The organism is Bacteroides sp. 1_1_30 (genome assembly GCF_020982715.1).
Classification (GTDB): Bacteria; Bacteroidota; Bacteroidia; order Bacteroidales; family Bacteroidaceae; genus Bacteroides; species Bacteroides xylanisolvens.
Genome location: NZ_JAJKHN010000006.1, coordinates 1 through 102,030, shown reverse-complemented (window position 1 = coordinate 102,030; position 102,030 = coordinate 1). Strand labels below are relative to the sequence as shown.

Genomic DNA, 102,030 nt, shown 5'->3' with positions numbered 1-102,030 from the left:
ATTACCCCCGTTTTGGCCGTCAAACCGTTTTTTGGGGGGAATGCTTAAAGATACAAAAAAGGCAACTAACTCGCAATGAATTAGTTGCCTTAAATTTTATTATTTTAGGAATATCCCTACTTATCTTTAAAGAATTGAATTATTTTAAGACAGTTTCTAACTGTTATTCATTCAAGAACAATAATAGAAACCAAATTTCTTTATAATCCCAGTTCAGCCGAAATCTCCAACATCCGCTGAATCGGCTTCACTGCCTTCTTAGCCACCTCCGGATCTACCGTTATTTCCGGTGCTTCATTCTTCAGACACTCATAGAGCTTCTCTAACGTATTTAACCGCATGAAGCTACACTCGTTACATCCGCACGTACTATCGTTCGGAGGAGCAGGGATAAACGTTGTCTGCGGACACTTCTTCTGCATCTCATGCAGGATACCTGATTCGGTAGCCACAATATACGTGTTTTCCGGGTGGTTCACGGCATACTTCAACAAAGCAGCTGTAGATCCTACCACATCAGCCAGTTTCAATACTGTACTCTTACATTCGGGATGTGCCAAGACCAACGCTTCGGGATGCTGCGCTTTCAATTCCATAATCTTTTCAACAGAGAACTGTTCATGCACATGACAAGCTCCGTCCCAAAGAAGCATATTCCTGTTCGTAACAGAGTTGATATAATTACCCAAATTCCTATCCGGACCAAAGATTATTTTCTCATCTTTGGGGAAGCTTTCCACGATCTGTTTCGCATTGGTGGAAGTCACCACCACATCTGTCACTGCTTTCACGGCAGCTGTCGTGTTGACGTACGAAATAACGGTGTATCCCGGGTGCTCTTTGACAAACTGTGCAAACTGATCCGCCGGACAACTGTCCGCCAACGAACAACCTGCCATCATGTCGGGCACCAGCACTTTCTTGTCCGGACAAAGCACCTTTGCCGTTTCCCCCATAAAGTGAACGCCACACATCACAATAATGTCCGCTTCCGTCTTGGCTGCCCATTGAGCCAATGCCAAACTGTCGCCAACGTAATCAGCGATATCCTGTATCTCACCCTTCTGGTAGTAGTGACCCAGAATGATTGCATTCTTTTCTTTCTTTAACTCGTTAATAGCCTTTATGAGTTCATTCATAATAATATTCTTATTTCTTTCCTTTTAAAAAAATCCTTTGTTAGTGATGATAGCCTGTTAATAATGTTAGCAAATAAATACGATTTTTCTTGCCGGATAAGTTATTAGTCCATACTTCTGCTTTATGAGTCGGTTATGAACTGATATAAAGGGCAAGATATCCTATCCTACTTGCTTCATTATCAATGAAAGCATCGTTAAATGCCGTCAAATGGAAGTTTGCTATTAACTCCCTGTTGATAAAGTGCAAAGTTAAAAACTTTATGGATATAAACAGGCAGATAAGTGCTGAAAAATATGTTTATGTCTGTGTAGAAAGTTTTGGGTTAGTTTTTTGGAATGTTCATAATGAAGGCCTCTTATATCTTCTTTTGAATAATGCAAGAATTATTTTTCAAAATCTTTGCCGATAGTTTTGACAGGTTTTAAACCGTTATCAACACCTTGTTAACTGAAAAGAATTACCTTTGTGGACAAGAACATAATAAAAGAAAAGACGTATGCGTAAACTGAAAATAACAGAGCTGAACCGTATTAGTGCCGAAGAGTTTAAACAGGTTGAAAAACTGCCTTTGGTGGTAGTGCTGGACGATATTCGTAGTTTGCACAATATAGGTTCTGTGTTCCGTACTTCGGATGCTTTCCGTATTGAATGTATCTATCTGTGTGGTATAACAGCTACCCCACCGCACCCTGAAATGCATAAGACTGCGCTGGGTGCAGAGTTCACTGTCGACTGGAAGTATGTTAATAACGCTGTTGATGTTGTTGATAACCTCAAAAACGAAGGGTATATCGTTTATTCTGTAGAACAGGCGGAAGGAAGCATCATGCTTGATGAACTCCAGCTGGATAAAACCAAGAAGTACGCTATCGTTATGGGAAACGAAGTGAAAGGGGTACAGCAGGAGGTTATTAACCATTCGGATGGCTGTATAGAGATTCCTCAATATGGTACAAAACATTCGTTGAATGTTTCCGTAACTACCGGTATTGTGATTTGGGATTTGTTCAAAAAGTTACACTAATAGTCATAATACAGGATTGGTTAATAAGTTGTTTATAACGAGTTAATAGCTTAGTTAATTCATTTATAATCAATAACTATGTTCTGTTTATAACTATATGGATCCATGTTGATTCTATGGGTGTTGGGTAGTTATTATTATAGTTGTTGATAGTTCGTTTTCAGGCTGTTAATACTTGAGTTGTCAGGTATTAACAGCCTATATGATACGTATTAATAACTGGGAACTCAAGTATTAACTTCTGAGAAACCGGAAATTAATACCTTGCAGGAAGCTTATTAATTCTTGAAATGATAACTAGTATGGTTGAGTAGTGATCAATTAGTTTATAAAGTTGATAAACTTATAAGCTGATTGATTTTAGATCTGTCCGTTCTCCACCATCAACACTACACGTTCCGTTAGTTTGTCTTCACCTTGCGGATCATATTCTTTTTTTAAACTGGCTCCGAACAATGCAGCAAAAGTCTGATAGAATCCCGCTTTGAAAGGTCCCATAAATGCTTTTACCAGTTCATAACTGGTAGAATTGCTTTGGCGGTCTATTAATTTAATCAACAGTTTCCCCTGTGCAAACGATAGTTTTTTCATTCGGGGAGTATATTGATCTTTCAATCCTTTTTCAACCCGTTTGATATGTTTTTGGCGGGCTTTCTCATTGGGCAAAGTCTGAAGATATTCGTAAGTTTCAATGATGGCCTGGTTAATTTCTCTGGAGATAGGATATACCTTTTTCACATTGCGAATCAGTCGGTAATATTCCTGACGTTCCTTTTCATTTTTGAATTTCAACGGACGGAAAATATACACAGTTCTTAACTGGACACATGGAATGGTATCTCCATTGTAGATACACATCGGAACCAAATATCCATTGATGCTTTGTTTATCTTGAGCTTGCAGGCGCAACGAACAACAAACAATAGCAAACAGCGTCATTACTACTATGTTAAGCCTTCTTTTCACGATACAAAAATAGAATTAAAATTTTATTATTCAGACATTTCTCTTCGATGTTAACCTATTTAAAGTATCTTTGCGGCCTTATCTGTTAAAAAGCAGGAAGAATAAACCATTTTATTGATGAAAACTATTCAACTTTTACGGTTGATAAGTATTATAAACAGCCTGTTAATAATTCCTGCTTGTAGTGCTCAAAACCCTTCCGAAAGTCTTTTAGAAGATGTTCTTGAAGATTTATCTGTTAATAACGGAACTGATAACTCTGTTAATACTCCTAATTGGGAAAATGAATTGGAAGAACTTTCCAATCGTATGCAGGAACCAGTTAATTTGAATGTTGCTACCCGTGAACAACTCGAACAGTTTCCTTTCCTTAGTGATATTCAGATTGAACATCTGCTGGCCTACATCTATATACACGGACAGATGAAAACCATCTATGAACTTCAACTGGTAGAAGAGATAGATAGGCAAACAATCCAGTATTTACTACCTTTTGTCTGTATAAAAGCTATTAACAATGAACCTGCTTTTCGGTGGAAAAGTCTGTTGAAAAGCGCAGCAAAGTATGGAAAGAATGAGCTGTTAACTCGCTTTGATATACCATTTTATAGGCGAAAAGGTTATGAACATACCTATTTAGGACCTTCTGTTTATAACTCTGTGAAATACAGTTTCCGATACAGTGACCGACTCTATGCAGGAGTCGTTGCTGAAAAAGATGCCGGAGAACCTTTTGGAGCTTTACACAATCGCTACGGCTACGATTATTATTCCTTTTATCTGTTATTAAAAAATTGTGGACGATTAAAAGCATTAGCTGTTGGTAACTATCGGCTTAGTTTCGGACAAGGATTAGTGATTAGCACTGATTATCTGATGGGAAAAACAATCTACGCCTCTTCTTTCAACAGCCGTAGTAGCGGGATAAAGAAACATTCTTCTACCGACGAATACAACTATTTCCGAGGAGTAGCTGCCACTGTTTCTTTAGCAAAAGATTGGGATCTTTCCGGTTTCTATTCACACCGTTCATTAGATGGAGTAATCACTGACGGAGAAATCACCTCTATCTATAAAACCGGACTGCACCGAAGTCAAAAAGAAGCGGATAAAAAGAACCTATTCACCATGCAATTAACAGGTGGACACGTGAGTTATCAACACAACCGTATTCGACTGGGTATCACCGGTATTTACTACCTTTTCAACCGACCATACGAACCGGAATTAACAGGCTATTCCAAATACAATCTTCATGGAAACAACTTCTATAATCTGGGGATTGATTATGCTTACCGCTGGCATCGTTTTTCTTTTCAAGGAGAGACGGCCATCGGAAAACAAGGTTGGGCCTCTTTGAACCGTTTGCAATATTCACCGGTTCAAAACACTCAAATCATGTTGATACACCGGTTTTATTCTTATAACTATTGGGCCATGTTTGCCCATTCTTTTGGTGAAGGAAGTACGACACAAAATGAACAGGGATATTATATCGGCATGGAGACTTCTCCTTTTGCCTATTGGAAATTCTTCGCCTCATTCGATTTATTTTCTTTTCCGTGGAAAAAATACAGAGTAAATAAACCCTCTCGCGGAACAGACGGATTGCTTCAAGCCACTTTCACTCCACGCAGCTATCTATCCATGTATCTGAAGTACCGCTATAAACGCAAAGAACGGGATTGGACAGGTAGTAAAGGATCACTAACACTTCCTATTTTTCACCATCAACTTCGTTATCGTTTGAACTATTCTTTAGGAGATGTGTTAAGCAGTCGTACAACTTTAGATTATAATCATTTTCATTCTCAGGACAGAGCTGCTAATATAGGATATCAGGTTACACAAATGATATCCTCCCAACTGCCTTGGGCCAGGCTGTTTGCTGACGTTCAGGGCAGTTACTTTTTTACAGAGGATTATGATTCGCGCGTATATGCTTCGGAAAGCGGATTGCTTTATACGTTCTACACACCGTCCTTCCAAGGTCGTGGATTTCGCTGTAGCGTCCGTCTCAGATATGAACTGAATAAGCACTGGTTGTTCATAACCAAGTTTGGCGAAACAGTCTATTTAGATCGGAATGAGATCGGTTCGGGCAATGATTTGATCTGTGGAAATAAAAAAGCAGATGTGCAAATGCAACTGCGTATTAAGTTTTAATGTATATTTGTCTGCCAAAAATAATAGAAGAATACGATATTAAATGGATGACAGGGCTACTTTTGACAAAATGTTTAATGAATGGTATGCACAGTTTGTATATTTTGCATATTATTTTATAAATGACGCTGAGGTATGCAGAGATATCGTAAGTGATGCTTTTGAGTATTTGTGGCGTAATTATGAAAAGATAGAAGAGGCGACGGCTAAAACTTATCTTTATACAATCATTCGTACACGTTGCATTGACTATCTTCGCAAGCAAAATATCCATGAAGAATATGTAGAGTTTACTTCGCAATTAACTGATAAAATGATAGAAAGCGATTCGCAACATTCTGATTCTCGTGTTTTGCGTATTCGTAAAGCTATGGAAAAGTTGACTCCTTATAATTATCATATATTGGAAGCATGCTATATTCATAATAAGAAATATAAAGAAGTGGCCGAAGAATTGAATGTAAGTGTTGCGGCTATTCATAAGAATATAGTAAAGGCTTTGCGTATTCTTCGCGAAGAATTGGGTCAAGAGGGTAACCGGAATAGACTTTAAAACGTAAATATATATATTGAATACATTATTTATGGATGAAAAGAATATAAATATAAGTAAGTCGGAAGAAGAACTCCTGGAAATTATGGAGAATCGTTCTCATATAACTACTGATCAATTGCATAATTTGAAAGAAGATGAGGAGTGCTTGCAGGCATATTCTGATTTGGCAGAAATTGTGATAGAAATGCAGAAAAAACAAAATATGCTGGCAATTGATGTCCGGAATGAATTGGCAGATTTTCATAATAAACATTCTAAAAACGATCGAAGAAAAAATACGCGGATACTGTTGTGGGCCAGTGCCACGGGTGTAGCGGCGACTGTTGTCATAATTTTAGTTTTGCGTGCAATGATGATTTCGTCGCAACCGGAAATCATTCAAGTGTTTCAAGCCAATCATGTTGCCCAAGAAGTCACTTTACAAGTGAATGATGAGAAGGAAATAAAACCACTAAAAGAAGTGGTAGAATCTCTTTCGTCTTCCTCTACTGCACAGTTGTCTTCTAAAGAAATAGATTATAGTCGTGCTCTTCTTCAGACAGAAACCAAGGAAGTAGGAAAGCAGAAAGTACAGATACATAGATTAAGTATTCCTAGGGGAGAGACATTCAAAGTCGTTTTATCTGATGGGACTGAAGTTTTCTTGAATTCGGATAGTCGTCTGGCTTACCCTACGGTTTTTAAAGGAAAAGAAAGAGTCGTCTCTTTGGAAGGTGAAGCTTATTTTAAAGTTACTAAAGATGCAAAACATCCTTTTATTGTGAAAAGTGGAAATCTACAGGTTCGCGTATTAGGAACGGAATTTAATGTGCGTAGCTACTCTCCTATTGATGTCCGTGTTACGCTCATTACAGGAAAAGTGGCTGTTAGCGATACTTGTGGAATTCATAGTGTTGAAATGATGCCGGGACAAAGTGCACAGCTTTCTTCTGACGGAACGTTTGCTGTGAACGAGGTGGACATTGAATCATTTTTATATTGGAAGGAAGGATTTTTCTATTTTGACGATGTTGCCCTGGTTGACATGATGAAAGAAATAGGGCGTTGGTATAATATAGATATTGAGTTCCGCAATAGCAAAATTATGGATCTTCGTATGCATTTCTTTGCAAATCGTCACCAAGACATCTTTCACTTGATTGAATTATTGAATCGAATGGAGAGGATACATGCTCATTTTGAAACAGGAAAACTAATTATTGAATAAAAAACGAGCAAAAAGTCATAAATCTGAATAGAAATATATATTTCTGAAAAATAAATTCTTTTAAGGGTAACCATTCTTTTTTAAACTTCGTATATAATTAAAAGAATGAAATATTATTTAACTATTCGGGCTTATGAAAAAGAATCAAGCACAAAAGTTCATTGTCTTGTTCTTGTTTTTCCTTTTTGCCTATTCATGGCGTGTTGAAGCGCAAACAGGTAAGGAAAAGCAAATAACAATGGAGTTTAAAAATGAAGGATTACCCTCTATTTTTAAACGTTTTGAAAAAGTATCGGGATATAAAGTTCTTTTTATCTACGATGAAATCAGTTCTTATACTTCTACCGGAAAAGTAGAAAAAGCTACAGTCGATGAAGCATTGAAAGTGATTATCGGGAAAAATCCGTTGAAATACCACATTGACGGACAATTCATCAATATCACAAAAGAGGATTCTAAAAAGTTTTTTTCACAAGTAAAAGGAAAAGTTTTTTCCGAGGAAGACGGACTTCCTGTTATCGGTGCCACTATTATCGTAGAAGATGCCAATAATATTAGGGCTATCACGGACAATAATGGTAATTTTCAGCTTTCTAATGTTTCGAAAGATAGTCGGGTTAGAATATCGTATGTAGGTTTGGAGACTCAGTTCTTGAATCCTTCATCCTATATGTCGGTAGTGATGAAGTCTGATACAAAAGCACTCGATGAAGTGGTGGTGACAGGTATGTTTAATAGAAAGAAAGAGGGATTCACTGGTTCTGCTGTTACTATCAAGGGTGAAGAACTGAAAAAGTATAGTACGAATAATGTGGCTAAAGCGATAGCTGCTGTCGCTCCCGGGCTTCGTATCATGGATAATATCAATATGGGGTCTAATCCGAATAATCTGCCTGATATGCGTATGCGTGGCGGTGCAAATATGGATTTGAATGCACAGGCTACGGTAGATTTAAATTCTGCCAGTAATGATGTGCTGGCAGTTCAGGGCGAATATGAGACCTATGCCAATCAACCGCTGCTTATCATGGACGGATTTGAAATCAGTATACAGACACTTGCTGATATGGATCCCGACCGTGTTGCTTCCATCGTTGTGTTGAAAGATGCGGCAGCTACGGCTATTTATGGTTCGCGTGCGGCAAATGGAGTAATTGTTATCGAAAGCAAGACTCCCAAACCGGGACGGATTTGGGTGACTTATGGTGGGGAACTTCGTATTGAAGCTCCGGATATGACCGGGTATAACTTGATGAATGCAAGAGAGAAGATAGATGCAGAGTTGCAAAGCGGACTTTATACATACGGCGGCGAAACAGTTGAAAAATGGCAGCTCTATCAATCTAAATTGCGTGAAGTGCTGGCAGGAGTAAATACTTATTGGCTGGACAAGCCTTTGCAAACAGCTTTCCAACAACGACATACAGTTACGCTGGAAGGTGGTGATGAAGCCTTACGCTATCGGATGTATGTCGGATATAATAGTTCTCCGGGTGTGATGAAAGACAGCAAACGTGATGTACTGACCGGTTCACTTGATTTTCAGTATCGTCTGAAAAAGGTGTTGTTAAAGAATAGTATTACGTTGGATAATTCGGTGGCTAATGAGTCTCCGTGGGGAAGTTTTAGTGAATATACCCGCTTGAATCCTTATCTGCGTCCGTATGGAGAGAACGGAGAAATACAAAAACGGCTTGATAATTTCGAAGGAGTGGGTGGTGAGTCGAGCTACCTGAATCCGATGTATAATACAACATTCAACAGTAAAGACCAAAGTAAAAACTTTACAGTACGTGAACTTTTCAAGGTGGAATATAATCCTACTAATGAATTACGGTTTGAAGGAGCTTTTAATCTGTCCAAGAGCGTAGGACATCGTGATATTTTTCGTCCTGCACAACATACGCTTTTTGATAATGTGACTGATCCTACCTTAAGAGGTGATTATCGCAGAAGTCAGAGTGAAGCTGTCAATTGGGGCATAGATTTAACAGGAAGCTGGAATAAGCAACTGGAAGATCACTACCTGACTGCTAATGCACGTATGAGTGTATTGGAGAATAATTCGGAGACTTATGGAAACTATGTGACTGGTTTCCCGAATGATAATATGGATAACTTGTTGTTTGGTAAGAAATATAATGAGAAGGTGACAGGAGATGAGAGGACAACGCGCTCCATTGGTTGGGTAGCTGCTGGAGGCTATTCTTATAAATATAAGTATTCGTTCGACTTTAATATACGCTTGGACGGTTCATCACAGTTTGGAAAAAATAACCGTTGGGCTCCTTTCTGGTCAACCGGATTACGTTGGGATTTGAAAAAAGAGAACTTTTTGAAAGATGTATCTTTTATTTCCGATTTCATTTTGAGGGGTACATACGGTACGACCGGTTCCCAAGGTTTTGATCCTTATCAGGCACATGGTTATTATACATATTCCAATTTGCTGCTTCCTTATTACTCATCGGATGCAACAGGTTCGGAAATCTTGGCTATGCATAATGAAAGTTTAAAATGGCAGACTACAAAAAGTACTAATCTTGCCTTGGAACTTGGTTTTTTCGATCAGCGTTTTACTGCACGTGTGGAATATTATCGGAAAATAACAGATAATATGGTTGCCAATATAAGTCTTGCTCCTTCTCTTGGTTTCAGCAGTTATCCGGAAAATCTGGGAAAGATAGAGAATAAGGGCTGGGAAATTTCTCTCTCGGCTATTCCTTATAAAAACACTGCCGAACAAGCTTATTGGACAATTACAGTAAACGGTTCTCATAATACTGACAAACTATTGAAAATATCGGAAGCGATGAAATACAGAAATGATAAAAGTGCGTCAGATTTAAAAGATACGCCGTTGCCACGTTATGAAGAAGGTGAATCTCTTTCCCGTATCTGGGTAGTACGTTCATTAGGTATTGATCCGGCTTCCGGAGATGAAATATTGTTGAAACGTAACGGAGAGATGACGAGTGCCGTTAACTGGAGTGCGAATGATGTAGTACCTATTGGTAATACAGAACCTAAATGGCAAGGATATATTAATTCTTCCTTTACATACAGAGGTTGGGGAGCAGACGTCAGCTTCAGGTATCAGTTTGGCGGTCAGGTATATAATCAGACTTTGCTTGACAAGGTGGAAAATGCTAATTTGAAATATAATGTAGATCGACGGGTAACTCAGCTACGTTGGGCGAAACCGGGTGATAAGGCACAGTTCCGTATTCTTAATCCTAACGGTTTGGAAACGAAAGCCACTTCCCGGTTTATAATGGATGAAAATATATTCCAGGGAAGTTCGTTGTCTGTTTACTATCGTATGGATCGTACTAATACAAAATTTATTAGTCATTGGGGATTGAGTTCCGCTAAAGTGACGTTTAATATGGAAGACTTTTTCTATTGGTCTACAGTGAAACGCGAAAGAGGTTTGTACTATCCGTATTCCCGTCAGTTTACATTTGCTCTGAATGTTGCTTTCTAATTAAAAACATATTTGTATGAAACAGATAATATATATACTATTAACAACAACAATGCTGGGACTTATGTCTTGCAGCGACTGGTTGGATGTATCTCCGAAGACTTCTATTCCTACCGACAAGCAATTTGAGTCGGAATCAGGATTTAAGGATGCGCTTACAGGTATTTATTTGAAGTTGGGAACCACGACATTATATGCTGGAGACTTGACTTATGCTTATTTGGATGAGTTGGCAGGATTATATTCCGATTATCCGGGGTATAATACAAATGCTGTTTTCGACCAAAGTATCGTATTCGATTATGAGAACATATTTTTGAGTAAGAAGAATGGGATTTACTCAACGATGTATAACATCATAGCCAATATTAATAACTTCTTGGAGTACGTAGACAAAAATAAAGATGTTTTAGTTACCGAACGATATTATGAAACTATGAAGGGAGAAGCACTCGGGCTTCGCGCTTTTCTTCACTTTGATTTGTTGCGTATGTTCGGTCCTGTTTATAAAGAACATCCTGCATCCAAAGCTATACCTTACCGTACTGCTTTTGATAAGGATGCCACTCCTGTTTTACCAGCCAGCGAAGTGGTTGACGCTATTCTCAAAGATTTGAATGATGCTGAAAAATTACTGAAAGAGAGTGATCCTCTTGATTTTTTTACCGATCAGACGGATGAAGATTTTATAGATAAAAATCATTTTCTTGTCAATCGTGAGTTTCGTATGAATTTATATGCGGTGAAAGCTATGCTGGCTCGTGTATATTGTTACAAAGGTGATGCGGAAAGTAAAGGATTGGCTACAGAGTACGCTAAACAAGTGATTGCTGCCTCTAAGTATTTTACATTGTACAAATCGCAGACTGCTTCCAATTACAATTCCATACGCTACGCAGAGCAAATCTTTGGAATAACAGTCAATGAATTCTCCAATTTGCTTATTGGAAATTATATGGATATGGAGAATACCAATACTCAGCAACATTTCTATCTGGATGGAGATAAATTTAAATTCTTCTATGAAACTGCCGATGCAGGGAATACTGACTGGAGAAAAAATACGGAAATGTTTGAGGTTATTAATGGGGCAAGTCGGACAGATGTTTTTTGTAGAAAATATAATCAGAAACCTTTGAATGGCGGATATGCTTATTCCGGTGCTGACGCTATCCCTTTGATACGCTTACCCGAAATGTATTATATTGTAGCAGAATGTGTTCCTTCTGCATCGGAAAGTGCTGACGCGTTAAATACCGTACGTTTTGCACGTGGTATCTCTTATAGTGATGAAATACCGACTACCGGATATGATGACCTTGATAATACTTCGGAAGAAGACAAAAACCAGACTAAACGTATTAATGAGATAATGAAAGAATATAGAAAAGAATATTTCGCGGAAGGTCAACTTTTCTATTTCTTGAAAGCGCATAATTATAGCACTTATTATGGTTGTGGGATTGAAACGATGACTGAAGCCCATTATCAGATGACGTTGCCGGATGACGAGTATATTTTTGGAAACAACTCTAAATGATGAAGCATTATGAAACGTATTATATATTTTGTTTTAGCTATTCTTGTTTGCGGCATTTATGTAGGATGCAGTGAAAACGAGATAGACTTATATGACCAGACACCTCGTATCAATTTCTATGGTAGCACTACGCATGTCCGTACTTTGGTTGATACGGATTATGTGAAGAAAGAACCTTATGCTGTAGACAGTTTCGAGGTAAGAATACAAGGAGATTTTTTGAAAGAGAATCGTGATTTCTGTGTGAAAGTAACTCCGAATAATGATTATCAGAATTCAGTGGATGTATTATTGGAAAGCAAGTATACATATACTGACCTTGATACAGTTTGCCAGATATTCTATTATAAAATAAATCGTCCGAAAGTACAGGCAGGTAGAAATATCTATGGTTGTTATCTGGAGTTTGATTTGAATAACCCTCTTCATCAGTTTGATAAAGGTCTGGTAGAAAAGAATCAAATCGTTTTAAATGTCAGATGGGAGTTGAAACCGACCGAATGGAGTGATTATGTGGGATTTGGCAGTTATAGCGATGCTAAATATATGTTTATTATGGATGTATGTCAACGTGTATGGGATGATTTGGAAGATGAAGATATTGATGTAATCAAGCAAGCTTATAGAGAATATAAGGAGGAGGGAAATCCACCGATTTTAGGTGAAGAGGGTGATGAAATAGAATATGAATAAGATTAAAAAGAAACGTTATGAGGAAATATATCATCTGTATAGTAAGTTTTATCGGAGCGGCTTTATTGCAAACAGGCTGTTACGATGACAAGGGAGATTACGATTATCATGATGTAAATACGATGGATATCGTAATACCTGAAACGAAGGTACGTATGCCTAAAGAGGAAGCAGTCGAAGTTTCAATTATACCCGAGATTTCTCAGACTTTGGAGCAAAATGAGAAAAACCTTGTATTTCAATGGAAGAAAACAATCGAAGGAAAGAAAGCGGGGTCGGACAGACTTAGTGATTATAAAGATTATTCCGTAGGCAAAGAATGTAAAGTAACAGTCGAGCCTTATGAATCCGAAAATATAGGTTTGATGTTGGTCATTACGGATAAAAAGAATGGAACAACCTGGTATCAGATAGGTGAAGTTGCAATTATTCGTCCTTTAAATCCTTGCTGGTTTGTATTGCAGGAAAAAGAAGGAAAGGGAGTATTAGGAGCGATAGAGGGTACTCCGGAAGGATATTATGTTTATCCGGATGTCTTTAAATCAGAACTGAATCAGTCATTTCCGTTAGAAGGAAAACCTTTGGCGGTAAGTGCAAGAAAAAACTATGGGGATTCGTTTTTAAGTAGTATGCTGGGTTTTTTTGGTTTTAAAGTAAGTCCGGCGTTAATGGTGGTAACCGATCGGGACTTGGCCTTGTTGACTCCAAGTACTTTAATAACGAGATATCCATCGAATAAAATACTTTTTGAACCGACTGGAAAAGGGGAACCGTTGAATATCGAGCTCTATAAGATGAGTACTCATGGTGAATTGTTTGTGAATAGTGGAAAAGCATATTGTGCTCCTATGGATGGATTTTGTGTACCATTCTCAGTAAAAAAGGAAAGTGAGTTTCCCGCCATTTCCGCTTATGGTTCGTATGGAGGAGGCTATTTGTTTTTTGATTCTGAAAATCATCGTTTTCTTGCTTCCTCTATTCTGGGTTTTAGCGATTATATGGTACCGAATTCGGCTACTCAAGATATACGTAATTATGGAACTAAATGGACTGATCAGAAACCTGTCAGGACATATTTAATGTCGTCTGATGAATCAAATGTCTTTGATCCAAATAAGATTGATCCGTCTTTAGAAGTGCATGACATTGTTACGGGAGGAAACGGGGGAAATTTTGCTTATGCAATTGCTGCTCCCCATAACGGAAAAGAGCTGACTGTGTTTAAATTCAGTGCGCAAGATGAAGATCCGATTTGTGCTGCCCGGTATACGATTGCTTTACCGTCCGAAGTAAATGTAGAAACAGCAAAATTTGCAGCTTCTTACGCGTATACGGCAAACCTTATATTTATGACATCGGGTAATAAATTATATCGCATTGATCTTGGTCGCGGAAGGGCAATTGAACTTTATACTTATGAAACTGATCCGTCAGCACAGATAGTTAGTTTTAAATTTAAGGACCCTGAAAGTGTGAGAGAGGAAGATGACGATGAGGAAATAGGCGAATATAAGGAGAAACTAGGTATGTCTCTCGGGTTGGGTATCAATACTGCTGACAAAGGTGTAGTTGTCGAATTGCAATTGACAGTGGCGGGCGATGTAGCTCGTGAAGAAAACAGCATTTGTGTTTACGAAGATCCCGATCAGCCTATTGGGAAGATTGTTGATATTAGCTATAATTATGAATAGTATAAACCGGTCTTTATGCTAAAAGGAATTATCGGTGCAGTATTTCTTGCTGTTGTCTGTACTTGTCTGTACGGGCAACAGCAAAGTATTACAACTTTTATTAAAGAAGAAGCACCAGTGGAAGTTATTCCCGGTATGTTTACTACCTACCGAAGTGATAAACATATCTATTGGGAAATCCCGGATTCATTGATTGGACGTGAGTTTGCCGTAACGACAACTATCCTGACAGCTCCTGCCCGTCCGGACCGGGATATGGAAAAGAAATTCGGATATGCGGGTGACATGATAGGTCCGGTATTTTTCAGTTTCCGTAAACAGGGTGACGAGTTGTGGATGATGGATCCACAATATGAGAGGGTGATAGAAAATCCTGAAGGAACGTATGCAAAAATCGCCGCCCAACGTGGGAACGAAAGGCTTTATAAGATATTACCGATTAAAGCTAGGAATCAGGGAAGCAGCTTGATAGAGATTGGTGAAGTATTAAAAGATTTTCCTTTGTTTACTCTTGATATTGTATCTTTTGATTTATTGATAGGTACGCGTTTAAGAGAGAAAGATTATATCAAGGAAATTAAAGGATATGACAACCGCTTGTTGATACACGCATCACGAGTTTATCGAAGTTCGTCAATGAAAATACCAGGTAAGCCTGTTGCACCTCCTTATATTGGAGACTGGGATACAGGTATCTGCATAAAATTACTGTCAAAAAGACCGTTGGAGGCAGTTGCTGCAAATACCGGAGCTTATTTTTCTATCAGCAAGGAGTGTTTTCAAGGGAATCAGCCTGCTATTCGGAAATCTGTTGTCAAACGATGGCGGCTGGAAATAAGGGCGGAAGATGAAGAAAGATACATGAGGGGGGAACTGGTAGAACCCATACAACCTATTATTTTTTATATAGATCGTAATACACCGGAAAAGTACATCGACTGTATCATTGAAGCGGTGCGTGACTGGCGTCCGGCTTTCGAGAAAGCTGGATTTAAGAACGCCATTGATGCGCGACTGGCTCCTACCGTTGAGGAAGATCCTGATTTTAGTATTTATGACAGTACTTATCCGTTCATCTCATGGAAGATATCAGGACAAAATAACGCTTATGGACCGACTCCATGCGAACCCCGGTCCGGTGAGATTATAGCTTGCCACATCGGTATTTTTTGCAGTGTCTTGAATTTGGAACAGAAATGGTATTTTGCTCAATGTGGAGCGAATGATCCACAGGCATGGAATATAGAGCTGCCGGACTCTTTGCAATACGAACAGATAAAACAAGTATTGACACATGAAGTGGGTCATACATTAGGGTTGGAACATAACTTTCTGGGTAGTTCTCATTACTCCATCGATCAATTACGTGATAATGACTTTTTAAGTCAATATAGTATTGGTAGTTCCATAATGGATTATGTGCGGTGTAATTATGCTTTGCGTCCTCAAGATAAAGTTGATTTGAGAAACAGGCGGGTACGTGTCGGCGAATATGATAAGTGGGCTATTGAATGGGGCTACCGTATATTTCCGGGTAAAGATGCTTCTGAAAGAGAAAAGAACAGGACCCTTTGGAATCAGGAAAAACAGAAAGATCCCTCATTACATTTTTCGGGCAGAATGGATGTACGGGCTCAGGCGGAAGATTTAGGTAATGACCATGTTATGGTTAATACACAGGGAATAGAGAATCTGAAATATTTGTGTGAACATCCGGATGTCTGGAATGTGACGGATAAAATGTCCTTGCGTGTATTACAGGGGCGTTATGAAGCGGTATTGGAGCATTATATGCAGTGGGTACAGCACGTTTTGTCTCATTTGGGTGGAAAGCGTCTTGCTGAGCCGGATGATGAGAATATTTACATACCCGAAAAAGCCGATTACAATAAGAAGGTTATGAGCTTTATACAGGCTTATATATTACAACCGCCTGTGTGGATGTTTGATGAAAAACTTACCGCTAAATTAGAAATAAACGGTAGTCGGGAGTTCGATCGCTTTTATGAAGAGCTGATGTCGGAAATGATTCGTTCCCTCCGGGAAGTGGAAAGAACGGAGAATGTTTGTGAGGATATGTTGTCTGTAGATGAGTTTTTGGAAAGCATACATAAAGAATTATTTGCCGAATGGGCTGACAATATTCCTGTAAGTGACGCCAAGTATAAAGTGCAGCTGCTTTATGTGAGTAAACTTGTTAAATTGTTGGATAGATCAGAAAAGATAACTTCGTCGAGATTATTGGTTTCCATTATGCAGGCTTTGAATAGAATAAAGGAGGAAAGTCTTGATTATAGCCATAAGATTACGGATCCGGTTGCCAAAAAACGGGCAATGTTTCTTGTAGATAGTATTTTGTTTTAATGATGAAAAGTAAATAAAGAAATTCATGAAGAGAAGAAGATATGTGATTGGTATATTGTTGTGTGTCACAGTTTTGCTTCAGGCACAGGATTCCGTCAAGTCATTTGACGAGTTTTTTGTTGCCGGGATGGATAAGATCGACGGTGTGTTTCCTGTGTATGTAGCGGAAAAAGAAATCTATTTGGAAATACCCGAAAAATATATCGGGCGGGAAATTGAAGTCAGTGGACAGATAGACCGAGGGTTTGATTTGTTGAATCGTCCGGTTGACGGACTGGGAGTAGTGCGTATTATATCTCCGGATAAAGCTACAATTTGCTTTCAAACCCCGTTTTATACAGAGCATATTTTAGATGAAAAAAGCACATATCAGCAATCTTTCTCGTTGTCAAATATACAACCCGCCGGTGAAAGTTATCCAGTGGTGGCCTATTCAAAAGAGCAGGGAGCCATTATTCGGATAACAGAGTATCTGATGACTGGCGATGACTGGTTCAGCTATAATGATAATTTTATTCGTTCCTTGGTTCCGGAATTGTCGGAAATAATGAAAATACATCCTTTTAAGGAAGGTGTGTCGTTTACGGTCAGGCGCTATCATGGAGTTGAAGCGGAAAGATATATGCTGTCCAGTTCTGCTGTTCTATTGCCTGAAGGTAGTATGCCTTTGGAAGTCACTTGTGCAGTACGCTTGCTACCTCTGAAAAAAGATCAGGTCCGCCTGGCAGATTACAGGATACCCTACCGGACATTGAGTTTCAAAGATTACTCGCAAAATCCTTATTGTATGGTAGAAGATTCATTGATTCTTCGTTGGGATATGTCACAACCGCTTACTTTCTATGTAGACACCCTTTTTCCGAAGGAATATTTCCAGGCAGTAAAGGAAGGAGTGGAAGCATGGAATACCGCCTTCCATAAAGCAGGTATTCATGATGCTTTACAAGTAAGGTATGCAGACCGAAAGATAATTCCGGCGGAACAACGTGCTTTTATATCTTATGATTTGAGAATACCGGGGATTAAAAGTGACTTTATCTGTCATCCTCGTACCGGAGAAATACTTTCATGTCGTCTGAATATCGGACATGGATTCCTAAAAGGAAAATTAGACGACTATCTGTTAAGTTGCGGTGCCTCGGATTCGCGTATTCTGGCTGACCGTTATTCTAAAGAAGTGGAAAAAGAATTGTTGCAAAATGAAATAACGGAAGAAATTGGATATCTTTTAGGTTTGCGCAGAAGTTTATCGAAAAGTTCGTGTGGAAAGACTTTAAAAGTTGGAGATGATGATTGCCGTACTATTTATTTTGGTTATCATCCTTTCAAAGGAGACCAAAATTGTTATGATGAACGGGAGAAGCTCCGCCAATGGATAGAGCATAATTTACCAGATCACATTCGTTTATTCCAACCATCAGGGAAGGAGAATTCTAATTCTTCATTTCCAGAAGATTATACGGTCAAAATATCGGATTTACAGACTGTAGTGAGTCGGTTGGACAAGATTGTGTATAAGGGGAAGAAATACGATAAAGGGAGTTCGCTCACTGATATATACAGAAAGGCTATTCGTCTGTATGGGAGTTATCTGATGGAAATGGCAAAGGTGGTGGGTAGTTCTCAACCGGCAGATGCGCAGCGTCAGGCAATGCTTGATTTGGACAACTGGTTGTTTCATCCTGTTAAAAAGATGGAATGTACCTATGTAAAAGAGAATTTATTGGAAACAAGAAACAATCTTCTGTATCCGGAACTGGCGAAGTTGTTCAAACAATTGTTGAGTGTAAAGACAATTTCAGCTCTTCGATTGCAGGCGTTGCAGAGTGACCGGAAGGGATATGACGATATTGATTTTTTCCGGGATCTTTATAAGGGGTTGTTTAATGGTTTTGATCCGCAGTCTGCCGTTAGTTATGAACAGATGGATATTCAGCTGATATGTTTGGAAGCGTGGCTGGATATTATGCAGGAAGCTACTGAACATAATAGTATAAAGAAACGTTTAACGAACGAATTGCATAGTCTGCACGATAGACTGGAGGAGCTTAGCACGACACATTCCCAAAGGGAAGTACGTGATATGTATATTCTGCTTTTGAGAAGAATGGATCAATATTTCCGTGTGGTTTCTTGAGTGGCGTTAGAGTAATAATTTGTTTGGGATGATGAAAAAATGGTCGTACAGATAGAATAACCTATAAGTTTTGGGTTATCTTTGCTATGATTTATGAATAAATAATTAGAATAAGATGACTATTATTTTTCCTTCACCCATCTTCGGCCCTATTCATTCCCGCCGTTTGGGAGTTTCTTTGGGAATCAATTTATTGCCGGACGACGGTAAGGTTTGTTCATTCGACTGCATTTATTGTGAGTGTGGTTTCAATGCCGAACATCGTACGAAGAAACTTCTTCCTACCCGTGAAGAAGTCCGTACGGCTCTTGAAGAGAAACTGAAAGACATGCAGGCAAACGGCCCTGCTCCCGATGTACTGACATTTGCCGGAAACGGTGAACCGACTGCGCATCCCCATTTCCCGGAAATCATAGAAGATACACTTGCGCTTCGCGACAAGTATTTCCCAAAAGCAAAAGTAAGCGTATTGAGTAACTCTACATTTATCGACCGTCCTGCTGTATTCGAAGCACTGAACAAGATAGATAATAATATCCTGAAACTGGATACGGTGGATGAAGAATACATTCATCTGTTGGACCGTCCTAACGGAAAATATTCTGTTAAGAAGATTATCGAAAGAATGAAAGAGTTCAAAGGAAACTGCATCGTACAGACGATGTTTCTGAAAGGAGGTTATCAGGGAAAAGACATGGATAATACATCCGACAAGTATGTGCTCCCCTGGATAGAAGCAGTGAAAGAAATCGCTCCCCGGCAAGTGATGATTTATACGATCGACCGGGAGACTCCCGACCACGATTTGCAAAAGGCTACGCATGAAGAGTTAGACCGTATTGTGGCTTTATTGGAAAAGGAAGGTATTCCGGCAACAGCTTCTTATTAAAATATAATTCAAACAGGGATATATTTCTTCTTGATAATACGTAAGAAAATTAATATAAGAGGGCGAACTAATAGAATTCAGAAGTTTTATATTTCCTATTTTATTGCTCGCCCTTTTATTGGCTTCATGAGCTGTTTCAGCCTATTCTGACAAGGGTATATTCTCACTGCGATGAGAAAAAGTTCTCATTGCAGTGAGAGTTTTTTCTCATTATAATGAGTATTTTTTCTCATCGCAGTGGGAATGCTTGAGAATGTGTACTTCCCTGATAATGTTTCCTTTCTTCACATAATCTTTCGGCAATATCCCGAACTGCTTCTGAAAGCAACGGGCAAAGTACGAAGGATTATTGAATCCTACAATGAAACAAACCTCATTGATCCGGTATTTACGCCAAGTGTTATCTGCAAAACGTTCTTTATAAAGAACACTCTTTCCAGATTAAAGGGCTTATTTACCTAATTATGTTTCCTGTAAATACTCATTTTACCGAAACATAGTTAGGTAAACAAAATAAAGTTCTTATATTTGCATGAATTGAAGGTTATTAAAAAACTGATTTTGGTATGGAAAAGACCCTGATACGCCAGAATGCCCAATGGAATGGCAAAATGTTTGATCACTTGTGTCCGAGAGACATCATGGACAATCTTCTGAAAAAGAAAACGATGCGTCATGTTCAGATACTGACCGGTGTACGTCGTTGTGGCAAATCTACTGTCTTCAAACTATTAATTAATGATCTGTTGCAATCAGGAGTGAGCGGTAAGTCGATTCTTGTACTTAATTTGGATGATCCGCAGTTCATTCCATTTTGGGATGATTCCTCCAAATTATTCGGCGTGATTGAAAATGCAGAACGTCTGACGGGAGAGAAAGTGAAATTCCTGTTTTTGGATGAAGTACAACATTTATGTGATTGGGAGATATTCATAAAGAGTGCTTATGACACTGAGATATTTGAAAAGATATATATTACGGGGTCTAACTCGCAATTGTTACAGAACCGTTTTTCCGCCTTGTTGTCCGGTCGTTATTTCGAGAATGAAGTGCGTCCGTTTTCTGTTCGGGAAGTTTTTCGTTCGCAAGGAATAACGACTTTGCTTGATTGTTATACCCAAACACCGAAAGTTCTGCGTATCATGGACAATGTCCTTTCTACAGGTTGTTTTCCTGAAATCGTATTGGGTGATGCTGATGAGGACATCAAACAGGAATTATTGAAAAGCTATTTCGAATCCATTGTGCAGAAGGATTGCATCGTTTATAGTGGCATACGTGACACCCATTTGTTCTTTCGTCTGGTCAGTTACTTGATGCAGAATATGGGGAGTCGTTTTTCTATACCGGCTGTGGGTAAGGCACTGAAAAGCAATGAAAATACAGTTGCGTCCTATCTCAACTTTTTGTGTGACAGTTATATTTGCGTCGATGTACGTAACTTTTCTTATTCTTTGAAAGAGACTTCCCGTTCCCAGCATAAGTGTTATTTCATTGACAATGGCTTGGTTTCAGCCAATGTCTTTCGTTATTCTCCGCAAAGTGGTAGTGCCTTGGAGAATCTTGTTTATAATGAGCTGAGAAATAAAGGGTATATGAATATTTCATTCGACAATAGTAAGACGGAATGTGATTTTTTGGCGTATAAAAACGGGAAAGCTTATGGCTTTCAGGTTTGCTATGAACTGAATGACATGAACCTGAAACGTGAACTGTACGGATTCGAACTGGAAAATGTGATGCTCGAAAAGAAGATACTGCTTACTTACAACCAGAAGGAAACTTATGGGGATATTGAAGTTGTTCCCTTTTGGGAATGGGTTATGTCACCACCTTTCACATAATCTTTCGGCAATATCCCGAACTGCTTCTGAAAGCAACGGGCAAAGTACGAAGGATTATTAAATCCTACAATGAAACAAACCTCATTGATCCGGTACTCCCCTTTCCGCAAAAGTTCTCCGGCTGTTTTGAGCCGTATCAACCGGATATAATCATTGGGTGGCATTCCGGTCAGCCCTTTCAACTTGCGCTGTAAGTTGGAACGGCTGATAGCCATCTCCTCTGCCATCTTATCGATGGTAAATTCTTCATTGGTGAAATTGCGGATAATGATTTCATTGATCGTGTTCAGCCATTTCACGTCTGTTTTGTTCATTAATGTCTGGTCGTATGACATATTCGGCACCGTTGAAAAGTGATTGAACAGCATGCGCCGGTTTTCCAGCAGATTATTGATGGTGGCTTTCATGTGGCTTAGCGAGAAAGGCTTTTCTATATAAGCGTCCGCGCCATAGTCAAGACCCGCAATTTTTGAATCGATGCTGTCGAGTGCCGAAAGCAGGATAAACGGGATATGACAAAGCATATTGTCGGAACGGATGGACTTTAATAATTCGAATCCGTCCATGTGAGGCATGACGATGTCGCTGATAATAAGATCTACTGTTGTTGTCTCCAGACATTCCAAGGCTTCCTTGCCATTGGCGGCTGTATGGATGGTATAGGTATTTCCCAGATTCTTAGCCAGAAACTCCAGCATATCCGTCGTGTCTTCCACTACCAGAAGAGAGTAACCGGCGGGTTCGCTCTCTTCCTCCAGAGCGGGAACCTTGTCGGGCATGGAAGTAATGGAGGGGCTGACAGAGATGCTTTTCTCCAAATACGGAATTTCCACACATACTTCGCATCCTTCCGTATAGCCGGGATTGATATAAACCTTTCCTTTATGCTTTTCCACCAACAATTTGACGAGACTCAATCCGATTCCTACTCCCGAACCGTTGTTTCCTGTGTTTCCCACTTGATAAAACGGTTCGAAAACCTTGCTGCATTCCTCTTGCGGAATACCCGGACCGTCGTCGCGTACACACAAGAAGAGCGTACGCCCTTCTGCAGACAGATGTTCGTCCAAAATCACCATAATGCGGGTGCGGGCATATTTCATGGCATTCGTCAGCAGGTTGCTGACAATTTTAGTCAGCGCCTCCTGGTCTACATTATATTGCAGATGTTCTTTCGGCAGGGAGACACTGAAAGAGATTCCGGTCAGGGAGATGGCACGGAAACGGTCGATGATGTCCTCTATCATCCGGTTGATATCCACTTCATTGAATGAAAGCGTATAACCTTCCTTGTCCACTTTTCGGAAGTCGAGCAATTGTTTGATAAGCTCCATCAGCCGGTTGGTATTCTTTTGTATCACAGACAGGTTGCTTTCCACTTCACTGTTCCATTCATGTGTTTCCAAAATAGCTTCCAGCGGAGCTTTGATAAGACTAACCGGAGTCTTGATTTCATGTGCCACTTGGGTGAAGAATGTAATTTTCGACTGGAACAATTCCTGATTCTTGATTTGTTCCATCTCTTTCATCTTTCTTGCTTTCACAGCCTGCTGTTTACGCAAATAAAGCTGTATCAGGAAATATGCGAGGCCACACGCTATTAGTAAATAGAAAATCTTGGCATAAATGGTCTTCCAGGGTGGAGGAAGAATTTCAATATGCAGGCAACAGTCGTCATTGCTCCAATATTCATCGTTGTTACTGGCTTTCACACGGAAAGTATATTCACCCGGAGGCAGGTTGAGAAAAGATACGTTATGTTTATCCGTATATATCCATTCTTTGTGAATACCGTCCAGTTTGTAGGCATATAAATTCTTGCTGGGAGCCACATAACTAAGACTTTCGAATGCGATGTCGAACGATACCACCTGATAAGGAATCGTTACTTGTCCGCTAAGAGCAGGTATACGCTTGCTAAGGCTTACTTTGTCGTCGGGGCTGTGCATATATACCGCCGAAATAGACGCCGTAGGTCTTACCTTATTAATAGATAACTTGAACGGATAGAAACAATTAAACCCGTTCACCCCACCGAAATAGAATTTCCCGTCACTGGCTTGCAGGGAAGAGCGGAAATTGAATTGGTTGCTTTGCAATCCATCCTCGATGGTATAGAGTTGTGCCCGTTTGTTTTGCGGCTCATACCGGATCAGTCCCCTATTGGAAGAAAGCCAATAGTTACCCGATTGGTCGTCCAGTATGCCATAGATGATATTGTTTGACAGATTCTCTTTGGTAGAGAAGTTTTCAAAACGGTCCTCCTGATAGTGATAACGGCAGATACCACCGCCTTCGGTACAGAACCATAGATGCTGTTTATGATCAATATACACACGGATTACCCAGTTGCTGCAAGGAGAATCAGGATTTGCCGGGTCGTTGCGATAGTTGTGCAATTTACCGGTTTGGCGGTTGTAACGCCAAATGCCGTCCCTTTTGCTTGCCAGCCACATGTCCCCATGTTGGTCTTCAACCATATCGTAGATAAAGATATGGCTTAAAGGTTCCAATGTTCGGAAAGAGTCACTTTCCGGGTCATACCGGCAGAATCCGGAAAGCGTTCCCAGATAAATGCTGCCATCCTTCGTTTGATAGATGGAGTAGATATGGTCGTTAGGAATTGAATGTGGGTTTGCGCGGTTATGGCGATAGTTTTTCATTTTTCCCGTTTGAGTATCCAGGATATATAATCCCCGTGAGAAACTGCCAATCCACAATTTTCCTTCATTGTATAGTAGTGCATGGATATTGTGATAACCGATGTTAGGGTTACTGCTTCTCAACAGATGGTTTTTGAACTTTTTCGTGCGGGGATCAAAGAGATTCAGTCCCCCGTCTTCGGTAGCAATCCAGATGTTACCGTCGGGATCTTCGCAGAATTGGCTGATTACATTTCCCGAAAGAGAATTTTCCGTACCATTGGGATAATACCACTCGATATCCTTATGCTTGGGAGACAGGTAACTCACTCCACTGAAATAAGTCCCGATCCAGATTCCCCCTTCCCTATCCTGATAACAGGCATAGATACTTTCTTTATTTTGTTCGTCGTCGGTAGGCAGACATTCTCCTGTCGTGGTGTTGAATGTATAAAGTCCGTCGTCGGAGCCGAGATAGAAAGAGTTGGCTGTCCGTTGAAACAAGGTGCGGATGCGCGGAATGGTAAGCGTGTCCCCTTCTCCGAAGTAATAGCGGAATTGCCCTGTCTCTTTATTGAAACGTGCCAGTCCCCCGTACCATGTACCCGCCCATAATACTCCCTGCGAACTTTCCATCAAAGAGATAATCTCGTTGCAGGCAGGACGTCCGAAAGAAGTGCCCTCGGATATATATCCTGTGAAGTTGTCCGTACGTTGGTTGTATTTCGCCAGCCCATTCCGGGTACCTATCCAGATAGTCCCGAACGAGTCGTTATAAATCACCCATATGTGATTATCCGGCAGTGAATGAGGATCGGAAAGAGAATGCAGATATTGCCTCAACGTACCTTTTTTCTCGTTGTAGACAAACAGCCCGTTGGTTGTTCCGATCCATAACTGCCCGTCATTGTCGTATGCCATTCCGAAGACGCTGTTGACTGATGCCCCGTCTTCCGTCTGTTTATCGAATACGGAGAACTTCTCTTCCCACGAATCGAATAAATACAGCTTCTCCGTACTGGCCACCCAAATCTGATTGTTATCCTGATGGCGGCAGATCGTTACTATATTCATATAGCTGTTTCCGCCGTTTTCTGACGAATGTCCGTAGTTGGTGAACTCGATGCCGTTGAAACGATTCAGCCCGTCCTGCGTTGCAAACCACATATATCCGATGCTATCCTGAAGGATGCTCCGGACACAGTTGCCCGATAACCCCGATCTAACGTCATATTTCTTGTAGATATTGGCGAAGACCAGAGAAACCGATGCCAACAATATACATATGGATAAGATGGATCGTTTCATAGTTTCCTTTCTTTATATCCCCTGTTTGCAGGAGCTATATATCCTGCGTATTGGATCTATATGTCCAATACGTTGGATCTATATACCCAACACGCAGGGCATATATACCCAACAGATTGGATCTATAGCTCCTGTAAACAGGGTAATTACCCCCTTTGTAGAAGCCTTTATTTCACGTCATCCCACGTATCTGTGCGGAATGGGAAAGCACTCAATCCGAAAGTATTCCGCAGCGTGATATTTCCCACATAATTACGGAAAGCATAGCGCACGGCAATCGGTTGGGCTACCTCTTCACTCCACACTTCTACTGTGTTGGTACGTCCCACAATCTTTGCTTTTGCCGGATAGAACTTCTTGTCCGCTCCCGCAATTTCAAATCCTTCCAGTTCGGAGAAAGTAGGGAACAACCCCGCAGGTGCATTATCAAATGTCACTATGGCCTTTTTGTCCGCATAGTCCACTTTGGTCATCATCGGGCCGTTGGATGGCAACCGGCGGATACCGTATGTCTTAGTCAGTGCAAGCGTAGCCAACCGAAGCCCTACTACATCCTTCTGTGGCGGATGGATGCAGAATTCATCACCGATATCCGTAGTGGGTACAATGCCCGAATTAGGGATTGTTTTCAGTGCTTCCACTTGTGCTTCACGCAGCAAGGCGGCACCTGTATTCCGGCTGTTTTCATATTTGTAAGGAGCAATCTGCACATAATAGAAAGGCATATCGGGCGCTTCCCACACATTTCTCCATAGTTGTACCATAGCAGTCATCATCGGAGCATAGAATTGATAATTGAAAATGTTCGATTCTCCTTGATACCAAAGAAATCCACGTGCTGTATAATTTTTGACAGGCCATAACATGATATCATACAGACACCCTAATCGATTACGTACATCCAGTTTAGAACTTTTGGCTGTCTCTATATCTATTCCTTGAATGGATGACAGTGTTTCTTCGGTCATCCAGGATTCAATTCGGGAACCTCCCCAGCTATTGATTACCAATCCTACCGGTAGATTTAGAGTTTCGGTAATTTGTTTGGCAAAAAAATAAGCTGTTGCACTGCAATCAATAGTTGTTTCAGGAGTGGAGACTTTCCATTTTTCTTTTTTAAAGTCCGCCCTTCGCTGTACATCTTTTATTCTTGGCACGGTGATAAACCGGATACGGTCACGGTAGTTACCTGCATTCAGCAGCGTTTCAAGTGAGTTGTCAATGGGTTGTGCCGTATTTCCCATCATACGCATTTCCATATTCGACTGTCCGGAGCAGATCCATACCTCTCCTATCAGTATATCCGAGAGAGTGACCGGAGTTCCGTCACTGATAGTAATGGAATAAGGAGTATACCCCCCTTCGGGAGTGTCTACTTTCACCAGCCAAGTCCCGTCTTTATCCGTAGATGCCTGATAGGTCCGGTTGTTCCACGAAGTGGTGACAGTTACTTTCTTACCGTCTGCCCAACCCCATAACTTAACGGAACTGTTCTGTTGAAGTACCATGTGATCTCCCATCATTGCAGGAAGTTTTACTTTGCCTTGTGCAATCGGCAGGAATAAAAGTGATAAAATAAGAAGTAGAAAATGTTTTTTCATACTGTTTTTATTAGATATTCGACGAATAGTTATTAGGTATCGGGCAAAAATACAACCTATTTTTAAATATGGAATAAAATTATCTAGTCATTTTCTGATAAAAACTAGTCGAATTCTTAAAAGATTGTTTTTCCTTTCCATTCTCCTCCGAATTTTATTAATTAGTGGCATCAATCGCCTAAACAGTATTATTAGATTGGCTAAATATCCCATTTCTTTGCAGGGTGAGTATTTAACAACCTAATTGTTTCATTAAATCTAATAAAATGAAAAAGAAGCATTATCTATTATTTTTATTGGCTTTGCTCTTTTTACTGACAGATGTGGTGTGGGCACAAACATCTGCCACGGTAAGTGGAGTAGTGATCGATGAGAATGGAGAAACCCTGCCGGGTGTTTCCGTCGTCGAAGTAGGTACAACAAACGGTGTCCTGACAGACCTGAACGGACACTACACCTTAAAAACAACTTCTGCCAAACCTTCCGTTTCTTTCAGTTACATTGGTTATCAGACCACCACGCTTCTCCTGAACGGGCGTACGAAACTTGATGTACAGATGAAAGTGGAAACGAAAGTGCTGGATGAAGTAGTGGTAGTGGGCTACGGTGTACAGAAGAAAGTGAACCTGACCGGTTCTGTGACTTCCATCAACTTTGCCGACCAGACGGAAGGACGACCCATCATGAGTGTTTCTTCCGCCCTTTCGGGACTTGCCGCCGGTATGAACGTCACGCAAGCTTCGGGACAACCCGGCTCGGACGGTGCCACCATCCGCGTCCGCGGTAACGGTACGTTCAATACCAACTCCCCATTGGTCCTGGTGGACGGTATCGAATGGAGCATGGACAATGTGAACCCCAACGACATCGAAAGCATCTCCGTACTGAAAGACGCTGCCTCCACAGCTATTTATGGTACGCGCGCCGCCAACGGAGTCATCCTTATCACCACCAAAAACGGGAAAGGCAAACCGCAAATCTCCTATTCTTATTCGGGAGTCGTGCAGATGCCCTACAATAACCTCTCTTTCGTAAGCGACTATGCCCGTTATATGGGACTGGTGAACGAGGCTTGCGACAATGTGAATACCAAAGGTATCTTCTCACAGGAAAGCATCGACCGCTGGAGGGCTGCTTCTGCCGATCCGAACGGGTTGAACGAGTACGGAGTACCCAATCACGTGGCTTATCCCAACACCAACTGGTTCGACGAAGTATTCGACACCGGATATTCGCAAGAGCACAACCTGTCTGTTGCCGGCAGTTCGGAGAAAGTGAAATACATGCTTTCATTGGGCTATCTCGACAATCAGGGAGTGATGAATCGCTGGAACCTCGACTCAAGTACGCAGAAAATCAATTTCCGTACCAACCTGGAAGCCAAGATTGTGAAATGGATGACCGTCGGCACCCGTCTCTACGGACAAAAGCAAGATTACGGGATGGCTAATATCAGCAACGGATTCAAGTATCTCTATCAGACCACTCCGGGTGTATATCCCGGCGAACCGAACTACTGGGGACGTGCCGCGCTAGCCAGCGAAGAATCTTCCAATGCCAATAATATCTTCGGTCAGATGGCAGGAGCCACCGGTTTCAATACCGTATGGCGTCTCAACGCATCAGTCTACGGAATTATCACTCCCTATAAAGGGCTCAACATTGAAGGTACTTTCAACTATTCGCCGACATTCACCGACAAGTCTTCTTATAGCCGCCAAAATGGTTATTGGGACTACGTCACCGACCAGCGTGTCAGCGAAAGCGCGTTGGAGAACGCTTCCATCACCAATACGAGCGCACGCACCTGGCGTCAGAGTGCCGAAATACTGGTACGCTACAATACAACCATCAAGAAAGACCACGATCTGGGCGCACTGCTCGGATATTCTGCACAGGAATATTACAGCAAGAGCTTTGCCGTTTCCCGTAAAGGCGCTACGGACTGGACGCTGAACGAACTAAGCACTTACGAGACGCTCGTCAGCTCTTCCAGCTCGGCACCTGCCAAATGGGGATTGCTCTCTTATTTCGGCCGTGTCAACTACGGATATAAAGGGCGTTATCTCTTCGAAGCCAACCTTCGTGCCGATGCCTCCTCCCGTTTCGGTGTGAACCAGCGTTGGGGATATTTCCCCTCGTTCTCCGGTGGATGGCGTATTTCGGAAGAATCGTTCATGCAGGGAGCATCGGACTATCTCTCTAACCTGAAACTCCGTGTTTCCTGGGGAAAGACAGGTAACAACTCAACGGGCAACTACGACTGGCAGGCAAACTACGCCACAGGCAATGTTGTAATCGACGGTGAAGGAACCAAAGGATTGGTACGCAAGAAACTAAGCAACGACAAGCTGCATTGGGAAAGTACCGCCACCACCGACATCGGACTTGATTTCGGCTTCTTCAACCACCGCCTGACGGGTGAGATAGACTATTATAATAAGTATACTTCGGACATTCTCTACCATCCCGAACTCTATCTTTCGATGGGTGTTGTAGGCTCTGCTCCCGAGAATTTGGGTGAAGTGCGCAACCGTGGTGTTGAATTTACCCTCAACTGGAACGACCGTATCGGAAAAGATTTCGAATACCGAGTGGGTATGAACTTCTCTTTCAACGCCAACAAAGTGATGAAGTTCAAAGGCGAACTCCAGAAATACTGGACGTATGATGCACAGGGAAACAAAGTGAGCTATGTCAACAACTTCAGTGATGTGTCTGAATCTGGTTTCGGAGGCTACATCTGCGAAGGTCGCCAACTGGGAGAAACCTATATGTATAAGGTGTACAGAGGTTCCGGCGAAGGCTATACCGGAGGTGCGGTGGATATCCATGCGGGACCGAAGGACGGAATGATACGTACGAAAGAAGATATGGTATGGGTGCAGGCCATGATTGACTCCGGTTATTCGTTCGGAGGAATGAAGACGGTTGCCAAAGACCAGCTTTGGTATGGTGACATACTCTATGCCGACAGCAACGGTGATATGAACTACGGCGATACCAACGACCGGGATTTCTCCGGACACACCAGTGTCCCCAAATTCAACCTGGGCTTCAACTGTGCCTTCTCTTACAAGAACATTGATTTCTCCATGTTATGGTCGGGAGCTTTCGGGCATTACCTCAACTGGAATACGGATTACTACAACTCGACACTGGTCAGCCACGGATATGGCATTATCGAGCATATCGCCGATAACCATTACTTCTTCGATCCTTCCAACCCGGACGATCCGCGCACCAACCAGTGGGGCAAATATCCCCGCCTGACATACGGTACTACCTATAATAACAGAATCCAGAGCGACTGGAACGAATATAAGGGCGACTACTTCAAGTTGAAGAATATCCAAATCGGCTATACGTTGCCGCAACGGATTTCCAGCAAGTTCTTTGTTAATAAACTCCGTGCTTTCGTGTCGATGGACAATATCCTGACGATTACCAGTTATCCGGGACTCGATCCGGAAATAGGAACTGCCATCGGTTATCCGTTGATGCGTCAGATCTCTTTTGGCGGACAGATTACCTTTTAATGATGTAGAACTAAAAAAACAGAATCTGATATGAAAAAGATATTAATGATTTTAACGATGGCGCTGGCGGCTACCTCCTGCATGGATATTCTCGATGTGGCTCCGGAAGACCAGATTGCAAGTGAAAACATGTGGACCACGGAGGAGCTTGCCGACAAGGGAATGGCAGGACTCTACTTCCCGTTCTATGCCACCCAACTCTCCTCTACCCAGCTTCGCCGTGCCGACGGACTGAACCGTCAGGGAATCGAAGCTATGAGCTTTGCAACCGATTATTATTCCAATAACTATCCGGTGGAACTGCTTTCGCTGGCTACCAAGCCTGCCAATGACTTTCAGGTGTGGTATGAATGGAAGTTCTGTTACACCATCATCCATGCGTGTAACGATGCGATTGCCAATCTGCATAAAGCGGATATGAGCGCTGATAAACTGGCGCGTTACCAATGCGAAGCCCGCTTCCTTCGTGCCTGGGCGTACAATCGTCTGAATATGCTTTATCAGGGCGTCCCCGTTTATCTGGAACCCATCAATAACGAAGACTGTACCCGTGGTCAATCTTCGGTAGATGAGGTATGGCAAGTCATTCTGGATGATTTGACGTATTGCATCAACAATCCCGACTTCCCCAATAACACGCTGAATGAAAACTACGGCCGTCCCTCTAAAGGAGCCGCTTATGCCCTGCGTGGTATGGTATATATGTGGAAGAAGCAATACAAGGAAGCAGGCAACGATTTCAAAGAAGTGGAAGCGTGCGGTTATGGCTTGTGGACAGGCGAATATGCCGACTTCTTCAAATATGAAAACGAAAAGGATAAAGAAATGATCTTCTCGCTCCAGTTCAGCGAAGAAACCGGTTATTGTGATAACATTCAGCAAATGACCGGTGCCCGCGATACGTATGATGGCTGGACGGAAATAAAACCTTCCGCAGACTTTGTGGACTACTATAAGAACGCGGACGGATCGGACTTCAAATGGTCGGAAGTAGACGGCTTGGAAGATTGGGACTTACTGACTCCGCAACAACGTGAAATCTTTTTCTGCCGTGACGGATTGGAATCCATGTCCTCACAAAAAAATGCCCTTATCAAACGGGTAGGCGAAGATATCTATCAGAAATATTACCTCAACAGTGGTAATGAAGCCCGTATCAAAAAGGCGTATGACAACCGTGACCCGCGTCTGCAACAGACCGTCGTCACTCCTTATGTGCCGGTGGACTGCTACAAGCCTAATTATGCAGGAGATGCCAACCAGATCGGTAAACAACTCCGTTGGCCGTTGAAGGAACAGGGCACGAATGGCGGAGACTTCTGGCTCGATAAACGTACTTCTGCTTTCTACTGCTATCGCAAGTACAATGAGTTTGAGAAAGGCCGTTTGATTAGCCGGAGCCGTTGCCATACCGACTGGCCGTTGATTCGCTATACCGATGTACTGTTGCAGTATGCCGAAGCATTGGCGCAGACCGATCAGTTGGGAGAAGCCATCCGTTTGGTGAATAAAGTACGTACCCGTGCCCACATGCCCGCACTGACAGAGGGCGGAAGCGGTCCGTGCGCAGTGAACGGAAAGGAAGACATGCTCGAAAGGATACGTTACGAACGTCGCGTGGAATTCTGCCTGGAGGGAATTAACTTCTTCGACGAAGTACGTTGGGGAACCTACAAAGAAACCAAATTCCAGGGAAAAGACGTGAATGGCGGCAAGTCCTGGTGGGGCGATATGGTAGAGTATAACTGGTATTATGCCGATTATATGTGGCCGTGGACTGCTCCTATTGTTGAAACGCAAAAGAACCCGAACCTGACTAAACGAAGCGGTTGGGCGTATTAATCATAAAGATTTGAATAAGGATGAAGAAAATACTTTTACTATTACTCATTTTTGTATCCGGTTGCACGGGTGTAGTTGCGCAACAGTTTGATTATGGCAAGATAGCGCCTCATCCCCGGTTGTTACTGCCGGAGGGAGGAGAAGAAGCCATCAGGAAAGCCATTGCGGAGTATCCCCCGTTGGCCACTGTTCACCAGCGGATCATGGAACTTTGCGACCGGACACTTACGGAACAGCCTGTGGAACGTATCAAAGAGGGTAAACGCCTGCTGGCGATTTCGCGCATCGCATTGAAGCGTATCTATTACCTCTCATACGCTTATCGTATGACGGGAGATCAGAAATACGCTCTCCGTGCGGAACAGGAGATGCTGGCCGTTAGTCATTTCACCGACTGGAACCCTACTCATTTCCTGGATGTGGGTGAGATGGTAATGGCATTGGCTATCGGTTATGACTGGCTGTATGACTCTTTGCAGCCCGACACCCGCCGGGTGGTGCGCGAAGCAATCATCGCGAAAGGGTTCGACGCGGCAAAGAACACCCGTCATGCCTGGTTCTATACAGCCAAGAATAACTGGAATTCCGTATGTAATAGTGGATTGGCGTATGGCGCGCTGGCTCTTTTTGAAGAGATTCCGGAGGTATCGAAAGGCATCATAGAGAAATGCATGGAGACAAATCCGAAAGCGATGGTAGGTTATGGCCCCGACGGAGGTTATCCCGAAGGGTTCGGATATTGGGGGTACGGGACAAGTTTTCAGGTAATGCTCATTGCTGCGCTCGAAAGTGCTTTCGGCACAGACAATGGGCTCTCCCAAGCCCCCGGCTTCATGGAATCTGCCCGTTTCATGCAGTATATGACAGCTCCGAGCGGAGACTGTTTCTGTTTCTCGGACTCTCCGGTGGAGGCAGAGTGTAATATGATGATGTTCTGGTTTGCAGGCAAGGCGAAAGACCTTTCCCTGTTGTGGATCGAACGTCAGTATCTCGACCGCCCGGATATGCAGTTTGCCGAAGACCGTTTACTGCCCAGCCTGATGGTGTTCTGTTCACAGCTCGACCTGAACCGGATCGGAAAGCCGAAGAAAAACTTCTGGTTTAACCGTGGAGATACGCCTGTGTTTATCTACCGTGGCGGATGGGACAGCAAGAAAGATACCTATCTGGGAGTGAAAGGAGGTTCGCCCTCTACCTCTCATGCACACATGGATGCCGGGTCGTTTATCTTCGAGAGAGACGGAGTGCGTTGGGCGATGGACTTGGGGATGCAGAGTTATATCACACTCGAAAGTAAGGGAGTGGACCTGTGGAATATGTCGCAGAACGGACAACGCTGGGAAGTATTCCGGCTAAGCAATATTGCTCACAATACGTTGACGATTAACGGAGAACGCCATTTGGTAGAGAGCAATGCCCCGATCATCCGTACTTTCGAGTCGAAGAAACAGAAAGGGGCGGAAGTGGACCTGTCGAGTGTGTTTGCCAACAGCGTGAAGAAAGCCGTCCGCACCGTGATATTGGATCAGAAAGACCATCTGGAAGTGACCGACCGGTTGGAGACGGGGGACAAGGAAGCTGCCGTATCCTGGATAATGGTCACTCCGGCAGAAGCCAAAATTACAGGCAAGAACCGGATGGAATTAACCAAAGATGGTCGGCGGATGCTATTGACAGTAGATGCCGATACGGAAGTAGAAATGAAAACCTGGTCGAACGTGCCCCCGCATGAATATGATTTCCGCAATCCGGGAACCATCCGCGTGGGCTTTGAGACGGTGATTCCTGCCAATCGTGCCTCGCAACTGAAAGTACGACTTATTCCTTTGAAGTAGTAATACAAATAAATTCATTGAACCATGAAAACGATTCTTTTTAAAACAATCATCATAGCTTTCTTTGTGGGAACAGCCGTTAGTTGTTCCGATGAAGATGAGAACAGATTCCGTCCGGGATCTACCCATGAGAAACCGACTCCCACGGAGCCGGAGGGCGGACTGGATTATTCCAAACTGACTGCGGACAATCATCCCCGTCTGTTGATGAACGCCGAGGCCTTCACTGCGTTGAAAGCCAAAGTGGATGCCAATTCGAGTGCCAATCTGACCTTGCTCCATAATACCATTATGGGAGTGTGCAACAGCAAAGGGATGAACGCCACGGCACTGACTTATAAATTGGATGCCAGCAACAAACGTATTCTCGATGTATCCCGCGATGCGTTACTGCGTATTTTCACCTGTGCTTATGCCTACCGGATGACCGGCGATGCCAAATACCTGACTAAAGCGGAAACGGATATGAACGCTGTCTGCAACTTTCCCGACTGGAACTCGAAACGCCACTTTCTCGATGTGGGCGAAATGGCTACGGCTGTTGCGTTCGGCTACGACTGGCTCTACAACGAACTAAGCGCAGCCACCCGTACGAAAGCGGCCAACGCACTGTTGAAGTTTGCCTTCCAACAGGCGCAGAACAAGAACTGGAACCTCAACTTCTACGAAGCCACCAACAACTGGAACCAGGTTTGTAATGGCGGACTGGTCTGTGCGGCACTCGCTTCATACGAAAACAATCCTTCCGAAGCAAAGGACATGATTGAAAAAGCATTGGAATTCAATAAACCTGCATTGGAAGTGATGTACTCTCCCGACGGCAACTATCCGGAGGGCAGCGGTTACTGGTGTTACGGCACGCTCTATCAGGTATTGATGCTTGCCGCCCTCAACAGTACGCTCGGCACGGATAACGGGCTTTCCGATACACCGGGATTCTCCAAAACGGCAGAGTATATGCTGTATATGACAGGCTTGAACAGCAAGTTCTTTAATTATTCCGACTGTGCCCCCTCCTCTACTGCGGCATTGGCTTCGTGGTGGTTTGCCGATAAATACAGTAACCCGTCCTTATTATATAATGAGCTGAAAATGTTGAAGAACGGCGAATACGCTTCCTGTGCCGAAAACCGCCTGTTACCGATGATTATGGCGTTTGCCAATAATCTGAATCTGGACGCAATCTCCGCTCCTTCCAATAAACTATGGAGTGGAAAAGGGGAAACGCCCGTGGTGATGGTACATACCGACTGGACGTACACCGATACGGATAAATACCTCGGAATCAAAGGTGGCAAGGCAGGTTCGAGCCACGGACACATGGATGCCGGTTCGTTTGTGTACGACGCGTATGGAGTGCGCTGGTCAATGGATTTCGGTCTGCAAAGTTATACAACGCTCGAGTCGAAATTGGCAGCTTTGGGTGGTAATCTTTGGGATATGGGACAGAACTCGATGCGTTGGGATGTATTCCGCCTGAATAACTTGAATCATAGCACGATTTCAATCAACGACACCCGTCACCGGGTAAATGGGGCGGCTACCCTGACCACTACTATCAATACCGCTACGGAACTGGGAGCCACTTTCGATCTGACAGAAGTGGTGTCCGATCAGGCTGCGTCCGCTACCCGTACCGTGAAAATCGTGAACGATAAAGATTTAGTAGTCATGGATGAGATCAAGGCGAGAACGGACAAATCCGCCAAAGTGCGCTGGTGTATGGTGACGCCTGCCGTTCCGACGGTGGAAAGTAACCGCATCATACTAACGAACGGAAGTAAAGTGATGTATCTCACAGCCAGCGGAAGCGTGAAGCCTACCTACAAGCAATGGAGTACCACCAGCGAGAACTCTTATGACCAGGCTAATCCGGGCACCTATATGGTTGGCTTTGAAGCAACGGTTACCGCCAATCAGACCGCCACATTTACCACAACCCTGTCCCCTAAATAAAAAGAATGGAACGTATGAGAATCCTATTAATATCTATACTCGGACTTTTGACATTGGCCTCCTGCACGAAGCAGGAGCCGATGGAGGCGTTGATTGACCGTGTATTTACCGTTGCGGAGCAACAATACACGGCTATGGACACCCGCCTGACAGAAAAGACACTTCCCCGCACGCTCTCTGCCGATGGTGAGTTTGTTCCCTCAAATATCTATTGGTGGTGCAGCGGCTTCTATCCCGGTTCCCTCTGGTATATCTACGAATATACAGGCAATGAAGCAGTGAAAACACTGGCCGAGAAGAACACGCTGAAACTCGACTCTATACAATACGTGACCAGGGATCATGATGTCGGTTTCCAGTTGAATTGCAGTTACGGGAATGCTTTCCGGCTGACAGGTAATGAGGCTTATAAACAAGTGCTCTATCAGGGCGCCAAGTCCTTGTCAACCCGCTTCAATCCTGCTGCCGGTGTGATTCGTAGCTGGGACTTTGTGCGCAAAGGCTGTGACTGGAAGTTCCCGGTGATTATTGACAATATGATGAATCTTGAACTGCTGTTGTCCATGTCGAAAGCCTATGCCGACGACTCTTTGCAGAACATTGCCTGTACGCATGCCAATACCACTATCCAGCATCACTTCCGGGATGATTATTCCACGTATCATCTGGTGGATTATGACCCTGAAACAGGTGCAGTGCGCGGCAAGCAAACGGTGCAGGGCTTCTCGGACGATTCCTCCTGGAGCCGCGGACAAGCATGGGCCTTGTATAGCTATACGATGATGTTCCGCTTGACGGGGTATCAGAATTATCTGTTGCAAGCCGGGCATATCGCCGATATGCTGCTCCGCCGTTTGCCTGCCGACGGTATTCCTTACTGGGATTTCGACGCTCCGGTAGAAGAACAGACCTATCGGGATGCTTCCGCTGCGGCTATCATGGCCTCCGCCTTTATCGAGCTAAGCCGTTATATCCCCGGCACGGAGGCCAAGGAATCTTATCTTGCCATGGCAGAAAAGCAACTCCGTACGCTTGCCTCGAAAGAGTATCTGGCAGAACCGGGTACGAACGAATGTTTCATCCTGAAGCACAGCGTGGGTGCACTTCCTGATAAAAGCGAAGTGGATGTCCCCCTGACGTATGCCGATTATTATTTTTTAGAAGCATTGCTGCGGTATAAGAATCTACAATAATAAAACTAATACAATATGATTATGAAGAACTTACATATAAATATGGCATTTATCTTCGTTCTACTGCTGATAACTGCCTCCTGTTCGGACAAGGATGATTCGGCTTCGCGTGTCATTCCCACCATGAACTTGACAGTTTCGGAGATTGCGGACAATACGGCTCTGATTACTTCCGAGCAGCAAACAGGTACTACGTTCGGTGCGAAAGTCATTGAATTCTATCCGGTGGCCGACATTGGCTTTGATTATAACATTGAAGTGAAACTGGTGAAATTCGTAGAAGAGAACGGAGAACCCGTATCTCTGCCCTATACGCGCAAAATCACTGAAGGATTACGTCCGGGGGTGAATTACATCAGTGCGATCATCGCCTATAATGCCGAAGGGCGTGCCGTGTGTTCCGCTTTCCAGACCTGGAAAGCTTCAGGAACGGAAGGAGCATGGAGTGACGGCGGTTCTGCCGGTGATCTGGAAGAGAATGAATGGTAAAGAATGGTGTAACTCAAAAGAATGAATGGTATGAAAAATAGATTATTTGCAATAGGTGCAATGATTCTCATGATGACAAGTTGCACGCAGGACGAACTTATTTCGTCCGATAACGGCAAAGAACCGGCAACGGCAGGTTCATGTCTGACGTTGGTTGGACTCTCGTCTCCGCAGACACGTGTTTCTATCGGTGACAAAACAGGTGACGTTTATCCGGTGCTCTGGAGCGAAGGGGATGCCTTGGGTGTTTTCTCCCGTACGGCAGGGACCGACATCAATAATGTGCAGTCTTTATTGAGTGATGAGTCGATCGGGCAGAACTCCGGCGTCTTTACTTCGGACGACGTGAAGATGGCGGAAGAAGGAGCTACGGAACTTCTTATTTACTATCCTTACCGGGCAAGTACGGAACTGGCCGAAAATGGCAACAAGATTACTTCTACCCTGTCTGTTGAGCAGGAACAAAGCCGTCCCGGCGATAGCCATCATATTGGAAAGTATGGTTTTGCGTTTGCCAAGGCTACGGTCAGCAGTCCGGATATGCTTGCTAAATTTACGTTGAACCATGCGATGGCGTATGTGAAGTTCAGCATCTCATCCCAGGAGCTTTCTACGTACAAGCTAAAGAGTGTTTCTTTATATGACAAGGAGACAAAAACTCCTCTTTCCGGTGTATTCACAGCAGATTTGGATACGGACGAACTGACCTACGGTACAGATGTGAAACCGTATGCCACTGTTTCACTGACTACTCCCGAACTGCTCGCTTCCGCACAGGATATATACCTGACTACATATCCTGCCGATTTAAGTGGCAAAGAAGTGTACATTGTCATCACTTTGGAAAATGACCAGCAGACTGTTACCATTCCTATTCTCAAAGAAGGAAAGCAACTGAAAGCCAATGCTGTCAATACGATTGCTGTCAACAACCTGAAACTTTCGGATAACTCCTGCGAATGGTATGAGCCGGTAGAGACACGTTTATTGGCAGGAGGATGGGCTTATGGCGAGTCCAACTGTCTGTTGACGAATATTTCTACCAGTGGCGTGAGCAATACGATGAGTGTGAAAGCACGTGGTAACTTTATGGAAGTGGAAGAACCCAAGTATGCCAAGACTATACTTAATTGCGATTTGGGTAATGCGAATAAAATGGTTCGGGTAAACGGCTCTGCTACAGATATTACTCCTGTGAATGGTGATTATACGATTACGGTAACAGGGATTCAAACATACGCCGGACTACCTGGCGGTTGCGGCCAGGTGGCTATCTATGGAGCGGATCAGACTACCGTCATCTGGAGTTTTATTATCTGGATGACCCCTACTCCGGCAGAACACCCTTATGGTAATACGGGATATGTAGTGTTGGATCGTAATCTGGGTACTTATATGACGTGTGAAGGAGACAACTGGAAGCAAAACGGTGTTTACTTCCAATGGGGACGTCCTACGCCGGTCGGCTGGTCGGGAACCGTGGGTACTAATATACCTACCGAAGCCACCAACGTCCGCTTCTCTATAGAAAATCCCCGTGCGTTGCTTTATACCAATAATGTGGATAATACAAAATCCGACTGGTATCTGGGTGCATGGACCGGTGCACGTACCGATCGTAAAGATGACTTCTGGGGTAACCCGAATGAATCGAGCACTTATCTCAATCCTTCTGACGGTCATAAATCTATTTATGATCCTTGTCCGAAAGGTTACCGGGTTGTGTCTCCCCGAGTATTGGATGAGATAGAGCAGAAAGGAGAATTTGTGAAACAGAGCGCAACTGCGGTATTTAAATATTGCTATGACGGTACGAATTACGCATATTGGCCGTTGGCAGGTTGTAAGTGGGGTTCCAACGGCGGTAATAATGGCAACAATACAGGATTGGATACCGCTAAGGGTGCCGCTTGCTATTGGTCTAACTCATCGGCTAGCAGTTATGGAAATGACAAGGATCAGGGAGCTACTTCTCTGTATTATAAAGTCTCCGATAAGACCTGGACACATTCCTCCGGTCGTTCCCATGCATTCTCCGTGCGTTGTATGAAAGATACCGAGAATCGTTGATTCTCTTCATGGATTCTCTTCATTGAGAATATGAAATAGAATTCCCCGTTATATGAAAGTTTCTGCCTGTCTCCGGATACAAGGTACTTTCATATAACGGGGAATCTGTTCTGTTTTTAAGATATTCACGAAAAAAGGAAAGAAAGAAAAGGGCCAAACAGAAAATAAACTGCATGAACAATTGCAAGAATATGCATTATCTCTCTTTATCTTGTATTTATTTCCTTGAAATATGAACGATATGGTGTAACTAAACCATCCGTTTGCCGTAATCAAACCCTTCGTTTGGTTTAAACAAACCGTCCGTTTGCTATAATCAAACCATCGGTTTCTTTTAAAGGAAGCTAAACTTGGTTTTTGAAGAGGATATATTGAGCTGGTTTGTCTTTTTCTACTGCCTATTTATAAATAGCAATCTGATATATCCTTTGTGATATGATAGCTATTTATGCTTTTGATTAACTGCTTTTATTGTAACTTGTTTGCTAATAATGCCTATTTTGTGTTATTTGCGAAATCTGTAACTCTAAATGGAGGGCGTTTTTCATGAAGTGCAAGGAAGGGCTCGAAATATAAAGAGCAGGATAGGTAAAATATACAATTCTTCATGTTGGCACTTCTTTCAGCAATCAATGTCTTTCCTTTATAAGCATGTATCTCTTTTAAATTACCATATATGGTGAAAAGCATGATAGTATGCTTTAATACTATGCTATTTATGTGCAAATTCACTGTATATGGTGAATTTACTTGTTTTTATACTAAAAAGATTCTATCTTTGTGAGAAAGTTTCTATATATGGTGAATTATGGATTTAATAGAGATAGGAAAACATATTCGCGAAAGGCGTAAGGAGTTGGGGTTGGATCAGTCTACGTTGGCCACTCTTGCAGGAATAGGGATTAACGCTTTGGTCCGCTTGGAACGTGGAAGTGGTAATCCCCGCTTCGATGTTCTTTTTAATGTCCTGAAAACTTTAGGACTTAGTATTCATATTCAATAATAGACACACATATGAGTCGATCTGCCAAAGTCTATATAAAAGGTATTTATGCCGGTCTGTTAACAGAAATAGATCGTGAACACTATTCATTCTGTTATGATACGGACTATTATAATAATCCACAACTCCCAGCTGTCTCACTGACCATGCCCAAGACACAGCAGGAATATACCTCTTCCTATCTTTTCCCTGTCTTTTTTAATATGACATCTGAAGGGGATAATCGGATTATTCAAGCTAGAAACCTGCATATTGATGAAGAGGATGATTTTGGTATTCTTCTGGCTACTGCCCATACAGATACAATCGGAGCAATAACAATTAAAAAAATGTGATAATGGGAACTGATATTCATATTTGTCCCTCACTTTTACGGGAGACTGGTGGAGAAAGCGGATATTCACCCAAAGCCTTGAAGCAGCTTTCTGATGGGAAAAATATATCTTGTGAATTACCTTACAGGCATTTTGACGATAATGTCGGTATTGATCTCTTCAATAACAATAGCAAACGCATATCCGTTTCTGGAGTCCAGATTAAGTATTCTTTAGTTGCCGATGACGGGATATTGCGATTGACCAAAGAGGGAGAACAGGGCGAATTCATATTAAAGCCTGTTCCCAATAATCTCCGTAACAAGGAGTTTTGTCCTGCTAACGAACATTTGACAATGCAGATAGCTGCGCAAGTATATGGGATTCCGACAGCTCCTAATGGATTATGCTTTTTTCAGGACGGAACCCCTGCTTATTTTGTACGACGTTTTGATTTGTCGGAGAAAGGAAAGTTACAAAAGGAGGATTTTGCTTCTTTAGCCGGGCTTACCAGGAAAAATGGAGGTTCCGATTATAAATATGACAATCTGGCCTATGAAGAGTTTGCAAGAATTATAGATAAATACAGCTCTGTCCCCCAAGTGGATAAATTGCGTTTTTTTGAACTTATCTTGTTCAACTTTGTCTATTCTAACGGCGATGCCCATTTAAAGAACTTTTCTTTATTGGAAGAGAAGAAAGGAAGATTCCGCCTATCTCCTGCTTACGATTTATTGAATACTCATCTCCATATAAACGATGGTATCTTTGCCATGAGCAAAGGTTTGTTTGTTAATCCTGAACCGGATTATTTCGGTGGTGCATCAGCGGTTACTGGGAAGACTTTTTATCACTTTGGCTTAAAAATAGGTCTACCCGAGCGTTTGGTAAACTCTTGTCTCGAAAAATATAGTAAGATATATGAATTGACTGATCAACTGATTGAACATTCTTTTCTCTCTAAAGAATTGAAAAAGCAATATAGACTTATGTATAAGTCAAGAGTCGGGAGCTATCTTAGTGTTATTGAGTAATAATGTGCACATTATTACTCTTTTTTTATATTAAGATGAACAAGATCCCCAAAAAGATTTGTCTAACATAAGAATCTGTTCTTTTTGTCATTCTTCTTTTCTGTTCCGATAATTGGCCGGTGATGTTCCCAAATGCGCTTTTACGTATTTCCCGAAAAAGGACTGATTGGGGAAGTTGAACTCTTCCGCAATTTCCTTGATAGACTTTTCCGAACGTTTTAATCGGTATTTGATATGCTCCACGGTAGTTTCGTTAATCAAATCCAACGGAGTCCTGCCACATGCCTGCTTGATGACTTTCGAGAAATGCTTCGGAGTATAACAAAGCTCGTTGGCAAAATAACTCACCGAACGGTGCATACCCTTGTCCTTCGATAACAGTTCCATGAACTTCCGCAAAATGTAATTCACCTGTTTGATGCCTTCTTTCGAACCTTCCATGTTGCCGGAAGCTTCGATTTCCTTATGAAGCTGCCCCATCATTTCGCAAAAGATAGCGGAGAAGAGATGTTGTATCACTTCTTTGTGGTAACAATGAGGCTCATCGTTTATTTTCGCTATAATTAAATCCCGGTAGAATCCGAAGACTGTTTGATCCTCCCCGTTGTCAACCGACTTCACCGGATTGTTGTGGATATGAATGGCAGTATTCCACGTTTCCTTTTCCATTTTAATAATACGTTGCAGGAAACGGGTAGAGAACCCGGCAAGCCTGACCTTATATTTAGGACTTAGCATTGTATGGCTGATAATCGTGTTGGGTAGACCGAGCAGCAGCTCGCCCGCCTGCAACTTATAGGTCCGGTAGTTGACGTCTAACTGGATGCACCCTTCTATACAAACCGCGATGAGAAAACAATTCAGTTTGATTGTATCATTACTATAAGGAGTCCCCTCCAGACTGTTGACTATCGCAAAATCATCATCGATATAATCAAGGACGTGCTGACTGTCCTTAAAATCCTCTATATCCACCGTAATAATGTTCTCTTTTTCCATGTTCTTTCCTTTTTTACTTTTTGCAAAGTTGGTGAATAATCGGGAAAACAGAATGTCCCATACTTCTTCAGATTTGTTTGATATGTCGTTTATTGCCAAATAGTTAGCTATAATAAACGTAAATGGCGAAAATAGGACATTTATGGAGGGAAATTGGTCACTCTTGCCTTGTTCTTTTCTCCTACTTTTGTCCAGGATTTAACAAAAGACCAAAAGAGAAAGTATGATTACAGTAAGCAAAAAATGGATACGGCTGATAGGGATTGTCGGTTGTACAGTGTGGATGGCATCTTGCAAGCAAGCATCGGATGCGGGAGTGAAATCTTCTTCTTATGCAGTAATGCAGATAGAAGCGGTGGATAAGGAATTTTCTTCTTCCTATTCGGCGAGCATACGTGGGCGACAGGATATTGATATTTATCCGCAGGTGTCGGGAACGATTGAGAAACTCTGTGTGACCGAAGGGCAAAAAGTACGCCGCGGGCAATCGCTTTTCATTATCGACCAAGTGCCTTACAAGGCCGCACTGAAAACCGCCACTGCCAATGTGGAAGCAGCACGTGCCGCACTGGGTACTGCCGAACTGACCTACAAGAGCAACAAAGAACTGTATGCACAGAAAGTAGTTTCGGAATTCAGCCTGAAAACGGCCGAGAATTCTTATCTCACCGCCAAAGCTCAACTGTCGCAGGCCGAAGCACAAGAGATCAGTGCCCGCAACAATCTCTCTTATACCGAGGTGAAAAGTCCCAGTGACGGAGTCGTAGGTGCGTTGCCTTATCGTGCAGGCGCATTGGTAAGTGCCAATATGCCCTATCCGCTTACTACGGTCAGCGACAACTCGGATATGTATGTCTATTTCTCCATGACCGAGAATCAGTTGCTTGCCCTCACCCGCCAGTATGGCGACATGGACGAAGCGTTGAAGAACATGCCGGAAGTGGAATTACGCCTGAATGATAATTCGGTTTATAATAAGAAAGGTGTCATCGAATCCATCAGCGGCGTCATCGATCGGCAAACGGGTACTGTGGTGGCGCGCGTGGTGTTCCCCAACGAATCGCGGTTGCTTCATAGCGGAGCATCGGGCACGGTGGTAGTGCCGAGCATTTATAAAGACTGTATTGCTATTCCGCAGACGGCCACCGTGCGGATGCAGGATAAGACGATTGTATATAAGGTAGTGGACGGGAAGGCTGTATCTACCCTGATAACAGTGGCCGCAAACAATGACGGACGCGAATATGTGGTGCTGGACGGACTGAAAGCAGGTGATGAAATTGTATCGGAAGGCGCCGGACTGGTGCGCGAAGGCATGCAAGTTAAATAAGAAGGAGACTGATTATGAAAGGAAATATATTTATAAAACGGCCGGTGATGGCTATCTCCATCTCCGTACTGATTCTGGCTATAGGGCTTATTTCGCTCTTCACGCTGCCGGTGGAGCAATATCCTGACATTGCGCCTCCAACGGTATACGTAACTGCCAGTTATACAGGCGCCGATGCCGAGGCAGTGATGAACAGTGTCATCATGCCACTGGAGGAGAGTATCAACGGTGTGGAAGACATGATGTACATCAGTTCCAGTGCTTCCAATGCAGGTTTGGCTATTATACAGGTTTATTTCAAGCAGGGCACGGACCCCGATATGGCGGCAGTCAACGTGCAGAACCGTGTGGCGAAAGCGCAGGGATTGCTTCCGGCTGAAGTAACGAAAGTCGGCGTCAGCACGATGAAGCGGCAGACCAGCTTCTTGCAGATTGGTGCTTTGGTCTGCACGGACGGTCGATACGATCAGACGTTCCTTGCCAATTACCTGGACATCAATGTCATTCCCCAGATTAAACGTATCGAGGGAGTGGGAGACGTGATGGAACTGGGCGATACATACAGTATGCGTATCTGGCTGAAACCGGAACGGATGGCACAATACGGACTGGTTCCGTCGGACATTACCGCTGTGTTGGGTGAGCAGAATATCGAAGCTCCTACCGGTTCACTGGGCGAAAGCTCGAAGAATGTTTTCCAGTTTACGATGAAATATCGCGGACGCCTCAAAAGCGTGGAAGAATTCCGGAACACGGTTGTCCGTTCGCGGGAAGACGGTTCGATACTTCGCCTGCAAGATGTGGCAGAGGTGGAACTGGGTACGATGACGTATAGTTTCCGCAGTGAGATGGACAGTCAGCCTGCCGTTCTTTATATGATATTCCAGACAGCCGGTTCCAATGCTACCGCTGTTAACAAAGAAATCACTACGCAGATAGAGCGGATGGAGAAGAATCTGCCGGAAGGAACGGAGTTCGTCACGATGATGAGTTCCAATGACTTCCTTTTCGCTTCCATACACAATGTGGTGGAGACGCTGATTATTGCCATCATTCTGGTCATCCTCGTGGTCTATTTCTTCTTGCAGGATTTGAAGAGTACGCTGATTCCCTCTATCTCTATCATTGTGTCGTTGGTGGGTACGTTTGCCTGTCTGGTGGCTGCGGGTTTCAGTCTGAACATCCTGACACTGTTTGCGCTGGTGCTTGCCATCGGTACGGTGGTGGATGATGCCATTGTGGTGGTGGAGGCCGTGCAATCCAAGTTCGATGCCGGATATAAGTCTGCCTATCTTGCCACGAAAGACGCAATGGGCGACGTGACGATGGCTATTGTCTCCTGTACCTGTGTATTTATGGCTGTGTTTATTCCTGTAACCTTCATGGGAGGTACTTCGGGCGTGTTCTATACACAATTCGGTATCACGATGGCAACTGCCGTAGGTATTTCGATGATTTCGGCTTTGACGCTCTGTCCCGCTTTGTGCGCCATCATGATGCGTCCGTCGGACGGAACCAAGAGTGCCAAGAGTATCAACGGACGGGTACGTGCAGCTTACAATGCTTCGTTCAATGCCGTATTGGGTAAATATAAAAGAGGTGTGATGTTCTTCATCCGCCATCGCTGGATGGTGTGGACTTCACTGGCTGTTGCCGTTGCCTTGCTGGTTTACCTGATGAGTACCACTAAAACGGGACTTGTGCCGCAGGAAGACCAAGGTGTCATTATGGTGAATGTCAGCATTTCACCGGGAAGTACGCTCGAAGAAACCACGAAAGTGATGGACCGCTTGGAAAATATCCTGAAAGATACACCCGAAATAGAACACTACGCCCGCGTAGCAGGATACGGACTGATATCCGGTCAGGGAACTTCGTACGGTACGATTATTATCCGTCTGAAAGACTGGAGCGAACGAAAGGGCAAGGAGCATAGCTCGGATGCTGTGGTGTCTCGCCTCAACGGACAATTCCAGGCGATAAAGGAAGCACAGGTATTCAGCTTCCAGCCTGCCATGATTCCGGGTTACGGTATGGGTAACTCCCTCGAACTGAACCTTCAGGACATGACGGGTGGAGAATTGGCTACGTTCTATGAAGCGGCTATACAGTTCCTCGGTGCTCTGAACGAGCGTCCGGAGGTAGCGATGGCTTATACATCGTATGCTATCAACTTCCCGCAGATATCGGTGGAAGTGGACGCTGCCAAATGTAAGCGTGCAGGAATTTCGCCGAGTGCGGTGCTCGATGCGGTGGGCAGTTATTGCGGTGGCGCGTATATTTCCAACTATAACCAGTATGGTAAAGTATATCGTGTGATGATGCAGGCTTCGCCTGAATACCGCCTCGACGAGCAGGCACTGAATAATATGTTTGTACGCAATGGTACGCAGATGGCTCCGGTGAGCCAGTTCGTGACGCTGAAGCAAGTGCTGGGACCGGAAACGGCTAACCGTTTCAACCTTTACAGCACCATCACCGCCAATGTGAATCCTGCCGACGGTTACTCCTCCGGCGAGGTGTAGAAAGTGATTGAAGAAGTGGCTGCGCAATCTTTGCCGGCAGGCTACGGATATGAATATGGTGGTATGGCACGCGAAGAAGCAAGTAGCGGTGGTGCGCAGACGGTTTTCATTTACGCCATCTGTATCTTCCTTATCTATCTGATTCTGGCCTGTCTTTACGAAAGTTTCCTCATACCGTTTGCCGTTATCTTCTCCGTGCCGTTCGGGCTGATGGGGTCGTTCCTTTTCGCCAAAATACTCGGGTTGGAGAATAATATCTATCTGCAGACAGGTGTGATTATGTTGATCGGTTTGCTGGCTAAGACAGCCATTCTGATTACGGAGTACGCCATAGAACGTCGCCGCAAGGGAATGGGTATTGTGGAGTCTGCCTACTCTGCCGCACAAGTCCGCTTGCGTCCTATCCTGATGACGGTGTTGACGATGATCTTCGGTATGCTTCCGCTGATGTTCTCTTCCGGTGCGGGTGCCAATGGCAATAGTTCGCTGGGTACGGGTGTTGTGGGCGGTATGGCTGTCGGGACACTGGCATTGCTCTTTGTCGTTCCGGTTTTCTACATCATCTTTGAGTTTTTGCAAGAGAAAATCCGTAAACCGATGGAAAAGGAACCAGATGTGCAGGTGCTTTTAGAGAAAGAAAAGAGTGAAGTTGAACGCGAACGTAAATAAATGAAAGAAAGAATGAAGAAGAATATCATCACATTAGTTGCCATCAGTCTGTCGTTGAGCGGTTGTGGCATCTATACCAAATACGAACCCGCCACTGTCGTTCCCGACGATCTTTACGGCGGGGAAGTGGTGACCGAAGACACTGCCGGTCTGGGTAATATGGACTGGCGGGAACTCTTCACCGACCCTTATTTGCAGTCTCTCATTGAAGTGGGATTGCAGACCAATACCGACTATCAGTCTGCCCAGCTCCGTGTGGAAGAAGCACAGGCCGTACTGATGTCCGCCAAACTTGCTTTTCTGCCCGCTTTTGCTCTTGCTCCGCAGGGAACAGTGAGCAGTTTCGATACGCAGAAGGCTACGCAGACTTATTCGTTGCCCGTTACTGCCAGTTGGGAGTTGGACGTTTTCGGGCGTATGCGCAACTCCAAGAAACAGGCGAAAGCGCTTTATGCTCAAAGCGAAGATTACCGTCAGGCAGTCCGTACACAGTTGATAGCAGGTATCGCCAATACCTATTATACCCTGTTGATGCTGGACGAACAACTCGACATCTCCCGTCAAACGGAAGAGGCATGGAAAGAAACCGTTGCGTCCACCCGTGCATTAATGAATGCCGGACTGGCAAACGAATCGGCTGTGTCGCAGATGGAGGCGGCCTATTATCAGGTGCAGGGTTCGATCCTCGATTTGCAGCAGCAGATCAATCAGGTGGAGAACAGTCTTGCCTTATTATTGGCGGAGACGCCACGCAACTATGAGCGTGGTATATTGGCAAAGCAACAGTTTCCTGCCGACTTCTCGATAGGGATTCCTGTCCAAATGCTTTCTTCCCGTCCGGATGTCCGTTCGGCAGAGCGGACGTTGGAAGCGGCGTTCTATGGCACCAATGCGGCACGTTCGGCTTTCTATCCTTCCATCACTTTGAGCGGGAGTGCCGGATGGACAAACTCCGCCGGGGCGATGATTATCAATCCGGGCAAGTTTCTCGCGTCAGCGGTAGGTTCGCTTACGCAGCCGCTCTTTAACAGAGGACAGGTGGTGGCACAATACCGCATTGCCCGTGCGCAACAGGAAGAAGCGGCTCTCGGTTTTCAGCAAACGTTGCTCAATGCCGGTAGTGAGGTGAATGATGCGTTGATTGCCTATCAAACCAGTCAGGGAAAAAGAATCTTGTTGGATAAACAGATCACTTCCCTGCAAACGGCTCTGCGGAGCACTACTCTGTTGATGGAGCATGGTAATACAACCTATCTGGAAGTGCTTACCTCCCGGCAGTCGTTGCTTAGTGCGCAACTCTCGCAGACGGCAAATCATTTTACTGAAATACAAAGTTTAATTAACCTATACCGTGCTTTAGGAGGAGGTCAGGAATAAACTGTATCATACTCTCTGTTTTCTAATTTAATGAAAGAAGGGCTGCCGGAGAAGTGATTCTGTGGCAGCCCGTTTGTTAATCGGTCAATATGCGGCGAATTGGCTTGCAGCCGGAAACTTCAGCCAGCATAAAGAATAATGATGGTATTATTTATCAGCCAGACCTTTCTTTTTTCTTTCTTTATATTGACTGGGTGTTTCCCCGGTATATTGCTTGAAAGCCGTACTGAAATAACTCGGAGTGGTAAACCCTGTTTTCTCTGCAATTTCAGAGAAGGGCATATCCGTGCCGGATATCAATGTAATAGCTTTTTCTATACGGAGCTTACTGATATACTCGTTCGCTCCCATGCCTGTAAGTGCTTTCAGTTTGTTATAAAGCGAAGAACGGCCCAATCCTACTTCCTGGCAGATAAACTGGATGCCCAGGTTGGAATTTTCTATATTTTCCTGGATGATACTATTCAGTTTAATCAGGAATGTTTCGTCTGTCAGGCTGATGGTGCTTTCTTCCGGAGTGGGGATTAATCCTGCGTTCAAATACCTTTTCTTGGTATATTCCCGGTTTTTCAACCGGTTGCGGATAAGTTCCATTAGCATTTCCACTTCGAAAGGTTTGCTTAAATAGCCGTCCGCTCCATTCTTGTAACCGCTTATTTGGCTTTGCCTGTCATCTCTGGCAGTTAGCAGAATGACTGGGATGTGACTGATATTGATATCCTCTTTAATCGTTTTACAAAGTTTATACCCGTTCATCCGAGGCATCATCACGTCACTGACTATAATATCAGGGACATGGCTTCTGACCAGTTGAAGGGCTTCCCCCCCGTCTCCGGCGATAATTATCCGTTTGAAGTATCCTTCGAACGTTCTTTTCAGAAAGTCTGTCATATCCGGATTGTCATCCACTACGAGAATAGTGTATGGAGTGGTGTCGAATACCTCTTTCGCGGACGGCTGCCCGCTGTTATCATCCATCATCAACTCGTTCAGATAAGCTTTTGGCTCGCAGATGATTTCTTCCGGTTCCTGCCTCAACGGCAACTCAAAGAAAAAGCTGGCTCCGGTTTCTTCATTATCCTGTGCGCCGATAGAGCCGCCGTGCAGTTCCACCAGAATCTTGGAGTAAGACAAGCCGATTCCTGTTCCGCTCTGTTCTCCCGTTCCCTGGTAGAAGCGGGTAAAGAGCTTGTGCGTATCCACTTGTTTCAGTCCGCATCCCTGGTCGATGATGGAGATACGCACCCGGTTTTCTTCGGGCAGCAGTTCCGAAGCAATCGTTATTTCCGTGTCCTGCGGACTGTGTTTCAAGGCATTGATAAGCAGGTTACTTAGGATAATCTCGCATTTGTCCTTATCGAAACTGACTTTCTCTATCCGTGGGTCGAGCTGATAGCGGATATGCACATTCTTTGCTTCCCCCTCACTGATAAAATCCTGCGAAACGTGTTCAATCCATTGATTGAGCGGATGAGGCTGAATTTGCAGTTTACTCTCCCCTACTTCCATTTTCCGCACGTCGAGCACCATATTAATCAAGTTCTTCATCCGTTGTGCCTGCCGGTAGATGGCTTTTAACGGCAGATATTGGCTGTCTCCGGAAGAGAGCGACTTCAAAATCTGATTGAGTGGCGCATGAATAAGCGTCAGCGGAGTCCGTAACTCGTGGCTGATATTGATAAGAAAGCGTACCTTTTCCTCGTACATCTGTTTCTCATGCTCTTTCATCGCCCATTTCAGTTTTTCCTGATTACGTTTCAATGTTCTGCGGAAAGTTTCGATGATTATGGTGGCAATGAGAATGGCACAACCGAGAATGAACCACCACGTGCGATACCACGGCGGGAGTACGGTTAGTTCCAGTATTTTCTGGTTGGGAATCCAACTGCCGTCTTTCACTGTGCATGAAGCCATAATTTTGTAATAGCCCGGTGGTAACGACCGGATTACCAATTCCGGCTGGTACGATTCGATATACTGGTCGTTCAATCCCTCTATCCGGTAGCGATAGACTTTCTTGCGGAAGATATCCTCTTCTTTCGACATGATTCGGATAGTGATATTGCTGTTCCACGGGACAGAGATTGCTGCCGGACGACTATATAGCTTGTTCTGTGCAGGCTCACCATTGATGATAATATCCAACAGTTGCAGTTCCGGCATTTCCGATGTATTCAGCAGCAGCTGGCCGTCAATGCGCAGCATACCCTTTACACCGCCGATATAGACATCCCCCTCATTGTTTACCAACCGGGCGTTGGGCAGATATTCGTTTTGGATAGCTCCGTTCGACTCTCCGAAGAGAACGAACTTCTGTTCCTGTATAAGCCAGGCGAAAAGCAGATTATCCGCACCTATCCATACTTTGCCCCTCTGGTCGCATTGCACCATGTTGACTTCTGTAAACAAGTTGGTAGGGATGTGCGTCTGTTTTTGGGAAACGGGGTTGTAGTGGATAAGGCCGAAATTGCTTCCTATCCAGAAATCGCCGTGCTCGTCGTGTGACGCCGAACTGATTACGGTATCCTGATAACATTCGAAGGTTGTTTGCAGCAAGGAATCCCCATCGTGCAGTTCGTAGATATGTTTGAAATCGTTGATGTAAGTCCGGTTGTTCTCGTGCTTGAAGGGGACGAGCGTGCCGACAATACTTTTCCCTTCTTCTCCGGTGACCTTGTCGAATTTCTTTTCTTTCAGGTGATACTGGTAGACATGGTCGCCCAGTAATAACACGGTGTTGGGGGTGTTCTGATATAAGTTGACCGATTTACCCCGGTTGCAAAGTTGTGTCGTAGTTTCTTTGTCGACAATGGTAAAAGGCTGTTTCTCCCCGGTTGCGGGGTTGAATATGAATACTCCTTTGGAGAAAAGGGAAATCAGTAGTTTTCCGGGAGTGAATCCGCTGATAAACGCTATTTTATCGTTCCAGGTAGAAAGATAATGGGTGAATTTCTCGGTACGCGGGTTAAAGAGGTTGATACCGCCGCCGTCCGTACCAATCCAGATACTGTCGGGCGATTGGCGGTAAAGACTTCGCACGGTGCTGTTGCTTAGTCCGCGGTCGTTGCCGGGGACTACGTCGGTGTAGGTTTTCATGAACACTTCCCGGATGCTAATCAATCCGTTGCAGGTGCTTCCTGCCCATATATTGTTGTTATGGTCGTTGTGCAGGCAGAGAATGGAGTTGGCGGGGAGAGAGTAGTTTTCACGTCCCGGGATATATTCCAGTTGGGAGATTTCCCCGGTTTCGGGGGTGAGGATATTGATTCCGCCGCCGTCGGTTCCTATCCACAGTTGCCCTTCCCTTTCGGCGAGGCTTAGGACGATGTCGTTGCTGAGGGCGGAGTTGCGGGTGGAATACGAAGCCAGTAGTTTGCCGTCGTGTGAATAACAGCGCAGTCCGGCGCTGTAAGGGGCAATCCATATTCTTTTCCGGCTGTCGGTCATCATGGTGGTAATTTCCGGTCCGCAGTCGAAGGGGGGACGTCTGTGCTCTCCGGTATGCAGGTCTACGAGGAATATGCCCCTCCAACGGCTGCAACAGAGCAGCGTCTTTGAGTCCCACATACTGAGAGCGTTGATTTTAAAAGGGTTGGCATTGAAATATTGCAGAAGCCGGAGAGAAGAATCTTCGTAACTATATTTGTAAATCCTGTCCTTGCCGCCGAAAAGGATTCCGTCCGGGACAAGGCAGAAGGAATAGGCGGTGATATTCTTCCCGTCTTCGTCCGTGGGGAACGTGAAGTCGTTGCTCTGCTGTTGGTAGCGGGCAATGCCTTTTTCGGTCAGTACCCAGATGTTGTGTTGCTTGTCTTCGGCAATCTGATAAATCAGGTTGTGGAGAAGCGAGTTCGGGTCGTTTGCCTGGTGTTTGTATCTTTTCAGTTCGTGCCCGTCGAACTTTCCCAGTCCCGATTTGGTACCTATCCATACGAAACCCTGCTCATCCCGGAGAATACAGCGCACGTTGGAAGGCAGCCCTTCTTTCAGAGAGATTTGTTTAAAGTAATAGTGTTCTGCCCGGAGAGGGAGAACACCGACTAACTGTATGATAAAGAAAAGGCTTGGCAGAACAGCGTATTTGGTTTTCATGTAAAGCAGGTTTGTTTATGAGGACAGATGCCTTCTTTATAATACGGCTAACTTGTCCCCTTTTAAGGTGATTTCGTATTTTTTCCCTTTTACGGTCTTGAACTTGAGCGTCTTGTCTCCGTATCTTACGTTACAGGGGATTCCGGATTTGGAATGGATGATAGCTTTCTCCAGTTGTCCCTCTTTCCAGGAGATGGAAACCTCAAAATTTCCTTTGGCGCAGATTCCGCTTATTGAGCCGTTTGCCCATGCATCCGGCAAAGCGGGAAGAAGTTGGATGAATCCCATGTGGCTTTGCAATAACATCTCGATTATTCCTGCCGTACCGCCGAAGTTTCCGTCTATCTGGAAAGGCGCATGGGTATCCCAGAGGTTGTCCAGTGTACCGTTTTTCAATAAGTTGCCGTATAGTTTATACGCATGGTTTCCGTCTTGCAGTCGTGCCCATTGGTTGAGCTTCCAACCCATGCTCCAACCGGTAGCGCCGTCTCCGCGATGTTCCAGTACCACTCTGGCTGCCTGTGCAAGTTCGGGGGTAGTCACGGGAGAGATGGTATGCCCCGGATGCAATCCGAACAGGTGGTTGACGTGGCGGTGTTCATCTTTCGGGTCGTCTATGTCGGTAGACCATTCCAACAACTGACCGTAGCGTCCTATGCGGTACGGAACTAGTTTTGCCAATACATTCTCCCATTGTTTGCGTTCTTTGGCGTCCGTTCCGAGCACCTTGCTTGCCTGGATGGCGTCCAGTAATATTTCACGTACTACGGCATGCGCGAAAGTGACTCCCTCGTCCACCGGGCCGTGTTCGGGAGAAGTGGAAGGAGCGGCGGTGTAAGTCCCGTCGGGCTTGTGCCACAAGTGGTCTACCGCAAACTGTGCGCTGCTTTTGATAAGGTCGTAGCCGATTTCCTTTAAGAATTTCGTGTCACGGGTATAATCATAATACTCCCATATATGCGTTGCCAGCCACGGACCGACGGTAGGATTCAGGTTCCATGCCATAGATTTGCTGGATAAGGGAGCTGTGAATCCGAAGATATTGGCAGAGATGGATGCTGTCCATCCGCGGGCGTTGAAATAGGCTTGTGCTGTCTTCTCGCCGGGTTTTACCAAGCTGCGTATAAAGTCAATCAAAGGCCATGTACATTCAGAGAGATTGGTGGGGCACGCAGGCCAGTAATTCATTTGAATGTTGATGTTATTGTGGTAATCTACCCGCCACGGGCCGTCGGTATTGTTGTGCCACAATCCTTGCAGGTTGGCTGGCATGTTGCCGGGGCGCGAACTGGCTATGAGCAGATAGCGTCCGAACTGATAGTACAATTGTTCGAGCTGATAGTCCGGCACGCCTTTCTTATAGCTAGCCAGTCGTTTGTAGGTCGGCAGGTTGGGAGTGCCGATTTCCGGATTGATTTCAAAACGTACCCGATTGAACAGCGCGGTATAATCGGCTTCGTGATTACGATAAAGCTCGTCATAACCTTTTTTCAGGGCATTGTCCATCATAGCCAGAGTCGTTTGTGACGGGTCGTTGCCGACGTAGGCTTTCGGGTCTTTGAAGTCTGGGGCAAAGTTCATCTTATAATCGGTATCTGCCGTAAGCAGGAATACCACTTCGTCAGCATCCTTCACAATAATCCGGTCGTTTTCTGCTTTCAGTGTTCCCCCTTTGTGGATAGCTTTGATTCGGAAAGCGAATTTCATTCCGTTGTTATTGAGAACGCCGGTATATACTAATCCGTCGTTTCCATCTGCTTCCAGATGGCTTTTTGCTTCGTTGTTGGGACAATAGCTAAGTACAAGATTCTGTTTTCCGCCTTTGTCGGCAGTAAACTTCATGACCATAACGCTGTCTGGATAGGATATGAAGTATTTACGTTGATACCGTATCCCGTCTTTGTAAAATTGCACCACAGCCATCGCCGAATCCAACGACAGGATGCGGCGGTAATTGCTCATATTGATTTCGCTGAGTCCGGTTTCCACATAAAGCTCTCCCATCGTGGTAAAAGCACCGAAGCGGAACGGAGTCTCGTCTTTTTCTTCATAAGCTCCCAGCCCGTTGAAGTTTTCCTGCGTGAGATACCCCGCCTTTTTAGAATCCCCGTCCAGGAAAGCCTGCCGGATTTCTTTCAGTACACCTGACGACTGTTTGTTTACGTTCCAATAATACTCGGCGCCTTTGGCGGTATTCGGCCCCCCTTTCCAGAGAGTTTTTTCATTCAGTGTGATTCGTTCTGCGGATATGGAGCCCATGATATTCGCTCCCAGGCTGCCATTCCCGATAGGTAGCGAACGGCTTTCCCATGCTTTGTCCGGATTCGCCCCTGTGCCGTTGGCACGTAGCCAGATAGCTTGTCCATCGAGATTGTTGGGAGTGTCGAACCATACGGAAAGCCCTTGAGTATAATCCACCGTCTCTATGGACGCTGCGGAAAGAGAAAAAAGTGTGCAAAGAATAAGAGGGCAGAGTTTTTTCATAATATGTGTTGTTTAAAGGAATGTGAGATACAAAGGTACTTGTTTTTTAAGATTCTGTCTAGCGGGTTGGTTTCAATTTTTACCAATAGGCTTTTAAAAATCGCTAAAAGTGCTTCTTTGTGGGTTTGGTAAGATGTTTCTAATGAAGAACCGGGTCTGGTTTACATTCAGTATATCCAATTTTCAAAGAAAAACACTCCGACGGATGATGTCCGGTCTGGAGATAAATACTACCTTTGTTTCCTATATAAAAACAAGTATGTATCTGACAGGTATGAGCCGGGAAGAATTATATGCCGAAGCATATAAGGACCTCATTGCAATATCGACCCCAATGAACATGTTTATAGATAAGGTGTGTAAGAAAGCAACGATGATGAGTCCATTTTGATCTATTGTTTCTTGCAGTACTCATGGAAGAGTATCAGGGCAGAGAACATTTTTAAAATCATTTGTTTGTGAAAGTAGCGGAAAGAGCGTATCTTTGTTTGCACTGATAAAAAGTGAACTCATAAATACACCGGATTATGGAATATGTATCATCAGAAAGAAAGTTGCTGCCATACGGCATGATGAACTTTGCGGATATTCGTCTTGATAATTATTATTACGTGGATAAAACCTCGTTCATCCCTGTAATAGAACAATCGGACAGATTCTTCTTTTTCATCCGCCCGCGCCGGTTCGGCAAGAGCCTTACGCTGAACATGTTGCAACACTATTATGATGTGCGTACACGTGACAAGTTCGATGCCCTGTTTGGCGACCTCTATATCGGAAAGCATCCCACACGAGACCGTAACAGTTATCTGGTGCTGTATCTCAATTTCTCAGGAATTAGTGGAGAGTTGCACAACTACCGTCAAGGGTTGGATGCACATTGCAATACCAGCTTCGATTATTTCTGTGATATTTATGCAGAATACCTGCCGAAAGGCATTAAGGAAGTCTTGAATGAAAAAGCAGGAGCTGTTGAGCAGTTGGATTATCTATATCATCAGTGTGAACTTGCCGGGCAGCAAATATATCTTTTCATTGACGAATATGACCACTTCACCAATGCCATCCTCTCGGATGCCGAAAGCATTCACCGATATACGGAAGAGACCCACAAGGAAGGCTACCTGCGCGCCTTCTTCAATAGGGTGAAAGCCGGAACCTATTCCAGCATCAAGCGTTGCTTCATCACCGGAGTGAGTCCCGTCACGATGGATGACCTCACCAGTGGATTTAATATTGGCACCAACTATTCCCTCACACCGAAATTCAACGCAATGATGGGTTTCACCGAGGACGAAGTCCGCGAAATGCTGACTTATTATTCTACTAAAGCTCCATTCCATCACACTGTAGATGAGTTGATAGAACTTATGAAACCGTGGTATGACAACTATTGCTTTGCGCAGGAGTGTTATGATCAGCCAACCTTGTACAACTCCAATATGGTGCTCTATTTCGTTAAGAACTATATTGATAATAACGGAAAGGCACCGCGAAATATGATAGAAAGTAACATTCGTATCGATTACGAGAAACTGCGTATGCTTATCCGCAAGGATAAAGAGTTTGCGCACGATGCCTCCATTATCCAGACTTTAGTGAGCCAGGGATACATCACCGGCGAGTTGAAAGACGGTTTCCCAGCTGCCAACATTGTAGATTCCGATAATTTCGTGAGCCTGCTCTATTACTTCGGCATGCTCACCGTGAGCGGAACATTTGAAGGCAAGACCAAACTCATCATACCCAACCAGGTAGTGCGCGAACAACTCTATACTTATCTGCTGAATACATACAATGAAGCCGACCTCAGTTTCAGTAACCATGAAAAAGATGAGCTATCTTCCGCCTTGGCATATCGTGGTGCATGGCAATCTTACTTCGACTACATCGCCGATTGCCTGAAACGCTACGCCTCTCAGCGCGACAAGCAGAAAGGAGAATCCTTCGTACATGGCTTCACTCTTGCCATGACAGCGCAAAACCGTTTCTACCGTCCCATCTCCGAAGCAGACACGCAATCCGGATATGTTGACATTTTCCTGTCTCCCATGTTGGAGATTTACCCTGACATGAGCCATAGCTACATCATCGAGTTGAAGTATGCCAAATACAAAGACCCCGAAAGCCGGGTGGAGGAATTGCGGGCGGAAGCTATTGCCCAGGCCAACCGCTATGCTGACACCGACAGGGTGAAGAACGCTATTGGCACTACGCAACTACACAAGATTGTGGTAGTGTATAAAGGTATGGAAATGAGAGTTTGCGAGGAGGTAAATTCTTGAGATACAGCATTCGATAGCTGTTAATTATCAGGAAAAGAAGTAGAGAGCTTATAAAGTAATATTCATTTCGGTATAGTACTGAATCATTACAGCATCGAATAAATTTCTCCACTGGATATTTATTTTTCATCTTTCCATCTCCCCTTTCACCTTTTCTCTGTCTCTTCGATGAGTAAAGAGTTTGCGGGTGAAGTGCAACCACTTCACCATCTCTTCACCTGTGGCGATTAGTTTCAAAAATTGTTTCAAGGCTTGAAACAATCCGTTTCTCGGTGTGAAACACTTCGTTTCATACGGTGAAACACTTTGTTTCCAGGCGTGAAACTTTTAGTTTCAAATAGGGTTGAAACTAATTACGAAATAGCTTTACTAATCTTTCTCTGATGGTGGAATCAGAGAGTAGAAATTTGATTCGATTATGAACTTGTTCAAACACCGACTTTTGCCCATATGATGAATCTATATACCCTGCTTGTCGGACATATATATTCAGCGTGGTGAGTATATATACCTACTACGCTGGATATATAGATCCATCAGCTAATTTGAAAGAACTGAATGCGCTGAAAGCACTCTACCTTGTTTGCAGTATCTTTCTGCGAGGGACGTCTTTTTTCGCTTTCAGCCGCTATTTCCTTCTATCAAGGCGTTTGCAGACAAAATTGAAACGGATGGAACCGGATTATAACATGAATATTCAATAAGAGGGCTTTGGTAAGGTTAGAACCGGATAGTTGGATATTGTAATCATTGTCTTTTTGTGATAAGAACCATTTCTCCGATGGAACGGGTTGATTTGGTGAAAAGTGAATATTTAATGGCTATTTTTAAAATACCTCTTTTTAAAAGCTACTCTACCTTTGTGACAAGAATGTTAGTTGGAAAAGCTATCTCGGCTCTTCATTCTTAAATCTGATGTCTATGAGACTTATTTTGTTAGCTAATGAATATATGAATCTTTATTATTAAATGTAGTATTATGAAAAAAAAGAGGCTTATGAAAAAACAAGGCTGCTTTGTTGTTCTTATGATGATGCTCTTGCTATTTCCTTCAGGAGCGTTTGCACAGCAACAAATGATTAAAGGACAAGTGGTAGATGATAAGGGGGAAACCATTATTGGAGCTACGGTCATGGTAAAAGGGGCAAAAGAAGGTACTTTGACCGACATTGACGGTAACTTTTCTGTCAAAGGTAAAATTGGCAATACCTTAACCATCTCTTACGTGGGTTATTCTCCCCTCGAAGTAAAAGTGACAAAACTTGAAGGCAACCGCTTCGTATTGCGGGAAGATTCAAAACTTCTTGATGAGGTTGTTGTAGTGGGTATGGACAAGCAGAAACGTAGCACCATTACGGCTGCTGTGTCTACTGTAAAGTCCGACGCTATTGTCAACCGCCCTATTACCGACTTGACAAGTGCCCTGCAAGGTAACGTAGCCGGTTTGAATTTTGATACAGATGCAGTATCCGGTGGTGTTGGTGGTGAAACTGGTGCTGAAATTAAATTCAATATCCGTGGTGCAGGTTCTATTAATGGAAGTGAACCATACGTGTTGGTAGATGGAGTGGAACAGAGTCTTCAGAATGTAAATCCGAATGATATCGAATCAATCAGTGTATTGAAAGACGCCTCTGCAGCGGCTGTATATGGTGCGCGCGCTGCTTATGGTGTAGTATTGGTTACTACGAAAAGCGGTCGGAAAGAAAAGGCACAGGTCACTTATCGTGGAACGGTCGGGTTCAGTTCACCTATTAATATGCCGGATCAGATGAACTCTATTCAGTATGCTAATTACATAAATGAAATGGCTGCCAATGGAGGTAATAAGCAGATAATTTCTGATGATCTTATTAAGAAGATGGAGGGGTTCATGCAAAATCCTTATTCGGCAGAGTTTCCGGGTATAAATGCGAATGCACTCGGGACAGATTGGGCATCTTCGAGAGATGCAGTATATGCAAATACAGACTGGTTCGATTTCTATTTTAAAGATGCTGCTATCCGTCATTCACACAATCTGAATGTAACGGGAGGTTCGGATAAGTTCAACTATTATGTAGGGCTAGGATACACTTATCAGGAAGGCCTGCTTGACCAGGTAGACGATAATCTGAGTAAATACAATGTAAATACGAAACTCCAGATTAAGGCTAATGACTGGCTGAAATTCAATTTTAACAATAATATAACGTTGAATATTATTAAGCGTCCGATGCCAAACCAGCTTATTTTCTACGCACGCGTTGGACAATCAATTCCGAATGCTCCGACGCATTATCCGATTGAATCCCAATATAATGACGCTACGGAACTTCGTAATATGAAGGAATCGCATTATGTACAGAATCGTATTTCGGATGCAATGTCTTTTTCTGCTACTGTTACTCCGTTGAAAGGATGGGATATAGTGGGAGAAATGAAAGTCCGTTTTGATGTGGAAGACAATAGTTTCAAGCGTGGATTTCCTACTTATGAAAAACCTGACGGAAGATTAGTCATGAACTCAGGTACAGATCAAGGGTATGCGTATCCGGGAATGAGTTACCTCAACTCGAAATGGGGTTCTTATACCCATGGCAATGCCTTTAATTATTATCTTTCTCCCAATGTGTCTTCATCTTATACTCATCAATGGGGAAGTCATTTCTTTAAGGCTATGGCAGGTTTCCAGATGGAATTACAGGAAAACTCCAGCGACTATACTTATAAAGACGGTCTTCTAACTGACGACATTTATTCTTTTGCCAGTGCCAATGGTATGTTATATGCGGGAGATGACCGTACGCATTGGGCTACGATGGGTATGTATGCCAAGTTGAACTGGAACTATAAGGAGACATATTTTCTGGAATTTAGTGGGCGTTATGATGGCTCTTCCCGTTTTGCACCGGGAAATCGTTGGGGATTCTTCCCTTCTTTCTCTGCCGGTTATGATATAGCCCATACGGACTATTTTAAGAATTGGAATCTTCCATTTTCCCAACTGAAAATACGTGTTTCTTATGGACGCTTGGGTAATCAAAATACGAAAGGACTTTATGATTATCTTGGGCTAGTGGATTTGTCGGCTGGTTCATCCAATGCCTGGCTGTTGCCGGGAGTGAATGCCACTCCTTCCAAAGGAGTAATTGTCAATACACCTAAGATGGTCAGCCCTTATATTACGTGGGAGAAAGTGGATAATGCCAATCTTGGTATCGACTTGATGTTACTGAACGACCGGCTTTCTGTTACTGCCGATATTTATCAGCGTACAACACATGACATGATTGGCCCGGCTGAGGCTATTCCGGCTATCGGGGGTATTAGTGATGATAATGCGGCAAAGGTAAATAATGCTACGCTACGAAATCGTGGTTGGGAATTGTCTGTACAGTGGCAGGATAAATTGAAATGTGGTTTTAGCTACGGTGTCGGATTCAATGTGTTCAACTATAAGGCGGTAGTTACAAAATATAATAACCCGGAAGGACTGCTTTTCAACAACCATACCGGCTTACCGGGGAATAAAGGATATTATGAAGGAATGGATTTGGGTGAAATATGGGGATATCAGGCAGATGACCTTTTTATGAGCAATCGAGAAGTGGATGAATACCTCAAGAAGGTGGACCTTAGCTTTTTCAAATCAAGCGACAGGTGGCAGCGTGGTGACGTGAAATACATTGATTCTGACGGTAATGGAAAAGTAGATCCGGGTAAAGGTACATTGGCAGATCATGGTGACCTAAAGAAGATTGGCAATGCTACTCCTAAATATTCTTTCGGTATCAACTTGAATGCCGGATACAAAGGATTTGAAGTGTCAGCTCTCTTCCAGGGAGTGGCTAAGAGACAATTCGCGATGGCAGGTGCCCAGTATCTTTATGGTGCAAACTGCTATTTCAAAGAACATCTTGATTATTTCAGCGCCCAGAATCCCGGCGGATATTTACCGCGCTTGGTTGACTCTAGTACTAAAGACTATGAAGCGAATGCAGGCTATAATACAACTCGTTATTTATTGAATGCGGCTTATATGCGTCTGAAAAATTTGACGGTTTCTTATAACTTTAAACCTCAATTGGTGAAGAATATGGGTCTGAGTGGCTTGAAAGTATATTTCACTTGCGACAACTTATTCACTGTCACTAAGTTGCCGAAACAATTTGATCCCGAAACAATCAATCAGGTGAACTGGATAGTTGGTGGTAGCAATGCTGCCGCTCCGGGACTTACTTCACCCTTGACTCAAAATGGTAATGGTAGAGTATATCCGATGAACCGGAATTTTGTATTTGGAATTGATGTCACATTTTAATTAGAGAGGAACTATCATGAAAAAGAAAATAATTATCCTGACAGCCTTCATGGGGCTGCTATTGTCGGCCTGTTCTGATTTTCTAGATCGGAAACCATTGACGCAGCCTGAAGATAAAGGCTTTTTAGTAGGTCGGGAACAGCTGGAGAACTACATTAATGGTTTATATAGCGCATTGCCGACACCCACTCAATTTGGTATGAGTGTCAGAGGAGAAGAAGTGAATAGTGACAACATTTTGGCAGAGAAGTATGACAAACGCCTGAATGGTGAGAATAATCAGTTCAGTGGTGCTACTGACTGGGAGAAGGGTTATCAAAATTTGCGTAATGTCAACTATTTCTTCTATCATTATGAGGTTCCGGAGAACTTGGAAACAGATGAAGTTCTTTCACTCAGGGGAGAAGCTTATTTCTTACGTGCATATTGGCACTTCTATTTGCTTACCCGCTTTGGAGATATACCTATTATGGATGATTTTTGGGATGGAAACGCGACATTGGAAGGTTTGCAGATTCCGGCTTCGAAACGTTCGGATGTTGCCCGGTTTATATTAAGCGACTTGAAGGCTGCTATCGGTGAGATTCCCGAAGCAAAGGCAAGTCTGTTTCCCCGTAGCAAATATTCGGGATTACGTATTAACAAAGAGGCGGCTGCTATTTTGGCTATGAGAGTGGCGCTTTATGAAGGCTCATGGGAAAAATACCATAAAGGGACTGATTTTGCTAAGGAAGATAATTCTGCCGAGTTCTTTCAAGAAGTATTGAACTGGGGTGACCAGCAACTTTTTCCTGCAGGTTTGACTTTGAATACAAAGGAGACTGATGATGAGGCTGTTAATCCGGAAGATGCGTTTGCACACTTATTTAATAAAGGGGATTATTCCCAAATTTCGGAAGCGGTATTCTGGAAGAAATATTCCGTGGATGGTGGTGTATATCATGTGTTAGGCCAATTGCTTGCCGGAGGAGTGATAGATAACCAGGGACCTGCAGGATTATCAAAATCATTGGTCGACAATTATTTGAATGCAGATGGTTCTTTTATTAATCCGGAGGATGAAAAGTATAAAGATTTCAATCAGATGTTCGAAGGCCGTGATGGGCGACTTCTTGCCACTGTGATGCATACGGGATCCAAATTTCGTTCAGCAGCCGGATCGAAAGCTGCTAAACCAATGAATGTGAAAGCTTATGATGCTACTGGTACTGAAGAAGAAATGAAAGAAAAAAATGCTGATATTGTTTGTCCGAACTTGACTGGTGACGGTAAATACAAAAGTGTTACGGGATTCCATATTAATTTGGGTATTGACACTGCTTATGTAGAGGGAAACTGTGAAACGGGTATTATTTTATTCCGGTATGCGGAAGGATTGCTCTGTTATGCGGAAGCTGCGGCAGAATTGGAAGGAAAATGGAACGACGCTGTATTGAATAAAACATTAAAACCACTGCGCGAAAGGGCAGGTGTGACATGGGTAGAGCCGAAAGCTGATCCTAATTTCCCATTTACCGGCCTTACTCCTTTGTTGCAGGAAATTCGCCGTGAACGACGTTCGGAACTGGCTCTTCAGGGATTCCGTCTGGACGATTTGATGCGTTGGGCAGAAGCCGGAACATTGAAAGGTATGAAAGGACGTGGCAGAGGTGCTTATTTGGGTGAAGACGGTATCCTGTATCAAAGTTACTCGCCCAAAGATCATGAGACATTGAAGTCTGTATTGGTAGATAATGACAAATGGATGGATCCGTTGCAACAATATTTGCCGAATGGATATCTCTTTAATTTGAACCGGGATTATTTATTGCCGATACCACAGGATGAATTACAGATGAATCATCAGATACATCAAAATCCGGGTTGGGAGACAGTTAGCGAATAAATACTTAATGAACCATATTATTATGATAAAGAAAATACTATATAGATTTTTGCCCGTTTGCCTGCTAGTGGCAGGATTTTCGGGTTGTAAGGACGATACGATGGAGCCATTGCCGGAAACTGTGCCTTTGATAGTGGAAGCAAATGCAAAGAGCTTTGTAATGGGGGAGAAATTGATACTTACTGTAAAAGTGAATGATACAAAGAATCCGGATCGGGTTTCTAATGAGGATTTTGATATTTATCTCACTGCCAAAGACGGAGAGAAAGATGCTTCAAAAACGGCATTCAAATCTTTCCCTTCAATGGTTACTTTCCCAAAAGGAGAAAAATCATTCGATATAGAATTACCGATTATCGAGAGAGGATTGGAAGCTAAACAGAAGTTGTATGTGAATGTAACATCTTTTGTGCGTGGTTATGCTATGAAGGAAGCTACTCAATCTATTGTTGTTTCCGATCTCCATTATACCATAGTATCTTTAAAAAACAATTCGGATAGAGTGATAAATGAGGGTGACGAGTTTACTATTCAGGCGGAAGTTCCTGTTCCGGTGATGGATGATATGGATATTAATATCACTGTACCTGATGAGCAGAAAGATTTTTATGTGACGTTGCCCCCTGCTACATTGACTATTAAAGCTGGAGAAAAAACAGGAGAAGTGAAAGCTAAGACCAAGCATAACACATAAATCCGGAAAAACCAGACGTGCCGCTTAACAAAAACGATGCGTTTCAAAAAGTACAAAAACGACGCGTACAAGAAAAACGGTGAGCGCGGTCCTATTCAGCATGATCAAAGCCCACCGTTTTTCTTTCACTTGAACCCTCTTTAAATGGCTTTAAAATATCATTTAAAAGCCATTGCAGATTCAAAATAATTTCCTATCTTTATGCAATTGTTAGGCTGCTATACCTGACACCTCATCCGGCTTCGTGTACAGCATCATGTCTGTATATTTAGCTTGATAGTTTACGCTTGCACTAAACTCCACTTTCCTGCATTCCTTGAATGGGCTGCCGACAAATGGGTTTCGGTCCATCCAGTCGCACAGTTCTAAAATGGAGGACTTGTTCGAGGTGAAGTACACGAACGAATGCCCTTTCAGAACGGTTAGTACATCCAGATAGTCAGCCAGACGCCAGAACATCTTGTAAGTACCCACCTCGGTGGAGAGGTACGGCGGATCAACCAGGAACACCACACCCGGAACATCTTTGTAACGTTTGAATACTTCCTTGTAGTCTTCGCTGGTTATAGTCAGTCCTTCCAGATAATCCTTTGCTTCGGGATAGTCTGTCTGCCGAATCCTATTGTAGATGGCTTCTTTCTTCATTCCTTCCAAACTGGTCACATATTTCATGGCGAACAACAAGGATGCGGAAACCGTGATATAATCCACGTAACCGTGCTCTTTTTCTTCCCTCTCAATACGAGCAAACATTTTATCGCGAACCTCCCCGGTTATACGTTTGTTTCTGGGTTCCCCTTCAGCTATCCGACGCAAATCGGATAACAGCACATTGGTGGCCGGGATATTTACAAGTCGGCAGCGGTAGTTGTCGAAGTCATTATACACAACGGTGGCATCAGGCCTGACACATTTGGTAATATGTGACAGCAGGCCCGAGCCGCCAAACAAGTCCACAAACACGGTGCTGTCCGGGAACTGTCCCAGCACCTTGATAAATTCCCTCGCAAACATGCGTTTCTGCCCCACGAAAGGAAGCGGGGCGGACAAATACATCTTTCTCATTTCATTCTGCTTTAAAACGGCCGCAAAGGTCCACAGAATAAACGAAAAACAGCGGGAAACATGAACTGTTCCCGCTGCAAGACATATACAGCAAACTACACGTTCAACCCGAAGCGGACCGTCTCGTCACCGGCGATCAGCGCACGGGTGCCCGGGATATTATTCTCGTAGATATGTACATTGCCCAGATAGAGAGTGATCGACTTCAAGGGAAGTTCTATCTGCCGCGCCATCAGGTACAGGTGGTAAATATCGGAAGGTAGCCCGAGGTTTGCGTCACTGCTGCGCTGGTAGGCGGACAGAACCAGTTCACCGCCATCTAACTGGAACTGTACCAGACTCAAACAGGGTGCCTGGTTGCTCTCGGCACCGGTTTCGCCCAGAAAAAGCACGTAGTTCTTGCTGTTGCGCCTCTCCCGGTTAATTTTCGCTATCAACGGAGGCAGCTTCTCGAAATAGGTCGGGTAACTGTTCACCAGGATGGAGCCGCAATAGTCCCACCAGTTGATGCCGGCCTCCCGGTACTTCTCCACGTTGCGCTCACCCTGCATAAATAACTGCAACTCGCTGCGGAGCTTCTTGCGGGCGATATTATGCCCCTCGAATATGTCAAGCAGGTCCGCCGGTGTCAGTGACAGCTGCTCGTTCAGAAGGTATTGTATATTTCCCTTCTTGTTGGTCTGTGTTTTTCCCGTGGCAAGAATCTTGTCCAGGATACGGTAATACTTGTTCATAGCCATTTCCTCCTTCTAAATTTGAAACACCCTAAAGATAAGGGGAAACGGCACTCCCTACGACATAAAACAACCCGTTCACACTGCAAGCGTCTTGCAGTCGCTCTGGAATCGTTTCACCAAGGCATAAACCTTACGTTCGCTCACCGAATACTTTTCGGACAATACGGCCACAGCATACGAGACTTTTTCACCTTGATCGAGTAGGCGGGTATAGTCCGCGTACAGGTCGATATACCGGGCATCTTCCAGACGGATGCCGGCCGCCTGAAGCCTTTTCAACAGCTCCCGGTTAAAGTTTAATATCTCAATCACTTTCATACAACAAAAAAATTATATCTTTGCATCGCCAATCATTTTTTAGACAACAAAAAAAACGTCAAACCGTGACAGAGGGTATTTGCCCCCGGTCGCGCGGTTTGGCGTTTCATGTTTATAAAAGTGATTGGCGTTACTTTTTAACAGGCCGGGGGCTTTTTTCTTATCCTCCCCCGAAGGATTTATTCCACCCGGTACTTCTCCGGATCAAAAGCGTCTTTCTTCCTCCAGCCGTCAGACAGCGTGTCCTGAACATGCTTCATGGCTTTCGTGTAGAAATCGGTCAGTTCCTCCAGTGTGACGAACTCCCGATATTGGGGAACCTCATCCGTACCGAACTTGAATGTCACGGGAAGCGTAGCACCACCAGTCTGTACGGCCAGATCATACGCTGCCTTATAATTGAACTGGTTTTCACTTGACAGCCATACCGGCATACCTTCATAGAGAAAACCGGAAAGTATCTCACGGTCAATTTGCTCATTACACCAGTCTGTAATGACGGACTTTATAGTATCCATGTGAGGTCTGCCGACAAAGCCTTCCTCCATGTAGGAGGCGGATCCGTCCTCACGTTCCTGTACATCCCAGCGGATGCGCCATCTGTTGCGTGCCGGGCTCACGCACTCGATCAGTTTTATCCCGGATGTTCCTTCTACCCGTTTCATGTAAATATGTATTTAGTTCGACCCTTGCCGAAGGTTTCCGTCTTGATGGTGGTCTCGAACGGGAAGCCGTCGGGCATATCCTTCACTTGCAAGAGGATGTTCTTCATCTCCTCGCTGTTGGTAAAGAACTTTTTCGGTTCACCGTTCATCTCAATGGCCACGATACAGCGGTCCTCGCCCTGTTCGGTCTTGATGCCCGTCTCGAAGTCCTTCACCACAATCGGTAAGTTCACCAGCTCCCGGATGCTTACCACCACCCCGGGAAAACGTTTCTTGCCGTCCTCCGGCTTGTAGGAAACGTTCAAGTCTTTAAATGATCTCATGTCTTTGCCTGTTAATTTTTTAAACAACGTATGACAGTCGGCGTGCTTGGCCATCCCGTAGAACGACGCTATCAGCTCACGCCTCCTCCTTCTCGATTTTACCTCGTGCATTTTTCGGGCGAACTTCTGCTTGATGCGCTTGCGAAGGCGGACATGGTCCGCACCGAAAGTCACATACCCCAGAAAGTCGATGCCCTCGCCCGGCGGGAACACGCGCTCGTTCCCCTTCACCAGGAGACCGGCACACTCCATGCGCCCGTGGACGGCATCACGAATCTTCCACAGTTCCGCTTTCGTTTTACCCAGTACGACGCCGTCATCACAATAGCGGTAGAAATGACGCACGGCATACCTGTCCTTCAGATAATGGTCCAGATACACAGACAAAAGCAAATTGCCCAGCCCCTGCGAGCTGCGCAGGCCGATACTCAGACCTTCAGGCATCAGGCGGATAAAGCTCTCCAGCATGGTCACGAGCTTTGCGTCCTTGAACACCCGGCTGACGCAATACATCACAAAATCCTGCTTCACGCTCTCGTAGAATTTGGTGATGTCAAACTTGTAACAGTAACGTGTACCATCAGGGTCTTCGGCCATGTCACGGCGGACATACGCCAGGAGGTCGTGCATCCCCCGTCTCTTGATACTGGCGGAGGTGGTACGGATGAAACGTTTCCGCAGATGGCGGTCCACCACCGCCATGATGGCATGCACGGCGATGCGGTCCTTCATCGGGATCACCTGAATGCGGCGTAGCTTGCCGCCCTCGATGATCTCGCGTTCACGGTAGTCCTTCACGCGGAAAGTACCGGATGCGATCTGCGCGACCAGCTCCTCCAACACCTCGGGCTTATGCGCGAGCAGATAGCACCCCTGGCGGCTGCGTTTACGCTTGCTGCCGCGAAGGACCTGCCGGAAGGAAGCCTCCATGTTGGAAGGCTCCACGATCTCCTCGATGATATACCCAACCCTGCGCATAAATTACTGTTTATTGCTTTTAATACGGGGCCTTCAATCCCCCGGGCCCGGCTTCTTCGAACCGTTTCCGGCCTACCAAACCCTACCCGACACTTTATTTTTCAGTTTTCCGGCCCTTACGGACCGCTGTTACTGCGGCTTGCCCCCCTCGGCACCACGGTGGGGACAAGTCCCCGGTGTTGTACGCCGATTAAAATTTCCTTTCGATTGTTGTTCAGACGAGAACCGATGTTCGTGTTCGTATTCGAGGAATCGTTGTTCGCATTCGACATCGAAACACCGCCATTCGGGTTCGCGTTGTTGTTGCCACGATAGACCACACGGCCTATGGGGAGGCGCCACCTTTCAAATGCAAAAGTACTATTTTCAAATTATTATTTAACAAACAGATACAAAACCTGACGTCAAAAAAATATTTTTCGACGGGCTGACGCCCGTAATGAACGGCGTTCCCCTGCTCGGGGAACACCGGATGTTTTGTCGCTTCGCTCCCGCTTTGACGCTTTACGCGGCCGATCATGCAACCTCGCTTATCGCTTTAAACGCCACGGCGCTCGACGCCTTAACGAGCCGGCCGCGGAAGGCCAGACGGGAACCGACATACGTACACGCATACGAAGCATCGACGCTCGCACTCGCATACGACACACCGCCATCCGCATTCGCATAGTAGTACCCGCGATAGACCACACGGCTGGAGGCAGTGGATATGTAGTAGATGTCGCAGTAATTTGTCGAGGAGGAACCCGAAACGGAACCCACCGGAATCACGTCCATATATTTGCCATGCGCCACGGCGGTAATCCAGATACCGGAGCTCACGGAACCCTTAACCAGGCGGGTACTGCCGTCAGGCATCCAGATGCGCCACTTCCCGGAATTGCCCGTGTCATTAGGAAGATCCACGCCGTCCATCATGTCATATTTATGACCATAGATGTCCTCGTAGCCAAGGCAGCAAATATTATTCACCTGCGTAACCGTGGCCCCGCCGTAGTCATCCTTCTCACGGTACCACGCATACTGGTGGACGGAGTTTTCTATCAGGCTGTTCGTCACATTAGGGTTGATTGAGGAGGCTTCCTCGTAGCCGATCGTGTCCGTCATACCGCGGCTGGCAGTACCACCCGTAGTACGGTTGTTCGTGTGAGAGCCCGCGCCGCATTGTTCCTGGCTGTCACGACGACCGTACTTCGCGTAGAAAAGATTCGCGATGCGCGAGTGCATAAGGGCATCAATCTGCTGCATACCGCGCTGGACACTGTAATAGTGGAAATCAGCCCAGGTCATGCTCGCCGTAGTGCTCCCGCCGGTAATGCAGGCGCGAAGTTTGGAACCGACAACACTGCTGCCCACAACGGCACACAAGTGCTCGTCATTAGGCACCCATTCGGGTTCCATATCCTCGATCCTGTCACTGTTAGAAAGGACAACCTTATCGAACTCTGCCGTGTTCAGAATGGAGAAGTGAAGAGCAGTGGCACCCTCCGGAACATCGGCAATCAGGTACATACCGGCCTCGAACTTGTTGCTCAAGGTAGGGACGACGATTGAACTGATGACCGTGCCGGAATCGTCTGTGAAAATGCTTCCGACAAGGCTTGTACCGGGAACGCTCGGGAAACGCACACGCTTGTAACCGTCCACGTTCACCTTGCATACCGAATACGTACTGTCAGTACTGTAGCTGTTCGAAAGCGTATCCTTTCCGCTCATGATCTTACGACCGGAAAGATAACCGCCACTCGTGCCCTTAATGTCGTCAAGCGTAAGGACGTCAGCATCCGGAACGGAAGGCATGTTATCCGAACCGTTACTGCTGTAACAGGAGTAATGCTTGCCGTTCAGGTAATCATTGATACCCTTGCTCCAGAAGAAGGGCTCGTACATCATCCAGTCACCTTCAGTGCCGTCCAGTCTGGCAGCCGTGCCGTCGGCGTACTTGTTGCTGTCCGTGTCGTCCAGCGGGTAGTAGGTCATCTCACCGTCCAGGTTGTTCACCGTGGTATCAACGTTCGCCATGTTCACACCCCGCGTCGTCGCTTTTTTAGTCACTTTAGCAAGTACACGGTGACGCTGCTTCAGGATGGCGGAAATATGACCGCTCACCTCATACGCGTTGTCATACTTGTAGCCGGTACCGTTGTCAAGGTTGCTCACGTTCGCGTCATCCGATACCTCGTCGTCGAACTCGATCATCGTGTATTCCGGCTGCCGGATATTCAGTTCCGGGAAGTGCGCCTTCAGAGCGCTGTACGTATCGTCATCAATGTAGCGCGTGAGCTGTACCGTACCCACCAAGGCGCACGTGTCCGTAGTGTTGCCATCGGAATCCACACCGCCCATCCCGACAAACTTATCCAGCCACGTACCGTCATCCTCGCGGTCAATACCGGTTACTCTGATACGTTCCACACCCGTGCAACGGCCCAGCAGGGTTTCCCAGTCAATACCTGGACAACTGTCAAAGATGAAGGTCTTCACCTTGCTGTAGCTTTCCAATGTCAGCCCGCCGGTGGTCAGTCTGCCCAGATATTCCAGACGGAGGCTGGTCAGTGTACCGGGAAGGTGGAGCAGCGTCACGGGAGAACCCTTGGCTAGCACCACGCTCTGCACCTGCGTACCGCGGGCCTCAAGTTCTTCCAGCTTGGTCTGCGCACTCAAATCCAGCTCGGTACTGGTACTTCCCCCGGTTTTCGCCTGTGCCTGGTTACGAAGGTTGAGTTTACGTAGCTGCTTGCAGTTGCCGATGTTCAACCACCAGCCGGTACTGCCGTTGCCGGAACTTTGAAGGTTCAGTTCGCGCAGCACGGTACATTTGCCCAGGTCGAAAGCGTTTTTCAGGTGGTCGGCGGCCCCGCTCATATCCAGCACCTTCATACGGCTCGCGCCATAAACCCTCAAGGGATCGTTCACCGTATAGGCACCGGTGATGGAAAGGCTCGCAGCCGCATCTTTCTTGATGATGCCGGTATTCCCTATATTCGGGCTGTTGTTCGTACCGTAGCCGAAAGCATAAACCTCGTTGGCCGTAATCTTCAGCACGTCGGGGGTGTCAGCAGCCGTACGTGCCAGATAGAGGTCGATGTTGTCACTGGTGAAATTGCTCGTGCCGTACTTAGCATCCAGAAGGGCGAAACGATTACGCACGAAATATTCACGGTGCGCACGGTTACTGCCCTGAAGGGCGTAGATGAACGGCCACACCTTGCCGTACATCTCCTGCGTGGCGGGCAGGATGTACTTCAGCTCGCCGCTCTTGTTATAGGCACGGTCGCACCAGTTGCCCGCCTGCTCCACGTTCAGCATGTCCAGGACACGGCTGGTGGTAAGTACACCGCGAAGAGCCTGCGCCTGTGTCTTCAGGTCAGCGTCCAGGTTGGCCAGAACGAGGTTCCAAAGCCAGCTGTCACGGCCTTCAAAGGCATATTTCCCGGCCTCGGCGTCATAAGTGTCGCGGTCGGTGGTGTAGTCATACACCAGGAAACAGTCGTTACGTTTTCCCATCTGGGTATCACCGTCGTAGTAGGTGATGTACCATATCAGGCCGTCCCACGTGCGCAGCATCATGTTCTTCGCACGCTGGTCAACGGCAAGGAAATAGTCCGTCCAGAGGTAATACGTCAGCAGGAAAGCCTTGTCGAAATAGTCACTTATCTCGTCCCTGAACTTCTCGCTCTTAAAAGTGGAGAGGTCGGCGCTCGTCGCACCGTCCGGAACACACGAGCGTATCCATGCGTACAGCCGTTTCACGGCCGTACGCTGCGACTCGTCAAGGCCCGCCCATTTCACATCATCCGGAACGTTGGTCTCGGCACCGGCATCAAACACCTCCTCCAGATGAGCGTCACTTGTGGTCTTGAAAAGGCACATGGCCTCGGTATTGTTCAGCATTTCCAGAGTGAGGGGACAGGCAGGATCGTAACCCTCCACGCCACTAAGGCCGAACAGGTCGCCGCTCTTGCTTTTCTCGTTGTTGAAGTTGTATTGCCCCACATAGTTGTTCTCGCCGTCCTCCGCAGCCGCCACAAACATGTCGATAGGCACACCGTCGATAGCGGTACGCACGGTGACCGCGTTCAAATCGCTGCCGCCCGTCTCGTACTGGTAACGCTGCGGAGGGGTGAGAAGCCCCATCTCCTTCAGCACGTCGTTGAACAGTTTGGCACCGCCTGTGTTCAGCGACATGGACGAGTCGGAATAATCACTCTTCAGACAGATCAGGTTCATGGCGATGCCACCGGGACGGACGGGATATTTCTTTTCCGCCTGCTCCTTGCCGCCAACGGTGAAGCTAAGGTTCGTGCCGCCCTTGCTGATATAGATACGGATGTTCTTGCTCGGATATTTCGTGGAACTGGTACCCTGAATACGGATATAACAGTCACGAAGCACGAAGTCGTATTCGGATCCGAAAGGGGAGTAATAGAAGATATCCGCCGAAAAGTCCGTCTTCTTGTTGTTCTCGGCATACACGTCATCGAGCTTGTTCTGGCGCACGATACGCAGCACCCCCTTGCCCTTGGCACGCAGCTTGTCCATATCCACAGTGTCGGTATCACCCAGGATATCGTTCTCCTCATACAGCGCGATCATCTCCTCACCGTCCGCACTGTCCACCATCCGGTTCTCCAGTTCCTCGTCGTCACTCAACCGGCGGGTATAGATACGCACGCTCTTTACCTCCACGTCCGCCCCGGCGCTGTCAATGGTGATATATTTCGGATTGTCCTGGCGGAAGCTGAAGGCGTTGTCGTAGATGTCGGCACCGGTACGGTTGCCGTCCACATAAAGCTCCATCAGACGGCTCTCATTGCGGGTACCCACCATGAGGGCCACCTTGATCCACCGGTCTTCCACATAATTCGTGCCCAGCTTGATCTCACGCTCCACCAGCTCGTCGTCCTCGTTGGTATAGGACACTTTCTCACCGGTCTTGAAACTCGTTTCCGAAGGGGTGATATAAAGCCCCTTGCCACTGTCGAGACAGTCCACAACTGCGGTATCGCTGTCAGTGGGATTGCTTACCCGGAGGGTCAGTTCAATGGTCAGCCCCGTACTTTTCACATCGGTGGCAAAGGGCCGGTAGCCGATGACGGCTTTCGCACCGTTGGTCAGCTTCAGCGCCTCACCCGTCCAGCCGTTGCTGCTCCAGTCAAAACCCTCGAACGTGGTCTCCACGCCGTTCGACTCCCATGTTCCGGGGTTACTCTCCCCGTTGCTGCGGCCCGCCGCGTCAAGCTTGACCGCCAGGCCGTAGGTGGCCTCGCTGATATCGATACCGCTCTCACCCACGTCGATGCGCAAAGTGTACCCGGTCGGACCGGCTTTCAGGACAAGCGTCTGCGTGCCTTCCTCGGTAAACCGGTTACTGTAGGTCATCATGCTGCGGGGAGCGCTCACGGTACTGCTCTTGACGCCGTTTTTCCAGAACTCCACTTCAGCGGGCACACGGTCGGGATCATAGGCCACCCAGTCGAAAGTGAGCTTCTCGTAGCGGCCGGCTTCAAGGACCGGCTCCAGATGCTCGTCCCGTCCGAGGACATGCCCGTCGGCATGAATGAGCTTCAAACCGATGAAGGGCGCGCCGGTTCCGGCCTTCAGCAGGTCGATATGGATGCTCTCGCTTTTCAGCGTGAGGTCGTCAGTTTCCATCTCGGCCACCAGCTGGGCGGTATGCCGCCCCACGGACAGGCCGGTCATGGAAACCTCGAAACTGCCGTTCGTCGTGCCGCTGCGGGTGACCGTATGCGCGTTCTGCTGTACACCGTCCACGTACAGGCTGACGGTTTTCGTGCCGGTACCGCTCACGGCGTAGGGTATACTCGCGGAATCATAGGTACCGTAACCGCCGTTCTGGATGGTGGCCGCCAGGTTGTAACCGCAGGAAAGGGACAGGGTGACGCTCTTCACGCTCACGTACGCCTGCTTCTTCTGCGCCTTGCCCGTGGTGGGATCGGTAGTCTCGGCAATGACGTAGATATCGCTCGTGCCCACCAGCAGGTATTTGGTCAGGTCAAGGGTATAGGTACCCTTGCTCACTTCCTTCAGCGAGGAGGAATAAGTGGTGGTCGTCCCGCGCTTCACCTGGATGGTGACGGTCGCTTTCTGTCCGGTACTGCTACCCTTGTCATCACCGCCGGCAACCTGGTGGTCATAGGTATAGGTAAGTTTCACCGCTCCGCCTTCCTTCACGGTTTTCTTGTCGGTCTCGGCAAGCAGCACGATCTTGGTGGTGGAGGACTCACCGCCGCCACCGCTGCCGGCCGGGATGTCAACGCTCGCGATCTCCGCCCCGCTCTTGTTGGTCAGCGCAAGGCGGACACTGCTCTCGTCGTCGCTCACTTCCGCGCTCATGCCGAACACGGTACCGGCTTCCACCTCCTGGAATTTGGCGGCGACGGTCTTGTTCTGGACGGGATTGGTACTGTCGGCATCCAGGCTCTCGTCCACTTCCAGCTTGTCGATGGTCAGATCCACGTTGCCCTCGCTGTCGGGAACTTTCTTCTCGCCGTTCACCGTCAGGCTCTTCATCGTTCCGGCACCGCCGAAGTCCTCCCAGCTCGCCTCCTGCTCCCAGCTCGACAGACTTGTCCCCACGAACTGTTTGGTCTCCCATTTGCCCTGCGAGACTTCATAGGTGATGCAACGGCCCTTGTAACGGTATTTCTCATCCACGGCACCGATCGCGGAGGAAAGGACATAATAACCGCTCTCCAAAGGGACTTCCGCCGTCACATTATACGTGTTACCGCCACCGCCCGTACCACCGGGAATATCAACGGAGGCAATCTCCGTCCCGGTCTTCCCCAGCAGGGTGAGTTTCACCGTGTCGTTCTCCTCATCAGGGACGGCCGTCATGCCACCGACCAAACCGTCGTTCACACCGGCGGCGGCATCCTCCGCCTGTTTCGCAGCCGCGGATGCCGCTGCCGCGGCGGAATTTGCAGTTTCAGCAGCCTGATTGGCGGTACCGGCCGCATCAGACGCCATACCCGCAGCTTTATTCGCCAAAGCCGCAGCATTATCCGCTTTCGTGGCAGACGCATTCGCCGTGGCAGCGGCATCATCGGCCGGTTTACGCAAAAGGGTGAGCGGAGCACTCACCAGCTCACTGCCGCGAAGGGCGGGGAGACTTTTGATATTGTCAAGGGAGCTGACCTCCACAAGTTCATCAACGCTCTGGCTCTCGGCCTTGATAGCGTTCAGGATGTCGTTCTTAAGTTCCGTTTTCTCCGATTCTGTAAGTGCCATAAGTTATTCCTCCTTTTTTATTGTTGTCAGTCATTGTAATAATGGTATGAAAGCGCGCTGAAGCCAAGGATGCACCAGCCGCACTTGTTCAGGCTGTTAATGATGGCGGGCTCCTCCCAATCCTCGCCCGTGTAGAGCAGGAGGAAGCGGTTCACGGAGGTGACGTACAGCCAGTTCCTCTCCGGGTTCTCCGGAGCGGAAGAAAGCTCTCCCTTCCACGTGATGCGGAGATCATCGGAAGCGCCGCCGTAAACGGGGAACTCCACCCACGCGCCGTACCAGTAAAGGTAGTTGCGGTTCCTTTTCGTGTCGTAGTAAAGCCATCCGCTCGAGGGGGAAGCGGGGGGACCGGCCGACGCTCCCCGCCACGAAACCAGGTCCGCAAGGATTCTCCCGTTCAGCTCGGGGGTACCGACCAGCTCGATGATCCCGCTGATCCAGTCGATCCTGTAGGGGTCGGAATAGGAAAGCAGCGAATCACTGCTAAGGTTCACGTTGGAACCGCGGAGCAGCGTGCCGTCGTCCACACGGACGGAGCTGTAGCGGATAGAGCCCACCGTACGCGTATAGGGAGGGTGGCAGCCGTTGTAAAGGGTTACGCGCGAGCCGATATAACGCACGTCGTTCGGAAGGATGATGTCCGCACCGTTCGACGAACCGGCCATGTCCACCTTCAGGCTCAGCTCACGGCCGATCAGGTAGCCGGCCTCGCCGCGGCCCGAGCAGGAGGTCAGGACGGCGTCGCTCGACTCCACAAGGTGGAAGTTCGTGCGGATATGCCCGGAGAACGTGCCCGCGTTCGCCTCGATGCTCCCGTCCTCCAGGATCTTGAAATTATCGTTGGCCGTCACGAGGCCCTCCAGCTTGACGCGGTCACCGGTCAGCTTCACCACGCTGATCTTGTTGCCGTCAGCGTCCGTCCCGTCCACACTCACGCCGATAAGCGCCAGTTTCCCGTCCGCGTCCTGGGCGTAGATGCCCGCGCCTTCAGGCTTCACCACAAGCCCCGTCTCTTCCAGCATATTCTCGTCACGGTCAAAGACGGCGGCCGTTATCTTCACCAGACGCTCCGACTGCTCGAAAAGCGTCCGGTAGCGGTGTGCAAGGCTCTCCACCTTGTCAGTGGACAGCACGAGCATATACAGGTAGATGTCACCGGTAAAGGACAGTTTGAAATCACCGGTACCGTTCCAGAGGCCGCTACAGGTGTACTGCACGTAACCATCAGTTGCAGACAGTTCCTCCTCCACCTCCAGGCTGTTGAAGTTCGCGAAACCCGTCTTGTCAACGTCCAGGAACTGGACTCTTAGAGTCCCTTTGGTTGCGCAGCGGTAGAAGAAGGAAAGGTACACCGGCACGGCCTCCTTCTCCCCGTCACCGTTCACAGGCATGGAGGGGATGCTTTTCAAATTCGCCCGTTTCTGGAGGATGTACTTGTTACGGATGTGCACCACCGTCCGCCCGTCATCCACCGTCACGCTCGCCCCGTCGCCCTTTCTGGTCAGTACGTTGTTGTTCGCCCAGATCCATTTGTTACCTGCCAGGAAGAACACCGTCTCGTTCTCCGTGTTCCATTTCTCCAGCCCGTCATCGAAGGCGGGGTTGTTCAGGTAGCCCTTCTCCGTGGCGAAGTCGTTCCTTAGGGCGGTCACCGCGCTGGTGATGCGCCCCTCCACGATCTCGAACTTGGTCTTGATGTCCTCACCGGTCACCAGAAGGAAAGTCCCGCGCAGGTAGGCGTTGTCGCTGTAAAGGCCGTTGCCGTGCGGCTGGTTGTCAGCCGGGAACCAGTCATCGCTGATGCCGTCCAGGTTGCCCAGGCGCGCACGAAGGCAGCCGGTGAAGTTCTTCGCCTTCACCCCGTCCATCACGTCCACGCGGGGCTGACCGTCCTCGGTGGCGGAGATCAGGATCAGGTTCTGACGCAGCGGGTTCTCCGTGTTGCCCATCAGCACGCACTCGTCACCGGCCTCCGGAAGGGAACCTGAAAATTCATCCTCACTTACGAGAATGGAGTCACCCTCCACGCCGGCCACCTCCACCCAGTACCCTTTCAGGTTCCCGCCGCTGAACGTGGCGCAGCGCATCAGGTCATGGGCCTGGAAACTGTTGTCCTGCTCGAAAGTGATCCTCCAGTAACCGTCCTCAAGTACGGCGGTCTTTATTTTCCCGTTGGCGGCGCTGACGCACAGCTGGCCGCCAACGCTGCGTACCTTCTCGATAAGCAGCTCCAATACTACCATGACCTGGCGTACCGTCAGCTTGTCGATGGTAAGATGGGACAAAGCGTCCTCCATCCACAGCCGCCACCCCTCACCGAAAAGACCGTCCACGAATTTCGGGCTGCGAAGGAACTCACGCACGACAAGGGTCAGCAACTCGGCATTGCCCTTGTCATCAATACCCGCATTATCCTCCTGTCCGAAAGAGGCTCCCGCTTCGAAGGTGATCTTCCCCTTTGCACGGTCATTCTTTTTTTTGCTGATGTGTTCCGCCTGACTTCTCCGCGCGGAAAAAAGATTGTTGTCCGTAGGCAGTGTCTTGTCCCAGCTACGGATAATGTCAGGAAGCGCGGCACCCTCCGCCTTTGACTTCGTATAGTTTTTCAGTTCCCCGATACTGTCATTCACCCGTTCAAACGCACCACTATGCAGGGCATCGCTGATCTCGATGTCCATCTCCCCGGGTTGGTTCACCTTCCGGGTAATTTTCGTGATGCGGCTGCTGCGATAACCGGTTTCGGGGAAATACTCCTCGCTTTCAAGTCTCACACGGCGGCCTACGGACAGGGAAACACCGTTCTCCTCAATCCACACATGGTCGGTCGGGGCCTTGTAAACGGCAAGATCCTGCCAGCATTCGGTATTGAACTGTTCCACCGCCGTAAGAAACTCCTCCTCGGCAAGCGGGTAATATTCGTCCGGCATACGGATATTCCAGAGAATATAACGGTCACCGGATTTCGGAATAAGTTTGCCGCCGGGGAGTTGCGTGTCATCATCATAGGGCCATATCGTAATAATCTCGAACTCACGGGTGGCACTGTTGAAATTCACCTCGAAATAGTGGTCCTCACCCTGCCCCAGTCCGGAAAGGTCACCGTCCTGGAACGATACACGTTTGGTCTCGTCGGGCAGCTCGTAATCGTTCGGATCGAAATTCAGGCTGTCGTCCCTGAAATAATAGACCGTGAAAGGGTTGCCGTCGTCATCTTTCACATCTTCGCTGCGCACACTGCTGACAGCCCCGATCCTGCGGGGATAAATGCCGCTGAAGGCGTCTTGCTCGTAACGGTCATAGATGCCGTACTCCTCCGTATGTATCTCGACATATTGCCTGCCCCCCGGAAGCATCAGGCGGCTATGCCCGTATTTTGACGGATCTATGTTCCGCGTGCTGCCTACCGGGAACAACCGGGTATAAAAATTGTCGGTACCCGTCGTGTCGCGTTCGATTCCGGTCAGTCCCTTCCCGTAGCCCAGCGTTATTTCCTCGCCATGCTCACACCGGCACACGTTCACGGTCTGGCCTTCCACCCACCATTCAGCCTGCCCGCCGACCGCTTCGGCTATCTCTTTCAGGGCTTCGTTGCAGTACTTCCCCTCGTAATCGATGACGATAAGGTCCGTACCGTCCACCCGCCCCACTTTCCAGTCGGTGGTGTGGTTCATTCCGTCATTGATACACTTCACGATCATGGCCACGTGTTCACGCGGAGTCGCTGTCAGCGTGAACACAGGCTCGGTGTTCCCGTCGGTGGTCTCCAGCACAAGAAAACGTCTCACCAGGCTCTCGATACCGTAAAACTTCAAATCATATACCCACTCCTGGCCGCTCTTCTGCTTCGGGATGTACCGTTCGGTCAGCCAGTAGCGCTCACCCTCAAAGTCCACCCGGTCATTCACGTCCAGGGCGATATATTCGTAATGCGTGAAAGAGAGTGTCAGGACATTGTCACCCTGCACCTCCTTCACCTGGGTGGAGCTGTCGCCCGCCTCGATATCGGTCCGTCTGTTGCCGTTGCTGTCATAGATGGTCAGCATGTCTGTATCTTGTTTAAACGTCGTTTGAATAGGGTTTGAATCACATTTATATGACCGGGACAGGTTCCCGGAACTTCACCTTGAACTTGCCGGCGTGCACGCCTTCCTTCCAGAGATAGGTCAGAGGCTGGAACTTGCTGCAATCCGTATATTTCACACGGAGAGTCAGGGCAAGTTGGGGAAAGGAAATCTCAAGCCACCCGTCACGGCCTTTCTTCAGGAAATTGATGAACTCGAAATACTTCTTCAGCCAGCCGGCCTGCGTTTTGCCAAACAGGGCGAAATGAAGCGTCACGTCACGGGCCTCGTTCCTGGGCGTCAGCACGGAGGAATATTTCTCCCCGTCCTCCTCCCGGATATTCACAGCCGTGTCCGTTTTCGTCTTGCTCGGGGTCAGGATGGCGGTCAGGTTATCCATCCCGCCGCGCTTGTCCTCAACGAGGAACACCCCGTATGTACTCCAGATGTCGGTACCGTTGACAAGTACCAGACCGCCTAATATCTTTTCCATATCATTTGCATTTTACTCCGTCACGATTGATTTTACGAATCTCTTCCTCTATTTTGCCAAGGTGCGACGCGCTCGTGCCGGTGTTCTCCTCGATACGGGCAAGATGCCCCTCGGCGGTGTTCATCTTGTCGATGACGCTCTCCATCTTCTCATCGATGCTCGACCAGTGTTGCAACCCGCTGGTGAACATGCCGTCCAGTTTTGTACCCTGGTCCTGTGTCATGGCTGAAAAACCGCCGGTTTTGGCGCTCTGGCTCGTACCGCCCGAGTTATCGTACCCGGTGGCCGCGGCAAGATTGTCACGAAGAGCGATGGCTTCCTCGACATACTTCATGTACTCGTCCTGGAGGGCCTTACGCTCGGCTTCTGTAAGGTCATTGTCTTCCATCGCCTTGCCGAATTTCTCCCACCAGCCTTTCAGCTTGTCGGAATACAGCTCACCGATCTTGTTTGACAGCATCGCACGCATGAAATACTCGGATATGTCCTCCGCCGCGGCTGCGGCATCATACTTCATATCCATCAGGTTATCCACGAAACTGCTGTACATGCTGTCGAAGGAAATACCGGTGAGACCTTCATACAGCTGGTCGGTAAGTTCCTCCAGCTTGCCCGCCTGGTCGATATAGTCATCCAGCTTCTCGGTCAGACGACCTCCATATCCGCCCTTGCCGGTATCCTGGATCTGCGTCCACATGTCCACGTTACTGCGCAACTTCTTCATCTCCTCCGGACTTAGGTTCCAGATGTCACCGTTCCAGCTACGCCCGATCTGACCGCTCAAACGGTCAATCTGTTCCTGTGAGAAACCGCCCCAGTAATAATTCCAGCTGTGATGCGAACCGTGATAGCCGGCCTGCGACATGGCCATGTCCAGATAGTTCGAGTTCGTCTCCTGCTGGAGCCTGTAGGCATCCCGGTAGGCGGCCACGGACTTTGTACCCTTGCTCGCCTTGATCTCCTCCGTCAGGTCCTCGATAGCCGTCTGCAAGGTCTCGTTGCGCTCGGTCAGCCGGTCGATGGTTTCCTGGACCTCTTTGGCATTGCTTGAAGTCGTCCAGGAGGAAAATCCGCCCCAGGTCAATGCGTCGAATATCTTGCCCACACCGGAAAGCAGCGATTTTCCGATAGTCACAAAAAGATCACCGGAAAGCACATCGTCAAGAATACCGCTCACGGCATTGAACACCGCGTCGAGCAGGCCACCGATGACCACACTCAAACCATCTTTGAAAAGGTCTATAATACTTACAATCCAGCCGACAACAGGCACATCCTCAAGTGTTTCGGAAACCTTTCCGAAAGCCTCGCCCAGTTTGCCGTCCACTTCCTTGGCACCTTTGCCGAGTGTGATCAGGCCATTATACGCCCCGCTGATACTGCCGGAGGCAATCTGCTGCAATCCGTCCCTCACATTCTCCATACTGGTCTTCAGACCGGAGGCAGTATTCGAGAGGGACTGCCGGGCACTGTCAGCCGTTTCCTGCAAGGCGTTTATATTCTCACTCGCGGCATCGGCATTAGCCTGCGCCGTTTCCAGGGCTTGCCGGGCGGACTCCTTCTCCTGTTCGGTTCCGGACTGTTGCGCCTCAATGTATGATTTCTGGGCGGCAATGAGTGCCGTATAGGTGTCCGCATACACCGCCTGTGCCTCCTTCAGGTCTGAAAGGGCTTTCTGGTAGGCAGTAACCTCGGCACCCAGTTTCTTGAAACTGACCTTGCCGGAACCGCCCAAAGCCCTCTCCATCTGCTGGACGGCAGAGACAAGCGCGTCCTGGCTGGCATGGTCGGCATTTCGGAACTCGTCAGTGAGCATGTATTTTCTGGCATCCGCCAATACAGGCTTTATCATATCGGAAAACATCCCGCCGAATTCACCGAAGACAGTACCCCAGTCAATACGGGCTTTCAGTTCCTGCACTTCGATGCCGGCAAGTTTGCTGTCACGTTCAACACCGAGAGAGAGCTTCTCGCTGCCGGACGTCGTCTTTTGTATCTTTTCCGCATATTCGGTCGCGATGGCGAGTTTCTGCTGCTGGAAGGTGCCGTAGGCCTGCAAATATTCCTGCATCACTCCGAACTCTTCCCGATAAGCTTCCGCTATTTTCTTCTGTCGGCCGGACTCGTTCAGCTCACGGGCCTTGTCTATTTCGGACTGCTGATCTTCCGACAGCGAACCGGACTGCCCCGCTTTCGCGTTGTCACGTTTCCAACCGGCTTCCTGCCTGGCTATTTCATCCTTGCGTGCCTGGTATTCATTGTCTATCTGGCGCAGCTTCTTCTCCAGCCCCTCGGTCATCATCTCAATCTCCGCCTCGTCATTCTTCCTTTGCAGCCCGGCGAGTTCCTGGCCCAGCTTTTCAGAAACCTGTTTGCGGCGTTGGGCTTCTTTCTCCGCCTTGTCCGCCTTCTTCCGTTCGGCCTCGGAATCCTTATCCTCACCGGGCTTGACCTTGTCGTACTCCTTTTTGGCGGTATCGACGGCATCCTTCAGTTCTTTCGCCTTCTTCTCAAACTCCTCACGGGAAAGGCTGTTGGACGTTTCCTGAAGAAAGGCGTTATAAGCCTTGAGCGCATCCTGGTATTTCTCTTTTGCCGCAGCCACCCAGTCAGTGCTTGAATCCGTGGGCAGGTTACGCCGGTTTTGTTCCGAAACCAGTTTGTTCAGCTGATACTTCAGTTCGTCACGGGAATAAGTTCCGGTAAGATTTTCGTCACCCTGCGTAATCTTTCCGTATTCCTTCTCCTGGACAGACATCCGGGCAAGCAGGGTTCTACGCTGCTTTATCTGCTGTGCAAGGGTCTCGTTACTCACACCGGTCAGGTTTTCGAAATAGGCATTTACCTCGTCCTTGCGGATTTGTCCGTTCAGGCTCTTGCGTTTTCCGTACAGATTCTGAAGCTCTGCCTCCTCATCCCTTGAACGTGCGGATTTCCGGACATATCGGGCTCTTTGCCGCCCGTAGCTGTCCTGGTAATATTCGGTTGCCAACCGGGTCTTGCCTTCAAGTTCTTTTATCCTGTCATCCACACGTTTCAATTCATTGGCGGGATTGGATATGGACTCACCGGCTTCCAATCGGGCTATCTCTTCCTTGATTTTCTTGATATTCTTCAGTTTCTCATACTCGGTGTCGTATTTGGAGAATATATCCGGATATTTCTGTTCCAGCTTGTTTAGCGCCTCACGCCGGGCATCCGTGGACACGGCTTCATCCCCGGCAATGGAACACAGTTCCTCTATTTTGCGCCTGTGCTCTTCCTCGGCCTCTATGGTTTTCTGCTTCTGCTGCTGATACCTTTCCTCGGATTCCTGCAAACGTTCGGTTTCCGTCTTCATGGAGATCAGTGCCACGGCAACACCGGCAAGCAGGGTCGCAACCAGCACATAGGGATTGGAAAGCATGGTCCGGTTGAGCATTTTCTGCGCTTTCTCAACCAGCAGGAGCCAGTTGTAATGCAACGCCTCCGCAGCCACCGCCCAGCCTTTCACGGCCGTGACTGTCATGACGGCGGTCCGGTACACACCATACGTACCGACAAGCCCGAGCAGGATACGGCCGAAACGTTCGTAATGCTCCACCATGTAGGAAACACCGGAAAGCGTGGTGTTGATGACACCTTCCGACTGTTGCCCGATTTCATTGAACATCATTGAAACGGCATCCTCTATATTGGAGATCTGTCCGGTTATCGTTTTGGATTGTGCCTCCATCAGACCACTGAATTTTCCGTCCTCGTCCGTCAGGCTCTCTATGACCTTCTGCACTTCGGGAAAACCGACCTTGCCTTCCTCCACAAGCTCCTTCACCTTGCTTTCAGCCACGCCGAACTGCTTGGCCAGTTCGGCGATCATAGGGATGCCCCGGCCGGTGAACTGGTTCAGGTCCTGTGTATAAAGCCGTCCCTGGGACATGGTGGTGCCGTAAAGATAGACCAGATCGTTCAAAGGGATGGAAAGTCCGGCAGCGATGTCACCCAAGCGGATCAGCGTCTCGTTCACTTTCTCCGCTCCAAACCCGTAGGCAAGAAGCTGCTTGGCACCCTGCGCGACATCCTCCAGGCCGAAAGGAGTGGTCGCGGCCGTATGTACCAACTGCTGCATCAGGGTGTCGGCCTTCTCCGCACTGCCGAGCATGGTCTGAAACGACACCTCCAGCTGCTGGAACTCGCCGCGTACCTTGGTGATGTTCGACACCAGCTCCTTGATAGTAAAGGCGGCCGCCAGCTTGCCGACGGTGTTGTTCAACAGGGAACCGCTCCTGTCAAGTTCCCGGATCTGTCTGTTGGCGGACGATGCCTGCTGGGACATCCGCTCGATCTTGCCCACGGCCTTGTCAAGACGGGCGCTCAAATGGTCCACCATAAGGAATTCTATTTGTACCGGTTTCATCTATTTTAGCTTGCTTTGAAAAAATCCTACTATTCCATCCGCTTCATCCTCGGCGCTCCGCTCATCCGCAGGACCGGAAGATCCGGACTTGTCACGGACATACCGGGGAGCGTCACTAAGCATCATGATCAGGGTCTGGTAATTCACCTTGTTCAGTATATAGTCCACGCTCCAGCCGGTGGCACTGGCAATCTGCCACACAAAACCGAAAGGGCTATGGGAGCCTTCATAACGGCTCTTTAACTCCCCTTCTTTCTTTGGCTCAGTCTCAAGCTCATCGGATTCGTCCGCTCGGCTGATCTGATAATAGGTATAAAAGGGTCGGTACCCATCAGGCTGACAAAACGCTTGATCGCACCCACCAGATAACGCTGTTCCATGAAGTTCCTTATGAGCCATGCCACCGGGCGCAAAAGCACGCGGCGGCTGAAAGGGCCACGACAAAGGGTATAGGCCACCATACGGCTCACCGCCTTGCCGTGAGAGGCCAGAAACTGCATTTCCTCCTCCTTGCTGAACCCCCACATCTCCTCACTGGTGATCCCCATCGACAAATATGTCCGGGCAAAAAGAATCTGACCGGACATATAAGGCCGCCTCATGGTCACGCGCAGCTCCAGCGGGGATTTCCTGAAAGGGATATGAAACGCTTTCAGCGGGACGCTCACACCGATATCCAGCAGCGCGTCCGCACCCTCACGCTGGATCTGCTTGATGACAGCTTCGTCCATACGCTACTCCTCGGCCAGGTTAGTGGAAGCAGCAGCGGCAGATTCAGCAGGAGGCAGTTTATACTGTTTCCACTCTTCCGGGATAGAATCCGTATTGAATACGCCATGGGGCTGGGAGCCGTCTTCCGGCATGGCCACTTCCAGCGTGCATTCGATTTTCGCCGTTTCTGTCAGGGTCAGCTTGCCGCCGAGATTGGAAAGTAGCGTGCCATTGGGAATCAGGATGCTCTGCCCCGAAACAAGGGCTATTTCCCACGGACCGGTCAGCAACACGGCTGCCGTCGGGGCCGTCCAACCAATCGGGGTTTTCTTTTCCGAGTCCTCTTCCTTGTAGTGCATGGTACCACCCAGCAAGCTATGCAGGTTTTCGTAGTTCAGCTGGATAACGTTGAACGTGGGGGCGATGCTGCCATTCGACTGGGGAATGATAAGCACCGGGGTTCCCGGCACCTGCTCCGCCTCGATTTTGGCGGATTCGGGTTTCTGCCCGCCCATGTCAAACGAATTCTTCTCTATGTAACCCACCACAAAGTCCTTGTATTTCACGGCACCGACGCCGTACATGAAATTCTTATTCATTGTTTCTTGATTTTGAAAGTTAATACTATGCCGGCAACACATCCGGTTATAAAAGCGGCCAGCGCTATTTTAACGGGACTAAAGCGACGTTCAAATTCCGTTTCAACTGTGAATGAGTCCTCATGTGTCTCATTACGGATACGGGTCAGTTCCTCCTCATAACACAGTACCAGCCGCTGGAGGCTGTCGCAGGATGCCTCCGCTATGATATTGCCGGCCGCATCGCTCTTCACCGTCAGGCCCGCCTGCCCGTTCCTGGAATGGTAGGACGAACCGGAGGGAAGTTTACGGAGGCTGTCCGGAGGGATCGTCAGGCTCACCGCCGATTTCGGAATCCCCGCCATCAACAACCCCCGCCTCACGTTTGACACGTTGTCGGCGCTTGACGACAGGCTGCTGTTCCGGTTCACCTCCGTCCTGCTCTTTCGAGTACTCGCGCATCCCGTAAAGAACAGGACAATCATCATGATGCCTGCAACTGTTGGCAGTATCAATGGCTTTCCGGAGGCGTGCCATTTCACGCCGGGTCGCCTGCAAAGCTTTCCTGTTTTCATTCAGTTCCTCTTTTAAGGGTTCTACAATATTCTCGATCAGGATACGGGTGGCATGTTCGGTATTGTCAATCCGTACCGTCTCGGCTTCGGCGGTAGCCTTCTCCGCTTTCGCCCTCGCTTCCCTGACCGTTGATTTCAGGGTGATGATGGCTATTATCGTGGCTACCAGACCACCGCCCAGCACCAGATTCATGACAGCACTGAAGTCCATACGCACACTGGTCTTTCAGGTCAAAGCCTATTTACCGGCATCCTTACCCGCAAACAGTCCGATGAGCCACTGGACAAATCCCGTATCGGCAACACCATTGGACACAAGGGACGCACCGAACCCGTAACACAACGCGATATACCACGTGGCATCAGCGACAAAGCCCGCATCCAGCCACCATAAAAGCATGGCGGCCACAATGCCCACACACCAGCTGACAATCTGTGTCGCCAAGCCCTGCATTTTTGGAAACAGAGCCTTGATCCCTTCCGTGAGCAACACCACGCCACCGACAAAACCGGCAAAGGTGGTGATCATCGCGCTATAATCGACTTCCGGTACTGTACCGGTCTGGGCAAAAGTTGCTGACACGAATCCGAGTATCAGCACAAAGAATAAAAGAAATCTTTTCATGTTGTTGTTGATTTATTGAGTTATACCTATTTGTTTAAGCCATCTCTGTACATCAAAACTGGGGCAGGCTTTGGCCGCCAGTTCATTGTGACCGACGATTCTCACATCGGGAAAACGACGATGGAAATCCTTCACGTACTTCTCAAGCGCCTTTTTCTGCCAGGAGGTACGGGTGTCCGCAGGCGTTTTACCATCCTTTGCACACCCGCCGGCATAGACGATATGGCGGCTCACGGAATTGTAACCGGCCACGCCGTTGGTCACTTCCCACGGGTCCACATTCGCGTCCTCGTTATTGTTCACCAGGCGTTCCACTCCGCCGTTCAGATGGAACAGGTCGGTATATCCGACCTGCTTCCAGCCGCGGCCGCCCTTTGAGACGGGGTTCGTATGCCAGGCGCGAATCTCCGCACCGCTTACCTCACGCCCTTCAGGAGTGGCCGTGCAATGGATGACAAGATACTTCAGCTTTCCCATCACTCACCGCCTTCCTCTTCATCAACGGCCGCCTGGGACAGTGCTATCTCCACCTTCTTCTCCGGATCGGCGTCCAGGCCCAGTACAAGTGTGCCGGATACCGCCTTGCCGCTACTGTTCACACCGGCGGTGACCGTCAGAGAGCCATCGGTACCGACTGCCGTGAAACCGGCAGGAATGGAAACCACGCTGTAATCACCGGAGGCAGTGACCTTCACCTCCTTGCTCTCACCGGCGGCCTTGAAAGAAAGAGCGGCCGGATCGGCAGAAATGCTGCGTTCCACTACCTTGAACACCGGAGTCTCACGGGTGTCAAGCACCACGAACTCCTCGCCGAAGGCGATTTCCGTGTCGGCCTTCATAAGCAGCTTGAAGAAGTACAGCTCGCTGGAGTTCATCCACTTGTCAATCTGGATCACCTCCTCATCGTCCTGGAGGTTCACACCGGCAAAAAGGTTGCCGTCAGCGCTCATCGAGCAGAGCGTGGCTACGATAAGGCCATCAGGCCAGGAATTCAGCGTCTCGATGGTGATACCCTTGTAACGCTTCTTGTTGATGTCCGTCTCGCTCGTGTTCTTGTACTCGCGTTCGGTCAGCTCGTCATCGTACTTGTCGAAGTCGTCAATACTCATCAGGATACGCAGGTTCGGATTCTCACGCAGGGCTTTTGGAATAGCCTTGCGGACAGCCTTCAACTTGCCGATCATGGAAGTATCGGAAGGAGCCGGAACCACGATCACATCCGGATCTTTAGCCGCCTGGGTCAGGATACCGTTGAAAAGGTGGTCGTCGTCCGAACCGAACTCGCCGTTCAGGTAATGCCAGCCCAGCTCGAACTTCACACTCTTGCTAAGTTCATCCAGAAGCGTGTTCTGCGCTTCGGGGGGAAGTTCGGCAAACACGAGGTTGCCCTTCGGCTGCCACTTGCGCCAAACATGCTCGAAGGCACGGGGATTGAAAGTCGTGAACGCCATGAAGTCCTCCGGATCCAGTGATTTCTCCGAGTAATTGAAATTGCCTTTCGAGTCTTCCAAAGTCGGGTTCTCCTTACGCTTCTGGAGCATCTTGCCCGTCTTGATACGCGGCAGGCTGATTTTTTTCTCCACACCGGGGATCACCATGATCAGACCTTTTTCTACAAGGTCATTCCCGGTGGTGGCCAGGACCAGTATTTTCTCCAGTACCTCGCCGTTGTAATTCGTGTTTCTTACTACTATTGCCATGGCAAATGTTTTTATTTATGGTTCAACTTGTCCTTAATCTCGCTCATGCGCTTGTTCCAGGGGCTTTCACCCGTCGGATTCACACGAAGGTCGGTCATGACACTACGTTTGGGGGAAAGCTTCTCCAATGCCTTTTCCCCGTTCTCCCGGTCTTTTGCCAGAAGGTTCTCATAGATGGGGCGGGTGGCGGCATCGATACGGCCGTCCTGTTCCGCATCATCAAGCAGTTTCTTACGCGCGGCAGCGTCATCCGCATCCGCCTTGTCCTGGAACACCTTCAGTTCGCCCTTCAGGCGGGTGACCTCGGCATCAAGGGCCGGGACTTTGCCAGCCTCCGTTTCCAGCAGTCCGATTTCACGCAGGAAATCGTCATCCGTCGCACAGTTCTTGAACCGCGGACGTCTCTTGAGTTCGTCTAAATTCATGCTATTCTCGTTTTGTGGCTTGTGCAGCCGGTTATTGAATATTTGAAATACTTGTTCGGGGGTACTGTCCTCCGGTACCGGGTCAGCGTCATAAATACCGTCGATAAGCCCCAGCGCCAGCGCCTCGTCGGCACGCAGCCAGTGATCCTTGCCGTCAAAATACATCGCGCGGATTTCCTCCTTGTCCTTGCCCATACGGGTGGCATACATCTCGCAAAGGGTATCCTCAAGCGCCTCGATCTCACGGATGCAGTCCTTCATCTCATCCTTGTTGCCGTAACAGCCGCCCTGGACACTGTGAAGCATCAGACGGGCATAACGGCTCATCTGCACGGGCTTGCCGCAAAGGGCGATGACGGAGGCCATGCTGGCGGCGATGCCGTCCACGTAGATGGTAATGTCGGCCTTGCTGTTCTTCAAGGCATTGAAAATGGCGATGCCCGAATAAACCTCGCCGCCGTTGCTGTTGATACGCACGTCCACCTTCCCGGTCAGGGCTTCCGCTTCCAGAAGTTCACGGGCAATATCACCGCTGCGCACGTTATCATCGTACTCACCGATGTCACCGTAAAGAAGGATGCAACAGGCATCGGTTCCGGGTATCATATTGAAAAATCTACTCATGTCACTATCGTTTTGGCAGGTCCTTCCCTGCAAAGTTTACGGTGCGAAATTAGGGGGATTAAAAGCCTTTTTCAAACCGCGTTTTCATCATGGAGACTTTAAAGGATTGCCATGACGCTTTAAAATGTCATCATGCGGAGCGCGTTTTTTTTCGCTCCTTTTCCTTATCAATTTTGCACGTAAAAAAGGAGGTAATATGGCCGAACTTACAAACGAGCAGAAAAAGGCATGGGCGAAAACGCTCTACACCCGCGAAACGCTCACGCAGGCGGAAATAGCCGAGCGTGTGGGGGTTTCACGGGTGACTGTGAACAACTGGATAGGCAAAGGAAACTGGGAGCAGCTGAAGGCTTCCATAACCATCACACGGGAGGAGCAGCTGAAGAACCTGTACCGGCAGCTGGCGGAACTCAACAACGCCATCATGGGAAAGCCGGAAGGGGAACGGTTCCCGAACGCCGCGGAAGCGGACACCATTTCCAAACTGTCGAACGCCATCAAGAAACTGGAAACAGAAGTGGGGCTGGCGGACATCATCTCCGTGTTCTCCGACCTGCTCAAATGGGTGCGGACCTACGATTCCACGCAGGCGAAGGAGATCACCCCGCTTCTGGACGCGTTTGTCAAATCAAAATTATCCTGACATGGCAAAGAAAAGACTCACACCCCAGGACAGGATCGCACTGGACAACTGGAACGAGCTGGTGGCATCCGTGCGCGAACATTCGGACATCAACCCCACGGACACGGAAACGGAAATCAGGCAGAGGCGGGAAAGACTGGAGAAGAACGACGAGGAGTGGTTCAAATACTACTTCGCCATGTATTGCACCTGCGAGTCCGCCGCCTTCCACAAAAAAGCCACCGGGCGGCTGATGAGGAACAACCGCTGGTACGAGGTAAGGGCCTGGTCACGCGAGCTGGCGAAATCCGCACGCTCCATGATGGAGATATCCAAACTGGCACTGACAAAAAAGATACGCAACGTGCTGCTGATCTCCAACTCGGCAGACAATGCGGAAAGGCTACTGCTGCCGTTCATGGCGAACTTCGAGGAGAACCAGCGGATCATACAGGACTACGGACAGCAGAAAAAACCGGGAGCGTGGGAAACCGGGGAGTTCACCTGCATGTCCGGATGCTCCTTCCGCGCCATCGGAGCCGGGCAGTCACCGCGCGGTACGCGTAACAAGAACTTCCGGCCGGACTTCATTCTGGTGGACGATATAGACACCGACGAGGAGTGCCGGAATCCGGAACGGATCAAAACCAAATGGAAATGGCTGGAGGAGGCGCTGATACCGACCATGTCCGTATCGGGAAACTACCGCATCCTGTTCAACGGGAACATCATCGCGCCGGACTGCTGCATCAAAAGGGCCATCGAAAAGGCAACCGAACTGAAGGCGAAAGGAATCGGGCACGTGGATATCATCAACATCCGGGGAAAGGACGGGCTGTCCGTATGGCCCGAAAAGAACTCCGAGGAGGATATAGACCTCTTCCTCTCACTGGTCAGCGCGGCGGCGGCACAGAAAGAGTTCTTCAACAACCCGGTGGTGGACGGCGGCGTGTTCGCGGAAATCACCTACGGGAAAGTGCCGGCACTTTCCAAGTTCAAGTTCCTGGTGATATACGGGGACCCCGCACCGGGAGAGAACAAGACGAAAAAAAGTTCCACCAAAACGGTGTGCCTGCTCGGGAAACTCGCGGGAAGGCTTTATCTGATAAAAACGTTCCTGGACAGGGGGCTGAACGCGGAATTTGTAGAGTGGTACATCAAGCTGCTGGAGTTCGTGGGCGGGAAAACCACCGTATACTGTTACATGGAGAACAACAAATTACAGGATCCTTTTTTCCAGCAGGTATTCCAGCCCATCGTGCGGCGGATACGCAGGGAAAGGAAAATATCACTGTACATCACCGGGGACGAGGAGAAGAAGACCGACAAGGCCACACGTATCGAGGCGAACCTGGAACCGCTCAACCGGGAGGGGAACCTGGTACTCAACGAGGCCGAAAAGGACAACCCGCACATGAAACGGATGGCGGAACAGTTCAAGCTGTTCAACCTGCAACTGACCTATCCGGCAGACGGACCCGACTGCGTGGAGGGGGGAAACAGAATTATAGACCGCAAGGCCAGACAGTCGGAAAAGCCCGTCATTGTCACAAGGAAAAGCACGCGGTCACAAAACAAGTACAGAGTGTAAACTTCAATACCTATCATTATGAGCAAATTTATCGAACTTTCAGACTACGACGCGAGCATACACCGCGAGATTCTGGACGCACTGACAAGGGAGGACGACGCCGTCGTGGAGATATGCGAGGACCGCGCCGTCGCCGAGATGCGCTGCTACCTTTCCAGACGTTACGACTGTGACAAAATATTCACGGCAACCGGTGACAAACGCAACCAGCTTGTCCTGATGATGGCCATCGACATAGCCGTGTACCACATCTTCTGCATACATAACCCGAGGAACCTGTCACCGCTGCGGAAGGAACGCCACGAAAGGGCGGTCGAATGGCTGAAAGCCGTGGCGGCCGAGGAGATATCGGTGGACGGCCTGCCCCTGCTGTCCGAAGAGACGAGGGCGGCAAAATCAAATTTCCTTATCAAAAGCAACCGTAAACGTGTAAACCATTGGTAATATGAACAAAAGAAAGAAAGGGGCCGGAAAGATAACCCAAAGCGGGAACCTGCCGAGGCCCGGGCAGAAAGGACCCGCAACCATCATACTGACACAGCCCAGAAGGTTCGGTATAGACATAGCGGACTACATGCTCGCGGTAAGGGCTTTCGAGAATGTGGACTACTCCAGACGCTTCAGGCTGTACGACCTGTTCAGCGACATACTCATGGACACGCACCTGACAAGTGTCATAGAGAAACGGAAGAATGCCGCACTGGCATCTTCCATAGAATTCCGCAGGAACGGGAAGCCGGACGAGAAGGTGAACAAGCAGATCAGGTCCCCATGGTTCCGGAAGTTCATAGGGGACATCCTGGACGCCAAATTCTGGGGGTTCTCACTCGTGCAGTTCTACCGCAAGGGGGAATGGGTGAACTACGACCTGATACCGCGCAAACACGTCGATCCCGTGCGCAGGCTCATACTGCGGCACCAGACGGACACCACCGGGACGTCCTGGGACGAGTACCCCGACCTGTTGTTCATCGGTTCACCCGACGATCCCGGACTGCTGGTGAAAGCAGCCATCTGGGTGATATACAAACGTAACGACGTGGCGGACTGGGCACAGTTCGCGGAAGTGTTCGGAGCGCCCATCAGGGAGTACACGTATCCCACGGATGACGACGAGGCACGGCAGAGGGCGCTGGACGACGCGGACAGCACCGGAAGCCTGTCGGTTTTCGTGCACGCGGAGGATACGGTGCTCAAGCTCGTGGAAGCCGCGAACAAGACAGGGAGCGCGGACCTCTACGACAAGCTCTGCGAGCGCTGCAACAACGAAATCTCAAAGCTGTTCCTCGGAAACACGCTCACCACCGAAGCCTCCGACAAGGGCACACAGGCACTGGGAACCGTACACAAGGACGTGGAGGAGAAAGTGACGCTCTCCGACAGGCAGGACATCCTCGACGTGCTCAACTATGACATGGCCGACATATTCGCAATGCTCGGAATAGACACCACAGGCGGGGAGTTCTGCTATCCGGAAAAGAAGCTTATCGAACCGGAGAAAAAGATGTCCATCCTCACACAGCTGCGTACGAACTTCAACCTGCCGGTAGGTGACGACTACCTCTACGAGGAATTCGGGATCGAGAAACCGGCAAACTATGACGAGCTGAAGAAACGCCAGGAGGAGAAAGCGGCGGAAATCGAGGCAGCGAAGGCCCGAGAGACCGAAAAGGCGGAAGAGGATGAACCGGATCCGGAAGAAGAACCGGAACTGGAAAAGCACGGTAAAGGAACACCCAAAGAAAAGAAAAATGCCCTTAAAAACGCATACAACTGGCTGAAACGTTTTTTCGGGAAAGCCCCGGGGAGAGACGGGGCAGCTTTAGAATGGTGATAAACGACCTCTACAGAATGGAGGACAAACAGGTGGAAACTTTATTCTCGTTCGATGAAGAGGTACTGAAGAAAGCCCTGAAGAACATATACAGCAAAGATTTCCATCCCATGACCGACATCGAGGAGAACCTGTTCGAGGCCACGTGGAAAACGATGAACAAAGCCACCGACAAGGGGTTTGGGACACGGAAAACCGATGATCCGGATTATGACTTCTACCGTGAAATCCGAATGAACAACGCCGTGTTCGCAGCTTTCAAGGTACACAGGGCACAGAACGACATGGCAGCGCTGCTGCTGGACAAAAACGGAAGTTTAAAGCCGTTTGAACAGTGGGTGAAGGAAGCCATGCCCATAGCCGACCACCAGATGATCCATTGGCTGCGTACAGAATACGACACGGCCGTCATACGGGCACACCAGGCCGCGGACTGGAGACAGTTCGAAAGGGAAAAGGATGTATTGCCGAACCTCAAATGGATGCCGTCCACAAGTGTGACGCCGGGAGCCGACCACCAGATTTTCTGGGGGACCATACGTCCGATAGATGATCCGTTCTGGAACGAGCACAGGCCCGGAGACAGATGGAACTGCAAGTGCACGCTCTCATCAACGGATGAAGCGCCGACAGCGGTACCGGACGAAAACGGGCAGAACAAGGCACATGACGGTCTGGAAAACAATCCGGGAAAAGACGGCAAACTGTTTTCAGACAAACACCCCTACATTACTGAAGCGCATCCGGGAGCAAAAAAAGCCGTGGACGCACTGACCAGGCGCATCAACGAAATGATAGCCGAAATGCCGGACAACCTGACGCTGGAGGAAAAAACCGACATCGCCCGCAACAATCTCAAGATAGAAAAGGCACTCGGCGTTACCAAAGGCAAGCCGATGACATACGAACAGGCGAACAAGGGAAAGGAGAACCCGAAATTCGGAAAAGAGGAAGGATACCGCGTGAATTGCCAGACCTGCACCGTGACACACATGCTCAGAAGGTTGGGGTTTGACATCGAGGCAAAACCCAACATCAGACAAAGCGCATACAATGAAATGGCAAAACAAGGTATCACATGGGAAGAACGTTTCCTGAACCGGGACGGAACAAAGCCGGATTATGACTATACCTATAAATGGCAGGTCAGAAAGGGATATCAAGTAATGAATGCAAACCGGCTGAAGGAATACTTCAGGGAAAAATTCAGAGAGGATGGAATATACGAGATATATTGTGCCTGGAAAGGCGGCTCCGCACACGTGTTCTGCGCAGAGGTGACTGAAGGAAAGACAAGGTTCTTCGACCCGCAAACCGGAAAGGATGATGCAAGCAATTACATACAGAGCATGAAAGCGGGCCGTGTGGGAGTGATAAGAATAGACAACAAACTGGTAAATCCCAAAATCATGGGACTATTCATCACCAAATAAACGGGAAGAAAGTGCCAGCCCCTCCTCACCGTCCACCAGACGGCAGGACTGGCCGTCGAACAGAATAAAGGCGGGAAGACCGACAGGCAACTCAAAACCATCCCCGTCAACACAGCCCACGGAATAGATGCTTCCTTCAGGGGAACTGGCTGATAAGACAACGGAGTTGTAACCGCTACTGTTTGCTAATTCCGACACTTGTTTAGGTATTTCCATAACGCAAAAAGGCACATAAAAAACGCCTTGCTGCAAAAGTATAAAATTATTTTTTAATTCAGTCATTCATGGACATAAAAGAATATTCAAAACTGATAAAAGCCAAACGGAAAGAACTGGATGGGCTAATGAAACGGAAAATGCCGGTTATCGCTGGACGAATGGCAAAAGACCATTTCCAGGACAACTTCCGCCGGGAAGGTTTCGTAAACGGAGGATTACACCCGTGGCCGAAAGCGAAAAGGCTGTCCTCGGGACGGACCGATGCGGCAGGGAGCTACGGGACGCTGCTCTCCGGAAGGAACCATCTCTTCAGCTCCGTCAAATACATGCCGGGAGAATACCGAGTGAGGGTGGCAAACGAACTCGTCTATGCGCCGGTCAATAACTGGGGAGGAGAAGTTCATCCGACTGTTACGCCCCAAATGCGGCGTTTTGCATGGGCGAAGTATTACCAGGCTTCAGGCAAGGCTAAAAAAGCCGCCACGGGCAAAAGAAAAGGCAAAAAGAAGGGTTCTGCCGCAAACAATGAACCGCAGGAAAATCAGGAAGCGCTGAAATGGAAAAGGCTGGCGCTGACCAAAAAGAAAAAGCTCCGGATAAAAATACCGCAACGCCAGTTTATCGGGGAAAGCCGGGAACTGTCCGAAAAGATAGACCGTAAAATGGAGAATGAAATCAGAAATATTTTAAACTTATAACAACATGGAAGAAATTTTTATCGCGATCATGGAACGCATCGCCGAAAAGATGCCTGAACTGTCATACATCGACGAGGACTACGGACAGCTTGAAGCCGGGGCGGAGGAGGACCACTATCCGGTAACCTTCCCCTGCGTGCTTGTCGGGAACGCCGAATCGGACTGGAATGACCTCGGTTACGGGGTACAGAAAAGCGAGTCACTCATCACCATACGACTGGCCATTGACTGCTACGATGACACCCACTACACCTCCGGAACCTATGACAAGGTAAGGGAACGGCAGCTGAAGGCCAAAGAGCTGTACAAAGCCTTGCAGGAGTTCCAGTGCACGGAAGAGACCAGCCCGCTGGTCAGGGTAAAGAGCCGGGACTATTCGCTGCCGGGAAACATCAAGGTGTACGAGACGGTTTATTCTTTCACGCTGCATGACGAGTCGGCCATGCAGTAAGGGGAAGGTTCATTCCCCCGTGAACAGGGAAAGCTGGACGGCTGTCAGGCGGGGTTTCTTAACCTTTGGGACGGGCTTCACCTCCAAGTCCTTCAGCTCCCGGCACTTGCACCGGATAATGGACATGATCCGCTCCTCGGAAATGAAAAACTCCTGGCGGGACAACACTTTCAGGGCATCATCAAAACGCAGGCGCTGCACCTCCGTCCAGTAATAGTAACGGCGGCACAGGGCTTCATCACGGAGTTCTATCAGTTTTTTGTCTCGTCCTTTAGCCATAAGTTCAGGTATATGCTGCAAAATTAGGCATTTAACCGGGGATGTTAATAAAAAAACGCCGCATCGTGTATGAATGCGGCGTTTTTCTGTTTAGAGTGTGAACAAAATCACATGGTCATCAGTTCGGTGTCATCCTCACCCGGAACAAACGGCTCGATGCGGGTGATCACCTTGCTCTGTACCTTCACCCGCCCGCTGCCATTACAGACCGGACATTTTGCGGATAAAGGAGCTCCTCCCTGGTCCAGGTAAAAGATACGTCCCTTGCCTTCACAACGCTTGCAGGCCATGACGTGCGGCGCGATGTTCTTCGTCTTCTCCATGACTACAACCGGCAGAATGAGGGTTCGATACGGTGCCAGACACCGTTTTCGTCACGTTTGTGGAAATAGTAGTTCACCGCGGTCTTGTACACCACGTTGCTCTCACGGAAGAGGTCCATGATCTCCGTGTACTCGCTGTCGAAACGGTCCTCGAGCTCGTACAGCTTACTCACGGACTTGTAGTCCAGATCGCCCTGGCGGTTGCGCTCGATCATGGTCATGCCGAGCTGGTACATCGGGTCGTCGGTACCCAGCTCGCGCCCCATGGCGTAGCGCTTCAGGTAATCCACCAGGCGTTCGGCGGCAAGGTCGGCACGCTCGTCGAAACTCTTCACCTTGTTGCTCCTCACCTCCAGCTTCATGTCACCGTCCACGATGGTGAAGCTCGCCTGCTCGTCCTTACGCAGCTGGCCGTATTCACGCATCACCGCACGGAAGGCGGCGGCCTCTTTCTCCACCCAGTCGCGGAACGCCTTCACGTCATCCACAACCGGGAGCAGCCGGTTCTTCACTTCAAGCATGAACTGCGCACGGAGGCCCTCATAGGCATCGCGCCGGTTACGCTTGCTTTCCTTCTCTTCCTGCTGGAGCTGTTTCAAAAGCTCCTTCCTGTCCTGGGCGGACAGGCTTTTTAATTGTTCTTTCAAATCCATAGCTAAAAAATTAAATGGTTGCTATTGTTGTTTATTCTCACGTTTACGGCGGATGGCACGCAGCTTCACCTGCAACGTGTCCAACGCCTCACAGTCAAGTTCACGGAACTCCTTGCCGGCGATACGGCTGTCCCGGCAGAAGGCGTTCACCCAGTCCCAGTCGGCCGTATCGATACCCAGCAGCTGCATCTGGTGCAGTACCGCGGAACGCTTCTGACGGAGAATCTTCCGGAGCTGTTCCTGATAAGTGGGCGGTACCAGCTTCTGCATGGCGGACACGGCGGCACTGTATTCCTTCAGTGTCATGTCACGCAGACTCGTGGTACGTCCCTCCGTGTACTGGGAAACGATGCTTTCCTTCAGTGCGTCACGATCCGATGTCGGAAGGCGGTTCAAAAGGCTGTAAAACGCCGCATAATTCTCGGGTTTATTTAACTGCTTGCGGCTGTTGATGTCTATCTGCATGGCTATACTGTTTTTTTGTTTATTTTAAGGTCATTGATTTCCTTAATCACTCTCTTTACTCTGATAGTACACAAATAATCAAGAAGATGCTCTTTTTCATTTTTTGTACACTTATACTGGTCGAAAAATTCAAGTATGCCCATTCTATTCAGATTTTCATTAACTCAAACTATTCATACCACATCAGCACAACTCTATGATTTCACCCACGGCAGAGCGTAGAAGAGTACGCAAAACCGAAGGGTTTCCGCTATCATAGATGACTTCCACACAACACTCATGGCGTGCGTTACGTGACACAACCAGCTCGCAAGTCATATTCTCACAGAGCCATTTTTCCACTACTTTACGGACACCAACTGCGGTGACCACAATTACCATTTTTTTACTCATAATATTGACCGTGCTGTATGTTATTCAACTCTTATCCTCCCGGTGTACTGGTTTCCCCGAAACTTCATCCCCTTGGTGAAGCCGCCCGGATATCCCAGTTCCTTGCTTCTCGCGTTTGCCAGCAACAAATGTTCCCGGCTAAGGGAGGCTACAAAACCTTTGTCCTTTTCCAGTCCCATCTCTCGGGCCTTCCGGGTGACGCTGCGTTCGGAAACACCGAGCATTTCAGCCAGCTCCCGGTTGAGGGTATTGTGATAGTGGCGACGCATGATGGAAAGCATATTACCGTTCCAAAAGATACGGGTGGAATATCCCTTATGCTCGACGAGCCGTCCCAGTGTCCGGTGCATGAAAGTACCGTCAGCAACCTTCCGGTGCTTGCGGTACTGTTCACGCTTGTACACCAGCACACATTCATGACACCAGGAACTCCGTCCCCCATTCTTCAACGGATAGAACTCACGCATCCACAACTTTCGGCCGCAATGCGGACAGACACGTTTACGTTTCTGCTTGTTGTTATTTTCACTCATAGCTGTTTATGCTGCATTCATCAGTTCATATTCAAATTTTCACCGAACGGAATAGTATTAATGTCAGCCTTTCTCGTGTAGGCCTGCATAAGTCCCACGGAAAGCAGCATATAGACATTCTTATTCGCTTTGACAACCCCGGAAATAGAGCCGACAATATGTTCAGTCTTGCCGGTAATGATTGAGCCGGCTATCTGCTCAAGCCCGTCTGGATGGTCCTCACTGGCCGCAACGCTCATAAAGGCACTAAGATCGTTTTCCTTACAAAAGTTATCCACGTATTGGCAGAGTTCCTTTACTGCCTCTTTCTGTTTTTCTGTAATCATTTCTGTTAAATTTTAATGGTTAATAATTATATGTTGAAATCGCGAAATCTCTTTTTTGATACTGGCTGTACATAGTTTCCTCCCAATCCGTCTCTTCCTCCTCCGGAAGGTCATCCTCATCAAGTTCTACCTCCTTACGGTAAATCAGATACCGTGCCTCCAGAAAGAAGAGGACCACGCGGCGCAGGAACTCACGGGCGGAGGCGATGCCGTGCTTTTCCATGAAGGAGGCGATACGGTCCGGACCGATAGTGTTCGTGCGGATGCTCACCAGACACTGCCGGCGGAAGTCCTTCAGCGTGCTGCCCCTCACCTCGAACACGCGGTCAGCGATACGGCCGAGACTCTCCGGAATATGGTATCCGGAACCTTCGTCATCCGTTCCCACCAGCAGTTCAGCAGCAGCCGTCAGCATACCCTCCACGCTCATGCGCTGGGCAGCGGCCGTCTCCTTCAGGAACACGTACTGGTAATTGCTCACGTAGGTATGTATGAGGTAGCCTTCAGGACGGCGGAACACCTCTTCGGAGGCAAGCTCCATCGAAAGGTTGTTCAATGTCACACCGGCACCGCAGCAGAAGGCGCACACCAGGCGGACGACAAGACGCTGGCGGTTGCCCCAGCCGCCAGCGATGATGGCACGCTGCAGGCTGCCGGCAACGGCCGGATCCATCTCGAAGAACAGCACCGACTTCTCCTGACGGCGGAAGAAGAACGACATGTCCGGAATACGATCCATGCAGAGGAGGATGCGCCGGGTGGCCGTGGAGACCCTGCCACCATCCGTCATGCGGATGTAGGACTTCACCAGGTGGTTCATCACTACCGTCATGTCGGAAAAATGATAGTCGGCAACCTTCCCGCGGAACAGTTCATGAAGCAGAACGGGCAGCTTCACAACGTAGTTGTAATACTCCTTTCTCATGGCTCACTTGCTTGAAGGTTTCCAGTCCACTGTTATAATCGCATCCAGCTCACCGCTGCCGCCACACACCGGGCAGGATACATGCACGTCCTCGCGGCTGCCCTCTTCCGTTCCCCAGAACCAGCCGTTGCCCTTGCAGTAACCACACTTGTGGCCGGTACTGACGAAGTTCTCACGGTTAGGCCCCTTACACATATAGGCGGGAGGACAAATCTCCAGCTGTTTCTTTATCCTGCTCATGCCTGGCCTCCTTTCTGTTTCGGTCCCGCCACATTCCAATAGTCATAGGCGCCCTTCTCCCAGATTGTGTATTCACCAGTGGCCCCCTGATAACGTCCCTTACTGAAGGCGACGTAGCCCTCTACCCATATCTTCAGGTCGGCATCATACATCACGCTCGTGGCCGCATCACCTTTAGGATTCTTGCCACGGGCATGGCTGATGAAAACAAACAGCTTGTCCGGAAACTCCTCCTTCAGCTGGATATAGTCACGATACGTCATCTGTGTGTATTGGAAGCTGTCAATGATCACGATGTTGAAACTCTTATGACGCCGGAGCCTGATCTTCAAGGTGGGGATGTC

General features: G+C 47.3%; 73 protein-coding genes and 3 pseudogenes. 38 read left to right on the top strand and 38 right to left on the bottom strand.

Annotation, left to right across the window (positions count from 1 at the left end):
• A partial coding sequence (locus LPH68_RS02840; protein WP_230296855.1) for a hypothetical protein occupies positions 1 to 206 on the top strand: 206 nt, incomplete at its 5' end.
• Here LPH68_RS02840 and nadA read toward each other — a convergent pair.
• Entirely contained in the window at positions 201 to 1,139 is a 939-nt protein-coding gene (gene nadA / locus LPH68_RS02835; RefSeq protein WP_151923897.1) for a quinolinate synthase NadA, read from the bottom strand. The two genes, LPH68_RS02840 and nadA, sit on opposite strands and share 6 nt — an antisense overlap.
• A gap of 500 nt (positions 1,140 to 1,639) precedes the next feature.
• Here nadA and LPH68_RS02830 point away from each other — a divergent pair, with 500 nt between their 5' ends.
• Positions 1,640 to 2,167 (top strand): RNA methyltransferase, encoded by a 528-nt coding sequence (locus tag LPH68_RS02830; RefSeq protein ID WP_008641423.1) that lies wholly within the window; start codon positions 1,640 to 1,642, stop codon positions 2,165 to 2,167.
• A gap of 360 nt (positions 2,168 to 2,527) precedes the next feature.
• On the opposite strand, the gene LPH68_RS02825 is transcribed toward LPH68_RS02830, so the two are convergent.
• The gene (locus LPH68_RS02825; RefSeq protein ID WP_004308443.1) at positions 2,528 to 3,106 is read right to left on the bottom strand and encodes a DUF4294 domain-containing protein; all 579 of its coding nucleotides are present in this window, start codon (positions 3,104 to 3,106) and stop codon (positions 2,528 to 2,530) included.
• 144 nt (positions 3,107 to 3,250) lie between these two features.
• On the opposite strand from LPH68_RS02825, the gene LPH68_RS02820 reads away from it, so the two are divergent.
• The 10 genes from LPH68_RS02820 to LPH68_RS02775 all read left to right on the top strand — a co-directional run bounded on the left by LPH68_RS02820 (position 3,251) and on the right by LPH68_RS02775 (position 19,863).
• Positions 3,251 to 5,299 carry a helix-hairpin-helix domain-containing protein gene (locus LPH68_RS02820; RefSeq protein ID WP_151923896.1) on the top strand — a complete coding sequence of 683 codons (2,049 nt, stop codon included), beginning with the start codon at positions 3,251 to 3,253 and terminating at the stop codon, positions 5,297 to 5,299.
• A gap of 43 nt (positions 5,300 to 5,342) precedes the next feature.
• Positions 5,343 to 5,852 carry a sigma-70 family RNA polymerase sigma factor gene (locus LPH68_RS02815; RefSeq protein ID WP_004316100.1) on the top strand — a complete coding sequence of 170 codons (510 nt, stop codon included), beginning with the start codon at positions 5,343 to 5,345 and terminating at the stop codon, positions 5,850 to 5,852.
• Between the two features lie 31 nt (positions 5,853 to 5,883).
• The gene (locus LPH68_RS02810; RefSeq protein ID WP_004322647.1) at positions 5,884 to 7,062 is read left to right on the top strand and encodes a FecR family protein; all 1,179 of its coding nucleotides are present in this window, start codon (positions 5,884 to 5,886) and stop codon (positions 7,060 to 7,062) included.
• A gap of 133 nt (positions 7,063 to 7,195) precedes the next feature.
• The gene (locus LPH68_RS02805) at positions 7,196 to 10,549 is read left to right on the top strand and encodes a SusC/RagA family TonB-linked outer membrane protein (RefSeq protein ID WP_151923236.1); all 3,354 of its coding nucleotides are present in this window, start codon (positions 7,196 to 7,198) and stop codon (positions 10,547 to 10,549) included.
• A gap of 16 nt (positions 10,550 to 10,565) precedes the next feature.
• Entirely contained in the window at positions 10,566 to 12,089 is a 1,524-nt protein-coding gene (locus tag LPH68_RS02800) for a RagB/SusD family nutrient uptake outer membrane protein (protein ID WP_151923237.1), read from the top strand.
• A gap of 9 nt (positions 12,090 to 12,098) precedes the next feature.
• Positions 12,099 to 12,782 (top strand): DUF4843 domain-containing protein, encoded by a 684-nt coding sequence (locus tag LPH68_RS02795; protein WP_151923238.1) that lies wholly within the window; start codon positions 12,099 to 12,101, stop codon positions 12,780 to 12,782.
• Between the two features lie 17 nt (positions 12,783 to 12,799).
• Positions 12,800 to 14,473 carry a PKD-like family lipoprotein gene (locus tag LPH68_RS02790; RefSeq protein WP_004316105.1) on the top strand — a complete coding sequence of 558 codons (1,674 nt, stop codon included), beginning with the start codon at positions 12,800 to 12,802 and terminating at the stop codon, positions 14,471 to 14,473.
• Between the two features lie 15 nt (positions 14,474 to 14,488).
• Positions 14,489 to 16,837, top strand: a complete 2,349-nt coding sequence (locus LPH68_RS02785) for a zinc-dependent metalloprotease (RefSeq protein WP_074637962.1) — start codon at positions 14,489 to 14,491, stop codon at positions 16,835 to 16,837.
• 25 nt (positions 16,838 to 16,862) lie between these two features.
• The gene (locus LPH68_RS02780) at positions 16,863 to 18,974 is read left to right on the top strand and encodes a DUF5117 domain-containing protein (protein WP_230296854.1); all 2,112 of its coding nucleotides are present in this window, start codon (positions 16,863 to 16,865) and stop codon (positions 18,972 to 18,974) included.
• A 115-nt stretch (positions 18,975 to 19,089) separates the two neighbouring features.
• On the top strand, positions 19,090 to 19,863 hold the full coding sequence (locus LPH68_RS02775) for a radical SAM protein (protein WP_004298756.1): 774 nt from the start codon (positions 19,090 to 19,092) through the stop codon (positions 19,861 to 19,863).
• Between the two features lie 210 nt (positions 19,864 to 20,073).
• On the opposite strand, the pseudogene LPH68_RS26800 reads toward LPH68_RS02775, so the two are convergent.
• Positions 20,074 to 20,253: pseudogene (locus LPH68_RS26800) on the bottom strand (helix-turn-helix domain-containing protein); the annotation flags it as partial.
• A 176-nt stretch (positions 20,254 to 20,429) separates the two neighbouring features.
• On the opposite strand from LPH68_RS26800, the gene LPH68_RS02770 reads away from it, so the two are divergent.
• Positions 20,430 to 21,707: an ATP-binding protein gene (locus LPH68_RS02770; protein ID WP_151923239.1), complete on the top strand. Its 1,278-nt coding sequence runs from the start codon at positions 20,430 to 20,432 to the stop codon at positions 21,705 to 21,707.
• Here LPH68_RS02770 and LPH68_RS02765 read toward each other — a convergent pair.
• Positions 21,647 to 25,657, bottom strand: a complete 4,011-nt coding sequence (locus LPH68_RS02765) for a hybrid sensor histidine kinase/response regulator transcription factor (protein ID WP_230296853.1) — start codon at positions 25,655 to 25,657, stop codon at positions 21,647 to 21,649. The genes LPH68_RS02770 and LPH68_RS02765 overlap by 61 nt on opposite strands.
• 167 nt (positions 25,658 to 25,824) lie before the next feature.
• Positions 25,825 to 27,258 (bottom strand): sialate O-acetylesterase, encoded by a 1,434-nt coding sequence (locus tag LPH68_RS02760; protein ID WP_008641469.1) that lies wholly within the window; start codon positions 27,256 to 27,258, stop codon positions 25,825 to 25,827.
• Between the two features lie 266 nt (positions 27,259 to 27,524).
• Here LPH68_RS02760 and LPH68_RS02755 point away from each other — a divergent pair, with 266 nt between their 5' ends.
• The 10 genes from LPH68_RS02755 to LPH68_RS02710 all read left to right on the top strand — a co-directional run bounded on the left by LPH68_RS02755 (position 27,525) and on the right by LPH68_RS02710 (position 42,533).
• Positions 27,525 to 30,797 (top strand): TonB-dependent receptor, encoded by a 3,273-nt coding sequence (locus LPH68_RS02755; protein ID WP_151923241.1) that lies wholly within the window; start codon positions 27,525 to 27,527, stop codon positions 30,795 to 30,797.
• A gap of 30 nt (positions 30,798 to 30,827) precedes the next feature.
• Complete coding sequence (locus LPH68_RS02750; RefSeq protein ID WP_151923242.1) at positions 30,828 to 32,639, top strand: RagB/SusD family nutrient uptake outer membrane protein; 1,812 nt, start codon at positions 30,828 to 30,830, stop codon at positions 32,637 to 32,639.
• Positions 32,640 to 32,659: 20 nt separating this feature from the next.
• Entirely contained in the window at positions 32,660 to 34,474 is a 1,815-nt protein-coding gene (locus LPH68_RS02745; RefSeq protein WP_151923243.1) for a heparinase II/III family protein, read from the top strand.
• A gap of 24 nt (positions 34,475 to 34,498) precedes the next feature.
• Positions 34,499 to 36,430 carry a heparinase II/III family protein gene (locus LPH68_RS02740; protein ID WP_151923244.1) on the top strand — a complete coding sequence of 644 codons (1,932 nt, stop codon included), beginning with the start codon at positions 34,499 to 34,501 and terminating at the stop codon, positions 36,428 to 36,430.
• Between the two features lie 14 nt (positions 36,431 to 36,444).
• Positions 36,445 to 37,623, top strand: coding sequence for a glycoside hydrolase family 88 protein (locus tag LPH68_RS02735; RefSeq protein ID WP_074637973.1), 1,179 nt, complete (start codon positions 36,445 to 36,447; stop codon positions 37,621 to 37,623).
• A gap of 15 nt (positions 37,624 to 37,638) precedes the next feature.
• Positions 37,639 to 38,112, top strand: coding sequence for a hypothetical protein (locus LPH68_RS02730; RefSeq protein ID WP_230296852.1), 474 nt, complete (start codon positions 37,639 to 37,641; stop codon positions 38,110 to 38,112).
• A 30-nt stretch (positions 38,113 to 38,142) separates the two neighbouring features.
• Entirely contained in the window at positions 38,143 to 40,182 is a 2,040-nt protein-coding gene (locus LPH68_RS02725) for a fimbrillin family protein (protein WP_151923245.1), read from the top strand.
• Between the two features lie 808 nt (positions 40,183 to 40,990).
• Entirely contained in the window at positions 40,991 to 41,185 is a 195-nt protein-coding gene (locus LPH68_RS02720) for a helix-turn-helix domain-containing protein (protein WP_004316118.1), read from the top strand.
• An 11-nt stretch (positions 41,186 to 41,196) separates the two neighbouring features.
• The gene (locus LPH68_RS02715; RefSeq protein ID WP_004308471.1) at positions 41,197 to 41,520 is read left to right on the top strand and encodes a HipA N-terminal domain-containing protein; all 324 of its coding nucleotides are present in this window, start codon (positions 41,197 to 41,199) and stop codon (positions 41,518 to 41,520) included.
• Positions 41,521 to 41,522: 2 nt separating this feature from the next.
• Positions 41,523 to 42,533 (top strand): type II toxin-antitoxin system HipA family toxin, encoded by a 1,011-nt coding sequence (locus tag LPH68_RS02710; protein ID WP_032852437.1) that lies wholly within the window; start codon positions 41,523 to 41,525, stop codon positions 42,531 to 42,533.
• A gap of 87 nt (positions 42,534 to 42,620) precedes the next feature.
• Here the strand turns inward: LPH68_RS02710 and LPH68_RS02705 are convergent, their stop codons facing one another.
• A complete protein-coding gene (locus LPH68_RS02705; protein WP_004313768.1) occupies positions 42,621 to 43,532 on the bottom strand; it encodes an AraC family transcriptional regulator in 912 nt (303 codons plus the stop codon).
• A gap of 223 nt (positions 43,533 to 43,755) precedes the next feature.
• Here LPH68_RS02705 and LPH68_RS02700 point away from each other — a divergent pair, with 223 nt between their 5' ends.
• The 3 genes and pseudogenes from LPH68_RS02700 to LPH68_RS02690 all read left to right on the top strand — a co-directional run bounded on the left by LPH68_RS02700 (position 43,756) and on the right by LPH68_RS02690 (position 49,433).
• On the top strand, positions 43,756 to 44,862 hold the full coding sequence (locus tag LPH68_RS02700; RefSeq protein WP_008641480.1) for an efflux RND transporter periplasmic adaptor subunit: 1,107 nt from the start codon (positions 43,756 to 43,758) through the stop codon (positions 44,860 to 44,862).
• Positions 44,863 to 44,876: 14 nt separating this feature from the next.
• A pseudogene (locus LPH68_RS02695) lies at positions 44,877 to 48,056 on the top strand (efflux RND transporter permease subunit).
• A 12-nt stretch (positions 48,057 to 48,068) separates the two neighbouring features.
• A complete protein-coding gene (locus tag LPH68_RS02690; protein WP_120068385.1) occupies positions 48,069 to 49,433 on the top strand; it encodes an efflux transporter outer membrane subunit in 1,365 nt (454 codons plus the stop codon).
• A gap of 147 nt (positions 49,434 to 49,580) precedes the next feature.
• Here LPH68_RS02690 and LPH68_RS02685 read toward each other — a convergent pair whose 3' ends face one another.
• Positions 49,581 to 53,525, bottom strand: a complete 3,945-nt coding sequence (locus tag LPH68_RS02685) for a hybrid sensor histidine kinase/response regulator transcription factor (RefSeq protein WP_151923247.1) — start codon at positions 53,523 to 53,525, stop codon at positions 49,581 to 49,583.
• Positions 53,526 to 53,561: 36 nt separating this feature from the next.
• Positions 53,562 to 56,009, bottom strand: a complete 2,448-nt coding sequence (locus LPH68_RS02680) for a glycoside hydrolase N-terminal domain-containing protein (RefSeq protein ID WP_151923248.1) — start codon at positions 56,007 to 56,009, stop codon at positions 53,562 to 53,564.
• A gap of 142 nt (positions 56,010 to 56,151) precedes the next feature.
• On the opposite strand from LPH68_RS02680, the gene LPH68_RS02675 reads away from it, so the two are divergent.
• The gene (locus LPH68_RS02675) at positions 56,152 to 56,400 is read left to right on the top strand and encodes a hypothetical protein (protein WP_225450099.1); all 249 of its coding nucleotides are present in this window, start codon (positions 56,152 to 56,154) and stop codon (positions 56,398 to 56,400) included.
• Positions 56,401 to 56,536: 136 nt separating this feature from the next.
• Complete coding sequence (locus tag LPH68_RS02670) at positions 56,537 to 58,294, top strand: AAA family ATPase (protein ID WP_120068350.1); 1,758 nt, start codon at positions 56,537 to 56,539, stop codon at positions 58,292 to 58,294.
• A gap of 126 nt (positions 58,295 to 58,420) precedes the next feature.
• Here the strand turns inward: LPH68_RS02670 and LPH68_RS26590 are convergent, their stop codons facing one another.
• Complete coding sequence (locus LPH68_RS26590) at positions 58,421 to 58,543, bottom strand: hypothetical protein (RefSeq protein WP_255679315.1); 123 nt, start codon at positions 58,541 to 58,543, stop codon at positions 58,421 to 58,423.
• Positions 58,544 to 59,273: 730 nt separating this feature from the next.
• Here LPH68_RS26590 and LPH68_RS02665 point away from each other — a divergent pair.
• Genes LPH68_RS02665 through LPH68_RS02655 form a run of 3 tightly spaced genes read left to right on the top strand, consistent with a single transcriptional unit; the run spans position 59,274 to position 65,176 of the window.
• The gene (locus LPH68_RS02665) at positions 59,274 to 62,597 is read left to right on the top strand and encodes a TonB-dependent receptor (protein WP_162612964.1); all 3,324 of its coding nucleotides are present in this window, start codon (positions 59,274 to 59,276) and stop codon (positions 62,595 to 62,597) included.
• Between the two features lie 16 nt (positions 62,598 to 62,613).
• Positions 62,614 to 64,482, top strand: coding sequence for a RagB/SusD family nutrient uptake outer membrane protein (locus tag LPH68_RS02660; protein ID WP_087318023.1), 1,869 nt, complete (start codon positions 62,614 to 62,616; stop codon positions 64,480 to 64,482).
• 22 nt (positions 64,483 to 64,504) lie between these two features.
• On the top strand, positions 64,505 to 65,176 hold the full coding sequence (locus LPH68_RS02655; RefSeq protein ID WP_230296851.1) for a DUF5006 domain-containing protein: 672 nt from the start codon (positions 64,505 to 64,507) through the stop codon (positions 65,174 to 65,176).
• 210 nt (positions 65,177 to 65,386) lie between these two features.
• Here the strand turns inward: LPH68_RS02655 and LPH68_RS02650 are convergent, their stop codons facing one another.
• The 18 genes from LPH68_RS02650 to LPH68_RS02565 form a co-directional block, all read right to left on the bottom strand.
• Positions 65,387 to 66,241 carry a DNA adenine methylase gene (locus LPH68_RS02650; RefSeq protein ID WP_004326018.1) on the bottom strand — a complete coding sequence of 285 codons (855 nt, stop codon included), beginning with the start codon at positions 66,239 to 66,241 and terminating at the stop codon, positions 65,387 to 65,389.
• Positions 66,242 to 66,336: 95 nt separating this feature from the next.
• Positions 66,337 to 66,981, bottom strand: a complete 645-nt coding sequence (locus LPH68_RS02645) for a thymidylate synthase (protein ID WP_004326020.1) — start codon at positions 66,979 to 66,981, stop codon at positions 66,337 to 66,339.
• A 72-nt stretch (positions 66,982 to 67,053) separates the two neighbouring features.
• Complete coding sequence (locus LPH68_RS02640) at positions 67,054 to 67,296, bottom strand: hypothetical protein (protein WP_004326021.1); 243 nt, start codon at positions 67,294 to 67,296, stop codon at positions 67,054 to 67,056.
• A gap of 179 nt (positions 67,297 to 67,475) precedes the next feature.
• Positions 67,476 to 67,961: a hypothetical protein gene (locus tag LPH68_RS02635; protein ID WP_004326022.1), complete on the bottom strand. Its 486-nt coding sequence runs from the start codon at positions 67,959 to 67,961 to the stop codon at positions 67,476 to 67,478.
• Positions 67,958 to 69,262: a reverse transcriptase domain-containing protein gene (locus LPH68_RS02630; protein WP_004326023.1), complete on the bottom strand. Its 1,305-nt coding sequence runs from the start codon at positions 69,260 to 69,262 to the stop codon at positions 67,958 to 67,960. The genes LPH68_RS02635 and LPH68_RS02630 overlap by 4 nt, the downstream gene beginning before the upstream one ends.
• A gap of 516 nt (positions 69,263 to 69,778) precedes the next feature.
• Positions 69,779 to 76,516, bottom strand: a complete 6,738-nt coding sequence (locus LPH68_RS02625; RefSeq protein ID WP_230296850.1) for a hypothetical protein — start codon at positions 76,514 to 76,516, stop codon at positions 69,779 to 69,781.
• 26 nt (positions 76,517 to 76,542) lie between these two features.
• Positions 76,543 to 80,559, bottom strand: a complete 4,017-nt coding sequence (locus tag LPH68_RS02620; protein WP_005932379.1) for a hypothetical protein — start codon at positions 80,557 to 80,559, stop codon at positions 76,543 to 76,545.
• 46 nt (positions 80,560 to 80,605) lie between these two features.
• Positions 80,606 to 81,070: a hypothetical protein gene (locus LPH68_RS02615; RefSeq protein WP_004326780.1), complete on the bottom strand. Its 465-nt coding sequence runs from the start codon at positions 81,068 to 81,070 to the stop codon at positions 80,606 to 80,608.
• Position 81,071: 1 nt separating this feature from the next.
• A complete protein-coding gene (locus LPH68_RS02610) occupies positions 81,072 to 85,463 on the bottom strand; it encodes a tape measure protein (RefSeq protein WP_008781442.1) in 4,392 nt (1,463 codons plus the stop codon).
• Positions 85,464 to 85,664, bottom strand: a complete 201-nt coding sequence (locus LPH68_RS02605) for a hypothetical protein (RefSeq protein WP_005846360.1) — start codon at positions 85,662 to 85,664, stop codon at positions 85,464 to 85,466.
• A gap of 38 nt (positions 85,665 to 85,702) precedes the next feature.
• Positions 85,703 to 86,194, bottom strand: coding sequence for a hypothetical protein (locus LPH68_RS02600; protein WP_004327425.1), 492 nt, complete (start codon positions 86,192 to 86,194; stop codon positions 85,703 to 85,705).
• Between the two features lie 3 nt (positions 86,195 to 86,197).
• A complete protein-coding gene (locus tag LPH68_RS02595; protein ID WP_004327424.1) occupies positions 86,198 to 86,758 on the bottom strand; it encodes a hypothetical protein in 561 nt (186 codons plus the stop codon).
• 11 nt (positions 86,759 to 86,769) lie between these two features.
• Entirely contained in the window at positions 86,770 to 87,093 is a 324-nt protein-coding gene (locus tag LPH68_RS02590; RefSeq protein ID WP_025066778.1) for a hypothetical protein, read from the bottom strand.
• Positions 87,059 to 87,538: a hypothetical protein gene (locus tag LPH68_RS02585; RefSeq protein WP_004327423.1), complete on the bottom strand. Its 480-nt coding sequence runs from the start codon at positions 87,536 to 87,538 to the stop codon at positions 87,059 to 87,061. Before LPH68_RS02585 ends, LPH68_RS02590 begins: the two co-directional genes overlap by 35 nt.
• A gap of 27 nt (positions 87,539 to 87,565) precedes the next feature.
• Complete coding sequence (locus tag LPH68_RS02580) at positions 87,566 to 87,952, bottom strand: hypothetical protein (protein ID WP_004327422.1); 387 nt, start codon at positions 87,950 to 87,952, stop codon at positions 87,566 to 87,568.
• A gap of 12 nt (positions 87,953 to 87,964) precedes the next feature.
• Positions 87,965 to 88,429, bottom strand: coding sequence for an N-acetylmuramoyl-L-alanine amidase (locus LPH68_RS02575; protein ID WP_004327421.1), 465 nt, complete (start codon positions 88,427 to 88,429; stop codon positions 87,965 to 87,967).
• Positions 88,429 to 89,652: a BACON domain-containing protein gene (locus LPH68_RS02570; RefSeq protein ID WP_004327420.1), complete on the bottom strand. Its 1,224-nt coding sequence runs from the start codon at positions 89,650 to 89,652 to the stop codon at positions 88,429 to 88,431. The genes LPH68_RS02575 and LPH68_RS02570 overlap by 1 nt, the downstream gene beginning before the upstream one ends.
• Positions 89,653 to 89,663: 11 nt before the next feature.
• Positions 89,664 to 90,701 carry a head maturation protease, ClpP-related gene (locus LPH68_RS02565; RefSeq protein WP_005846345.1) on the bottom strand — a complete coding sequence of 346 codons (1,038 nt, stop codon included), beginning with the start codon at positions 90,699 to 90,701 and terminating at the stop codon, positions 89,664 to 89,666.
• Between the two features lie 196 nt (positions 90,702 to 90,897).
• Here LPH68_RS02565 and LPH68_RS02560 point away from each other — a divergent pair, with 196 nt between their 5' ends.
• Genes LPH68_RS02560 through LPH68_RS02540 form a run of 5 tightly spaced genes read left to right on the top strand, consistent with a single transcriptional unit; the run spans position 90,898 to position 96,181 of the window.
• Entirely contained in the window at positions 90,898 to 91,344 is a 447-nt protein-coding gene (locus tag LPH68_RS02560; protein WP_004327418.1) for a hypothetical protein, read from the top strand.
• Between the two features lies 1 nt (position 91,345).
• Positions 91,346 to 92,914: a hypothetical protein gene (locus LPH68_RS02555; protein WP_005932391.1), complete on the top strand. Its 1,569-nt coding sequence runs from the start codon at positions 91,346 to 91,348 to the stop codon at positions 92,912 to 92,914.
• Positions 92,915 to 92,932: 18 nt separating this feature from the next.
• The gene (locus LPH68_RS02550; RefSeq protein WP_004327405.1) at positions 92,933 to 93,358 is read left to right on the top strand and encodes a phage protein Gp36 family protein; all 426 of its coding nucleotides are present in this window, start codon (positions 92,933 to 92,935) and stop codon (positions 93,356 to 93,358) included.
• A gap of 1 nt (position 93,359) precedes the next feature.
• Positions 93,360 to 94,748 (top strand): DUF935 family protein, encoded by a 1,389-nt coding sequence (locus LPH68_RS02545; RefSeq protein WP_004327406.1) that lies wholly within the window; start codon positions 93,360 to 93,362, stop codon positions 94,746 to 94,748.
• Between the two features lie 17 nt (positions 94,749 to 94,765).
• Complete coding sequence (locus tag LPH68_RS02540) at positions 94,766 to 96,181, top strand: toxin glutamine deamidase domain-containing protein (protein ID WP_004327407.1); 1,416 nt, start codon at positions 94,766 to 94,768, stop codon at positions 96,179 to 96,181.
• On the opposite strand, the gene LPH68_RS02535 is transcribed toward LPH68_RS02540, so the two are convergent.
• On the bottom strand, positions 96,164 to 96,379 hold the full coding sequence (locus LPH68_RS02535; RefSeq protein WP_225683884.1) for a hypothetical protein: 216 nt from the start codon (positions 96,377 to 96,379) through the stop codon (positions 96,164 to 96,166). The genes LPH68_RS02540 and LPH68_RS02535 overlap by 18 nt on opposite strands.
• A gap of 86 nt (positions 96,380 to 96,465) precedes the next feature.
• Between LPH68_RS02535 and LPH68_RS02530 the strand changes: the two genes are divergently transcribed.
• Entirely contained in the window at positions 96,466 to 97,098 is a 633-nt protein-coding gene (locus LPH68_RS02530; RefSeq protein ID WP_004327409.1) for a hypothetical protein, read from the top strand.
• A gap of 4 nt (positions 97,099 to 97,102) precedes the next feature.
• Positions 97,103 to 97,549 (top strand): hypothetical protein, encoded by a 447-nt coding sequence (locus LPH68_RS02525; protein WP_004327410.1) that lies wholly within the window; start codon positions 97,103 to 97,105, stop codon positions 97,547 to 97,549.
• 9 nt (positions 97,550 to 97,558) lie between these two features.
• On the opposite strand, the gene LPH68_RS02520 is transcribed toward LPH68_RS02525, so the two are convergent.
• The 10 genes and pseudogenes from LPH68_RS02520 to LPH68_RS02475 form a co-directional block, all read right to left on the bottom strand.
• Positions 97,559 to 97,828, bottom strand: a complete 270-nt coding sequence (locus tag LPH68_RS02520; RefSeq protein WP_008652653.1) for a hypothetical protein — start codon at positions 97,826 to 97,828, stop codon at positions 97,559 to 97,561.
• Between the two features lie 107 nt (positions 97,829 to 97,935).
• Positions 97,936 to 98,151 (bottom strand): hypothetical protein, encoded by a 216-nt coding sequence (locus tag LPH68_RS02515; protein ID WP_008652655.1) that lies wholly within the window; start codon positions 98,149 to 98,151, stop codon positions 97,936 to 97,938.
• 2 nt (positions 98,152 to 98,153) lie between these two features.
• Positions 98,154 to 98,804, bottom strand: a complete 651-nt coding sequence (locus LPH68_RS02510) for a DUF3164 family protein (protein WP_004327411.1) — start codon at positions 98,802 to 98,804, stop codon at positions 98,154 to 98,156.
• A 21-nt stretch (positions 98,805 to 98,825) separates the two neighbouring features.
• The gene (locus LPH68_RS02505; RefSeq protein ID WP_005932407.1) at positions 98,826 to 99,269 is read right to left on the bottom strand and encodes a hypothetical protein; all 444 of its coding nucleotides are present in this window, start codon (positions 99,267 to 99,269) and stop codon (positions 98,826 to 98,828) included.
• A 183-nt stretch (positions 99,270 to 99,452) separates the two neighbouring features.
• The gene (locus LPH68_RS02500; RefSeq protein ID WP_008652657.1) at positions 99,453 to 99,662 is read right to left on the bottom strand and encodes a hypothetical protein; all 210 of its coding nucleotides are present in this window, start codon (positions 99,660 to 99,662) and stop codon (positions 99,453 to 99,455) included.
• Between the two features lie 20 nt (positions 99,663 to 99,682).
• Positions 99,683 to 100,195 carry a hypothetical protein gene (locus LPH68_RS02495; RefSeq protein WP_004327414.1) on the bottom strand — a complete coding sequence of 171 codons (513 nt, stop codon included), beginning with the start codon at positions 100,193 to 100,195 and terminating at the stop codon, positions 99,683 to 99,685.
• Positions 100,196 to 100,215: 20 nt separating this feature from the next.
• A complete protein-coding gene (locus tag LPH68_RS02490; protein ID WP_004327415.1) occupies positions 100,216 to 100,521 on the bottom strand; it encodes a hypothetical protein in 306 nt (101 codons plus the stop codon).
• Positions 100,522 to 100,540: 19 nt separating this feature from the next.
• Positions 100,541 to 101,446, bottom strand: coding sequence for a hypothetical protein (locus LPH68_RS02485; protein ID WP_004326986.1), 906 nt, complete (start codon positions 101,444 to 101,446; stop codon positions 100,541 to 100,543).
• A gap of 3 nt (positions 101,447 to 101,449) precedes the next feature.
• Positions 101,450 to 101,686 carry a hypothetical protein gene (locus LPH68_RS02480; protein ID WP_004326987.1) on the bottom strand — a complete coding sequence of 79 codons (237 nt, stop codon included), beginning with the start codon at positions 101,684 to 101,686 and terminating at the stop codon, positions 101,450 to 101,452.
• A pseudogene (locus LPH68_RS02475) lies at positions 101,683 to 102,030 on the bottom strand (hypothetical protein); the annotation flags it as partial. The gene LPH68_RS02480 and the pseudogene LPH68_RS02475, both read right to left, overlap by 4 nt.

Bases quoted from the DNA above. Each gene is read 5' to 3' on its own strand.
- nadA (WP_151923897.1), bottom strand. From the start codon at position 1,139: ATGAATGAACTCATAAAGGCTATTAACGAGTTAAAGAAAGAAAAGAAT.
- LPH68_RS02830 (WP_008641423.1), top strand. From the start codon at position 1,640: ATGCGTAAACTGAAAATAACAGAGCTGAACCGTATTAGTGCCGAAGAG.
- LPH68_RS02825 (WP_004308443.1), bottom strand. From the start codon at position 3,106: ATGACGCTGTTTGCTATTGTTTGTTGTTCGTTGCGCCTGCAAGCTCAA.
- LPH68_RS02820 (WP_151923896.1), top strand. From the start codon at position 3,251: ATGAAAACTATTCAACTTTTACGGTTGATAAGTATTATAAACAGCCTG.
- LPH68_RS02815 (WP_004316100.1), top strand. From the start codon at position 5,343: ATGGATGACAGGGCTACTTTTGACAAAATGTTTAATGAATGGTATGCA.
- LPH68_RS02810 (WP_004322647.1), top strand. From the start codon at position 5,884: ATGGATGAAAAGAATATAAATATAAGTAAGTCGGAAGAAGAACTCCTG.
- LPH68_RS02805 (WP_151923236.1), top strand. From the start codon at position 7,196: ATGAAAAAGAATCAAGCACAAAAGTTCATTGTCTTGTTCTTGTTTTTC.
- LPH68_RS02800 (WP_151923237.1), top strand. From the start codon at position 10,566: ATGAAACAGATAATATATATACTATTAACAACAACAATGCTGGGACTT.
- LPH68_RS02795 (WP_151923238.1), top strand. From the start codon at position 12,099: ATGAAACGTATTATATATTTTGTTTTAGCTATTCTTGTTTGCGGCATT.
- LPH68_RS02790 (WP_004316105.1), top strand. From the start codon at position 12,800: ATGAGGAAATATATCATCTGTATAGTAAGTTTTATCGGAGCGGCTTTA.
- LPH68_RS02785 (WP_074637962.1), top strand. From the start codon at position 14,489: ATGCTAAAAGGAATTATCGGTGCAGTATTTCTTGCTGTTGTCTGTACT.
- LPH68_RS02780 (WP_230296854.1), top strand. From the start codon at position 16,863: ATGAAGAGAAGAAGATATGTGATTGGTATATTGTTGTGTGTCACAGTT.
- LPH68_RS02775 (WP_004298756.1), top strand. From the start codon at position 19,090: ATGACTATTATTTTTCCTTCACCCATCTTCGGCCCTATTCATTCCCGC.
- LPH68_RS02770 (WP_151923239.1), top strand. From the start codon at position 20,430: ATGGAAAAGACCCTGATACGCCAGAATGCCCAATGGAATGGCAAAATG.
- LPH68_RS02765 (WP_230296853.1), bottom strand. From the start codon at position 25,657: ATGAAACGATCCATCTTATCCATATGTATATTGTTGGCATCGGTTTCT.
- LPH68_RS02760 (WP_008641469.1), bottom strand. From the start codon at position 27,258: ATGAAAAAACATTTTCTACTTCTTATTTTATCACTTTTATTCCTGCCG.
- LPH68_RS02755 (WP_151923241.1), top strand. From the start codon at position 27,525: ATGAAAAAGAAGCATTATCTATTATTTTTATTGGCTTTGCTCTTTTTA.
- LPH68_RS02750 (WP_151923242.1), top strand. From the start codon at position 30,828: ATGAAAAAGATATTAATGATTTTAACGATGGCGCTGGCGGCTACCTCC.
- LPH68_RS02745 (WP_151923243.1), top strand. From the start codon at position 32,660: ATGAAGAAAATACTTTTACTATTACTCATTTTTGTATCCGGTTGCACG.
- LPH68_RS02740 (WP_151923244.1), top strand. From the start codon at position 34,499: ATGAAAACGATTCTTTTTAAAACAATCATCATAGCTTTCTTTGTGGGA.
- LPH68_RS02735 (WP_074637973.1), top strand. From the start codon at position 36,445: ATGAGAATCCTATTAATATCTATACTCGGACTTTTGACATTGGCCTCC.
- LPH68_RS02730 (WP_230296852.1), top strand. From the start codon at position 37,639: ATGATTATGAAGAACTTACATATAAATATGGCATTTATCTTCGTTCTA.
- LPH68_RS02725 (WP_151923245.1), top strand. From the start codon at position 38,143: ATGAAAAATAGATTATTTGCAATAGGTGCAATGATTCTCATGATGACA.
- LPH68_RS02720 (WP_004316118.1), top strand. From the start codon at position 40,991: ATGGATTTAATAGAGATAGGAAAACATATTCGCGAAAGGCGTAAGGAG.
- LPH68_RS02715 (WP_004308471.1), top strand. From the start codon at position 41,197: ATGAGTCGATCTGCCAAAGTCTATATAAAAGGTATTTATGCCGGTCTG.
- LPH68_RS02710 (WP_032852437.1), top strand. From the start codon at position 41,523: ATGGGAACTGATATTCATATTTGTCCCTCACTTTTACGGGAGACTGGT.
- LPH68_RS02705 (WP_004313768.1), bottom strand. From the start codon at position 43,532: ATGGAAAAAGAGAACATTATTACGGTGGATATAGAGGATTTTAAGGAC.
- LPH68_RS02700 (WP_008641480.1), top strand. From the start codon at position 43,756: ATGATTACAGTAAGCAAAAAATGGATACGGCTGATAGGGATTGTCGGT.
- LPH68_RS02690 (WP_120068385.1), top strand. From the start codon at position 48,069: ATGAAGAAGAATATCATCACATTAGTTGCCATCAGTCTGTCGTTGAGC.
- LPH68_RS02685 (WP_151923247.1), bottom strand. From the start codon at position 53,525: ATGAAAACCAAATACGCTGTTCTGCCAAGCCTTTTCTTTATCATACAG.
- LPH68_RS02680 (WP_151923248.1), bottom strand. From the start codon at position 56,009: ATGAAAAAACTCTGCCCTCTTATTCTTTGCACACTTTTTTCTCTTTCC.
- LPH68_RS02675 (WP_225450099.1), top strand. From the start codon at position 56,152: ATGAAGAACCGGGTCTGGTTTACATTCAGTATATCCAATTTTCAAAGA.
- LPH68_RS02670 (WP_120068350.1), top strand. From the start codon at position 56,537: ATGGAATATGTATCATCAGAAAGAAAGTTGCTGCCATACGGCATGATG.
- LPH68_RS02665 (WP_162612964.1), top strand. From the start codon at position 59,274: ATGAAAAAAAAGAGGCTTATGAAAAAACAAGGCTGCTTTGTTGTTCTT.
- LPH68_RS02660 (WP_087318023.1), top strand. From the start codon at position 62,614: ATGAAAAAGAAAATAATTATCCTGACAGCCTTCATGGGGCTGCTATTG.
- LPH68_RS02655 (WP_230296851.1), top strand. From the start codon at position 64,505: ATGATAAAGAAAATACTATATAGATTTTTGCCCGTTTGCCTGCTAGTG.
- LPH68_RS02650 (WP_004326018.1), bottom strand. From the start codon at position 66,241: ATGAGAAAGATGTATTTGTCCGCCCCGCTTCCTTTCGTGGGGCAGAAA.
- LPH68_RS02645 (WP_004326020.1), bottom strand. From the start codon at position 66,981: ATGGCTATGAACAAGTATTACCGTATCCTGGACAAGATTCTTGCCACG.
- LPH68_RS02640 (WP_004326021.1), bottom strand. From the start codon at position 67,296: ATGAAAGTGATTGAGATATTAAACTTTAACCGGGAGCTGTTGAAAAGG.
- LPH68_RS02635 (WP_004326022.1), bottom strand. From the start codon at position 67,961: ATGAAACGGGTAGAAGGAACATCCGGGATAAAACTGATCGAGTGCGTG.
- LPH68_RS02630 (WP_004326023.1), bottom strand. From the start codon at position 69,262: ATGCGCAGGGTTGGGTATATCATCGAGGAGATCGTGGAGCCTTCCAAC.
- LPH68_RS02625 (WP_230296850.1), bottom strand. From the start codon at position 76,516: ATGGCACTTACAGAATCGGAGAAAACGGAACTTAAGAACGACATCCTG.
- LPH68_RS02620 (WP_005932379.1), bottom strand. From the start codon at position 80,559: ATGCTGACCATCTATGACAGCAACGGCAACAGACGGACCGATATCGAG.
- LPH68_RS02615 (WP_004326780.1), bottom strand. From the start codon at position 81,070: ATGGAAAAGATATTAGGCGGTCTGGTACTTGTCAACGGTACCGACATC.
- LPH68_RS02610 (WP_008781442.1), bottom strand. From the start codon at position 85,463: ATGAAACCGGTACAAATAGAATTCCTTATGGTGGACCATTTGAGCGCC.
- LPH68_RS02600 (WP_004327425.1), bottom strand. From the start codon at position 86,194: ATGGACGAAGCTGTCATCAAGCAGATCCAGCGTGAGGGTGCGGACGCG.
- LPH68_RS02595 (WP_004327424.1), bottom strand. From the start codon at position 86,758: ATGTACGGCGTCGGTGCCGTGAAATACAAGGACTTTGTGGTGGGTTAC.
- LPH68_RS02585 (WP_004327423.1), bottom strand. From the start codon at position 87,538: ATGGACTTCAGTGCTGTCATGAATCTGGTGCTGGGCGGTGGTCTGGTA.
- LPH68_RS02580 (WP_004327422.1), bottom strand. From the start codon at position 87,952: ATGAAAAGATTTCTTTTATTCTTTGTGCTGATACTCGGATTCGTGTCA.
- LPH68_RS02575 (WP_004327421.1), bottom strand. From the start codon at position 88,429: ATGGGAAAGCTGAAGTATCTTGTCATCCATTGCACGGCCACTCCTGAA.
- LPH68_RS02570 (WP_004327420.1), bottom strand. From the start codon at position 89,652: ATGGCAATAGTAGTAAGAAACACGAATTACAACGGCGAGGTACTGGAG.
- LPH68_RS02565 (WP_005846345.1), bottom strand. From the start codon at position 90,701: ATGAGTAGATTTTTCAATATGATACCCGGAACCGATGCCTGTTGCATC.
- LPH68_RS02560 (WP_004327418.1), top strand. From the start codon at position 90,898: ATGGCCGAACTTACAAACGAGCAGAAAAAGGCATGGGCGAAAACGCTC.
- LPH68_RS02555 (WP_005932391.1), top strand. From the start codon at position 91,346: ATGGCAAAGAAAAGACTCACACCCCAGGACAGGATCGCACTGGACAAC.
- LPH68_RS02550 (WP_004327405.1), top strand. From the start codon at position 92,933: ATGAGCAAATTTATCGAACTTTCAGACTACGACGCGAGCATACACCGC.
- LPH68_RS02545 (WP_004327406.1), top strand. From the start codon at position 93,360: ATGAACAAAAGAAAGAAAGGGGCCGGAAAGATAACCCAAAGCGGGAAC.
- LPH68_RS02540 (WP_004327407.1), top strand. From the start codon at position 94,766: ATGGAGGACAAACAGGTGGAAACTTTATTCTCGTTCGATGAAGAGGTA.
- LPH68_RS02530 (WP_004327409.1), top strand. From the start codon at position 96,466: ATGGACATAAAAGAATATTCAAAACTGATAAAAGCCAAACGGAAAGAA.
- LPH68_RS02525 (WP_004327410.1), top strand. From the start codon at position 97,103: ATGGAAGAAATTTTTATCGCGATCATGGAACGCATCGCCGAAAAGATG.
- LPH68_RS02520 (WP_008652653.1), bottom strand. From the start codon at position 97,828: ATGGCTAAAGGACGAGACAAAAAACTGATAGAACTCCGTGATGAAGCC.
- LPH68_RS02515 (WP_008652655.1), bottom strand. From the start codon at position 98,151: ATGGAGAAGACGAAGAACATCGCGCCGCACGTCATGGCCTGCAAGCGT.
- LPH68_RS02510 (WP_004327411.1), bottom strand. From the start codon at position 98,804: ATGGATTTGAAAGAACAATTAAAAAGCCTGTCCGCCCAGGACAGGAAG.
- LPH68_RS02505 (WP_005932407.1), bottom strand. From the start codon at position 99,269: ATGCAGATAGACATCAACAGCCGCAAGCAGTTAAATAAACCCGAGAAT.
- LPH68_RS02500 (WP_008652657.1), bottom strand. From the start codon at position 99,662: ATGAGTAAAAAAATGGTAATTGTGGTCACCGCAGTTGGTGTCCGTAAA.
- LPH68_RS02495 (WP_004327414.1), bottom strand. From the start codon at position 100,195: ATGAGTGAAAATAACAACAAGCAGAAACGTAAACGTGTCTGTCCGCAT.
- LPH68_RS02490 (WP_004327415.1), bottom strand. From the start codon at position 100,521: ATGATTACAGAAAAACAGAAAGAGGCAGTAAAGGAACTCTGCCAATAC.
- LPH68_RS02485 (WP_004326986.1), bottom strand. From the start codon at position 101,446: ATGAGAAAGGAGTATTACAACTACGTTGTGAAGCTGCCCGTTCTGCTT.
- LPH68_RS02480 (WP_004326987.1), bottom strand. From the start codon at position 101,686: ATGAGCAGGATAAAGAAACAGCTGGAGATTTGTCCTCCCGCCTATATG.